This is a genomic window from Sinorhizobium sp. NG07B, assembly GCF_002532005.1.
GTDB classification, from domain to species: domain Bacteria; phylum Pseudomonadota; class Alphaproteobacteria; order Rhizobiales; family Rhizobiaceae; genus Sinorhizobium; species Sinorhizobium fredii_C.
Genome location: NZ_NWTD01000003.1, coordinates 795,851 through 909,534, shown reverse-complemented (window position 1 = coordinate 909,534; position 113,684 = coordinate 795,851). Strand labels below are relative to the sequence as shown.

Annotated in this window: 104 protein-coding genes (1 of these 104 cut by a window edge); 50 read left to right on the top strand and 54 right to left on the bottom strand. The window is 64.0% G+C overall.

The annotated features are described in order from the left end of the window. From CO664_RS14130 to CO664_RS14105, 6 genes are all read left to right on the top strand, one after another. Nucleotides 1-249 carry the 3' portion of a 4-hydroxythreonine-4-phosphate dehydrogenase PdxA gene (locus CO664_RS14130; RefSeq protein WP_097539213.1) on the top strand. Its footprint begins 798 nt before the window's first position, so the window shows 249 of its 1,047 coding nt (coding positions 799-1,047); its start codon lies beyond the left edge, outside the window; the stop codon is at nt 247-249. A 74-nt stretch (nt 250-323) separates the two neighbouring features. Next, nucleotides 324-1,310, top strand: a complete 987-nt coding sequence (locus CO664_RS14125) for a tripartite tricarboxylate transporter substrate binding protein (protein WP_037418894.1) — start codon at nt 324-326, stop codon at nt 1,308-1,310. 75 nt (nt 1,311-1,385) lie between these two features. Continuing rightward, the gene (locus CO664_RS14120; protein WP_037418912.1) at nt 1,386-1,886 is read left to right on the top strand and encodes a tripartite tricarboxylate transporter TctB family protein; all 501 of its coding nucleotides are present in this window, start codon (nt 1,386-1,388) and stop codon (nt 1,884-1,886) included. A gap of 34 nt (nt 1,887-1,920) precedes the next feature. Continuing rightward, entirely contained in the window at nt 1,921-3,456 is a 1,536-nt protein-coding gene (locus CO664_RS14115) for a tripartite tricarboxylate transporter permease (RefSeq protein WP_097539109.1), read from the top strand. Between the two features lie 54 nt (nt 3,457-3,510). Then, on the top strand, nt 3,511-4,452 hold the full coding sequence (locus tag CO664_RS14110) for a sugar phosphate isomerase/epimerase family protein (protein WP_097539108.1): 942 nt from the start codon (nt 3,511-3,513) through the stop codon (nt 4,450-4,452). Between the two features lie 4 nt (nt 4,453-4,456). Beyond that, entirely contained in the window at nt 4,457-6,175 is a 1,719-nt protein-coding gene (locus CO664_RS14105) for a dihydroxyacetone kinase family protein (RefSeq protein WP_097539107.1), read from the top strand. Between the two features lie 156 nt (nt 6,176-6,331). Here the strand turns inward: CO664_RS14105 and CO664_RS14100 are convergent, their stop codons facing one another. Genes CO664_RS14100 through phnG form a run of 7 tightly spaced genes read right to left on the bottom strand, consistent with a single transcriptional unit; the run spans nt 6,332 to nt 11,502 of the window. Then, nucleotides 6,332-6,946 carry a DapH/DapD/GlmU-related protein gene (locus CO664_RS14100; protein ID WP_097525770.1) on the bottom strand — a complete coding sequence of 205 codons (615 nt, stop codon included), beginning with the start codon at nt 6,944-6,946 and terminating at the stop codon, nt 6,332-6,334. After that, nucleotides 6,943-7,650: a phosphonate C-P lyase system protein PhnL gene (gene phnL / locus CO664_RS14095; protein WP_097525771.1), complete on the bottom strand. Its 708-nt coding sequence runs from the start codon at nt 7,648-7,650 to the stop codon at nt 6,943-6,945. Before phnL ends, CO664_RS14100 begins: the two co-directional genes overlap by 4 nt. 3 nt (nt 7,651-7,653) lie before the next feature. Next, nucleotides 7,654-8,430 (bottom strand): phosphonate C-P lyase system protein PhnK, encoded by a 777-nt coding sequence (gene phnK / locus CO664_RS14090; RefSeq protein WP_095678063.1) that lies wholly within the window; start codon nt 8,428-8,430, stop codon nt 7,654-7,656. Further along, complete coding sequence (locus CO664_RS14085; protein WP_097525772.1) at nt 8,427-9,320, bottom strand: alpha-D-ribose 1-methylphosphonate 5-phosphate C-P-lyase PhnJ; 894 nt, start codon at nt 9,318-9,320, stop codon at nt 8,427-8,429. The genes phnK and CO664_RS14085 overlap by 4 nt, the downstream gene beginning before the upstream one ends. Beyond that, a complete protein-coding gene (locus CO664_RS14080; protein ID WP_097539106.1) occupies nt 9,317-10,423 on the bottom strand; it encodes a carbon-phosphorus lyase complex subunit PhnI in 1,107 nt (368 codons plus the stop codon). Before CO664_RS14080 ends, CO664_RS14085 begins: the two co-directional genes overlap by 4 nt. Before the next feature lie 3 nt (nt 10,424-10,426). After that, nucleotides 10,427-11,035: a phosphonate C-P lyase system protein PhnH gene (phnH, locus tag CO664_RS14075; RefSeq protein WP_097539105.1), complete on the bottom strand. Its 609-nt coding sequence runs from the start codon at nt 11,033-11,035 to the stop codon at nt 10,427-10,429. Next, nucleotides 11,035-11,502 (bottom strand): phosphonate C-P lyase system protein PhnG, encoded by a 468-nt coding sequence (phnG, locus tag CO664_RS14070; protein WP_097539104.1) that lies wholly within the window; start codon nt 11,500-11,502, stop codon nt 11,035-11,037. Before phnG ends, phnH begins: the two co-directional genes overlap by 1 nt. A gap of 84 nt (nt 11,503-11,586) precedes the next feature. On the opposite strand from phnG, the gene phnF reads away from it, so the two are divergent. Beyond that, on the top strand, nt 11,587-12,333 hold the full coding sequence (gene phnF / locus CO664_RS14065) for a phosphonate metabolism transcriptional regulator PhnF (RefSeq protein WP_097539212.1): 747 nt from the start codon (nt 11,587-11,589) through the stop codon (nt 12,331-12,333). On the opposite strand, the gene CO664_RS14060 is transcribed toward phnF, so the two are convergent. Further along, nucleotides 12,317-12,628, bottom strand: a complete 312-nt coding sequence (locus tag CO664_RS14060; protein ID WP_097539103.1) for a DUF1905 domain-containing protein — start codon at nt 12,626-12,628, stop codon at nt 12,317-12,319. The two genes, phnF and CO664_RS14060, sit on opposite strands and share 17 nt — an antisense overlap. A gap of 132 nt (nt 12,629-12,760) precedes the next feature. On the opposite strand from CO664_RS14060, the gene CO664_RS14055 reads away from it, so the two are divergent. Then, nucleotides 12,761-14,155: a selenium-binding family protein gene (locus tag CO664_RS14055; RefSeq protein ID WP_097525777.1), complete on the top strand. Its 1,395-nt coding sequence runs from the start codon at nt 12,761-12,763 to the stop codon at nt 14,153-14,155. A 29-nt stretch (nt 14,156-14,184) separates the two neighbouring features. Then, complete coding sequence (locus CO664_RS14050) at nt 14,185-14,811, top strand: hypothetical protein (protein WP_083854019.1); 627 nt, start codon at nt 14,185-14,187, stop codon at nt 14,809-14,811. A gap of 12 nt (nt 14,812-14,823) precedes the next feature. On the opposite strand, the gene CO664_RS14045 is transcribed toward CO664_RS14050, so the two are convergent. From CO664_RS14045 to CO664_RS14010, 8 genes are all read right to left on the bottom strand, one after another. Beyond that, nucleotides 14,824-15,510: a glutathione S-transferase family protein gene (locus tag CO664_RS14045; protein WP_037418940.1), complete on the bottom strand. Its 687-nt coding sequence runs from the start codon at nt 15,508-15,510 to the stop codon at nt 14,824-14,826. Between the two features lie 22 nt (nt 15,511-15,532). Beyond that, nucleotides 15,533-16,123, bottom strand: coding sequence for a VOC family protein (locus tag CO664_RS14040; RefSeq protein ID WP_097539102.1), 591 nt, complete (start codon nt 16,121-16,123; stop codon nt 15,533-15,535). Nucleotides 16,124-16,174: 51 nt separating this feature from the next. Continuing rightward, nucleotides 16,175-17,485: an AMP-binding protein gene (locus tag CO664_RS14035; protein ID WP_176536579.1), complete on the bottom strand. Its 1,311-nt coding sequence runs from the start codon at nt 17,483-17,485 to the stop codon at nt 16,175-16,177. A gap of 2 nt (nt 17,486-17,487) precedes the next feature. Then, nucleotides 17,488-18,279, bottom strand: a complete 792-nt coding sequence (locus CO664_RS14030) for a citryl-CoA lyase (protein WP_097539100.1) — start codon at nt 18,277-18,279, stop codon at nt 17,488-17,490. 171 nt (nt 18,280-18,450) lie between these two features. Beyond that, on the bottom strand, nt 18,451-20,589 hold the full coding sequence (gene scpA / locus CO664_RS14025; protein WP_097539211.1) for a methylmalonyl-CoA mutase: 2,139 nt from the start codon (nt 20,587-20,589) through the stop codon (nt 18,451-18,453). A 249-nt stretch (nt 20,590-20,838) separates the two neighbouring features. After that, nucleotides 20,839-22,842 (bottom strand): acetyl/propionyl/methylcrotonyl-CoA carboxylase subunit alpha, encoded by a 2,004-nt coding sequence (locus CO664_RS14020; protein WP_176536578.1) that lies wholly within the window; start codon nt 22,840-22,842, stop codon nt 20,839-20,841. A 29-nt stretch (nt 22,843-22,871) separates the two neighbouring features. Then, entirely contained in the window at nt 22,872-23,165 is a 294-nt protein-coding gene (locus tag CO664_RS14015) for a hypothetical protein (RefSeq protein WP_245426452.1), read from the bottom strand. Beyond that, the gene (locus CO664_RS14010; RefSeq protein WP_097539098.1) at nt 23,165-24,697 is read right to left on the bottom strand and encodes an acyl-CoA carboxylase subunit beta; all 1,533 of its coding nucleotides are present in this window, start codon (nt 24,695-24,697) and stop codon (nt 23,165-23,167) included. Before CO664_RS14010 ends, CO664_RS14015 begins: the two co-directional genes overlap by 1 nt. Before the next feature lie 240 nt (nt 24,698-24,937). Here CO664_RS14010 and CO664_RS14005 point away from each other — a divergent pair, with 240 nt between their 5' ends. The 4 genes from CO664_RS14005 to mmsB all read left to right on the top strand — a co-directional run bounded on the left by CO664_RS14005 (nt 24,938) and on the right by mmsB (nt 29,660). Beyond that, the gene (locus CO664_RS14005) at nt 24,938-26,356 is read left to right on the top strand and encodes an XRE family transcriptional regulator (protein ID WP_097539097.1); all 1,419 of its coding nucleotides are present in this window, start codon (nt 24,938-24,940) and stop codon (nt 26,354-26,356) included. Nucleotides 26,357-26,483: 127 nt separating this feature from the next. Next, a complete protein-coding gene (locus CO664_RS14000) occupies nt 26,484-27,626 on the top strand; it encodes an isobutyryl-CoA dehydrogenase (protein WP_176536577.1) in 1,143 nt (380 codons plus the stop codon). Nucleotides 27,627-27,638: 12 nt separating this feature from the next. Next, entirely contained in the window at nt 27,639-28,706 is a 1,068-nt protein-coding gene (locus CO664_RS13995) for an enoyl-CoA hydratase/isomerase family protein (protein WP_097539096.1), read from the top strand. Between the two features lie 57 nt (nt 28,707-28,763). Beyond that, entirely contained in the window at nt 28,764-29,660 is an 897-nt protein-coding gene (gene mmsB / locus CO664_RS13990) for a 3-hydroxyisobutyrate dehydrogenase (protein ID WP_037418965.1), read from the top strand. A gap of 261 nt (nt 29,661-29,921) precedes the next feature. Here mmsB and CO664_RS13985 read toward each other — a convergent pair whose 3' ends face one another. Beyond that, nucleotides 29,922-30,671 (bottom strand): SDR family oxidoreductase, encoded by a 750-nt coding sequence (locus CO664_RS13985; protein WP_097539095.1) that lies wholly within the window; start codon nt 30,669-30,671, stop codon nt 29,922-29,924. Nucleotides 30,672-30,857: 186 nt separating this feature from the next. Further along, the gene (locus tag CO664_RS13980; protein WP_097539094.1) at nt 30,858-31,607 is read right to left on the bottom strand and encodes a carbonic anhydrase; all 750 of its coding nucleotides are present in this window, start codon (nt 31,605-31,607) and stop codon (nt 30,858-30,860) included. 431 nt (nt 31,608-32,038) lie between these two features. Between CO664_RS13980 and CO664_RS13975 the strand changes: the two genes are divergently transcribed. The 3 genes from CO664_RS13975 to CO664_RS13965 all read left to right on the top strand — a co-directional run bounded on the left by CO664_RS13975 (nt 32,039) and on the right by CO664_RS13965 (nt 36,401). Beyond that, the gene (locus CO664_RS13975) at nt 32,039-33,121 is read left to right on the top strand and encodes a substrate-binding domain-containing protein (RefSeq protein WP_097539093.1); all 1,083 of its coding nucleotides are present in this window, start codon (nt 32,039-32,041) and stop codon (nt 33,119-33,121) included. A 243-nt stretch (nt 33,122-33,364) separates the two neighbouring features. Continuing rightward, nucleotides 33,365-35,620: a sugar ABC transporter permease gene (locus CO664_RS13970; RefSeq protein WP_097539092.1), complete on the top strand. Its 2,256-nt coding sequence runs from the start codon at nt 33,365-33,367 to the stop codon at nt 35,618-35,620. Next, nucleotides 35,613-36,401: an ATP-binding cassette domain-containing protein gene (locus tag CO664_RS13965; RefSeq protein WP_037419001.1), complete on the top strand. Its 789-nt coding sequence runs from the start codon at nt 35,613-35,615 to the stop codon at nt 36,399-36,401. Before CO664_RS13970 ends, CO664_RS13965 begins: the two co-directional genes overlap by 8 nt. Before the next feature lie 30 nt (nt 36,402-36,431). Here CO664_RS13965 and CO664_RS13960 read toward each other — a convergent pair whose 3' ends face one another. From CO664_RS13960 to CO664_RS13945, 4 genes are all read right to left on the bottom strand, one after another. Further along, nucleotides 36,432-37,826, bottom strand: a complete 1,395-nt coding sequence (locus CO664_RS13960) for a sulfite oxidase (protein ID WP_176536576.1) — start codon at nt 37,824-37,826, stop codon at nt 36,432-36,434. A 334-nt stretch (nt 37,827-38,160) separates the two neighbouring features. Next, nucleotides 38,161-38,697, bottom strand: coding sequence for an OmpA family protein (locus CO664_RS13955; RefSeq protein WP_097539091.1), 537 nt, complete (start codon nt 38,695-38,697; stop codon nt 38,161-38,163). Nucleotides 38,698-38,710: 13 nt separating this feature from the next. After that, complete coding sequence (locus tag CO664_RS13950) at nt 38,711-39,388, bottom strand: L,D-transpeptidase (RefSeq protein ID WP_097539090.1); 678 nt, start codon at nt 39,386-39,388, stop codon at nt 38,711-38,713. A gap of 392 nt (nt 39,389-39,780) precedes the next feature. Continuing rightward, nucleotides 39,781-41,241 carry a mannitol dehydrogenase family protein gene (locus CO664_RS13945; protein WP_097539089.1) on the bottom strand — a complete coding sequence of 487 codons (1,461 nt, stop codon included), beginning with the start codon at nt 41,239-41,241 and terminating at the stop codon, nt 39,781-39,783. A gap of 68 nt (nt 41,242-41,309) precedes the next feature. Here CO664_RS13945 and CO664_RS13940 point away from each other — a divergent pair, with 68 nt between their 5' ends. The 9 genes from CO664_RS13940 (at nt 41,310) to CO664_RS13900 (ending at nt 50,425) form a co-directional block, all read left to right on the top strand. Then, on the top strand, nt 41,310-42,023 hold the full coding sequence (locus CO664_RS13940) for a GntR family transcriptional regulator (RefSeq protein WP_176536575.1): 714 nt from the start codon (nt 41,310-41,312) through the stop codon (nt 42,021-42,023). A 340-nt stretch (nt 42,024-42,363) separates the two neighbouring features. Next, nucleotides 42,364-43,428, top strand: coding sequence for a glycosyltransferase family 2 protein (locus tag CO664_RS13935; protein WP_097539088.1), 1,065 nt, complete (start codon nt 42,364-42,366; stop codon nt 43,426-43,428). Nucleotides 43,429-43,676: 248 nt separating this feature from the next. Next, entirely contained in the window at nt 43,677-44,936 is a 1,260-nt protein-coding gene (locus tag CO664_RS13930; RefSeq protein WP_097539087.1) for an ABC transporter substrate-binding protein, read from the top strand. 115 nt (nt 44,937-45,051) lie between these two features. Beyond that, a complete protein-coding gene (locus tag CO664_RS13925) occupies nt 45,052-45,966 on the top strand; it encodes a sugar ABC transporter permease (protein WP_097539086.1) in 915 nt (304 codons plus the stop codon). 4 nt (nt 45,967-45,970) lie between these two features. Beyond that, entirely contained in the window at nt 45,971-46,831 is an 861-nt protein-coding gene (locus CO664_RS13920; protein ID WP_097539085.1) for a carbohydrate ABC transporter permease, read from the top strand. A 5-nt stretch (nt 46,832-46,836) separates the two neighbouring features. Next, on the top strand, nt 46,837-47,898 hold the full coding sequence (gene ugpC, locus CO664_RS13915) for a sn-glycerol-3-phosphate ABC transporter ATP-binding protein UgpC (RefSeq protein ID WP_097539084.1): 1,062 nt from the start codon (nt 46,837-46,839) through the stop codon (nt 47,896-47,898). Nucleotides 47,899-47,962: 64 nt separating this feature from the next. Next, complete coding sequence (locus CO664_RS13910; RefSeq protein ID WP_037419108.1) at nt 47,963-48,700, top strand: SUMF1/EgtB/PvdO family nonheme iron enzyme; 738 nt, start codon at nt 47,963-47,965, stop codon at nt 48,698-48,700. Next, entirely contained in the window at nt 48,679-49,674 is a 996-nt protein-coding gene (locus CO664_RS13905) for a ScyD/ScyE family protein (protein ID WP_097539082.1), read from the top strand. The genes CO664_RS13910 and CO664_RS13905 overlap by 22 nt, the downstream gene beginning before the upstream one ends. 76 nt (nt 49,675-49,750) lie before the next feature. Further along, the gene (locus CO664_RS13900; RefSeq protein ID WP_097539081.1) at nt 49,751-50,425 is read left to right on the top strand and encodes an HAD family hydrolase; all 675 of its coding nucleotides are present in this window, start codon (nt 49,751-49,753) and stop codon (nt 50,423-50,425) included. A gap of 14 nt (nt 50,426-50,439) precedes the next feature. Here CO664_RS13900 and CO664_RS13895 read toward each other — a convergent pair whose 3' ends face one another. After that, nucleotides 50,440-50,634 (bottom strand): DUF2735 domain-containing protein, encoded by a 195-nt coding sequence (locus tag CO664_RS13895; RefSeq protein WP_037383898.1) that lies wholly within the window; start codon nt 50,632-50,634, stop codon nt 50,440-50,442. 509 nt (nt 50,635-51,143) lie between these two features. On the opposite strand from CO664_RS13895, the gene CO664_RS13890 reads away from it, so the two are divergent. Beyond that, nucleotides 51,144-52,178: a glutamine synthetase beta-grasp domain-containing protein gene (locus CO664_RS13890; RefSeq protein WP_037383900.1), complete on the top strand. Its 1,035-nt coding sequence runs from the start codon at nt 51,144-51,146 to the stop codon at nt 52,176-52,178. Nucleotides 52,179-52,246: 68 nt separating this feature from the next. On the opposite strand, the gene CO664_RS13885 is transcribed toward CO664_RS13890, so the two are convergent. Continuing rightward, entirely contained in the window at nt 52,247-53,026 is a 780-nt protein-coding gene (locus CO664_RS13885) for a TIGR01458 family HAD-type hydrolase (protein WP_097539080.1), read from the bottom strand. A 213-nt stretch (nt 53,027-53,239) separates the two neighbouring features. Between CO664_RS13885 and CO664_RS13880 the strand changes: the two genes are divergently transcribed. Next, nucleotides 53,240-56,830, top strand: coding sequence for a FecR domain-containing protein (locus tag CO664_RS13880; protein ID WP_097539079.1), 3,591 nt, complete (start codon nt 53,240-53,242; stop codon nt 56,828-56,830). Nucleotides 56,831-56,886: 56 nt separating this feature from the next. Here the strand turns inward: CO664_RS13880 and CO664_RS13875 are convergent, their stop codons facing one another. The 5 genes from CO664_RS13875 to CO664_RS13855 form a co-directional block, all read right to left on the bottom strand. Further along, nucleotides 56,887-57,051, bottom strand: a complete 165-nt coding sequence (locus CO664_RS13875) for a hypothetical protein (RefSeq protein WP_097525801.1) — start codon at nt 57,049-57,051, stop codon at nt 56,887-56,889. A 162-nt stretch (nt 57,052-57,213) separates the two neighbouring features. Further along, nucleotides 57,214-58,731 (bottom strand): tripartite tricarboxylate transporter permease, encoded by a 1,518-nt coding sequence (locus CO664_RS13870; protein ID WP_097539078.1) that lies wholly within the window; start codon nt 58,729-58,731, stop codon nt 57,214-57,216. Between the two features lie 14 nt (nt 58,732-58,745). Next, nucleotides 58,746-59,237: a tripartite tricarboxylate transporter TctB family protein gene (locus CO664_RS13865; RefSeq protein WP_018238158.1), complete on the bottom strand. Its 492-nt coding sequence runs from the start codon at nt 59,235-59,237 to the stop codon at nt 58,746-58,748. After that, complete coding sequence (locus CO664_RS13860) at nt 59,234-60,178, bottom strand: tripartite tricarboxylate transporter substrate binding protein (RefSeq protein WP_037419110.1); 945 nt, start codon at nt 60,176-60,178, stop codon at nt 59,234-59,236. Before CO664_RS13860 ends, CO664_RS13865 begins: the two co-directional genes overlap by 4 nt. A 253-nt stretch (nt 60,179-60,431) precedes the next feature. After that, entirely contained in the window at nt 60,432-61,499 is a 1,068-nt protein-coding gene (locus CO664_RS13855; protein WP_097539077.1) for an ABC transporter substrate-binding protein, read from the bottom strand. Nucleotides 61,500-61,577: 78 nt separating this feature from the next. Here CO664_RS13855 and CO664_RS13850 point away from each other — a divergent pair, with 78 nt between their 5' ends. Beyond that, the gene (locus CO664_RS13850) at nt 61,578-62,255 is read left to right on the top strand and encodes a response regulator transcription factor (RefSeq protein WP_037383914.1); all 678 of its coding nucleotides are present in this window, start codon (nt 61,578-61,580) and stop codon (nt 62,253-62,255) included. Beyond that, complete coding sequence (locus CO664_RS13845) at nt 62,252-63,631, top strand: sensor histidine kinase (RefSeq protein ID WP_097539076.1); 1,380 nt, start codon at nt 62,252-62,254, stop codon at nt 63,629-63,631. Before CO664_RS13850 ends, CO664_RS13845 begins: the two co-directional genes overlap by 4 nt. Before the next feature lie 21 nt (nt 63,632-63,652). On the opposite strand, the gene CO664_RS30695 is transcribed toward CO664_RS13845, so the two are convergent. The 13 genes from CO664_RS30695 to CO664_RS13785 form a co-directional block, all read right to left on the bottom strand. Then, a complete protein-coding gene (locus CO664_RS30695; protein WP_162843166.1) occupies nt 63,653-63,796 on the bottom strand; it encodes a hypothetical protein in 144 nt (47 codons plus the stop codon). Nucleotides 63,797-63,996: 200 nt separating this feature from the next. Then, nucleotides 63,997-65,022 carry an ABC transporter permease gene (locus CO664_RS13840; protein WP_097539075.1) on the bottom strand — a complete coding sequence of 342 codons (1,026 nt, stop codon included), beginning with the start codon at nt 65,020-65,022 and terminating at the stop codon, nt 63,997-63,999. A gap of 30 nt (nt 65,023-65,052) precedes the next feature. Further along, nucleotides 65,053-66,594 (bottom strand): sugar ABC transporter ATP-binding protein, encoded by a 1,542-nt coding sequence (locus CO664_RS13835; protein ID WP_097525972.1) that lies wholly within the window; start codon nt 66,592-66,594, stop codon nt 65,053-65,055. A 143-nt stretch (nt 66,595-66,737) separates the two neighbouring features. Further along, nucleotides 66,738-67,667 carry a sugar ABC transporter substrate-binding protein gene (locus CO664_RS13830; RefSeq protein WP_097525806.1) on the bottom strand — a complete coding sequence of 310 codons (930 nt, stop codon included), beginning with the start codon at nt 67,665-67,667 and terminating at the stop codon, nt 66,738-66,740. Between the two features lie 236 nt (nt 67,668-67,903). Then, nucleotides 67,904-68,713, bottom strand: coding sequence for a TIM barrel protein (locus tag CO664_RS13825; RefSeq protein WP_097525807.1), 810 nt, complete (start codon nt 68,711-68,713; stop codon nt 67,904-67,906). A gap of 252 nt (nt 68,714-68,965) precedes the next feature. Beyond that, a complete protein-coding gene (locus tag CO664_RS13820) occupies nt 68,966-69,853 on the bottom strand; it encodes an NAD(P)-dependent oxidoreductase (protein ID WP_097525808.1) in 888 nt (295 codons plus the stop codon). Nucleotides 69,854-69,931: 78 nt separating this feature from the next. Further along, on the bottom strand, nt 69,932-70,705 hold the full coding sequence (xth, locus tag CO664_RS13815) for an exodeoxyribonuclease III (protein ID WP_097539074.1): 774 nt from the start codon (nt 70,703-70,705) through the stop codon (nt 69,932-69,934). A 6-nt stretch (nt 70,706-70,711) separates the two neighbouring features. After that, nucleotides 70,712-71,350, bottom strand: coding sequence for an alpha/beta fold hydrolase (locus CO664_RS13810; RefSeq protein WP_037419076.1), 639 nt, complete (start codon nt 71,348-71,350; stop codon nt 70,712-70,714). 90 nt (nt 71,351-71,440) lie between these two features. Then, on the bottom strand, nt 71,441-72,529 hold the full coding sequence (locus CO664_RS13805) for a tetratricopeptide repeat protein (protein WP_097539073.1): 1,089 nt from the start codon (nt 72,527-72,529) through the stop codon (nt 71,441-71,443). Then, complete coding sequence (locus CO664_RS13800) at nt 72,529-73,413, bottom strand: Ku protein (RefSeq protein WP_097539072.1); 885 nt, start codon at nt 73,411-73,413, stop codon at nt 72,529-72,531. Before CO664_RS13800 ends, CO664_RS13805 begins: the two co-directional genes overlap by 1 nt. 25 nt (nt 73,414-73,438) lie before the next feature. Then, complete coding sequence (gene ligD / locus CO664_RS13795; protein WP_097539071.1) at nt 73,439-75,901, bottom strand: DNA ligase D; 2,463 nt, start codon at nt 75,899-75,901, stop codon at nt 73,439-73,441. 85 nt (nt 75,902-75,986) lie between these two features. Then, nucleotides 75,987-76,823, bottom strand: coding sequence for a bifunctional allantoicase/(S)-ureidoglycine aminohydrolase (locus CO664_RS13790; RefSeq protein WP_097525813.1), 837 nt, complete (start codon nt 76,821-76,823; stop codon nt 75,987-75,989). Nucleotides 76,824-76,921: 98 nt separating this feature from the next. Beyond that, nucleotides 76,922-77,743 carry an IclR family transcriptional regulator gene (locus tag CO664_RS13785; protein WP_097539070.1) on the bottom strand — a complete coding sequence of 274 codons (822 nt, stop codon included), beginning with the start codon at nt 77,741-77,743 and terminating at the stop codon, nt 76,922-76,924. A 166-nt stretch (nt 77,744-77,909) separates the two neighbouring features. On the opposite strand from CO664_RS13785, the gene gcl reads away from it, so the two are divergent. From gcl to CO664_RS13755, 6 genes are all read left to right on the top strand, one after another. Beyond that, nucleotides 77,910-79,694, top strand: coding sequence for a glyoxylate carboligase (gcl, locus tag CO664_RS13780; RefSeq protein ID WP_037419090.1), 1,785 nt, complete (start codon nt 77,910-77,912; stop codon nt 79,692-79,694). A gap of 69 nt (nt 79,695-79,763) precedes the next feature. Further along, nucleotides 79,764-80,579, top strand: coding sequence for a hydroxypyruvate isomerase (gene hyi, locus CO664_RS13775; protein WP_097539069.1), 816 nt, complete (start codon nt 79,764-79,766; stop codon nt 80,577-80,579). Between the two features lie 6 nt (nt 80,580-80,585). Continuing rightward, nucleotides 80,586-81,470: a 2-hydroxy-3-oxopropionate reductase gene (locus CO664_RS13770; protein ID WP_037419094.1), complete on the top strand. Its 885-nt coding sequence runs from the start codon at nt 80,586-80,588 to the stop codon at nt 81,468-81,470. Nucleotides 81,471-81,714: 244 nt separating this feature from the next. After that, nucleotides 81,715-82,983, top strand: a complete 1,269-nt coding sequence (locus CO664_RS13765) for a glycerate kinase (RefSeq protein WP_097539068.1) — start codon at nt 81,715-81,717, stop codon at nt 82,981-82,983. 41 nt (nt 82,984-83,024) lie between these two features. Continuing rightward, nucleotides 83,025-83,516 carry an ureidoglycolate lyase gene (locus tag CO664_RS13760; protein WP_097525817.1) on the top strand — a complete coding sequence of 164 codons (492 nt, stop codon included), beginning with the start codon at nt 83,025-83,027 and terminating at the stop codon, nt 83,514-83,516. Between the two features lie 101 nt (nt 83,517-83,617). Next, nucleotides 83,618-84,535: a DUF930 domain-containing protein gene (locus CO664_RS13755; protein ID WP_234820253.1), complete on the top strand. Its 918-nt coding sequence runs from the start codon at nt 83,618-83,620 to the stop codon at nt 84,533-84,535. A gap of 147 nt (nt 84,536-84,682) precedes the next feature. On the opposite strand, the gene otnK is transcribed toward CO664_RS13755, so the two are convergent. The 4 genes from otnK to CO664_RS13735 form a co-directional block, all read right to left on the bottom strand. Further along, nucleotides 84,683-85,963, bottom strand: coding sequence for a 3-oxo-tetronate kinase (gene otnK, locus CO664_RS13750; protein ID WP_097539067.1), 1,281 nt, complete (start codon nt 85,961-85,963; stop codon nt 84,683-84,685). A 3-nt stretch (nt 85,964-85,966) separates the two neighbouring features. Next, nucleotides 85,967-86,743, bottom strand: coding sequence for a 2-oxo-tetronate isomerase (gene otnI / locus CO664_RS13745; protein ID WP_097539066.1), 777 nt, complete (start codon nt 86,741-86,743; stop codon nt 85,967-85,969). Nucleotides 86,744-86,755: 12 nt separating this feature from the next. Next, a complete protein-coding gene (ltnD, locus tag CO664_RS13740; RefSeq protein ID WP_097525821.1) occupies nt 86,756-87,685 on the bottom strand; it encodes an L-threonate dehydrogenase in 930 nt (309 codons plus the stop codon). Nucleotides 87,686-87,754: 69 nt separating this feature from the next. After that, entirely contained in the window at nt 87,755-89,071 is a 1,317-nt protein-coding gene (locus tag CO664_RS13735; protein ID WP_097539065.1) for an MFS transporter, read from the bottom strand. Between the two features lie 223 nt (nt 89,072-89,294). Between CO664_RS13735 and CO664_RS13730 the strand changes: the two genes are divergently transcribed. Then, nucleotides 89,295-90,296 (top strand): LacI family DNA-binding transcriptional regulator, encoded by a 1,002-nt coding sequence (locus tag CO664_RS13730; RefSeq protein WP_097525823.1) that lies wholly within the window; start codon nt 89,295-89,297, stop codon nt 90,294-90,296. Nucleotides 90,297-90,314: 18 nt separating this feature from the next. Continuing rightward, on the top strand, nt 90,315-90,992 hold the full coding sequence (locus CO664_RS13725; protein WP_097525824.1) for an aldolase: 678 nt from the start codon (nt 90,315-90,317) through the stop codon (nt 90,990-90,992). Between the two features lie 102 nt (nt 90,993-91,094). Here CO664_RS13725 and CO664_RS13720 read toward each other — a convergent pair whose 3' ends face one another. Next, the gene (locus tag CO664_RS13720; protein WP_234819751.1) at nt 91,095-92,030 is read right to left on the bottom strand and encodes a DUF817 domain-containing protein; all 936 of its coding nucleotides are present in this window, start codon (nt 92,028-92,030) and stop codon (nt 91,095-91,097) included. Nucleotides 92,031-92,293: 263 nt separating this feature from the next. Here CO664_RS13720 and CO664_RS13715 point away from each other — a divergent pair, with 263 nt between their 5' ends. The 7 genes from CO664_RS13715 (at nt 92,294) to CO664_RS13685 (ending at nt 99,409) form a co-directional block, all read left to right on the top strand. Then, nucleotides 92,294-93,070 (top strand): FadR/GntR family transcriptional regulator, encoded by a 777-nt coding sequence (locus tag CO664_RS13715; protein WP_097539064.1) that lies wholly within the window; start codon nt 92,294-92,296, stop codon nt 93,068-93,070. Nucleotides 93,071-93,103: 33 nt separating this feature from the next. Beyond that, nucleotides 93,104-94,087, top strand: coding sequence for a D-erythronate dehydrogenase (gene denD, locus CO664_RS13710; RefSeq protein WP_037419141.1), 984 nt, complete (start codon nt 93,104-93,106; stop codon nt 94,085-94,087). Between the two features lies 1 nt (nt 94,088). Beyond that, nucleotides 94,089-94,865 (top strand): SDR family oxidoreductase, encoded by a 777-nt coding sequence (locus CO664_RS13705; RefSeq protein WP_097539063.1) that lies wholly within the window; start codon nt 94,089-94,091, stop codon nt 94,863-94,865. Nucleotides 94,866-94,935: 70 nt separating this feature from the next. Further along, complete coding sequence (ugpC, locus tag CO664_RS13700) at nt 94,936-96,003, top strand: sn-glycerol-3-phosphate ABC transporter ATP-binding protein UgpC (protein WP_097539062.1); 1,068 nt, start codon at nt 94,936-94,938, stop codon at nt 96,001-96,003. A 148-nt stretch (nt 96,004-96,151) separates the two neighbouring features. Beyond that, a complete protein-coding gene (locus CO664_RS13695; protein ID WP_097539207.1) occupies nt 96,152-97,468 on the top strand; it encodes an ABC transporter substrate-binding protein in 1,317 nt (438 codons plus the stop codon). A 98-nt stretch (nt 97,469-97,566) separates the two neighbouring features. Next, the gene (locus tag CO664_RS13690) at nt 97,567-98,499 is read left to right on the top strand and encodes a sugar ABC transporter permease (protein ID WP_097539061.1); all 933 of its coding nucleotides are present in this window, start codon (nt 97,567-97,569) and stop codon (nt 98,497-98,499) included. 10 nt (nt 98,500-98,509) lie between these two features. Continuing rightward, on the top strand, nt 98,510-99,409 hold the full coding sequence (locus tag CO664_RS13685) for a carbohydrate ABC transporter permease (RefSeq protein ID WP_037419151.1): 900 nt from the start codon (nt 98,510-98,512) through the stop codon (nt 99,407-99,409). Nucleotides 99,410-99,421: 12 nt separating this feature from the next. Here the strand turns inward: CO664_RS13685 and CO664_RS13680 are convergent, their stop codons facing one another. The 4 genes from CO664_RS13680 to CO664_RS13665 form a co-directional block, all read right to left on the bottom strand. After that, nucleotides 99,422-100,078 (bottom strand): DUF6064 family protein, encoded by a 657-nt coding sequence (locus CO664_RS13680; RefSeq protein ID WP_097539060.1) that lies wholly within the window; start codon nt 100,076-100,078, stop codon nt 99,422-99,424. A 34-nt stretch (nt 100,079-100,112) separates the two neighbouring features. Beyond that, a complete protein-coding gene (locus tag CO664_RS13675; protein WP_097539059.1) occupies nt 100,113-101,030 on the bottom strand; it encodes an aldo/keto reductase in 918 nt (305 codons plus the stop codon). Between the two features lie 184 nt (nt 101,031-101,214). Next, a complete protein-coding gene (locus tag CO664_RS13670; RefSeq protein WP_037419160.1) occupies nt 101,215-101,697 on the bottom strand; it encodes a VOC family protein in 483 nt (160 codons plus the stop codon). A 147-nt stretch (nt 101,698-101,844) separates the two neighbouring features. Then, nucleotides 101,845-102,255 carry a hypothetical protein gene (locus CO664_RS13665; protein WP_037419165.1) on the bottom strand — a complete coding sequence of 137 codons (411 nt, stop codon included), beginning with the start codon at nt 102,253-102,255 and terminating at the stop codon, nt 101,845-101,847. A gap of 277 nt (nt 102,256-102,532) precedes the next feature. On the opposite strand from CO664_RS13665, the gene CO664_RS13660 reads away from it, so the two are divergent. The 6 genes from CO664_RS13660 (at nt 102,533) to uxuA (ending at nt 108,639) form a co-directional block, all read left to right on the top strand. Beyond that, nucleotides 102,533-103,279 (top strand): FadR/GntR family transcriptional regulator, encoded by a 747-nt coding sequence (locus CO664_RS13660; RefSeq protein WP_234820269.1) that lies wholly within the window; start codon nt 102,533-102,535, stop codon nt 103,277-103,279. A gap of 36 nt (nt 103,280-103,315) precedes the next feature. Next, nucleotides 103,316-104,290, top strand: a complete 975-nt coding sequence (locus tag CO664_RS13655; RefSeq protein ID WP_097539057.1) for a sialic acid TRAP transporter substrate-binding protein SiaP — start codon at nt 103,316-103,318, stop codon at nt 104,288-104,290. 65 nt (nt 104,291-104,355) lie between these two features. After that, nucleotides 104,356-104,928 carry a TRAP transporter small permease gene (locus CO664_RS13650; RefSeq protein WP_037419220.1) on the top strand — a complete coding sequence of 191 codons (573 nt, stop codon included), beginning with the start codon at nt 104,356-104,358 and terminating at the stop codon, nt 104,926-104,928. Between the two features lie 3 nt (nt 104,929-104,931). Then, a complete protein-coding gene (locus tag CO664_RS13645) occupies nt 104,932-106,338 on the top strand; it encodes a TRAP transporter large permease (protein ID WP_097539056.1) in 1,407 nt (468 codons plus the stop codon). After that, a complete protein-coding gene (locus CO664_RS13640; protein ID WP_176536574.1) occupies nt 106,335-107,396 on the top strand; it encodes an L-idonate 5-dehydrogenase in 1,062 nt (353 codons plus the stop codon). Before CO664_RS13645 ends, CO664_RS13640 begins: the two co-directional genes overlap by 4 nt. Before the next feature lie 46 nt (nt 107,397-107,442). Beyond that, complete coding sequence (uxuA, locus tag CO664_RS13635) at nt 107,443-108,639, top strand: mannonate dehydratase (protein WP_097539054.1); 1,197 nt, start codon at nt 107,443-107,445, stop codon at nt 108,637-108,639. Here the strand turns inward: uxuA and CO664_RS13630 are convergent, their stop codons facing one another. From CO664_RS13630 to CO664_RS13620, 3 genes are all read right to left on the bottom strand, one after another. Further along, entirely contained in the window at nt 108,640-111,753 is a 3,114-nt protein-coding gene (locus tag CO664_RS13630) for an efflux RND transporter permease subunit (RefSeq protein ID WP_097539053.1), read from the bottom strand. A 116-nt stretch (nt 111,754-111,869) separates the two neighbouring features. Continuing rightward, nucleotides 111,870-113,051 (bottom strand): efflux RND transporter periplasmic adaptor subunit, encoded by a 1,182-nt coding sequence (locus CO664_RS13625; RefSeq protein WP_097539052.1) that lies wholly within the window; start codon nt 113,049-113,051, stop codon nt 111,870-111,872. Nucleotides 113,052-113,153: 102 nt separating this feature from the next. Continuing rightward, a complete protein-coding gene (locus tag CO664_RS13620; protein WP_037419186.1) occupies nt 113,154-113,333 on the bottom strand; it encodes a hypothetical protein in 180 nt (59 codons plus the stop codon). Nucleotides 113,334-113,684 lie beyond the last annotated feature (351 nt).

Genomic DNA, 113,684 nt, shown 5'->3' with positions numbered 1-113,684 from the left:
CTGAAGGAAGGCTTCCACGCGGTGCTGACCATGTATCACGACCAGGGCCAGATCGCCATGAAGCTGATGGGCTTCGACAAGGGCGTGACGATGATGGGCGGCCTGCCTTTCCCGCTCTGCACGCCGGCGCATGGCACGGCCTACGACATTGCCGGCAAGGGCATCGCCGATGTCGGCGCCAGCCGCGAAGCGATCCTGCTTGCGGCGCGCATGGCGAAGAAAAACCGGGGGCTCTCCGCCGCCGCCTGAATTCGCACGCTTTCAAGACATACCGGCGCCAGGGGAGGTTTTGCGCCGGATCCAACTCAACGGGAGGACAAGACATGAAGAAATCCGTTTCTATCGCATGCATGATCGCCGCCGCGCTCGGCGTGGCCGCGCCGGCCGCGGCCTTCGAGCCGAACCGCCCGGTGGAATTCGTCGTCACCGCCGGTCCCGGCGGCGGCACAGACATTTTCGCGCGCACGATTCAGGCGATCATCGCCAAATACGAACTGATGAAGTCGCCGGTGGTCGTCACCAACAAGGGCAGCGCCGGCGGAGCGGAGGGCTTCGTCTACACGGCCGGCTACAAGGGCGACGCCCACAAGCTCGCCTTCGGCACCAACAACGCCTATCTGCTGCCCGTTCGCGCCAAGGTGCCCTACAAGGCCGAGGACCTGACGCCGGTCGCAGCTCTTGCATCCGATGAATTCGTCCTCTGGGTCAACGGCAAGGCGGATTATGCCACTGCCGCAGATTTCGTCGCGAAGGCGAAGGAGGGCGGCTTAAAGATCGGTGGCAGCCAGTCGAAGGACGTCGACCAGATCCTGACCTCGATGATCAACGACGCGACCGGCGCCAAGATCAACTACATCCCGTTTAAGAGCGGCGGCGAGGCGGCGGTGCAGCTTGCCGGCGAGCATATCGACGCCAATGTCAACAATCCGAGCGAGAATCTCGGCCAGTGGCAGGCCGGCATGGTGAAGCCGCTCTGCGTCTTCAAGAGCGTGAAGCTTTCGAGCGACACGAAGGTCGCCGGCGACAAGGGCTGGGGCGATATCCCGACCTGCAAGGAGGCCGGCATTCCGATCGACAACTATTCCATGCCGCGCACCGTCTGGCTGCCGGGCGGCGTCGAGCCGGATGTCGTGCAGTTCTATGCGGATGTGATGCGCAAGGTTTCCGAGACGCCGGAATGGGCGAAGTATCTCGCCGATACGTCGCAGTCGCCCGTCTATCTGAGCGGTGACGAACTCAAGTCCGCGGTCGAGGTGGACGGCGCCGCCGTCAGCGAAGTGCTGAAGCGCGAAGGCTGGCTTGCCAACTAAGACTCAGGCGGGCGCCGGGAGCGGACATGCTCTCCGGCGCTCGGCGCCTGCCACCGCTTTCGAAAGGTTACGGTCATGAGTGAGAACAGTGCGAATGGGGTCTCCCGCTTCGCGGTCGAGCTTGGCGTCGCGGCGCTGACCGCCGCCTTTGGCGCCGCCGTCTGCTACGGTTCGCTCGATATCGGCGCCGGCTGGACCGAGATGGGGCCGGATGCGGGCTATTTCCCCTTCTATATCGGCCTTCTCATCGTCTTCGGCAGCCTCGTCAATATCGCCCACGCGTTCCTCAAGCACCGCGGCACCGGAGAGATCTTCCTCGATGCCGGGCGCGCCAAGGTTGTTGCTTCCTTCCTGCTGCCGCTCGTTGCCTTCGGCGCCGTTTCCGCCTGGCTCGGGCTCTATGTCGGGACGGCTCTCTATATCGCCGCGACGATGCTCTTCCAAGGGCGCTACAGATGGTGGATCGCCCTGCCGGCAGGGCTCGGCGTCTCGCTCGTCTTCTTCGTCGTCTTCGAAATCGGCTTCCAGGTTCCGCTGCTGAAGGGACCGGTCGAGGCCTGGTTCGGGATCTATTGACCCGGGCGAATGCATTGCCTGCGGGAGGAATGACATGGAAAATATCGGTCTTCTGATCGACGGCTTCGGCCACATCCTGAGCTGGAACCACATTCTGTTGATGATGGTGGGCGTGACGCTCGGCATTCTTGTCGGCGTGCTGCCGGGGCTCGGGGCACCGAACGGCGTGTCGCTGCTCTTGCCGCTCACCTTCTCGATGGAACCGATCTCGGCGATCATCCTGCTCTCCTGCATGTATTGGGGCGCGCTCTTCGGCGGCTCGACGACGTCGATCCTCTTCAACATCCCGGGCGAACCCTCCTCCGTCGCCACCACCTTCGACGGCTATCCGATGGCCAAGGCCGGACAGGCAAGCCGGGCGCTGACGCTCGCCTTCGTCTCGGCCGGCCTCGGGGCGCTGGCCGGCGTCGTGATGATCACGCTGCTTTCCGGCTGGGTCGCGAATTTCGCCCTCCGGTTTTCGTCGCCCGAATATTTCGCAGTTTATTTCCTCGCCTTTGCGAGCTTCATCTCGATGGGCGCGCAGTCGCCCTTCAAGACCCTCGTTTCGATGATGCTCGGCTTCGCGCTCGCCTCGATCGGCATGGACACGATCTCCGGCAATCTGCGGCTGACCTTCGACATTCCCGAACTCATAAAAGGCGTGAGCTTCTTGATCGCCGTCATGGGCCTCTTCGGCATCGGCGAACTGCTGCTGACGACCGAGGAAGGCCTGCGCTTCGAAGGCATCAAGGCGCGCGTCAAGCTCGCCGAGATCGGCCGCACGCTGATCGAGATCCCGCGCTACTGGCTGACCATCGCCCGCTCGACGATCATTGGCATCTGGATGGGCATCACGCCGGCCGGCCCGACCGCCGCGTCCTTCATGAGCTATGGCATCGCCCGCCGCTCGGCACGCGACAAGTCCCTGTTCGGCAAGGGCGATCCGCGCGGCGTCGTGGCGCCGGAAACCGCCGACCATTCGGCCGGCACCTCGGCGCTGCTGCCGATGCTGGCGCTTGGCGTGCCCGGTTCGGCGACCGCCGCGGTGATGATGGGCGGCCTGATGATATGGGGCCTGACGCCCGGTCCGATGCTCTTCACCGACCGGCCGGATTTCGTCTGGGGCCTGATCGCCTCGATGTATCTCGGCAATGTCGTCGCCGTGTTCCTGGTGATCGCGACCGTGCCGCTCTACGCTTCGATCCTGCGCGTGCCCTTCTCGATCATCGGTCCGATCATCGTCGCGGTGATCTTCTCGGGGGCCTATCAGGTCGCAAATTCCGTCTCCGACATTTTCCTGGTTATTGGTTTCGGCCTGCTCGGCTACGTTTTCAAGAAGCTCGATTATCCGCTGGCGCCGCTGGTTCTCGCCATGGTGCTTGGCGACAAGGCCGAGGATGCATTCCGCCAATCGATGCTGATGTCCGGCGGCAGCCTCAGCATTTTCTGGTCGAACGGGCTCGTTTCCGCGCTGATGGCGCTCGGCCTGGTGCTGCTTCTTTCCCCGCTTGCCTTCTGGCTGATAGGCAGCCTGCGCAAGCGCCGGCACGACGTCGCTCCGCATGGCGACGGCAACGCGGCAGCCTGAATGGGCCGCCGCAGAAACACCTGATCAAATCTCTCCAATCTCGAGGAGTTCGCCATGGCGCCACGCAAATGGAACCGTGACAACTGGCCGATCGCGGCCGCGATGATCCAGTACCCGAACATTTTGCCGGACGGCCGATCCGTGCAGGAGCAGTCGGTGGAGGAATGGGCCGCAACGCTTCACGATGTGGTCGACGCCGGCTTTACCGAGCTCGACCCGACCGACAGCTGGATCCGGCTCGCGGATCTGTCGCGTGATTGGCTGGAAGAATTCGTCGGTTTGACTCAATCCCTCGGCCTCGCGATCCCGGCGATCTCGACCTCGCGGCGCAGCCTGATCGATCCCGAGCATGGCGAGGAATATCTCGCCTATGGACACCGGGTCATCGAGACTGCGGCGGCAGTCGGCGCGGGCTCTGTTTCCTTCGGCTTCTTCGGTCCGCTGACGGAGGCGCAGAGACAAGTGCTGTGGTTCTGGACCGTCGATGGACTGAAGAACCCGGACGACGCGGCGACGTGGAAGACGGCGGTTTCGCGGGTCCGCGAGCTCGGCCGGCATGCGGAAGAGCTCGGCGTCGAGGTGTCCTTGGAAATGTACGAGGACACCTATCTCGGCACGGCCGACAGTTCGGTGCGCTTCGTCGAGGAGGTCGGGCTCCAAAATGTCGGCATCAACGCCGATCTCGGCAACCTCATCCGCCTGCATCGGCCGGTCGAGCATTGGCAGGAGATGATGGCAAAGGTTGCGCCCTTTGCTAAATATTGGCACGTCAAGAACTACAACCGCACGGAGGATGCGGCTTCGGGGCTCATCGTCACCCATCCGGCCCCGCTCGAATTCGGCGTCATCAATTACCGCTCGGCGATCCGCATGGCCCTGGCGCACGGCTTCGAAAGCCCCTTCCTCTGCGAGCATTATGGCGGCGACGGGCTTTCCGTCAGCGCCGCCAACCGCGATTATCTGAGGCGCATCCTGCCTCGCGAACAGGGACATTAAAGCGATGACGACGATCTTTGACGCTCCGGAAGATTTTGCCACGACTGCGCTTGCCGGTTTCGCAGCGATCTATGCCCGTAATGTCCGCCTGGTGAAGGGCGGCGTGGTGCGCTCCACCAAAGTGCCTAAGGGCAAGGTGGCCGTGGTGATCGGCGGCGGCTCCGGCCACTATCCGGCCTTTGCCGGCTATGTCGGTCCGGGCCTCGCGGATGCGGCGGTTGCCGGCGACGTTTTCGCCTCCCCGTCGACGGCCGCCGTCGCCCGGGTCTGCCGCCATGCGAACCAGGGCGGCGGGGTGCTGCTCGGCTTCGGCAACTATGCCGGCGACGTGTTGAACTTCGGGGTTGCGGCCGAGCGCCTGCGCGCTGAAGGCATCGACGTGCGCTTCGTGCCGGTGACCGACGACGTGGCGAGCGCTTCGGTGGAAACGCCGGCCAAGCGCCGCGGCATTGCTGGCGACCTCGTCGTCTTCAAGATCACCGGCGCCGCCGCCGAGGCGGGAAAATCGCTCGACGAGGTGGAACGGCTGGCGCGCCTTGCCAATGAACGGACCGTGTCGTTCGGCGTCGCCTTCGGCGGCTGCACCCTGCCGGGCGCCGCCGGACCGCTCTTCACCGTCCCTAAGGGACAGATGGCGCTTGGCCTCGGCATTCACGGCGAGCCCGGCATCAGCGAGGAGACGATCTCCTCCGCCAGCGACCTCGCGAAATTGCTGATCGGGAAGCTGCTGGCCGAGCGGCCGGCCGGCACCCGCAAGGTCGCCGCGGTGCTGAACGGCCTCGGTTCGACCAAGTACGAGGAGCTCTTCGTGTTGTGGACGGCGATTGCCAAGGAACTGGCGGGGGCGGGGCTGGAAATCGTCGACCCGGAATGCGGCGAATTCGTCACCAGCCTCGACATGCAGGGCTGCTCGCTGACGCTTCTCTGGCTCGACGAGGAGCTGGAAGTGCTGTGGCGCGCGCCCGCAGATGCGCCAGTGCTGCGCAAGGGCACGATCATCGCTGCCGAACCTGCGACGGACGACATCGTCGATGCGGAAGGGCCGCAGTCGTTCGGCGCCGCCTCGGAAGCTTCGAAGGAGAGCGGCAGGTGTATCGCCCGGCTGATCGGCAGTGTCGCTGAAGCGCTGAAGGCGGCGGAAGACGAACTCGGCCGGATCGACGCTATTGCCGGCGACGGCGACCATGGCCAGGGCATGCGGCGCGGCTCGGCCGCCGCGCTAGATGCTGCCAATGCAGCGGTTGCGGCGGGCGCCGGCGCGGCGAGCGTGCTGGCTGCCGCGGGCGACGCCTGGGCGGACCGCGCCGGCGGCACGTCCGGCGCGATCTGGGGGCTGGCGCTCAGGTCCTGGAGCAATGCCTTCTGCGATGACGAGAAGATCGGCGAAGCGGCGGTCGTCAAGGGTGCGCGTCTCGCTCTCGACGGCGTCACCCGGCTCGGTCGCGCCCGCGTCGGCGACAAGACGCTTGTCGATGCGCTTGTGCCTTTCGTCGACAGGCTAGAAAGGGAAGCTGCAGCCGGCAAGCCTCTCGTCGAGGCCTGGAAGGCGGCGGCAAAGGCCGCGCAGGACGCGGCCGAGGGAACATCCAGCCTGACGCCAAAGCTCGGGCGGGCGCGGCCGCTGGCGGAGAAGAGCATAGGTCATCCGGATGCCGGCGCGACCTCGCTGGCGCTGGTGGCGAGGGTTACGGGTGAGTTCTTGGGAGGCGTTGGCGACGTATGATTTCGATCGCCTCGCGCACCGGACGGCGGATTTGCCCCTCACCCTAACCCTCTCCTCGCAGGCGGGGCGAGGGGACTTAGCAGAGCGGTACCGCGAGTCCCCTTTGCCCCGATTGCGGGGAGAAGGTGGCGGCAGGCCGGATGAGGGGGGTCTGCATCATCCGTACCGCACCAGAAACTCATCCGCCGTCAGTTCGCGAAAATCATCCAACGCCCGGCGCAGCTTGGCGTGGTCCCAATCCCACCAGGCGAGGCGGTCCATGGCCTCGCCGATCTCGGCGGTGAAGCGCTGGCGGATCAGCTTGGCGGGGACGCCGCCGACGATCGTGTAGGGCGCAACGTCTTTCGAGACGACGGCGCCGGCGCCGATGACGGCGCCGTTGCCGACCTTGACGCCTGGCAGGATCGTGGCGCCATGGCCGATCCAGACGTCGTGGCCGATCGTCACCCGGTTCTGCCGGCGCCAGGCGAAGAGGTCGTGATCCGGCTCGGCGTCGTCCCAGTACATCGGCGCGCGATAGGTGAAATGATGCAGCGTCGCCCGCCAGGTCGGGTGGTTGGTGGCATTGATGCGCACGGCGGCGGCGATGTTGACGAACTTGCCGACCGTCGCGCACCAGATAGAGCCGTCCTGCATGACGTAGGAATAGTCGCCGAACTCGACCTCGTCGAGACGCGAACGCTCCTGGATCTCCGTGTAGCACCCAAGCTTCGAATTTGTGACGCTGGCGGTCGGATGGATGAAGGGTTCGAGACCAAGCTTATGGCTCATGCGGCGTGCTTCCTCGGCGAGAATTCGGAGACGTCGATGATGCGGTCGGCGACCGCGTCGCGGACTTCGGCGTCGTGGAAGATGCCGACCAGCGCCGTGCCTTGCGCCTTCTTCTCGGCGATCATCTCGACCACAACGGCGCGGTTCTTCGCATCGAGCGAGGCCGTTGGCTCGTCGAGCAGCAGGATTTTGTGATCGGTGATGAAGCCGCGGGCGATGTTGACGCGCTGCTGCTCGCCGCCGGAGAAAGTGGCGGGTGGTAGAGCCCACAGCTCCTGAGGCAGGTTGAGCTTCGAAAGCAGTTCTGCAGCGCGCTCCCTCGCCTCGGCGGCCGCACCCCCGCGCGCCTGCAAAGGTTCGGCGACGATGTCGAGGGCGGAGACGCGCGGCACGACGCGCAGGAACTGGCTGACATAGCCGAGCGTGGTGCGGCGCACTTCGAGCACGGTGCGCGGTTCGGCATCCGCGAGGTTCACGAGCCGGCCGTCATGCTCCATCAGGATCTGGCCACCGTCGACGCCGTAATTGCCGTAGAGCATCTTGAGGATCGAGCTCTTGCCGACGCCGGAAGGGCCGCCGAGCACGACGCATTCGCCGGTCTTCACCGAGAAGGAGACGTTGGCGACGACCGGCAGGCGTACGCCGTCGCGCAGGTGCATGGTGAAGCTCTTGGCGACTTCTGAAACGACTAGGGGAGTAGCCATGGATCACACCTGCAGGATCGAAGAGACGAGAAGCTGCGTATAGGGCTCGCGCGGGTCGTCGAGCACGCGGTCGGTCAGCCCCTGTTCGATGACCGTGCCGTCCTTCATCACCATCATCCGGTGCGAGAGGAGGCGGGCCACCGCGAGGTCGTGGGTGACGATGATCGCGGCCAGCCCGAGGTCGTGGACGAGGCCGCGCACCAGATCGAGGAGGCGCGCCTGAACCGAGACGTCGAGGCCGCCGGTTGGCTCGTCCATGAAGACGAGGCGGGGCGAGGTGACTAGATTGCGGGCGATCTGCAGGCGCTGGCGCATGCCGCCGGAAAAGGCGCGCGGCTGGTCGTCGATCCGGTCCTCGCCGATCTCGACGCGCCGTAGCCAGTCGCTGGCGCTGGCGCGGATATTGCCGTAGTGCCGGTCGCCGACCGCCATCAGCCGCTCGCCGACATTGGCGCCGGCCGAAACCGTCATCCTCAGCCCATCGGCAGGGTTCTGGTGCACGAAACCCCAATCGGTGCGCATCAGGAAGCGCCGCTCGGCCTCGCCCATATGGGCCAGATCGCGGTACTGGCCGTCGCGCATGTGGTATTCGATGATGCCGGAGCTCGGCATTAGCCGAGTCGAGAGGCAGGAAAGCAGCGTCGTCTTGCCAGAACCGGACTCGCCGACGACGGCGAGCACCTCGCCGGGATAGAGCTCGAAGGAGACATTGCGGCAGCCGATACGGCTTCCGTAGAACTTCGAGACGTCCTTGACCTTGAGAAGCGGCAGGGCGCTCATTCTGCGGGCTCCTTGCGTTCGTTCTGGGGGCGACCGAGCATGGCGCCGGCATGCCCATTCGCTTGCCGCTCCTCGCAATGGTCGGTGTCGGAGCAGACGAACATGCGCCCACCCTTGTCGTCGAGCACCACCTCGTCAAGATAGACGTTCTCCGCACCGCAGAGCGCGCAGGGCTTGTCGAATTTCTGGATCTCGAAAGGGTGGTCCTCGAAATCGAGGCTGACGACCTCGGTGAAGGGCGGCACCGCATAGATGCGTTTCTCGCGGCCGGCGCCGAAGAGCTGCAGCGCCTCCGACATGTGCATCTTCGGATTGTCGAATTTCGGCGTCGGCGAGGGGTCCATGACGTAGCGGCCCTCGACCTTGACCGGATAGGCATAGGTCGTGGCGATGTGGCCGTTGCGGGCGATGTCCTCGTAGAGCTTCACATGCATGAGGCCGTATTCTTCGAGCGCATGCATCTTGCGCGTCTCGGTCTCGCGTGGCTCCAGGAAGCGCAACGGTTCCGGGATCGGCACCTGGTAGACGAGCGTCTGGCCTTCTCGAAGCGGCTCCTCGGGAATGCGGTGGCGCGTTTGGATGATCGTCGCATCCGTCGTCTTGGTGGTGACGGCGATGTTAGCGACCTTCTGGAAGAAGGCGCGGATCGAGACGGCATTGGTGGTGTCGTCGGCGCCCTGGTCGATGACCTTCAAAACGTCATCGGGGCCAAGGATTGAGGCGGTGACCTGCACGCCGCCGGTGCCCCAGCCATAGGGCATCGGCATTTCGCGGGAGGCGAAGGGCACCTGGTAGCCGGGAATAGCGATCGCCTTGAGAATCGCCCGCCGGATCATCCGCTTCGTCTGTTCGTCGAGATAGGCGAAATTGTAGGTGGCAAGGTCGTTCATTCGGCGGCCTCCTTCATGCCGTCCGCTTGGCCGGCGTGGGCGGCCTTGTAGTCGCGGCGCATGCGCCGCACCAGGTCGAGCTCGGCCTGGAAATCGACGTAGTGCGGCAGCTTCAGATGCTCGACGAAGCCGGTCGCCTGGACGTTGTCGGCATGCGAGATGACGAATTCCTGGTCCTGGGCCGGGGCGACGATGTCCTCACTGAACTCGTCGGTCCGGAGCGCCCGGTCGACGAGCGACATCGACATGGCCTTCCGCTCGCTCTGGCCGAAAACGAGACCGTAGCCACGGGTGAATTGCGGCGGCTGTTTGGCCGAGCCCTTGAACTGGTTGACCATCTGGCATTCGGTTACGCGGATGGTGCCGAGCGAGACGGCGAAGCCGAGCTCCGGCAGATCAAGCTCGACCTCCACCTCGCCGATCCGGATCTCGCCGACGAAGGGATGGGTGCGGCCGTAGCCGCGCTGGGTGGAATAGGCGAGCGCCAAGAGAAAGCCTTCGTCGCCGCGGGCAAGGGCCTGCAGGCGCAGGTCGCGGGCCATCGGGAATTCCATCGGCTCTCGCGTCAGGTCGCCCGCCACATGACCATCGGGCATCTGGCCGTCGACTTCGATCAGGCCCTCGCCGTCGAGAATGTCCGAGACGCGCATGACCTGTTCGCCCGATGACTTCATCGCCGGCGCCGCGACCGGTTCGTCGCCGATGAGCGACGGGTCGAGCAGGCGGTGGGTGTAGTCGAAAGTGGGGCCGAGAAGCTGACCGCCGGGCAGGTCCTTGTAGGTGGCGGACACGCGCCGTTCGACCAGCATTCCGGCAGTGTCGATCGGCTCGGAATAGCCGAAGCGGGGGAGCGTGGTGCGATAGGCGCGCAGGATGAAGATCGCCTCTATCATGTCGCCGCGCGCTTGGCGCACGGCAAGTGCGGCGAGCGAGCGGTCGTAAAGCGAGGCCTCGGCCATGACGCGATCGACGGCCAGACCGAGCTGCTCGACCACCTGCTCGATGGTGATCGAGGGCAGCGAGCGGTCGCCGCGCCGGCGGTCGGCAAGCAGGCGATGCGCATTGGCGATGGCGGCTTCCCCGCCCTTCACGGCAACATACATGGATCAGAACTCCTTCGCCGAGAGCTTCGTCGTGCGCGGCAGGCAGAGCACCGCGTCGCCCGACGTCAGCACCAGATCGATGCCGCGTGGGAAGGCCGCCCGGTTGGCCGCCCAGAAGTCGAGAAAGACGTCCGGCAGGCCCTTCGGTGCGACGCCGATCTCAGTTTTGATGCCCGGCCCGCGAGCGACGAGCGCCTCACCGCCGGTCAGTGCCTCGATCTCGACCACCAGCGTCGTCGAGCGGTCGGGATATTCCTGGGTGCCGAGGGCGAACTGATCGAAGCCCGGCACCGCGGCCCCCTTCTCGACGAAGGCGAAACGCGCCTCGTCCTTGGCTTCGGTCAGGGCGGCGCCGGTATGGAAGGCGATCCATTGCGGCACCGAAGATTTGGCGAGCGCCGGTGAGAGCCAGACGGGGGTGTCGTGATCGCAGAGCGTCAGTGCCACGGCGCCGCTGGCGTTACCAAGAGGCGAGGGTGGTGACGATTGAGCCGAGAGGCGGCCGATAGTGCCCGGGCGGGCAAAACTGTCCATCAGGGTGCGGAACACGGATTGCGCCGCGAAGACGGGATCGGCGAAGGCGCCGGCATAGATCTGCGACTGCGTGCCCATCAATCCTCTCCCCGGACCATGGTGAAGAAATCGACGCGGGTCGCCGCCGTCTCCTCGGCTTTCCGCTGGTCTTGCCTATCGAGGCGGGCGGCGATCAGCCGGTGCAGCGCTTCGACCGCCGGACGGTGCGCATCGTGCTGGAAAAGGGCGTCGAAGATCGCCGCGTAGCGGGCGCGCTCCTTGTCGGTGCCGAGCATCTGCCCGTGGCCGACCTCGCCGGTCGAGAGCCGGACGGTGGCACGTGACACTGTCGCCTCGCCCAGGTTGAAAGGATCGCCGCCGCCGCCGATGCGGCCGCGCACCATGACGAGTCCGGTCTCCGGACCGCGGACCGGCGCCACGTCCGGCTTGTCGGCTATGGCTTCCCAGGCGGCCGTCAGTTCCGCAAGGGTAGCGCGGGCCAGAAGCCGCATGCCTTCCTTGCGATCCCACGCCTCTGAGGCTTCAAATCTCTGCTTGGCGTCCATTTGCTTCATCCAAATGTCTATTGATCTAGACAACTATACATCTTATACCATTCTCTAACGGTCGGAAATGACAGGCTTGTGACGGTGGCAAAAACGGCAGTGAGAAAAACGGTCGAGCGGCAAACGGGTGTGGCGCTCTGGCGGCAGATTGCCGACCGCATACGGCTGGCGATCAGTAATGGCGACTACGACACGACCGGAATGGTGCCGCCCGAAACGGCGCTGGCGCGCGACTTCGGCGTCAACCGCCATACGGTCCGCAGCGCGCTGGCGGCCCTTGCCGACGAAGGGCTGGTGCGCGCCGTGCAGGGGCGCGGCACGCTGATCGAGCGCAAGGAGCGGGTCACTTATCCGATCTCGCGGCGTACCCGCTTCTCGCAGGGGCTCGGCCGACAGGTGAGGGAGATCGGCACCCGGCTGCTGGCGCACGGCCAAGTGCCGGCGAGCGGCGAGATTGCCACGGCACTAGGTCTTGCTCCGAGTGCGATGCTCGTCGAGCTCCACACCGTCAGCAGCGGCGACGGCCGGCCGCTCTCCATGTCGGTCAGCTATTTTCCCGCCGACCGCTTTCCGCGGATGGCGGAGGAATATGCCCGTCTCGGCTCCGTGACCAAGGCCTTCGCCGCCCAGGGCGTCTACGATTATGTCCGCGCTTCCACCGAGATCGTCGCGCGACATGCGGAGGCGGAGGAGCTGACGCTGCTCCAGCTTTCACCCGGGGCGATCGTGCTGGAGGCCCAATCAGTCAATGCCGACCTCGAAGGCCGGCCGGTCGAATATTCGCGGACGCGTTTTGCAGCCGACCGGATGAAGCTCAGGGTCGAGACTTAGCGCCGCCCAACGACAGCTTGATGCGCATCGTTTGACCGGCGGCCAGTTTTTCTCGCTGCCGAACCTCCGCCTTCACCGGCAGCAGGAACGAACCCGAGGCCTTGTCGGGGAAGATCGACGTGGTCCATTCCGTCTTGCCCGTGCGTGCGATCACAGCCTCGCTACCCCAGCCGCGTTTTCCCGGTTCGGCCAGGAACTTGATCTGCCGTGCAATCTCCCCTGGCAGGGTGACGAAGTGCCAGCCGCCCTTGCCGGGATAGAGCCAGAGCTCGCCGTCGAAATCGAATTCGCCCATCTGTCTCAGTTACTCTCGCTTGCCGCCATTCCGTTAAATAAGGCCAAAACGCCGCATTTCCGACGCGTTTTTGCCGCATCACCTAAGCTTGCATCAGGATCCACGCATTGTCTTCTCTGGGGGAGAAACGAAATGGCGACGTGGCGACCCGATCCTTCCTTCTATCCATCCCCACGCATGGCCGCCAAGGCGCCGAAAGAGACGCTTGCCTATGTGGCGGCCTTCGACCCGGACCGGCAGCGGCCGGACGCAATCGCCGTCGTCGACCTCGACCCGGCATCCGCAAGCTATTCTCAGATCGTCGGGCAGGTCGACATGCCGAATGTCGGCGACGAGCTTCACCATTTCGGCTGGAACGCCTGCTCATCCTGCCTGTGCCCCAATGCGCCGCATCCGCATGTCGAGCGCCGCTACCTCGTCGTGCCCGGCTTGAGATCATCGCGGCTGCATATCATCGACACGAAGCCCGATCCACGCAAGCCTGAGATCGTCCGCGTCATCGAGCCCGAGGAAGTCGCCGAACGGGCCAACTATTCGCGGCTGCACACGATCCATTGCGGACCGGAGGGCATCTACGTCAACGCGCTCGCCGACCGTGACGGCAAGGCGCCAGGCGGCATCTTCCTGCTCGACCACGACAGTTTCGACGTGCTCGGCCAATGGGAAATGGACCGCGGCCCGCAGAAGCTCGCCTATGACTTCTGGTGGCATCTCGGCCACGACACGATGATCACCAGCGAATGGGGAACGCCCGATACGTTCGAAAACGGCCTCGTTCCGGAAGTGCTGCTCGGCTCCCAGTATGGCCGCCGGCTGCATTTCTGGGATCTGCATACGCGCAAGCACCTGCAGGAGATCGACTTCGGCGAGGAACATCAGCTCGTCTTCGAATTGCGCCCGGCCCATGATCCGACCAAGGCCCATGGTTTCGTCGGCTGCGTCATCAGCCTTAAGGACCTCTCCGCATCGATCTGGACCTGGTATCGCGAAGGCAACCAGTGGGCGGTGAAGAAGGTGATCGAGATACCCGCAGAGCCGGCCGATCCGGACCTCTTGCCGCCCTTGCTCAAGGGCTTCCAGGCCGTGCCGCCGCTCGTCACCGATATCGACCTCTCGATGGATGATCGCTTCCTCTACGTCTCCTGCTGGGGCACCGGAGACATGATCCAATACGACGTTTCTGATCCGCTTGCGCCGAAGGAGGCCGGACGGGTGCGGATCGGCGGAATCGTCGCGCGCGCGACGCATCCGAAGGCATCGAATGGCCGCTTGAACGGCGGGCCGCAGATGGTGGAGATCAGCCGCGACGGCAAGCGGGTCTACTTCACCAATTCGCTTTATGGCGCCATCGACCCGCAATTCTATCCGGAGGGTCTCGACGGCTGGATGGTGAAGCTCGATGTCGGCGACAATGGCGGGATTTCCTTCGACGGAAAATTCTTCGTCGACTGGCCGAAGGGCCACCGGCCGCATCAGGTTCGGCTCGAGGGTGGCGACTGTTCGTCGGATTCCTATTGCTATTCTTGAAGTGAGCAGAACGATGCTCGCCGGAGCGGATAATGGATTTCTGGCCCTGGCTCTCGCTTGCCGGTCTCGGCGCCTTTCACGGCGCCAATCCGGCGATGGGCTGGCTTTTCGCCGTGGCGCTCGGGCTGCATCGGCAAAGCGCCCGCACCGTCTGGCTCTCGCTTGTCCCGATCGCCCTCGGGCATGCCGTTTCCATTGGGACCGTGCTCGCCGCGATGGTCGCCTTCGGGGCGGTCATGGACCTGCGCGGCCTGCAGCTCGTTACCGCCGTCTTCATCCTGGGCTTTACCGGCTATCTTGCCATCTACGGACACCGTCATCGCGTCAGGGTCGGCATGCAAGCCGGCATGGCGGGGCTTGCGGCCTGGTCCTTCCTGATGGCCACGAGCCATGGCGCCGGACTGATGCTCGTGCCCGCGGTGCTTAGCCTCTGCCTTTCCGATCAGGCGGGGGTGGCCGGCACCACCGACTCGCTCTCGGTTTCCCTTGCTGCAATTGCCGTCCATACCGGCGCGATGCTCGCGGTGATCGCCGCGATTGCCCTGATGGTCTTTACCTGGCTTGGCCTTGCCGGATTGCGATCCGCATGGATCAATTTCGATCGGCTCTGGATCGCCGCACTCGGCGCAACCGGCATCATCCTCCTCGTCTGGTAAAGCGCATTCTGCCTACAACGACTTCACATAATCGATGTAGCCGCGGACATCGGCGGCCGGCTCGTTATAGGCGTCGCCAAGCGACGTCTCCATGGCCGCGACATAGGTCTTGGCCCAGTCCGGCAGGGAATAGTCGATCGCCGCTAGGAATTCGAGTGTCGCGGCAAGCCTGATATCCGCTATCGACGGGCTGTCGCCGCCGATGAACGGCTTGTCGCCTATGTAGAAAAGGCGGAAGACCTCGAGCGGTTCGGCAAGCGCCTCAGCGGCGGCCTGGCGGGCCCGCTCCTTGGTTTCCGCATCCGCCTCGCTGAAGCCGACTTCGCCCGGATATTGCGGGAAATTGAGAGCCGGGTAGGTGGCGCGGGCCAGATAAGGATAGAAGGTGCCGATCAGGTAGAACATGGCGCTATCGATCATTGCGCGCGCTTCCGGGTCCTTCGGATAGAACCGATCGAGTCCATGCTTGTTGCAGAGATACTGCATGATCGCGCAGCTTTCCCAGAGCGCGCCCCTGGGCAGGTCCGCCGTTTCGATCATCGGCGTCAGATGCGACGGGGCGCGAGCCAGATATTCGGCGGAGCGGGTTTGTCCGTAGACGTCATGCTCGGCAAAATCGAGATTTGCCGCCCTTAGAAACACGCGCACCGTCATGTTGTTGACGCTGGGCTTGATCACGTTGAGCTTTATCGTTGCCATCTGCCTTCCTCCCTCTGCTTCCCTAAATTGATCCATATGGGTCCTTCGGCGCGCGGTCAGCCGAGAGCGTCGGCCGTACACTTTCGATCAGTGCCTCGATCGCATCGGCGAGATGCACCTCGGCGATGGCGTAGTCGCCGCGCGCCAGCCGGATGTTGTGCGCCTCCATCAGCACGTCGGCATGGGTGTGGCCGGCCGGCGGCTCGAAGCGGTAGGAGGCGAGCTCGACCAGGAGGCCGAGCGGGTCTTCGAAATAGATCGAGTCCATGAAGCCGCGATCCTTGACGCCGCTGTGGCGGATGTTGCGCTCATCGAGGCGCTCGACCGCCTGCTGGAACGTCGCCCGCGAGACGGCGAAGGCGATGTGATGCACGCAGCCGATATCGGTCGACGTCCGCTTCGGATCGGGCCTGCGGTTCTCGTCGGTGAAGACGGTGATCAGCCGCCCGTCGCCGGGATCGAAATAGAGATGGCTTTCCGAGGCCCGGTCGAGATTCGGCTGCTCGAAGATGAAGGGCATGCCGAGAATGCCCTCCCAGAAATCGATCGACGTCTGCCGGTCGGCGCCGACGAGCGTGATGTGATGGACCCCCTGCGATTGAAGCTTCCGCATTGCCGTCCTCCCTAATCTTCTTCCGCGGGTGAGCGCGGAAAGCCGCTTTCCTCATGCCGTTTGATGCTGCACCAGTTTCGACTTGTATTCGCTGCGCTGGAGAGTGCCCCAGGGCACCATTTTTATTCTTGTTGAAACGACGAGCACCTCACGGATACGCTTCTGGATTCTCTCGGCGAGCTCCGGGCTGCATTCGCCGACCCTGGCGAGTTCCACCGAAACTGGCAAGGGCGGCTTCTGTCGAGCACCCGCGGCCACCGGTGTTATCAGGATGGCGCCGCTGACGGCCGGGGCAAATTCGTTCACGACGTCGCGGATAGCCGAGGGAAACACGTTGACGCCGCGGACGATCAAAAGGTCGTCTGTCCGGCCGATGCAGCGCAGCCGCGGCGCCGTCCGTCCGCAGCGGCAGGGAGACGTCCACATCTCCACATGGTCACGCGTGCGGAACCTCAGCATCGGTGCCGCCTGATGGCGAAGATGGGTGAGCACCAGCTCGCCTTTCGCGCCGTCGGCAAGGGCTATCGGCGCTGCCGAATCGGGATCGATCAGCTCGGCGTGGACGAAGCCGCGGGCACCGAGATGCATACCGCATTGTTCCTCGCATTCGCCCCACAGCGACACGCCGATGTCACCGATGCCCATGGCCTCGGTGACCTTTGCGCCCCAGGCCTCCTCAAGGCGCGCCCTAAATTTAGGTTCGCCGCCCCCCGGTTCGCCGGCGACGAGCACCCGGCGGACGCTGGAGCCTTTGAGATCGAAGCCGCGGTCGGCGGCCCATTCGCTAAGATGGGCCGCATAGGACGGCGTCATCACCGCTGCCGAGGGCCTTAGGAGTCGGATGGCGGTCATCAGGCGTTCGGTGTTGCCGGTGCCGACCGGGATGTGGCACATGCCCAGCCGGTCGAAGGCGCCGAGTGCGGCGCCAGCAGCGAAGGGTCCGGCGTTGTAGGTCGAAACGATCGCCTCGCCTTGCCTGATCCCCGAGGCGGAATAGCTGCGCGCCGACGCCGTCACCCAATTGTCAAGATCCTGCGCCGTCAGCGGAATATAGCTCGGCGTCCCGGTCGTCCCGCTGGTGGAATAGATGCGGACAATCTGGTCCATAGGTGCGGCGACATGCGCACCCATCGGCTCTGCGTCACTGCAACTCGCCCGGATATCGCTCTTCTCGGTCAGCGGCAGATCGGCGATCGCATCGAGCCCGCCGATCATTTCGGCTGTGTCGAAACCCGCCTCGCCGAGCTTGCGCTGATAAAAACGCGAACGCGCCAGCAGGTATGCGATCTGCTTTCGGTAGAGCGCGTCATCCAACCGGATCTGGTCGCGCCAGGGCAGCGTCTCGACATCGGGCTCGAACATGATCAGCCGTCGCCCTTGTCGTTCTGGTAGGTGACAGCCGCTTCCGCATGCGCTGCCAAGGTGAAACCGATCGGGCGTTGCTGCTCCTCGGCGAGATGGGCAAGCAGGCCGCCGGCGCGGGCCAGCAGCGGCACCGCCTTGATCATCGCAACCGGAAAATCGAGATCGAGAAGCACGGCGGCGATCGGCATGGAAACGTTCATCACCAGGGGCTTGCCCCAGGCCTCGGCCGCAGCGGCGCGGAAGTTTCGCGCCATGCGGACATGCGGTCCGCTGACGCCGCGCGCGTCCGCGAGTTCGAGGATCCGTTCGGCGCGGGGATCGGTCGGGCGATGCACCGGGTGGCCGAATCCCGGCAGCTTTCCGCCGGCCCTACGGACGTCCTGCAGCATTGCGACGGCGACCAGCTTCGCCTCCTCGCCGGCTGCGACCCGGGCCTGCGCCTCGGCCAGAAGCTTGCCGCATCGCTCCGCTGTTCCGACCAGCACAGGGCCGCAGCCGAGAAGACCCGCCGCCAAGGCGCCCTGTAGGGAATCCGGGTCGGCGGCGAGCGTCATGCGCGCCGCCTGTACCGTCGGCATCATGCCGTGCTCGGCGATGCCAATGAGCAGCAGGTCGAGAAAGTAGCGCTGGTTATCCGTCGGCTCCCGCCCGGTCAGCAGCAGGTAGAAATACTCGGTAAAGCTCAGCCGTCCCATGAGGTCGCGGCAGAGATCGCGGCCGCGCACCTCAACGCTGTCCGCACTTGCCTGGCAAATGCGGGTGATCGCCTCGTAAGGTTTGCCGATCTGCATGCGGTTCCCTCTGGCGGTGTCTGCGGACGCTGTTGTCCGCGGGGCGCGCTACAGCGATGATAGTAGTTCAAAAAAAGCCGAGGTAAAGCGGCGCACGTTGCGCGCTCGGCGCGTGCAAAGGACGGCTCGCCTCGCGAGCCATCCTCGGAATGGCATCCTTGCCGATGGTCTTCAGACGTTGCGCCGCTTGCCTTCGATCAGGTCGAGCACCGCGCGCGCCGCATCGAGCACATGCGTGCCTGGCCCGAAGACGGCGGAGACGCCGTTCTCAATCAGATACTGATAGTCCTGTCGCGGGATGACGCCGCCGCAGACGACGATGATGTCCTTTCCGCCGCGCTTCTTCAGCGCTTCGGCGAGTTGCGGCATCAGCGTCCTGTGGCCGGCGGCGAGCGAGGAAACGCCGACGACGGTGACCTCCTCGGCAAGCGCCAGTTCGGCCGCCTCGTCCGGCGTCTGGAACAAGGGGCCGGCGACGACATCGAAGCCGATGTCGCCGAAGGCCGAGGCGATCACCTTGGCGCCGCGGTCGTGGCCGTCCTGGCCGAGCTTGGCGACCATGATCTTCGGCTTATGGCCAAGCCGTTTTGTGACCTCCCCGAGCCGTCCGGACAGCACGCCGAGCTCCGGGTCGCCCTCATAGGCCTTGCCGTAGATGTCGGTGACGACCTCGGGAATGGCTGCATGGTCGCCGAAGGCCTGCCGCATCGCGTCGGAGATTTCGCCGACGGTGGCGCGCGCCCGTGCCGCCTCGACCGCAGCGCCAAGCAGATTGCCCTTGCCGCTTCTTGCCACTTCGGCCAGCGTTTCCAGCATCTGCTTCACCTTCTGCGAGTCGCGGCGCCGCCTGGTTTCCTCGATCCGTTTGATCTGGGCCGTCCGGACGGCGGCGTTGTCGATCTGGAGAATGTCGATTGGTTCTTCGTTCTCGAGTCGATATTTGTTGACGCCGACGATGACCTCGTCGCCCCGGTCGACCGCCGCCTGGCGGCGGGTTGCCGCCTCTTCGATCAGCCGCTTCGGCAGGCCCGCATTGACCGCCTTGGTCATGCCGCCGAGCGCTTCCACTTCCTCGATCAGCGCCCAGGCCCTTTCGGCAAGCTCGTTCGTGAGACTCTCGACGTAGTAGGAGCCGGCGAGCGGGTCGACGACTTTCGTCACGCCCGTCTCGTGCTGCAGGATCAGTTGCGTGTTGCGGGCGATACGGGCGGAAAACTCGGTCGGCAGCGCAATCGCCTCGTCGAAGGAATTGGTATGCAGCGACTGCGTGCCGCCAAGCACGGCCGACATCGCCTCGAAGGCCGTGCGGATGATGTTGTTATAGGGATCCTGCTCGGCGAGCGAGACGCCGGAGGTCTGGCAATGGGTCCGGAGCATCAGCGAAGATGCCTTCGTCGGCTCGAACTCCTTCATGATCCGCGTCCAGAGAAGGCGCGCGGCGCGCAGCTTCGCGGCCTCCATGAAGAAGTTCATACCGATCGCGAAGAAGAAGGAGAGCCGGCCGGCGAAGTCGTCGACGTTCAGCCCCTTCGCGAGAGCCGCGCGCACATATTCGCGCCCGTCGGCCAGCGTGAAGGCAAGCTCCTGCACCAGCGTCGCGCCGGCCTCCTGCATATGATAGCCGGAGATCGAGATCGAGTTGAATTTCGGCATCTCCTTCGCCGTATATTCGATGATGTCGGCGCCGATCCGCATCGAGGGTTCCGGCGGGTAGATGTAAGTGTTGCGAACCATGAACTCCTTGAGAATGTCGTTCTGGATGGTCCCGGAGAGGTTCTCACGCGACACGCCCTGTTCCTCGCCGGCAACGATGAAGGAGGCGAGGATCGGGATCACCGCGCCGTTCATGGTCATCGAGACTGAGATTTTCTCGAGCGGGATGCCGTCGAACAGGATCTTCATGTCCTCGACCGAGTCGATTGCCACCCCCGCCTTGCCGACGTCGCCGACGACGCGGGGGTGGTCGCTGTCATAGCCACGATGGGTGGCGAGGTCGAAGGCGACCGAGACGCCCTGCTGGCCGGCGGCAAGCGCCTTGCGATAGAAGGCGTTCGAGGCTTCCGCCGTGGAGAAGCCGGCATATTGCCGGATCGTCCAGGGGCGGCCGGCATACATGGTGGCACGCGGGCCGCGCAGGAAGGGCTCGAAGCCTGGGAGCGAGTCGAGCACGCCGATGTCCGCGAGGTCGTCGCGCGTGTAGAGCGGTTTGACCTCGATGCCCTCCGGCGTATGCCAAGTGAGGCTTTCGGGGGAGGCCTTCAGCTCCTTCTCGGCGAGGGCTTCCCAGTCTTTGAGGTTTTTGTCAGGCATCGACGCCACTCCGTGCATATGCGTATTTCGCCGCATTTGAGGACACCCCCCCTCTGCCCTGCCGGGCATCTCCCCCTCAAGGGGGAAGATAGAGGAGGGACCGTTGCGCGCCACTCCAACTGGTGATGCGCAGTTAAGGCCATCGAAGAGGTGAGTGGCGAGCTCGCGTCTTGCCGATCTCCCCCCCTTGAGGGGGAGATGCCCGGCAGGGCAGAGGGGGTACCTGTACCCACGTCGCGACGATCCCCATCACTCGAACTCCATGATCAGCTCATCCACCGCCAGGCTAGCGCCGGCGGCGATCGCAACGCGCTTCACCGTCGCGCGCTTTTCGGCCCGCAGGATGTTTTCCATCTTCATCGCCTCGACGACGGCGAGCGATTGGCCGGCCTCGACCGCATCGCCGGCCTTCACTGCAATCGAGGTGACGACGCCGGGCATCGGGCAGAGCAGCATCTTCGAGGTGTCCGGCGGCGGCTTCTTCGGCATCAGCCGGGCGAGTTCGGCGACGCGCGGGCTTCTGACCCGGGCGACGACATCGATGCCGCGCCAGCGCAGTCTTAAGCCGGTGCCGGCGAGGTCGACCTTCACATTGATCGGCCGATTGTCGAGCTCGAAGGTGGCGAGCGTGCGGCCGGGAAGCCAGTCGCTGGCGACCGAAATGGCCGGTCCATCGGCGAAACGGATGTAGCCGCCGTCGGCCGAAAGATCCGCAGTCGCCTGGAATTCGCGCTCGGCAAGGTTCACCATCCACTCATGGCCGACGACCCGGCGGGGGTTGCCGATCGTCCCGGAAACCCGGCTGGCGCGCTCCTGCAGCGCCTGATTGATGGTGACGGCGATGGCGGCGAGTTTCATCGCCGATGCCTCGTCCGGCACGACGCCGTGGAAGCCATCGGCGAATTCCTCGGCGATATAGGCGGTCGTCAGCCGTCCCTCGCGGAAGCGGTCCTGCTGCATCACGGCGGAAAGGAACGGCAGGTTGTGGCCGATGCCTTCGACCTCGAAGGCGTCGAGCGCCTCCGCCATCGCCGCGACTGACGCTGCACGATCCGGCCCCCAGGTGCAGAGCTTGGCGATCATAGGGTCGTAGTACATCGAGATCTCGCCGCCCTCGAAGACGCCGGTGTCGTTGCGGATGACCGTGCCATCGTCCTGCCGGCCCTCTGCCGGCGGCCGGTAGCGCGTCAGCCGGCCGATCGAGGGCAGGAAGTTGCGATAGGGGTCCTCGGCATAGAGCCGGCTCTCGATCGCCCAGCCTTCGAGCTTCACGTCGCCTTGGCCGAAGGCGAGCTTCTCGCCGGCGGCGACGCGGATCATCTGCTCGACGAGATCGAGGCCGGTGACGAGCTCCGTCACCGGATGCTCGACCTGCAGGCGGGTGTTCATCTCGAGGAAATAGAAGTTGCGCTCGCCGTCGACGATGAATTCGACCGTGCCGGCCGAGTGATAGCCGACGGCCCTGGCGAGCGCCACCGCCTGCTCGCCCATGGCACGGCGGGTCGTTTCGTCAAGGAATGGCGAGGGGGCCTCCTCGATGACCTTCTGGTTCCGCCGCTGGATCGAGCATTCCCGCTCGCCGAGATAGAGCGTGTTGCCGTGCTTGTCGCCGAGCACCTGGATCTCGATGTGGCGCGGTTCGGTCACGAATTTCTCGATGAAGATGCGGTCGTCGCCAAACGAGCTTTTCGCCTCGTTCTTCGACGACTGGAAGCCTTCGCGCGCCTCGCGCTCGTTCCAGGCAATGCGCATCCCCTTGCCGCCGCCGCCGGCCGAGGCCTTGATCATCACCGGAAAGCCGATCGACGAAGCAATCCGCGCCGCCTCGTCGGCGTCCTCGATCAGGCCCATATGGCCGGGAACGGTGGAAACGCCGGCCTTGGCCGCGATCTTCTTCGAGGTGATCTTGTCGCCCATCGCCTCGATCGCCTTGACCGGCGGGCCGATGAAGGCGACGCCCTCCTTTTCCAACGCCTCGGCGAAGGCGGCGTTTTCGGACAGGAAGCCGTAGCCTGGATGGACGGCGTCGGCACCGGTCTTGCGGATCGCCTCAAGGATCTTGTCGATGACGATGTAGGACTGGCCCGACGGGGACGGGCCGATATGGACGGCCTCGTCCGCCAGGCGCACATGCATGGCGTCGCGGTCGGCGTCGGAATAGACGGCGACGGTCGCAATCCCGAGCTTCCTGGCGGTCTTGATGACGCGGCAGGCGATTTCGCCGCGATTGGCGATGAGGATTTTCTTGAACATCCGTTTCCCTTTGAACTCTTTCGGTCGCGTCATCGCCTGAATTTTCTGAAATAGGGCAGCAAGCCGATCGCGGCACCCGCGGCGGCGCCGACAAGGGCGAAGGGCGCAAGCACCGTCGCTGCGGCAAGCAACGGGTCGGTGGAGCGCGCCACCAGCGTGCCGATCGAGCCGATGTCGAGCATCATCAGCGTGCCGACAGCGACCGCCCCGGCGACGAGCCCGGAGAGGGTGCTCATCGCCAGATGCCGCAGCAAGCGGCGGTGACCGCGGCCGGCGGCGTTGGGCGTCATCCGAACCTGCAGTTTCTGCCCCATGGTGTCCATCAAAGCGGAATCGTATCGTGCTTGCGCCAGCGGGTCTCCACCTGCTTGTTGCGAAGCGAGGCGAAGGCGCGGGCGATGCGGCGGCGCGAGGAGTGCGGCATGATCACCTCGTCGATAAAGCCGCGCTCTGCGGCGACAAAGGGATTGGCGAAGCGCTCCTCGTACTCCTTCGTGCGCGCCGCGATCTTCTCCGAATCGCCGAGTTCGGAGCGATAGAGGATCTCGGTCGCGCCCTTGGCGCCCATCACGGCGATCTCGGCCGTCGGCCAGGCATAGTTGACGTCGGCGCCGATATGCTTCGAGGCCATGACGTCATAGGCGCCGCCATAGGCCTTGCGAGTGATCAGCGTCACCATCGGCACCGTCGCCTGGCTGTAGGCGAACAGGAGCTTGGCGCCGTGCTTGATGACGCCGCCATATTCCTGGGCGGTGCCGGGCAGGAAGCCGGGCACGTCGACGAGCGTCAGGATCGGGATCGAGAAGGCGTCGCAGAAGCGCACGAAGCGCGCGGCTTTCCGCGAGGAATCGATGTCGAGGCAGCCGGCGAGCACCATCGGCTGGTTGGCGACGACACCGACTGTCTGGCCTTCCAGGCGGATGAAGCCGGTGATGATGTTGCGGGCGAAATCCGCCTGCAGCTCGAAGAAGTCACCCTCGTCGGCAACGGCGAGGATCAGCTCCTTCATGTCGTAGGGCTTGGCGGCGCTTTCCGGAATGAGGCTGTCGAGCCGCATCTCGAGGCGTGCAGGGTCGTCATGGAAGGGCCGCACCGGCGGCTTCTCGCGGTTGTTCAATGGCAGGAAATCGAACAGCAGCCGTACCTGTTCGAGCGCCTCGATGTCGTTCTCATAGGCGCCGTCGGCGACCGAGGATTTGGTCGTGTGGGTACGGGCACCGCCGAGTTCCTCCGCCGTGACGAACTCGTTCGTCACCGTCTTCACCACATCCGGCCCGGTCACGAACATGTAGGATGAGTCGCGCACCATGAAGATGAAGTCGGTCATCGCCGGCGAATAGACGGCGCCGCCGGCGCAGGGCCCCATGATCACCGAGATCTGCGGGACGACGCCGGAGACCTCGGCATTTCGGCGGAACACCTCGGCATAGCCGGCGAGCGAGGAGACGCCTTCCTGGATGCGGGCGCCGCCGCTGTCGTTGAGACCGATCACCGGGGCGCCGTTGCGAGCCGCCATGTCCATGACCTTGCAGATCTTCTGGGCGTGGGTCTCGGAGAGCGAGCCGCCGAGCACGGTGAAGTCCTGGGAAAACACATAGACCTGGCGGCCGTTGATCGTGCCCCAGCCGGTGACGACGCCGTCGCCGGCGACCTTCTGGTTGGCCATGCCGAAATCGACGCAACGATGCGTCACATACATGTCGTACTCTTCGAAGGAGTCTTCGTCGAGCAGCACGTCGATGCGCTCGCGCGCCGTCAGCTTGCCCTTGCCGTGCTGAGCGGCAATGCGCTTCTCGCCGCCGCCGGCGCGTGCCTCGGCCCGCCGGGCCTCGACCTGTTCAAGTATGGCGCGCATCGCTCTCCTCCTGTTTTTTGCTGATTGTGCAGAGGCTTCGCTCCTGCATATCAACTCAAATCCTAGCGGATTTAAAGAAACATGCAGCAATTCAAAAGTGCTATGGCGACGCTTACGCGTCTGATCGGACGCGCGGCGCTGCAGGATGGCAATAGCGCCGAAGGTCGGATGGTAAAACGGCCGATGATGTGCAAAGGTGGAATATAGAAAATTGTAAAACGCAAATTGCGAAGTTGCGAAATGGCGATCGGCAAGCTCTATATCGGCCGCAAGGTCAGGGAAGTCAGGGAAGCAAACCGCGCCACCCAGGGCCAGTTCGCCGAGCGGATCGGCATCTCGACGAGCTACCTCAACCAGATCGAGAACAATCAGCGCCCGGTCTCGGCGGCGGTGCTCCTGGCGCTGGCGGAGAAATTCCAGATCGATATCGCCGAACTCTCCACCGGCGAGGGTGACCGGCTGCTATCGGCGCTTACGGAAGCGCTCAGCGACCCGCTGTTCGAGACCTATGCGCCGAGCCTCCAGGAACTCAAGCTGATCAGCCAGAACGCGCCGGGACTAGCGCATGCGCTGATCAAGTGCCACCAGGCCTATCGCCGCAATAGCGAACAGCTCGCCAGCATCGACGACACGATCGGCCGCAACGCTTCCTTCGTCGAGACCACCCCCTACGAGGAAGTGCGCGACTTCTTCCATTTCGTCGACAACTACATCCACGAGATCGACACTCTGGCCGAGCGCCTGGCGGGCGAACTCCGCCTGGGAGAGGGCGACAATCACGCCGCGCTCACAAGCTATCTCGAACAGCGGCACGGCGTGCGCGTCGTGCGGGGCGCCGCCGGCGACGAGGCGATCCGCCGCTTCGATCCGCGCGCCCGTATTCTGACCTTGAATCCCTACGCCCCGCCGCCGACGCGCGACTTCCAGCTGGCGCTGCAGATCGCCCAGCTTCACGCCCGCGAGGAGATCGATCGGGTGGCGGGAAGCGCCGGCTTCCGCACCGAGGAGGCCCATGAAATCTGTCGCATCGGCCTGCAGAATTATTTCGCAGGCGCGCTGATCCTGCCCTACCAGACATTCCTCAAGGCGGCGCGCGAGCTGCGCCATGATATCGAACTCATCGCCGCCCGGTTCGGCGCCTCGCTGGAACAGGTCTGCCACCGGCTGTCGACCTTGCAGCGGCCGGGCCAGAAGGGCATTCCGATCTTCTTCGCCCGCATCGACCGGGCCGGCAACATCACCAAGCGCCACAGCGCCGCCAAGCTGCAATTCGCCCGTTTCGGTGCGGCCTGCCCGCTCTGGAACGTCCATCAGGCCTTCGAGGCGCCCGGCCGGATCATCCGCCAGCTCGCCGAGACGCCCGACGGCGTGCGCTACCTGTGTCTCGCCACCCAGATCACCAAGGGCGGCGGCGGCTACCGCGCCGCCCATCCGCGCTATGCGCTGGCGCTCGGCTGCGAGATCTCCTATGCCGACGCCTTCGTCTATGCGGACGACCTCGATCTCGGCAACCGTGCCGCCTTCGATCCGATCGGCATCTCCTGCCGCATCTGCGACCGCACCAAATGCGCGAGCCGCGCCGTCCCTCCGCTGAAGCGCAAGTTGATCGTTGACCATGACATGCGCGGCTCTCTGCCGTATCGTTTGAGTGAGAGCTGATCTGCCTCGTCTCGCAGGTCTGTTCGATTTTGAACAGATGCTGTGAGAATTTGCGTCTGTGCCTGTGCGAGATTTGATGTAACTACAGCGCCATATCGTCAATATGCCGGTCAGGGAGGACATGCATATGGATTTTCGCCTGTCGGAGGAGCAGGAAGCCATCCGCGCGATGGCGCTCGATTTCGCCTGCGACGAGCTCGCGCCCCACGCGATCGACTGGGACCAGCAGAAGCATTTTCCGGTGGAGACGCTGCGCGCCGCCGCCGCCCTCGGCATGGCGGGCATCTATGTCCGCGACGACGTCGGCGGCACGGGGCTCACGCGCCTCGACGCCGCGATGATCATTGAGGCGCTGGCGACCGGCTGCCCGGCGATCGCCTCCTTCGTATCGATCCACAATATGTGCGCCGGCATGATTGATCGCTACGGGACCGAGGAGCAGCGCCAGCGGCTGCTGCCGCGGCTGCTCACCATGGAAATCCTGGCGAGCTATTGCCTGACCGAGCCCGGTTCCGGCTCGGACGCGGCGGCGCTGAAGACCAAGGCCGTGCGTGACGGCGACTCCTACCTGCTCACCGGGCAGAAGCAGTTCATTTCCGGGGCCGGCGAATCCGGCCTCTACATCGTCATGGCGCGCACCGGCGAAGAGGGGCCGAAGGGCATTTCCGCCTTCGTCGTCGACAAGGAGACGCCCGGTCTGACCTTTGGCGCCAACGAGAAGAAGATGGGCTGGCACGCCCAGCCGACGCGAGCGGTGATGCTCGACAACGTCCGCGTTCCGGCCGAGAACCGCCTGGGCGCCGAGGGCCAGGGCTTCAGGATCGCCATGGCAGGGCTCGATGGCGGTCGCCTCAACATCGCCGCCGCCTCGCTCGGAGGTGCACAGGCCGCCTTCGACAAGGCGCTCGCCTATGTCCAGGAGCGCCGCGCCTTCGGAAGAGCGATCGGCGAATTCCAGGCGCTGCAGTTTCGCCTCGCCGACATGGCGACCGATCTGGAAATCGCCCGCACCTTCCTCTGGCGTGCGGCCTCGGCCCTCGATTCGGGTGACCCGGAGGCGACCAAGCTCTGCGCCATGGCCAAACGTTTCGTCACGGATCGCTGCTTTGCTGTCGCCAACGAAGCGCTGCAGCTGCACGGCGGCTACGGCTATCTCGCCGATTACGGCGTCGAGAAGATTGTCAGGGACCTAAGGGTGCACCAGATACTCGAAGGAACGAACGAGATCATGCGGCTGATCGTGTCGCGCGCCGTCATGGGACGGAAATAGGAAGGACACTTCATGGAGATGCAGACCGCTCAACCGGAGGTCATCGTCGAACGTCAAGGCGCGATCGGCAGGCTCCGGCTCAACCGGCCGCGCGCGCTGAACAGCCTCAACCTGGCGATGATCCGGGCGATCGACGCGGCGCTCACCGAATTCGAGGATGATCCGGCCATCGCCGCCGTTCTCGTCACCGGCGAGGGCGAGCGCGGGCTTTGTGCTGGCGGCGATATCCGCATGATCTACGAGAGCGGCCGCGAACGCCCGCAGGAGGGAGCGCAATTCTGGCGCGAGGAGTTCATCGTCAACAGCCGCATTGCCGCCTATGGCAAGCCCTATGTCGCCATCATGGACGGCATCGTCATGGGCGGCGGGGTCGGCATCTCCTCCCATGGCGCCCACCGCATCGTCACCGAGAAAACGCGCTTCGCCATGCCCGAGACCGGCATCGGCTATTTCACCGATGTCGGGGCGACATGGCTCCTGCCGCGGGCGCCGGGCGAATTCGGCACCTATCTCGGTCTCACCGGCCGCGACGTTGGGGCTGCGGCGGCGATCTACGCGCGGCTTGCCGACAGTTTCGTTTCGTCGGAGAAGCTCGATCAGCTGATTGGCTCTCTCGTCGGGCTTTCGCCGTCCGCCACTGCCGAGGATGTTTCGGCCGCGATCCGCGCCGTGTCAAGCGAGGCGCCAGCCTCGGCGCTGCTCGCGCACCTTGCCCTCATCGACCGCTGCTTCGCCTTTGACACGGTCGAGGAAATCTTGGCGGCACTGGAAAAGGACGGTTCGGACTTCGCCCGCGAGACGCTTGCCCTCCTGAAGACGCGCTCGGCGATCAGCCTGAAACTCACCCTTTCGCTGCTGCGGGCCGGCCGCGAGAGCGTGACGCTGAACGACTGCCTCGAGCGGGAATATGCGGGCTGTGTCGCCATGCTGTCGAACCCGGATTTCTACGAAGGCGTGCGCGCCGCGGTGATCGACAAGGACCGCAATCCGAAGTGGTCGGTCGGGCTCAAGGAGGCCACGCCGCAGATGCTTGCGCGCTTCGGGAACTATAACGGCGCGCCGCTTTTTGCCGGTGGCTGACGCGGCCGCGCCAATCGCTGGGCCATGGGACGTGAGTTGAGGAGGAGGAGAGACAAGATGACCAAGATCGCCTTTATCGGGCTTGGCAATATGGGCGGCCCGATGGCCGCCAACCTGGTGAAGGCGGGACACGCCGTCACCGGCTTCGACCTGTCGGAGGCCTCGCGCAACGCGGCCGCCAAGTCGGGCGTTTCCGTGGGCGGATCGATCTCCCAGGCAGTCCGCGAAACCGAATGCGTCATCACCATGCTGCCGGCCGGATCGCATGTCATCTATGTCTGGGACGAACTGCTCGGCTTCGTCGATCCGGGCACGCTGATCATCGACAGTTCGACGATCGACGTCGAAAGCGCCCGCAAGGTCCACGGTTTTGCCGACAAGGCCGGTTGCCCATCGCTCGATGCGCCGGTTTCCGGCGGCACCGCCGGTGCGGCCGCCGGAACGCTGACGTTCATGGTCGGCGGCAGCGACGGGGCCTTTTCCCGCGGCAAGCACCTTCTCGAAGCGATGGGCAAGAAGATCGTCCATTGCGGCGATGCCGGTGCCGGCCAGGCCGCCAAGATCTGCAACAACATGATCCTCGGCGTCTCGATGGCGGCGGTCTGCGAAGCCTTCGTGCTCGCCGAGCGGCTCGGCCTGTCGCACCAGGCGCTCTTCGACGTCGCCTCCACCTCCTCCGGCCAGTGCTGGTCCCTGACCAGCTATTGCCCGGTGCCCGGACCCGTGCCGGCCTCGCCGGCCAACAACGACTATAAGCCCGGCTTCATGGCGAGCCTGATGCTGAAAGACCTGATGCTGGCCCAGCAGGCGGCGAGCGCGAGCGGCGCGACGACGCCGTTGGGCGCCCAGGCGGCGCAGCTCTACAGCCTGTTCGAGAAGCTCGGCCATGGGGCCGAGGATTTCTCCGGGCTGATCCGCATGTTGCGTGGGACGGAGGAGGCGAAGAGCGGGTAGTAATGCTCACGCATTTAGGAGCACACAGGTGGCTGTTGCCCCCTCTGCACTGCCGGGCATTAGCGTGGAGAGAGGCGGCACTTTAAGCCCTTGCCCAATCTGCGGAGTGGCCGACGGGCGAAAGCGCAGATCCTTGCCGATCTCCACCCTTTTGGGGGAGATGCCCGGCAGGGCAGAGGGGTATCGCCCTCGACTCAGAGCTTTACTTCGCGGGGAGATTCCCCAGTGGATCCAGTCAAGGTCGCTGTCGCTTCGCCGGCTTTACATCTGCACCGTCATGCCGCCGTCGACCGTCAGCGTGATGCCGTTGACGAAGCTTGCTGCGGGCGAGGCGAGGAAGACGGCGGCGGGCGCAATTTCTTCCGGCCGGCCCCAGCGTTTCAACGGAATGCGCACTTCGACAAAGGCCTGAAGCGCCGGATCGGCGGCGAGATGGGCATTGGTCTCGGTCGAGAACCAGCCCGGCGCGATCGCATTGACGGTGAGATTGTCGGGACCGTGCTCGACCGCAAGTGATCGGGTGAGCGCCGAAAGCCCGCCCTTTGCCGCCGTATAGGCCGGGTCCCCGGCGCGGGCGGCAAAGGCGGCGATCGAGGTGACGAAGATCAGCCGGCCGGCCGTGGAACGCTTGAGGAGCGGAAGGGCTGCTCTTGCGACGGCATAGGCCGCAGTGAGGTCGGTGTTCAGGAGCTGCGCAAAGTCCTCCGGCTCCATTGCCTCGGTGCCGCGCCTGTCGCGCTCGCCGACCGCATGAATGAGGATATCAAGCTGGCCGGTCTTGGCGATCGCCTGGGCGAGGATGGGTCCGACATCGCGCGTGATATCGCCTGGCGCGATACCGATCGCAATGCCTTCGCCGGCAAGCCGCTCGCACGCCTCTTCGAGGTTTTGCCGGCTGCGGCCGTTGATCACCGTCCAGGCGCCCGCCCTTGCCAGCGCTTTCGCCATTTCCAGCCCGAGCCCGCGGCCGCCGCCTGTGACAAGCGCTGTCTTGCCGGTGAGATCGAACATCGCTTGCCCTCGTCGCTCGTGGAGCCATCGATCCATGGGGTGGCTCCTTCGTCCCGAGGGACATTTGCAGCGAAGGGTTCTTTACGCAAGTGTTGCCGTGAACGCGTCGCGACACACATCCGGCAAGGCGATGCCTTGCCGGATGTGTCAGCCCTCAGGAGAAGCAAACGCTGCCGAAAGCACCAATCAGCTGGAGCCCAGAACATAGCGGCGGTTGCCGGCAACCGCCGGCCGCGCATTCATCGAGTAGAGCGCCGTGAACTTCTTGATGTCGGCCGAATCGACCTCGATCGGTTCCATCGCCACCATCCAGTCGACGATCTCGCTGCAGGGCGGGGTGGTGAGCGATCCCTCATAGGCCCAGTATTTGAGCGAGGTGGGCAGTAAGCCCTTCGGGTCGACGGCGTCGAGCGCTACCTCTTCGCCGGCCTTCTGCGGGAATTTGGCGGCGACGCTGGCGAAGGTCTCGTTGGGGGCGCCGGGAACCATGAACACGCCTAGGACACCGAGTTCGCCGGTCTCGGCGTGCTTGTGGACGAAATGCACTTCCATCGGGAAGCCCTTGCCGTCGACGAGATGCTCGCTCGGCGCGTGGAAGTGGTACTGCACCAGATCGTAGGTCTTGTCGCCGCGCTTGAGCGTGCCGCCGGCCGCCTTCACCTGGATCGTATGGCCGTTGTTGAGGATCGTGCCGCCGCTCTTCCAGTCGGTCGCGAGGTCCGGGATATCGGCCTTGATCGCGCCCGTGATGTCGATCGGCGATTGCTGCGAGCCGGCCGAGCAGGCACTGTTCTCCTTGCCCAGGGAGCCCCAATGCTCCGGGCCCTCTTCGCCTTCATAGCCCCAATGTACGCCTTCGGCGGCGTAGGCCGTCTTGACGCAGAGCGGGCAAGCGGCAAGCAAGGCCAGGCCCCGGAGGAATTCACGCCTTTCCATTCTTATTCCCTTTCGAATATTCGCGAGCGGATGCGCCCGCGGGGACGGGATGTTGTGCTTGCAAACCTGTCCAACAACTGTCCGAAACGCCGCAGCTCAAAATGGCTGCGCGAAACGGATATCGCCTGCGGGATTCGCCTGTTCGGGGAGGAGGATCTGGCATTCCGCCGGCGGCCGCCCAGGCCGACACTCTTCGAAAAGTTCGCCATTTACTTGTGCTCCAACTGCGCAGAAAATAGGCGGATGGGAGGGAGCCTTCGACGCGCCTCTCGCAAACCGCGCCCGAACCGCTTTCGCCCGCTGACACATGGAGGGGGAGGGGGCAAAATGTACGCGGTTTTCCACCTGATCCCGCTCTAGCCACTGGGAAATGATCACGCAGGCTTCGGTTGCGAAGACCGGCCCGAGGCGTGATCCAAGGGAGGAAAGCCATGAGGCGAGTTTTGCTCTCCGCGGTCTCGGCCGCGGCGTTATCAGTTGGCGTCACGTCTGCATTCGCGCAATCGGGCAGCGTGGAAAAGGCCGTCGGCGGCTACAATTTCGATGACGCCGCCAAGGAAGCGCCGGAAACCAAGGACTTCCATTCCGCCGACGGTCGTCTGACCTTCGCGATCGTCACCCACACGGCCGGCAATGGCTTTTTCGATCCGGTCTATGTCGGTGCAAAGGTGGCCGGCAACATGATCGGCGCCGATATCCTGCTGCTCGGCTCCGAATCGCCGGTGGACGACCCGGCCCGCGAAATCGAGATTCTTAATCAGATCGTCCGTGATCCGAAAATCGACGGCATTATTATGACGACGCCGCAGGTCGGCGCCTATAACGACATCGTCAAGGCGGCCGAGGCGGCCGGCATTCCGGTCGCCACCACCAATTCGTTCGATGGAACGCTCCTCAACCGCAGCGGCATCAGCCACACCGGCCAGGATGCCTCGGCGGCGGCGATCGGCGGCGAGGCGCTTGCCAAATGCGTGCTCGACAGCGGCAAGACCAGCGGCTCGATCCTGCTGCCGTCATCGACCGCCATGGGCAATATCGAGGTGAACAACCGCGTCACCGCCGCCTTCAACGCGATCGTCAAGACGCTGAAGGACGCCGACAAGCTCGAGGCCTTCAAGGTCGATGCCGGGCCGGAGAATGTCGGCATCGACACGAACCCGAACGATCCGGTCAATGCACTGGTGACGCTCTTCGAATCCCGCGGCGACGTCGTCGGCGCCTTCACAGCCAACAACGTCTTCACGCCGCCGCTCGTCAAGGCGGTGGAGCAGATGGGCTGGACGAGCAAGTTTTGCGCCTTCGGCTTCGACCTCGGCCCGGCACAGCAGGAAGGCATCGCCGCCGGCAACCTGACCGGCTCGCTCGGCCAGCAGCCCTTCCTCCAGGGCTTCTGGCCGGTCATGCAGCTCTATCTGCAGATCGACCGCGGCATCTCGGCCGCCAATCTCGACACGCGCGCCCAGCTCGTGACGAAGGAGAATGTCGCCAAGGTCGGCAAGCGATTCGAGAACTGAGCGCGAAGTCCGGCGCGATGAAGAGCGGATGATGGCGGCGCTGAACCCCCCTCTCACCTGCCGGCCATCTCCCCCACAAGGGGTGAGAACGCCTGAGGCACGCCCGGTGCCGCCATCAAAGGTCCGTCCATGCCGCACCGTGCCGTTTGTGCGGCTGGCTCGCCGCGAGTCGATCTCCCCCCTTGGGGACCCTCGGTTGCGGCGGCCTGACCCGCATGCGAGGAGCACGCGGAAGAAGCCGCCATGATACCGACCGCAACGACATCGCTCGGCCGCGCACCCTCCCAACTCGCGGGTAGCTGGGAGGGTGGGCTGCTGATCTTCATCGCACTGCTCTATCTTGCCGGAGCGGCCGTCAACCCCGCATTTTTCGGTTCGACCGAGGGCCTCCATGCGCTTCTTCGCGACACCTCCCGCGTCGGGATCATCGCCGTCGGGATGACCTTCGTCATCGTCAACAAGGATCTCGACCTCTCCGTCGGCTCGATCTACGGGCTGATCGCCGTCGTCTTCGCGAGGCTCTTCGCGTCGAGCTTTCTCGATCTCGGCATCGTCGCGGCCATCGTCCTCTGCCTGCTCCTTGGCGCCGCGATCGGCCTTCTCAACGGCGTGCTCGTCACACTCCTCAAAGTCCCGGCCTTCATCGCCACGCTGACGATGCTGTTCATCGGCCGCGGCTTCGTGCTGGCGCTGACGCATGGCCAGGCGATTTACTATTCGGGCAAGGCGAGGGAATATCCGACTTTCTTTCATCTGGGCGAGACGAATGGTTTTGGCTTCAACAACCAGATCGCCATCTTCGCCATCGCCGCAACGGTGGGGGCGATCGTGCTTGGCAAAACGCGGTGGGGATACGAGACCTTCGCCACCGGCGGCAACGAACAGGCTGCCGTCTATGCCGGTATCCCGGCGAACTGGGTGCGGATTCGCGCCTATCTGATCTCGTCGCTCTCGGCGACCGTCGCCGCTCTGTTGGCGGCCGCGCAGGACAAGGGCGTCACGCCGCTCTATGGCGTCAGCTGGGAACTGACCGTGATCGCCTCGGTGATCATCGGCGGCGCCTCGATCCTCGGCGGCCGCGGCCGGGTCGTCGGCTCCTGCCTCGGCGCTGCCCTCGTCGTGCTCATCGACAAGGTGCTACGCGAAGGCTGGCCGATCACCCGTACCGTTGTCATCGACGGCGAAAGCATTGCGGTCAGCGCCCGCTATACGCTGCCAGCGGGCGCGGTGCTGGTCTTTCTCGGCCTGCTACTCGTCGCCGCCGTGCTCATCGAACCCTATCTCATTCGCCGCCAGGTGCTTGCCCGCTTCTGGGCCTGGCTGCGCCGACGGCCGCCGCCCGCGGCCATGGAGATTGGCGGCGTCGCGCTCGAAGGCGTACAGACCAAGGGAGCGATGGCGGCGGACATGGCGCTGTCGGCGATCGGGTTCGGCAAGTTCCTGGCGCGTCGCGATGCGCTCGCCATCATACTTGCAGCTGTCTTGTGGCTGACGGGGCTGGCGCTCCGGCCCGACTATTGGTGGAATCTCTCCAACACATTCGCCATCCTGCTCAATTATACGGAGCTGGCGCTGATCACCATCGGGCTCACCTATGTGATCGCCGCCGGGGACATCGACCTCTCGGTCGGCGCGGTCCTCGCCCTTGCCGGCAGTACGGCCGCCTATTTCCTGAAGGTGCTCGGCGCCGATCCAATGACGGCGATCGCCATGGGGCTCGTCGCCGGCATGGCCGCCGGGCTCGTCAACGCCACCTTGACCGTCGGTCTCAAATTGCCCTCCTTCATCGCCACGCTTGGCATGTTCTACATCGCCCGTGGTCTCGCCGCCTGGTTCGTCGCTGGGCAGCAATTGACCGGCTGGACGGAGGCCTACAATCTGATCGGCCGCAAGGTTAGCGACGTGCTCCTCTACTTCGGCGTCTCGCTGCAACCGGGCATCATCCGGACCGTCGCGGAGGTCGTCAGCGTCCAGACCGTCTGGATGTTCCTCGTCTCCATCGTCGCCGGCATCGTGCTCGCCTATACACCGTTTGGCCTGAAGGTCTGCGCGACCGGCGGCAATCAGCGGGCCGCCGCCTACGCCGGCATCAACACCAACCGCATACGCTTCCTCTCGTTGATGCTGGCGGCGCTCTGCGCGACCATGGCCGGGCTGATCAACGTCGCCTATTTCCGCAGCTTCAATCCGGTCGCCGGGCAGTTCCGCGAGCTCGACGCCATCGCTTCGGTGATCATCGGCGGCGGGTCGATCTTCGGCGGCCACGGGACGATGATCGGCGCGCTCGCCGGGGCGGCCGTCATCACGCTGATTCGGGCGCTGCTGCAGCTGAACGTCCAGGGCTTTACGATGCCGCAGCACTGGATCAACGTCTTCATCGGCGTCATCCTGATCGTCGCGGTGCTGATCGACATATGGGTGCGTCAGGCCAACATTCTCGGAACGCTGCGGGCGCGCTTCGCGAGGCGAGCGCCAACAGGAGCGGGCAGTCATGGTTGATACGCAATCGCCCCGGCCGATCGTCGAGATGCGCGGCATCGAAAAGGCCTTCGGCGCCGTACAGGCGCTTCGCAAGGTCGATCTCGTCCTCTATCCCGGAGAAATTCTCGGCCTCGTCGGCGACAACTCGGCCGGCAAGTCGACGTTGATGAAAATCCTCACCGGGGCCTATCAGCGCGATGCCGGCGAAATCCTCGTTGCCGGTCAGCCGGTGCAGTTCAGGAGCCCGCACGAGAGCCGCGACGCCGGCATCGAGATGATCTACCAGGACTTCGCGCTCTGCGGAAACATGGATGTCGGCCAGAACATCTTTCTCGGCCGGTGGCCGCTGAAAGGTCCCTTCGTCGACCGGCGGGCGATGTATGCGGAAGCCGATCGCGTTCTGAAGCGGCTCAAGGTCGACGTCAACTCGGTCTACCAGAAGGTCGAAAGCCTCTCGGGCGGTCGTCAGCAATCGGTGGCGATCGCCCGCGCCATCTCCTTCGAGCCGCGGGTAGTGATCCTCGACGAACCGACCGCCAATCTGTCGGTGATGGCGACTGAGCGGCTGCTCGAGACCATGCTCGAACTGAAGAGGCAAGGCGTTGCCCAGATCATCATCTCGCACCGGCTCATCGACATCTTCGCCGTCGGCGATCGCGTCATGGTGCTGAAGCGCGGCGAATATGTCGGCGACCGCTTTATCAGGAACACTGACGAGCACGAGGTGCTGGAGATCATCGTGTCCGGCACCCAGGACACGGCGCTGACGGCAGACCAGGCAAGAGACCGCCGGTCATAGCATGGACCACAACGGAAACCGCTCCAGGCTTCAGATCAATTGTGCGGTCACGCAGTGGATCGAGTTGTTGCCGTAGCCCAGGCGGTTCCACTCGGCGTGCTCAGGCTGGGTCCGGCCCGCCATGTCGGTGGCGCGCGCCCGCACGATAAGCGGCCCCGTCTCGTCGAGGCGGGTGATCAGTTCCCACCATTGCCACGCGGAGCGCCGCCGTTCGCCGACGAGCCGCGCCTCGCGCCACGGCCCACCGTCCAGGCTGACGTCGACCCTCGCTATGCTGCCGGCGCCCGACCATGCGACACCGCGGATCGCCGTCTCGCCGCGCGGCAGGCTCTCGCCTTGAGCGGGCGTTGCGATCAGCGCCCTCACATTCATCAGCGTCACCGGCGCGCTCTCGTCGTGGCCGTTGCGTATCCACTCGTACCAGTACTTTTCCACCTGATAGTGTGCCTCGCAGGGCTTGTCGGTGACGATGATCTCGGTCAGCCATTTCGCGGACGCCACAGCGTACCAGCCGGGCACGACCAGCCGCAACGGGTAGCCGTGCGGCGGCGGCAGCGGCTCGCCGTTCATCTCGTAGGCGAGCAGCGCGCCCGCTTCGCGGATCTGGTCGACGGTAAGGCCCCGCTCGAAACTGATCGGCGCATCGTGACCCTCGACGAGCCCGCCGTCGGCGCCGCGGAAGGTGAGTTGCGTTGCGCCGGGTTGCAGCCCGGCCCGTTCGACCACCTCGACCAGGGGCACGCCGGTCCATTCGGCGGTGCTGACGGCGCCCATGCCCCAGGCCTCGCCGGCCACCGCCGGATCGAACAGGCTGCGGCCGTTACCGGCACATTCGAGGGTGACCACAAGGCTCTCGGCATGAAGATTGCGAAGGTCCCGCATACTCAGGCTCAGGGGTTTTTCGACCAACCCGCCGACCGAGAGGCGGTAGCGCTCGCCATCGAGGTGCGGGATATCGAAATGGTTGCGCAGGTAGAACCGACCGTTGGGCATGACGGCCCCGCCGGCGAGGTCCGGCACCGACGTCTCGCCGTTCAACGGGTAGGCCCGGTGGACGAGAAGTCCCGCCTCGATGGCTTCCTGGCAAGCGTCGGCCGGAGCGAGCAGCGCCGCCGAAATGTCTGCCGGGGGCGCATCGCAGCCGCCACTCGCGACTACCTCCGCGCAGGTCGACGCGGCCATCACTTCCACCTCGCCGACTTGCCGGAACGGCGTCAAGAACGCCTGGAGGGCGGCCTCATCCGCCGCTTCGGCGATGAAGAACAGCGTGTGTGCACCGCGAACGACTGCCTCGCCCTTGATAACGACCCCGTGGCGCGCGGCGCTTGGCCTGCTCAGATGATTCAGCAACATCCCGCCCATGGCCGGATCGCGCGCGGGGCAGGCTTCGGGCGAGTGCTGATGTCGCACAATGAACAGAGGCATCGGGACCCCCACGCCTTTCGGCAAGACCGGACGAGCATTCGCGGCAATATATCATGCGGCATCTTCGCTTTCGCCGGGTATCGCTGAAAAGCTCCTTTTGGAGGAAGCCTGTCCGCAGCCTGGGCACGCAGTTCCACGCCGGTCACGGGCTATATCGACAATTCCATTCAGCCGCGCACCGGATGTCGAGCTGTTGAACGCCTACTCTCGGACGGTGCGGCCGATCGCATCGGCCGGCGGGCAGGGATCCGTCTTCGCGATCTCTCCCGACGGGCTGAGTCGTCTGCTGTGTTGACTGGAGGCAGGACGGATCTATCCGCAAGTCATCCTGAGATCAGAGGGAGTCGCGCTCGGTGCGCAGGTTGGAGACAACGCGCCGGTTCTGCACCTTGCAGGAGCGGTCCGTGCAGTCACGGACCTCGCGCTCGTTGCCGTAACCCTTGGCCCACATGCGGTTGGCATCTACGCCCTTTGAGACGAGATAGGCCATCGCCGCGTCGGCGCGTTTCTGCGACAGCGTTGCCATATTTCCCCCGGACCCGGAATCGTCTGCAAATCCCTGCAGCTTGACCAGCCAACGCGGATTGCTGTTGAGCCAGATCGCCTGCTTGTCCAACGTTGCCATGGCGACGGAGTCGAGCGTGGCCGAGTCCTCAGTGAAATAAGTCCGTCGGCCGACATTCAGGATGAAGTCCTCTTCGCTGCCGGTCACGACATTCTCGAAACCCGGCGCTGGATCATTGGTCTGCCCGGTCATCGGCGCCGCAGTCGGCTCTTCCAACGCGGCGATTTCAGTGGTGTTGCAGGCCGCGAGCGTCAGCAGCATGGCCACGCCAACAAGCAGCCTCGTATATCCGGTCAAAGCAGACATGGGGTGATATTCCTCATTCGACCGGGCTTGCTTGGCTGACCTGAGCGGCGGCACTTTCAGCCTGGTCGGCAATATGCGGCAGGACTTGCACCGCGGTGCCGATGGGGCAACGCTGATAAAGATCGATTGCGTCTTCGTTGAACATGCGGATGCAGCCGCTGGAGGCATCCTTGCCGATGCTGCCCGGCTCCAGCGTACCGTGCAAACGATAGCCGGTATCGACCCCATCGCGAAGCAGGTACATGGCGCGCGGGCCGAGCGGATTCTTGGGCGAACCTCCCTCGACCGATTCAGGCAGTTCGGGGTGGCGCTCACGCATTTCCGGCGGCGGCGTCCAGCGTGGCCAATGCGATTTCCGGTCGATCGTGGCGCGGCCATACCATTTAAAGCCCTCTCGGCCGACACCGACGCCATAGCGAATGGCAGTCTTGTTCTCCATGATCAGGTAGAGAAAATGGTGCCTGGTATCGACAACGACGGTGCCAACCGGCTCGCTGCTGAAATATCTGACAACCTGGCGGCGCCACTTCTTGTCGATCTTGGCAAAGTTGGTGCTTCGGAATGTCACACCATTGTCGACGGCGGTGCCGGAAAAATAGGAAGACGCCGCTGCTAACGTGGGTTTCTGTACCGCCACGGTGCCAAATGACGCTAAACCGCCAAGCACAATATCCCTGCGCGTCCACCCCATCGGCAATATCCCCCGTAAAGCCAAGTAGCGAAGTGGCAGTAAATCAGATTTTTCACCTGCCACAACATAAAATTTCGCCAAGTTCCCAAGTAGAACGCGTTTTAGTTCTCGTGGGATCCGATACGCTCTCAGCCAACCCTCGAGCCTGCATGTTCGCGGACCTATGGCGCGGATTGCCTCATTTTGCGCCGCGCCGAGCGCCTCTTGCCGTGCCGGGCGAGTGCGATCTTCACGACGACTCGGCGAGAGGTGAGGGTCAACGACTACACCTCGCAACCCATGTATCAGGTTCACTCTGTTACCCATCTATCGGCTGGACGGAGAGTGCGGTATCGTCCTTTCTCTCTGTCTGTCAGGGAGAACGTGCAGCAGCCGATGAGGGGCGTATCAACTCACGCATAGGCGCGCAGCGTTGCCGCCGAGCCCTGTCCGAAGAGCCTCGTCAAAGCCTTGACAAGGACAAGGCGGAACGGATCACTCGCGGCCAGATCCGCATCGAACACGTCCTGCATCGTCAGATAGGCGTCGACGATCTGCTCAGGCTCGACGATGTCGCGGACGAGTGCGGCAATCCGGGCGGCATGCGGGTCGCGGACGTCGATCGCTTGGCCGCGCTCGTCGAGCCCCCGCGCGTAGCGCATCCAGGCGGCGACGCCGAGCGCCAGCCGCTCGTAGCCGGCCCCGGCTCTCAGGCGGTCGCGAATGGTGCCCAGCAGGCGTTGCGGCAGCTTCTGCGAGCCGTCCATGGCGATCTGCCAAGTCCGGTGCCGGAGCCGCGGATTGCGGAACCGCCGAAGGAGGTCGGCGCGATAGACGGCGAGGTCGAAACCGGAGAGCGGCGGCAAGGTCGGCGTCGCTTCTTCGCGCATCAAGCCCTCGATGAGCACCTCCATCCCGGGAAGGGCCATCGCCTCGGCCACCGTTTCGGCGCCCGCCAGATAGCCGAGATAGGCAAGGGTCGAATGGCTGCCGTTGAGCAGCCGAAGCTTCATCATTTCGAAGACGGCGACATCGTCGACGAAGACGGCGCCCGCATCCTCCCAGGCCGGGCGGCCGAGCGGGAAATCATCCTCGATCACCCATTGCTGGAAGGGTTCGGTCATGATCGGCCAGGCGTCCTCGAGCCCAAGCGCCGTCGCAATGGCCTCGCGGTCGCTGTCCGTCGTTGCCGGCACGATCCGGTCGACCATGGTGGAAGGGCATGAGACGCGATGCACAAGATCCGCAAGACCCGGATCGCGGAGTTCCGCGAAGCGCGTCACCACGCGCCTCAGTACGTGGCCGTTGGAGGGAAGGTTGTCGCAGCAAAGCAGGGTGAACGGAGCGATGCCGGCGGCCTCCCGCCTGGCAAGCGCCTCGACGATGAAGCCGATCGAGGAGCGCGGTCGCTGCGGATTCTCAAGATCGTGGACGATGTCGGGGTGGGCTTCGTCCAGCGTGCCGGTCGCGGGGTTGTGGCAATAGCCCTTCTCAGTAATCGTCAGCGACACGATGCGCGTGGTGGGATCGGCCATTCGGCGCAGAACGGCTTCCGGATCCTCCGGTGCGCAGAGCAGCTCGACGACGCTGCCGATCACCTGCAGTCGCTCGCCTTCGCCGTCCTGGATTTTGAGTGTGTAGAGCCCGTCCTGAGGCTCAAGGGCATCCCGCGTATCGGGGCTGCGGAGCGAGACGCCAGAGATGCCCCAGGAAGGATCCTCCGCCAGGATTGCGTCGGTAAAGGCCGCCTGGTGGGCGCGGTGAAAGGCGCCGATGCCGAGATGGACGATGCCTACGGAAATATTTGCCGGATCGTAGCCCGGCTTCTTCACGGCTTCCGGCAGACGGTCGAGCGTCATTCTTGAAAGCCGCATGGCCTTCCTCCCGCGTTGATTGGCAGTGCACGGAAATTGATATACTAGTATTACAAACACTGTCAAACATGGCGGCACGGGTCTTGCGGCATCAACCTTCAGATCGGACGAGCGGCATAAGGCTGCGCCGGGTGACGACGGCGGCTGCTATTTACCAGCAGCTCCATGCTGCAATCCTGTCGCTTGACTTGCCGCCGGGAATGCCGCTGCAGGAAAAGGTCCTTGCCGAGGAATTCGGCGTCAGCCGGACGCCGGTGCGCGAGGCGCTCCTGCGGCTTGCCGAAGCAGGCCTCGTCGAGATTTTCCCGCAATCAGGCACCTTCGTCTCGCGCATTCCGCTGTCGGCCATCCCCGAGGCGGTGATCATACGCAAATCCTTGGAGCGCACGACCGTCGAGCGTGCGGCGCAGGTCGCCGCTGCGGAGGATGTTGCACGCCTCGATGCGATTATTGCCCGCCAGCGGGCTCATGCAACGCTCAACGACGCTTCACTCTTCTACGCAGAGGACGAGGCTTTTCACGAGGCGATTTGCGCAATCGCCGGCTATCCCGGCATCTGGACTCTCATCAAAACGGTCAAGCTGCAGATCGATCGCGCCCGCCGGCTGACATTGCCTGTCCCTGGTCGCATGGCGACGGTCATGGAGGAACATACGGCAATCCGCGACGCGATCGCGGCGCAGGACGTCAAAAGGGCCTGCGAGGCGATGATGCTTCACCTCGGCGCCGTTATTCCCGACGTCACGGCCCTTCGGCAGCACCATCCGGACTATTTTGCATAGGATCTTGAGGGCCCGGAGGACCGGCAGAGACGCACGGCGCCGTAATGCATGTCACCCAAAAGTGTGCAGCGTTTTTGGAGATGACGACATGCACAAAAACAAGGACCTGAAGCGCGCCGCGTGAATGTGTTTGAACGCGACGCGCTTTACGGGTCATGCAAATGCCACAAAACTGGAGACCCTCGGAACCGGATCGAGAACGATCTTCGCCGCCCGTTGGCCCAATACGCCGAGGGCTCCGTCGCGCCGATAAGGGTGCGCTCTCCCGGAGCGGGCATTTCCCCAAGGACCCGAATGAGAAGGTTCGCCGCAACCAGAGCAGATCTGCGAGGTTCATGCGATGCATTCCAGTCAAGACCGTCTTCCAGTCTCCATCATCATTGCCAACTACAATTATGCGCGCTTCCTGCATCACTCGATCGACAGCGCGCTCGGCCAAGACTACGGCGAGGTGGAGGTGATTGTCGTCGATGACGCGTCGGCCGACAATTCCGCCGAGGTCATCGCTTCCTACGGCACCCGCATCAAGGTATGCCTGAGAGAGGCGAACGGCGGTCACGGCGCAGCGTTCAACACGGGCTTTGCGGCAAGCCGCGGGGCGATCGTTCTGTTTCTTGATGCTGACGACTACCTCTACCCGAACGCAGTCTCGGAAATCGTCGCGCGATTTGATGCCGACATGGCGCAGATGCAGTTCCGGCTGCACATCGTCGACGAGCGGCAACGCGTCCAGGATGTTTTTCCGCCACCCGAAGTGCCCTTCGATTCCGGCGACGTCACCCCGCAACTCTTGCGCCGGGCCCGCTACCAGACCACGGTGACCAGCGGACTGGCCTTCGCCAGGCCGGCGCTCGACAACATCATGCCGGTACCAGAACAGGAATTCCGCCAGGGTGCGGACGGTTACTTGGTCACGCTGGCACCGCTTCACGGGAAGGTCGGGTCGATCGATATCTGCCTCGGTGCCTACCGCATGCATGGAAGCAACCATTCGGTCTTCGCCGAGAAGCTGGGCCAGAGGGCCCGATGGCGCGTGGAGCACGATTTTCACCGTTTGCACGCCCTTTCGCAGGAGGCCGAGGAGGTCGGGCTGGAGGTGCCGCCTGACGCCAATCTGCGCGATCCGACGCATATCGAGGAACGCCTCGCGTCGCTCTGCGTAGACCAGCAGCGCCATCCGGTGGCGGAGGATTCGCGATTTTCGCTTGCCGCAGCCGGTGCTGCCGCCAGCATGGAAATGAATGTCTCGCTCCGCCGCCGGGCCATGCTGGCCGCCTGGTTTCTATCCGTCGGGCTCCTTCCGCAGAGGATGGCGCAGGCGGTGCTCTCATGGAAGCTTGTTGCCTCTTCGAGGCCCGCTTTTCTCACGCGGCTGTCGAAAACCATTCGCTATGTGATGGGATAGTCCGCTCGCCCCGCCGAATGGGCATCTGCGAGCTGCAACAAAAGCGGTAGCTAATACAACTCTCTTTAAATCCAGCGCAATGTGGTAGATTCGCGCTGGGAGCAACGTCGGCTTGTGGAGAAGCCCGATGAGGCCCGACCTGTTGTGGGGTCGGCCTCCATGGACGTTGCATCAGCCTCTCCGCCAGCCGGATCGGGCGGGACCTCCATGAGGTGGTCTCGTAAAGAGCTCGGATTGGGAGGTGTTCAATGGTGCGCAAATTCTGTCTGGCCCTTGCCGTCGCGGCATCCGCACTCGCGATCAGTGCGTCAGCCTGGGCCGACATCACGATCCTCGTGCCTTCCGGCAGCGAGGGTGACGGCCTCAGAGCCGCAGCCGCCGACTACGCGAAAATGAAGAATACGAAGGTTGAGACGGTGCAGGCGCCCTATGCCAATGTGTTCGAACAGGGTGCCAATGCCGGGGCAACCAAGTCCGGCGTTTTCGACATCGTCCTGATGGACGATCCGTGGATCCCGTTCTTCGCCGAGAACGGCCATCTCGAAGATTTGACGTCCTATTTCAAAGGCGCCGGGGTGGAGGGGCCGGACAGTGACTTCCTCTCGAAGTCGCTGGCGATCTGCCGCAATCCCTATAATTCAGGGCCCTATGTGTGCCTGCCTTATGTGGGCAACGCCCAGATGTTCTTCTATGACGCCGCCAAATTCAAGGAAGCGGGCGTCGAAGCCCCGAAGACCTGGGACGATGTGCTGAAGGCTGCGAAGGCGCTGACCGAGCAGGGCGGCGGCCGCAATTTCGGCTATGTCTTGCGCGGCGGCCAGGGTAATCCCGTCGTTGCCGACTTCATGCCGATCTTCTGGTCCTACGGTGCCGACATGTTCAATGCGGATCGCACCAAGGTGACGATCGACACGCCCGAGGGCGCCGCCGCCATGAAGATGTTCATGGCGCTGCGCGACGTCTCGCCGAAGGGCGTCGAGAGTTATAACGCCAACGAGGTCGGCACGGCCCTTGCGGCCGGCACTGCCGCCTCGTCGATCAACTGGCCCAACTGGGTAGCGACCTTCGAGGACCCGAGCCAATCGAAGATGGTCGGCAAGATCTCCTTTAGCCCGATCCCAGCCGGCACCAAACCGGGCAGCTCGGAGATCGGCCACTGGACGATGGGCATCATGGCGGCGTCCAAGAACAAGCAGGAGGCCTTCGACTTCATGATGTGGGCGACCACGGCCGAGCAGATCAAGATCTCCGCCGAACGCGGCAATCCGCCGGTTCGCACCTCGGTCTTCACCGATCCGGAACTCACCAAGCAGGAGAAGTTCCGCCATTACCCGGTGCTGATGGAGGCGATCCAGGCCTCGACGCCGCGGCCGCGCCACCCGAAATGGCCGGAGATCGAGAATGCCTTCGGCATCGAGCTTTCGAAGGCCGTCGCCGGCACGATCACGCCGGAGGAGGCGCTGAAGAACTCGCAGGCGGCGGTCGAGCAGATCACCGGCCTCAAATAGGTGGTTTGCCTGCATCGAGCGGGGCCTCGCGCCGGTCCCGCTCTCGCGGCCGCAAAAAGAACCGCTGCGGCGGCCGGTGTCGAGGTATGCAGGGAGAAGGTCTGCGGAGGGACCGATGTTGCAAACCGGCAAAAGCGCGTCGGTTCGACGGAGAGGGCCGCTGGAGCAATGGACGGAGCGCCATCTGCGCTACCTGATGCTCGCGCCGACGGTGCTCATCCTGCTGGCCCTGACGATCTTTCCGAGCGTCTACATGTTCTATGCGGCGGTCCACCGGATCAGCCCCAATCCCGACCTCCCCTGGGAATTCGTCGGCATCGGCAATTTCGCGCGGCTCATTTCCGATCCGCAGTTTCACGTGGCGCTCCGCAACACCGCAGTGTTCACCATTGTTGCTGTGACGCTCGAATTCCTTCTCGGCCTCGGGCTCGCTCTCCTTCTCGATCGATTCATCCGCCGGCTCAGCTTCTTGAAAACGGTGCTGATGATCCCGATGATGCTGCCGCCGATCGCGGTCGCGATCACCTGGAAGCTCATCTACGAGCCGCAATTCGGCGTTCTGAACGAGATCATGTTTCGTCTCGGTCTTCCATTGCAGGCCTGGGCCGGCGACGTAAACCTCGCCATGTTCTCGATCATCGTCGCCGATGTCTGGCAATGGACGCCGTTCATCTTTCTTCTGATGCTGGCGGGGCTCGCAAGCCTGCCGGTTGAACCCTATGAGGCGGCCGCGCTCGACGGCGCCTCGTCCTGGCGGCAGTTCTGGGATCTGACGTTGCCGTTCCTCAAGCCGGTCATCGCCATTGCGCTGCTCCTGCGCGTCATGGATGCGCTGCGCCTTTTCGACCTCGTCTTCATCCTGACGGGGGGCGGCCCGGCAGACCGCACCAAGGTCCTGAGTCTCTACATCTACCAGGTCGCCTACCGCTTCGCCGACCCCGGCTACGCGGCGGCGATGTCGCTCTTCGTGCTGTTCGTCACTATCGTGCTCAGCACCTGGTTCATGAAGCGCATGCGGCTGGCGGAGTGAGAGGATGGCGACGATCAGAACACGCAGCCGCACCCGGGAGATGCTTCTTCGCCTGTCGGCCTATCTGGCGATTCTCGTCGCGCTAATCCTGACGCTGTTTCCGGTCTACTGGATCGCAGCGAACTCCTTCAAGTTCGACATCGACATCTTCGCCGTGCCGCCGGAATGGGTGCCGCGCAACCCGACCCTGAAGCACTATGACGAAGCTTTCGTCCAACGCCCCTTCCTGCGCTATGCCCTGAACAGCTTCCTCGTCGCGATAGGCACGACCGTGATTTCGGTGACCTTTGGCACCATGGCCGGCTATGCGCTGGCGCGGTTCAGCTATCCCTGGCAGTGGCGCAAGCAGATCTCCTTCTGGATACTTTCGACGCGCATGATGCCGCCGATCGTCAGCATCATTCCGCTCTACCTGTTCTTCAACTATTTCGACATGCTCAACACCAAGTCGGCACTCGTCATCGCCTATACCGCCTTCAACCTGCCGTTTGCGACCTGGATGATGAGGAGCTATTTCCAGGATCTTCCGGTCGAGCTGGAGGAAGCGGCGATCGTCGACGGCGATACGCGCTGGGGCGCCTTCCTGCATGTCGCCCTGCCGCTCGCCCGGCCCGGACTTGCGGCGACTGCTATCTTCTGCCTGATCATCTCGTGGAACGAGTTCCTGCTGTCACTCGTCATCACGCTGACAGAGCAATCACAGACGCTGCCGATCGGCATTGCCGGCCGGGTGACGCAGTACAGCACCTATTGGGGCGAGATCAGCGCCGCGGGCTTCATGGCCTGCGTACCGATCGTCATCTTCGCCTTCCTCGTCCAAAAGCACCTCGTCCGGGGACTTTCGCTCGGCGCCGTCAAGGGTTGAGACCTGTGGCCTCCGTCCGGTTCGACAATGTCACAAAGAAGTTCGGCGAGTTCGTCGCCGTCCACGATTTCAACCTCGAGATCCGCGACAAGGAATTTCTCGTGCTGCTCGGACCCTCGGGCTGCGGCAAGACGACGACGATGCGGATGGTCGCGGGCCTCGAGGAGGCGACAACCGGGGATATCTACATCAACTCGGACCGGATCAACGACGTGCTGCCGAAGTATCGCGACGTCGCGATGGTCTTCCAGTCCTATGCGCTCTATCCTCATCTCTCCGTCGAGGACAATATCGGCTATCCGTTGAAGATCCGCAAAGTGCCGCCGGAGGAATATAAGCGCCGCATCGGCGAGGTGGCGCGGCGGGTCGAGCTCGATACGATGCTCAAGCGACTGCCCAAGGAGCTATCGGGCGGCCAGCGCCAGCGCGTGGCGCTCGCCCGCGCCATCGTGCGCACGCCGCGCGTCTTCCTCATGGACGAGCCGCTGTCGAACCTCGATGCGAAGCTCCGCACCCAGATGCGCGCCGAGCTGAAACACCTGCAGCACGAGCTGCAGGTGACGACGATCTACGTGACCCACGACCAGATCGAGGCGATGACGCTCGCCCATCGCGTCGCCGTGATGAACCGGGGCGTTATCGAGCAGCTTGGCACGCCCAGGGAAATTTATAACGATCCGCGCACCCTCTTCGTCGCCGGCTTCATCGGCTCGCCGGCAATGAACCTCATCCCAGGCGAGGTGAAGGATGGTGTGTTCGCCAGCGCCGGCCTGAGGGTCGGCGGGGCGGGCCGCATCAGCATCGCGCGCGCCGTGCTCGGCGTGCGCCCGGAGGACGTTCATGCGGGGAGCGCCGAAGATCCGGACGTCAATCTTGTCGCGCCGATTTATTCGGTGGAGCTGACCGGCGAGAACACGCTTGTCAGCCTGCAGCTCGGCGGCCGGCTTATGACGCTGCGCGCCGACAAGAACTTCGCCGGCCAGATCGATCAGCGCCTCGGCATCAGGATCGAGACAGACCGCATGTTCCTGTTCGATGCGGAGACAGAGCGACGTGTCGATTTCTAGACTCATAGGACATTGTGAGGGAGGTGCCGCGATACGTCGCCTTCGCCTTGCGGGAACCGCGGCAATCGCTCTCCTCACGGCATCCGCAGCGCTCGCGACCGGGGCCGGGCCTATCGCCGGCAATCCGCTCATCGCGGTTTCGGCTGGTCCCTTCGTCTTCGGCCGCGACGACGGCCCTGACAACGAACGCCCGCGGCGCGTGGTGCAGGGACGGCCATTCGCGATCAACCGCACCGAGATCACCAACCGGCAATATGAAGCCTTCGTGGCGGCGAGCGGCCACCGTCGCGCCTTTTATGCCGATCACCCGCTCCTGGGACTTCCCGATCGGCCGGTCGTCGGCGTCAGCTGGGGCGATGCGATTGCCTTCTGCCGCCACTACGGCCTCGCTCTGCCGTCGGAGCAACAATATGAGAGAGCGGCGCGGGGCGTGGAAGGTGATGCCTTTCCCTGGCAGGAGGGGCCTCGCGACGAGGCGCGGGCGAATGTCGGTGCCGATGTCTGCTGCTCCGGTGATGAAAGGGATGGCTATCCGATGACGGCGCCGGCAGAGTCCTTCGCCGCGGGCGCCAGCCGGGAAGGCGTGCTCAACCTCGTCGGCAATGTCTGGGAATGGACGAGCGACGTTTATGCGCCTTACGTAGGCGTATCGACTACCGCCGCGGGACGCCACCGCGTGCTCCGTGGCGGATCCTGGAACAGCGACGCACGCCACCTGACAACCACTTACCGGCTCGCCTATGATCCCGACTTCCGTTTCGCAGCCAATGGCGGCTTCCGATGCGTCCGCTCCTCGCCCTGATCATCGCTGCCGGGGGCCTGCTTCTGGCACATAGCGCGGTTGCCGAGCCTGTGGCGGCAGCGGGCTACCGCTTCGAGACGGTTCATGTCCCCGGCGCCGCCTTTGCCGGTCTTGCGCGCGACGGCGATACGTTGCTCGTCACCGATCTTGCGAAGGGCCGCCTTTATCGCCGTGACGCGAACGGGTACCTTGTCGCCTTCGGTCCCGTCTTTCCCCATGGCCCCGACGTGGTGGGCGACCCGACGGGGCCCTATCGTGCCGTTCGTGTCGGTGGCGAGTTCATCGTGGCCCAGGGATGGACGCCGACCAACGCCGATCAGAACCCGCTCGATCACAGCCTGGTCGCGATCGATGACGCAGGCAAGACGCGGGTCATCAGCAATGATTTCTGGAACCCGTTCGATTTCGTCGCCGTCGACCAAGGCTTCTACGTCGTCGACGCGGCGCGCAACAGCGTCGAGCATGTAAGACGCGATGGTCGAAGGAGGACGCTTATCAGTTTCCGCCGATTGCCTCAGGCGGCAGGAACCTTGCAGAGCCTTTCGCCGACGGAATTCGCGGCGGGCAGCGGCTACGAGGTCGATGCCGTACCGACCGGCATAGCTCTTCACAGAGGGCGCCTCTATGTCGCGCTCTTCGGCGGCTTTCCCTTCCTTGCCGGGGCAGGGAAGGTCGTTTCGATCCCCACCGTGGGCGCCTCCGAACCGCGCCTCGAGGCCGACGGACTGAACGCGCCGGTGGCGATTGCCTTTGCGGGTGACGGAGGCATGCTCGTGCTCGAACACGGGACCTACGATCAGAAGCAAGGCTTCGCAAAAGGCAGCGGCCGACTGCTGAGGATCGATGCTGAAACGAAGAGCAGAAGCACCATCTTCGACGGCTTGACACGGCCGGTCTCGGTGCTCGTCTTGGACGAGCGGCAAGTTATCGTTTCCGATCTTGCCGGCAACCTGCACGTTCTGGCGCGTCAGTAGCGCGCCGACAGCCCTGTTCTTCCCCCGATGCTGCTCCATATCTCCAGCGGCACCACAGGAAAGCAGGAGAGAAGACATGCGCATTGAACCGGCCTTCCTGTTCGATCTCGACGGCACGCTCGTCGACAGCGTCTACCAACATGTGCTTGCCTGGAAGGAAGCGCTCGAGGGCGAGGACATCGACCTCTCGGTCTGGCGCATCCACCGCAAGATCGGCATGAGCGGCGGCCTCTTCACCAACCAACTGCTGCGCGAGACGGGCGTGGAGATCAGCCCGGAACGGGTGGCGCGTCTGCGACAACGCCATGCCGAGGCTTACAAGCGGCAGGCGGATCGCATCCGGCCGCTGCCGGGCGCGCGCTCTCTTTTGCAATGGCTCACTGACACAAAGATTCCCTGGGCGATCGCCACCAGCGGCCGGATGGAGACGGCTGCCGTCAATCTCGCTGCTCTCGGCGTCGACCCGGCCGTCGTGCCGGTTGTGACCCGGGACCTGGTCAAATACGCCAAGCCCGATCCGGATCTCTTCGTTGCGGCCGCCGAGCGGCTCAGCGCCCCGATCGAGACGGCGGTCGTCGTCGGCGACAGCATCTGGGACATGCTGGCGGCGGTTCGCTGCCGCGCCTTGGGCGTCGGGCTATTGAGCGGCGGCTATGGACTTGAAGAGTTGCGGCACGCCGGCGCGTTCCGCATCTATGAGGATCCCGCCGACATGCTCATTCATATCGACGAGGTCGGCGGGCGTCGGTGATAGACGCCTGGAGCTCAGTGTTTGGTGGTCGTTTCCTCGCGAACCGCTTCCTCGTGGTACCAGCAGCCGTCAATGGCAGCCGCGCACACGTCCGACGAAGCGAGATCCGCTTGGCGCTGTGCTTCGGAACGACGATCTTCGGCCTTGCGCGAGATGCGTGTCGGGAACTGATAGATCGTCGCACTCTTGCCGTGGAAACTCGTGGCCATGCTCTGGTCTCCGGTGAGTCCTGTCGAGAAAAGATAGTACGCCGCGGCAGAAATTGCACATCATTTACGCGAATTGCCGAAAAATCGTTCAATTGAATGCCGGAATCGCAAGCACAGCACCCTCATTGCGCTTGAGGGAGCGTATTCAGTGCGATTTTTTAGGCAGCTGCGCGCAACTGACGCATTTTGGAGCAGGTGCTCCTTCGCCGCTCATGGCGGACCCTTGAACGTCAAGCGCAGGAGAGGCGCGGGATATCCAGCAAAATCAAGGCGGTGGAACGAAGTCAGCGCCTCGGGGGTCGTTTTGCCGTGCGCCGCGACCCTGACCGGCAGCCACTTGGAATCCAGTTTGAGTCCCCTGCGGGTCAAAAAAAGATTCGCACCCACCACCGAGTTGGCACGCTTGATGCTTGAAGGGAGTCGATCCCTGGTGGTCTGGCACGTTTTCCGTGCAAGGCCGCGCCAGGAATTGCTCAAACCTCGCAGCACCACGTTAGAGAGATTCGCTAATGACCAAGTATAAGCTCGAGTACATCTGGCTCGATGGCTACACGCCCGTACCAAATCTCCGCGGCAAGACGCAGATCAAGGAATTCGACGCGTTCCCGACGCTCGAGCAACTGCCGCTCTGGGGCTTCGACGGCAGCTCGACGAACCAGGCCGAAGGCCGCAGCTCCGATTGCGTGCTGAAGCCGGTCGCCGTCTACCCGGATCCGGTCCGCACCAATGGCGTGCTGGTCATGTGCGAGGTCATGATGCCGGACGGCAAGACGCCGCATCCGTCGAACAACCGCGCCACCATCCTCGACGACGAAGGCGCCTGGTTCGGTTTCGAGCAGGAATACTTCTTCTACAAGGACGGCCGTCCGCTCGGCTTCCCGGAGCAGGGCTACCCGGCACCGCAGGGCCCGTACTACACCGGCGTCGGCTACAAGAACGTCGGCAACATCGCGCGCCAGATCGTCGAAGAACACCTCGACATCTGCCTGGCCGCCGGCATCAACCATGAAGGCATCAACGCCGAAGTGGCCAAGGGCCAGTGGGAATTCCAGGTCTTCGGCAAGGGCTCCAAGAAGGCTGCCGACGAAGTCTGGATGGCTCGTTACCTGCTGCAGCGCCTGACGGAAAAGTACGGCATCGACGTCGAGTACCACTGCAAGCCGCTTGGCGACACCGATTGGAACGGCTCGGGCATGCACTGCAACTTCTCGACCGCCTACATGCGCGAAGTTGGCGGCAAGGACTATTTCGAGGCGCTGATGGCCGCCTTCGAGAAGAACCTGATGGAACACATCGAGGTCTACGGCCCGGACAACCACTTGCGCCTCACCGGCAAGCATGAGACGGCGCCGTGGAACAAGTTCAGCTACGGCGTTGCCGACCGCGGCGCGTCGATCCGGGTTCCGCACAGCTTCGTTAACAACGGCTACAAGGGCTATCTCGAAGATCGCCGCCCGAACTCCCAAGGCGACCCCTACCAGATCGCTTCGCGCGTGCTGAAGACGATAGCGTCCGTTCCGGCGCAAGTCTCGAAAGTAGCTTAAGCGTAAGACTCCCAAGACCTTGGGCGCCGACCTCGGTCGGCGCCTTTTTTCGTTCGGCTATGATAGATTCATTCGGTTCCGCCGCGCCTCGCAAGGATCCAGTCCACCGCCGCCGCAACGTCGGGCACCGTGGCGCTCGGCGCCGGCGCGAAGCGCGTCTCGTCGCGCTCGCGATATTTTCCCGTACGCACGAGCAGCGCGTGAGCGAGACCGGCGCTCAATGCACCGGCGACGTCTGTTTCCGCATCGTCCCCGACCATCACCGCTCGCGTCGACGCGCAGGGTATGGTGGCAAGGGCTGCGTGGAAAAAGCCGGGTGCTGGCTTGCCGAGGACGATGGCATGCTTCTGGCTGGCGAATTCCAGCGCGGTAACGAATGGGCCAGCATCGAGGCTCAACCTGCCGTCGGCGTCCCGGAAAGAGCGGTTCGGCGCCAGCGCCACCAATTCGGCGCCATCGACCAATTGCCGGAAGGCTGCATTCAGCGCCGCATAGTCAAAGGCGTCGCCGGCATCGCCGACAACGACCGCCATGCGGCCGCCGGCCGGCAGATGCTGGAACTCGCAAACGAGATCGGGATGGACGAGAAGATGAGCGTCGCGCTCGTGCCTGCGAAGCCAGTCGCAAGCAGCCGCGGCCGGGGTGAAGAGCTCGTCGTCTGTTACTGGAAGGCCCAGTTTCGCGAGCCGGGCAAGGATCGCCGGCTTGCTTGAGCGGGTCGTGTTGCTGACGAAGCGTATCGGGAGCCCGGCCTCGCGCAGACGGGCCACGGCCCCTGCCGCGCCAGGCACGGCCTTCTCGCCATCGTAGATGGCGCCGGCAAGATCCAAGAGCACAGCGCTGATCATCCGATGAGGATGACATGGGTGCGCTGCGGGTCAAGCTCTGGTGGCTTTGCCGCCAGCGACGGTCCCGGTGCTCCAAAAAGTTGCCGTGACAGCCGGACGACTGCTTCCGCCTGAAATTGGTTGTGTTTCTCCGAGCCTCAACTCACCGAGACATTGACATTCGTCCCAATCTCCCAGCATTTTAACGGCGGGGATTCATCAGACACTTCATCAATGCACAAACTGAGACTAGCGGTTGCAGCACTTGTGTTGCTGGCAAGCGGGCTGCCATCTGCGGCCGAGCTATTGCCGCGCGCGGCGTCTGCGGAGGGTTCCGTCATTTCCCGCAAGTCCGGTGAGGAAATTAGCTTCATCGACATCGAAGGCTGGCGCAGCGTGGAGGTCAGTCAGGACCTTCTTGCGGGCGACATACTGCGCACGAACGCCGTCGGTAGCCTTGCTCTGTTGTTCTCCGATGACACGCAGATGCGTATGGGGCGCAATACGACGCTTCTCGTCAAGAAAATCGGTCAGGGCTCCGATAGCGAACTTGAACTCAAGTCCGGGACCGTGTGGGCGCGAGCCAAGCGTGGGGGCAGCGGCCTCACAGTCGACACACCCTCAGCTGCCGCCGCGATCCGCGGGACGGATTGGACGCTTAGCATAGGTGAGAACGGCGCTACCACTCTCTCGGTGCTTGAGGGAAGCGTCGAACTCAAGAACGCGCAAGGATCGGTCGTCGTAAATCAGGGGGAGGGCGCGTTTGCGGCAATCGGACAAGCGCCCCGCAAATATGTCCTCGCCAATCTCAAGGAGCGCGAACAGGTACTTCTCTATTCGGAGCTGCGTGGCGTCTTCGCAGGTTTGCCGACAAGCGGGATGAGCGGCCGCCAGACTCGTGCCGAGCGGGCGCGCGTTCTGGCCATTCCTCCTGCTCGACGGAGCAGCGAGGATTGGGTCTCACTTGCCGAGGCCTCGCTATCGCATGACGGCCGGGCAGCTGCCAGAGAGGCTCTAGTTGGACTGAGGCGGCCCTTGCCGGCCCAGTTGGAGGCGCGTGCCAAGCTGGTCGAGGCGATGATCGCCGGACTGGAGCAACGCTATGGTGATGCGAACCGGCTGTTCGCCGCCGCCTTGCCAGCGCTGCCGCGCAATCGCAGAGCATCTGCGATTTACGGTCGCTGGTTCGCGGAATCCTTGGCTGAACCGGACCGCGATCGACCACCGCCGGCGGACAACGTCTATAGCGACGATCCGACGACGGCGCTGATGCGGGCTGCAACTGTGTCCCATGCGCTCGGCGCGGCCGAAGCGATCGAGATATTGAAGGCGGCCGAGCGCCGTTTTCCGAACGACGCGCGCCTGCCGGCAATGCGCGCGGATCTCGCCTTCCAACTCGACCGCCGCAACGAAGTGAAAGACGCGCTCGCCCGCGCGAGCGCCATCGATCCCAACGAGCCGGCGTATCTGCTCGCCAATGCGCGCTTCCGCGCAAGCATTTCCAGCGATCTCGATGGCGCACTCCGGGACCTGAAACACGCCGCGAAGATCGCTCCTGGCAACGATGCCATCTGGAACGAACTCGGCATCGTCCAGAGCGATCGAAATGCCATAGTTGAGGCCGATGCCGCCCATCGGCGCGCGGTAGAACTGAACCCGGAAAATGCCGCGTTGCACGCAAACTATGCGCGCTTCCTGATGGACAACGATCAGATCGCAGCGGCAAAGGCGGAGATCGACAGGGCGGAGGCGCTGGACGCGCAATCCTATGCGGTTTTGGCGGCCAAAGGCCGATATCTCTTGCGAATAGGAAAAACCGAGGAAGGCGAGAAAACGCTACTCGAAGCCTCCGCCGTCAACCCGACCTATGGGGACAGCCTCATCGGCCTGGCGATCGGCAGCTATCAACTGGGGGCGGAAGAGGAGGCCGCCCAGGCGCTCGACAATGCCGACCGGTTTGATCCGGACAACCCGTCAATTCCCTTGATCCGCTCCGGCATCGCCCTCGACCAGTATCGCGCCGAGGATGCGATCGTCGAGGCGCGCGAGGCACTGCGGCGTCGCCAGGCTCGCGGCGGGTACTACGGCGGTTACGATGCTAATCGCCAGGTCTCATCCTTCCTCGGCATTGCCCTCGACAATGTCAGTCTGAACGAATGGAGCCAGTATTACGCGGACCGCTCCTACGATCCTTTCAGATCGACCACTTATCTCGACGAGGCAGCGTCCGGTCGGATCAGTCCTTTTGAGGGATTTTCCCCTCTGCTTTCTCCAAGCCAGCGGACCGAGGCAGGCAGTTCAAGCGCTTCGTCGAACTTGCAGGCGCTACTGCTCGATCCTCTTGCGGTGGCGTCCGCCACCACCCGCAACTCACTCGAACGAACCAGCTTTTTTGAAACGGCCATTGGGGGCGGCCTGATCTTGCAGGATGGCGAGCTTGGCTGGAAGAGCGACATGCTCGTCCAGGGTACGACCTTTGCACCGCTGCCGATAAGCTATTATCTGCAGGCGGAGGCACTGCGGCCGGATAGCCCGCGCGCGAACGATCGCGATGATATCACCGGCGCAAATTTCTCTGTCGGCATACATCCGACCTTGGAGGACAATGTTTACCTGTTCGGCGATTTAGTCGATCTCGAAACGGGTTTTCCCGGGCAGACTTGGTTTCCGAAGCCCTTCGACACCAGAGAAACTCGATTTTCCGACCTTGGGATCGGCTGGAGTCATACGTTCGGCGATCGCAATCTGCTCCAGGCGTTCGCCGTCGTCGGCGACACGCATGTGGACCAGAGTATCGATCTGGTCGACACTATAGGGCCATACCGCGTCGAGCAAGAAACGGAAAAGGAGACCGCAACGATCGGCGTCAGCCATCTGTACGGGATCGGACCCGTCACGCTGCGATACGGCGTCGAAACCGGCCGGTTCCATACGCGCGACTCCGCAATCTACACGGATCTGCTCACGGGAGGCGTGTTCTTCGTCGATCGACTTTCCGAGAAGGGCAATGCAACGCGCGGCTATGGCGACGCCATGTGGGAAATTTCCGAGGATCTCACATTCCAGGGCGGTGTTTACCTCAATTGGTTGGACGACGTAACCGATGATTGTCCCTGCGTCGATCCGCGTGTCGGCGTCGCCTGGTCGCCGGTAGAAAATCACTGGCTGCGCGCATTTTATCGCGAAGATACGCAGTCTTCATCGAATTACACCCTCGCCCCGGTGTCGACCGTCGGGTTGACGCCACTGGAACTGCCGTTGTTCATCGGCGGCAGCGCAAGGACAGCGGCGCTGCGTTGGGAGGCGGAGTGGTCGGAGCGGCTCTTCACGTCGGTCGAGTACCAGCACCAGCGTTTCGACGGGCTTTCGTTGGATGTCCCCGAGTTGCTCGGCAGCTTCGACACGACGACCGGCGAGATCGACCGCATCAATATCAGCGGCAACTACTGGATCGGCGAAGGTCTCGGTGCCTTCGGATCGTTCACCTGGAACCACAGCGTCGACTTGACGCCCGGTAGCGGCGGGGAGTTCGGCGTGCCACTTGTGCCGGATTATCGGGCGCAGGTCGGGCTGACGATCGTTCACCCCTTGCGCGTCAAGGCCACTATAGCTCAGACCTTCGTCGGGGAACGGGTTGGGGCGCCCTTTGGCATCGAGCTGTCATCATACACGACAAGCGATGCTGCGATTAGTTGGGAGTCGCCGGGCGGACACCTGGAACTCGGTCTGCAATTGCTAAATGTGTTCGATGACGACTTCGATCTGGCTTTTGGCATTCCCGGCCCAGGCCGCACTGTCCTGGGCACCGTCAGGGCGAAGTTTTAGCGACTCGATCACCCGGAGTCACGCACGGCGTGTCGATCAAGCGTAGTTCGGCGTCATCAGCCGCGGCGGGTGTCCGGGAAGCTGGCCGGGTTGATGCCGAGGGTGTGGAGGTCGCGGGCGTTCGGGCGGCGGTGACCTTCGACTGCCGCGGCTGCGGCGGTCGCTGCGCCGAGGACGGCGAAGGCGCGACCGATGAAGCCCATGCGGTTCTTGCTAGTCATTGTCTTTGCTCACTTTCTTTCTCAATTCGATGAGCAAAAGATGGGGCCCGTCGGGCTTTTTTGCAATGCACAAATCCTCACCCCAGCCATGCAACGAAAGCAGGCCCGGCTGGCGGTCTGCCAACCGGGCCCGCGCCAAAGCGCCTTGGGAGGCGAAAGCGGTCAGTCTTCGCTGGCGGCAAGCTGGGCGAGCACTTCGCCGCGGCCGCGGGCTCTGAGGATCAGTGGCACGATGAAGGCCAGCGCCGCGATCACCAGGAGCACAGCGGCGATCGGCGAGGTGAAGAGCACGGTCACGTCGCCCTGGCTGATCGACAGCGCCCGGCGCAGCTGCTGTTCGGCGAGCGGTCCGAGGATCAGGCCGACGACAACCGGCGCAATTGGATAGCCGAAGACGCGCATGATGTAGCCGAGCAGGCCGAAGGCGAGCAGCATGCCGAGTTCGAAGACCGACGGATTGGCGCCGATGGTGCCGAGCGTCGCGAACAGCAGGATGCCGGCATAGAGCCAGGGTTTTGGGATCGTCAGCAGCTTCACCCACAGTCCGACCAGCGGCAGGTTGAGGACGAGCAGCATGAAATTGGCGATCAGCAGGCTGGCGATCAGGCCCCAGACGAGCTGCGGGTTGGTTGCGAACAGCAGAGGCCCCGGCTGCAGGCCATATTGCTGGAAGCCGGCCAGCATGATCGCCGCCGTCGCCGAAGTCGGCAGGCCGAGCGTCAGCAGCGGCACGAGCGTGCCGGCCGCAGAGGCGTTGTTGGCGGCCTCCGGCCCGGCAACGCCTTCGATCGCGCCATTGCCGAATTCCTCGGGATGCTCGCTCAGGCGCTTCTCGGTCGCATAGGAGAGGAAGGTGCCGATTTCGGCGCCGCCGGCCGGCATCGCGCCGATCGGGAAGCCGATGAAGGTGCCGCGCAGCCACGCCTTCCAGGAGCGCGCCCAATCCGAGGCGCTCATCCAGACCGAACCGCGCACCGCCTCGACCTTGTCGGGACCCTTGTCGCCCTGGGCGGCGATGTAGAGCGTCTCGCCGATCGCGAACATGGCGACCGCGAGCGTCGTCACCTCGATGCCGTCGAGCAGGTCCGGAACGCCGAAGGAGAGACGCGCCTGGCCGGTCAGCTGGTCGATGCCGATGCAGGCAAGCGTCAGGCCGACGAAGAGCGAGGTAAGGCCGCGCAGCGTCGAGTCGCCGAAGGCGGAGGAAACTGTGACGAAGGCGAGCACCATCAGCGCGAAATATTCGCGCGGGCCGAAGACGAGGGCCAGCTTGACGATGTAGGGGGCGACAAAGGCGAGGCCGAGTGTCGCGATGAGGCCGGCGACGAAGGAGCCGATCGCTGCCGTCGCCAGTGCAGGCCCGCCACGACCGGCGCGCGCCATCTTGTTGCCTTCGAGCGCGGTGACGATCGAGGAGCTTTCGCCGGGCGTGTTCAGCAGGATCGACGTCGTCGAGCCGCCATACATGCCGCCGTAATAGATGCCGGCGAACATGATCAGCGAGCCGCCGGGGTCGAGTTGATAGGTCACCGGCAGAAGGAGCGCCACGGTGAGCGCCGGGCCGATGCCCGGCAGGACGCCGACGGCCGTGCCAAGGGTGACGCCGATCAGCGCGTAGAGCAGGTTCATCGGTTGCGCAGCAACCAGCAGTCCCTGCAAAAGGAAGTCAAGAGTACCCATAACTGTCGGCCTTTCTAGAAGAGCAGGCGTTCAAGCGGTCCTGCCGGCAGCGACAATTGCAGGACTTTGGCGAAAATCGTCCAGACGACGAAGCTCGCGACGATGCCGAAGGGAATTGTCAGCCAAAGTTGCCGTTTCCCGAAGCCGCGCGCCGTCATGGCGAAGAGGATGCCGGTTGCGATCGAAAAGCCGAGCGTGTTGAGCAACAGCATCTGCGCCGCAAGCCCGCCGACGACCCATGCGACCGGCCCGAACTGCTGCGGTTCACGCTCGGCAAAGTCGCCTCTGAAACCCTCGACGGCCGTCCAGATGGCGAGCCCGATCAGACAGCAGGCGATCGCGTAAGGCACCGTGGTCGGACCGACCTGCGAGTAGCCGGCAAGGCCGGTGAGCCGGGAAACGTCCCAGAAGATCACGCCGGCAATGGCAGCCAGCACAACGGCGATGATGAGCGCCGCCCGATCGGGGCGGCGCGTTTCGACGGAAGGGCTATCTCCCCTGCTCATTTGACCAGTCCGATGTCCTTGAGGACGGCTTCCGTGGCCGCGACGTCCTTGGCGAGCTGCTCGTTGAAGGCGTCGCCAGCGAGATAGGTGTCCTGCCAGCCCTTGGTCTTCAGCACTTCCTGCCAGCCAGCGGACTTGGCGAGCTTCTCGATATCGGCGGAGACGGCAGCCTTCTGCTCGTCAGTGAGGCCCGGAGCGGCGGCGACCATGCGCCAGTTCTCGACGACGACGTCGAGGCCGGATTCCTTCAGCGTCGGGGCATCGATGCCGGGGATGCGCTCGGCGCTCGTCACAGCGAGGAGGCGGAGCGTGCCGGCCTTGACCTGCGACTCGAATTCACCATAGCCGGAGATGCCGGCCGTCACCTGGCTGCCGAGGATCGCGGCAAGCGCCTCGCCACCGCCGGAATAGGCGATGTAGTTGATCTTGGTCGGATCGACGCCGGCCGCCTTGGCGATGAGACCTACGGCGATGTGGTCGGTACCGCCGGCCGAGCCGCCGCCCCAGGATACGGCGCCCGGATCCTTCTTCAGGGCTTCGACGAGATCGGCCATCGTCTTGATCTCGGAAGCGGCCGGAACGACGATCGCCTCGTATTCGCCCGTCAGGCGAGCGATCGGCGTGACGTCCTTGAGGGTGACCGGCGAGTTGTTGGTGAGGATGGCGCCGACCATGACATAACCGCCGACGAGCAGCGCGTTCGGGTTGCCCTTCTGCTGGCTGGCGAACTGGGCGAGGCCGATCGTGCCGCCGGCGCCGGGTACGTTCTGCACCTGGACATTGCCGGAGATGCCTTCCTGCTGCATGACGGTCTGCAGCGAACGGGCGGTCTGATCCCAGCCGCCGCCGGGATTGGCCGGCGCGATGATCGTGTAGTCGGCGGCATAGGCCGGAAGCGCCAGCGCGCCGGCGAGAATGGATGCGAGGAAGAAGTGTTTCAAGGTCGGTCCTCCGTAGGCGCGGTTCGTCCGCGCGTTGATCGTTGTCGCGAACGGGAGAAACGGGCGGCTGACCTTGAAAGCGGCAGCCTCCGACCGGATTGGCAATTTCCTCCCGATGCGCTGCTGGCATTCCGCCTCCACGGGTCGCCAGCGGCCCTAAACCAACATAGAAAGCTGACATTAACCTGACATCAACCGGCTGGCTCGTAAACGGTTTGTTTCGGCTCCACAAATATCACTGGAGGAAGAATATTCACTGGAGTCTGAGCACCTCGTTCCAGCGGGCGATCAGCCGGGCGCGTTTGACTTGGTCGAGATAGACCATGAGTCCCGGACTGACCGGCACCGGCTTCAACTGGCCGCCGAGCATTTCCTGCATGGTGTTGGCGGTGTTCTCGCCGGCGACCTCGGGACTCACGGCCGGGATCTCAAGCTCGCGCGCCATGATCGTCTGACCTTCCTTCGACATGAAGAATTCGAGATAGCGGCGGCCGAGATCTGGAGAGGCGGCGGCCTGCGGAACCAGGCCGATTCGCGACATCACCACGGTATAGTCCTTCGGCAGCACGATGCCGACATCCGGATGCCTGGAGGCCCAGTCGGCGGCATAGGAGCCGAGGATATTGTAGCCGAGCACGAAGCGCCCGTCCGCCACCCGCTCGAGGATCGCCTGGCTGGTCGAATAGAGCTTGACGCCCGCAGCACCCATTGCCTGGATGACGCTCCAGATGTCGCCGAACTGTTCCTGGTCGCGCGCCATGAACAGGAAGCCGACGCCGGATCGCTCGATATCATAGGTGCCGATCCGGCCGAAGATCTCGCTTCCCTGACGCTTCAGATAGTCGACGAATTCGGCGCGCGTCGCCGGCGGCTTTTCTTTTGAAAAACTCGGTTTGTGATAGACGAACACGGCCGGCTCGAAGGTTAGCGCATAGGCCGTGTTGCGCCAGTTCGCCCAGGCCGGCCAGCGGCCGCTCATCGGCAGGTCGCTGCGCTGGGCATAACCGTCATTGCTGAGCTTCACCTGCAGGTCCATCGCGGAGGAGAAGGCGAAATCGGCTGTCCTCTGGCCGGCATCGGTCTCCTTGACGATCCGGTCGTAGATCTCGCCGGTCAGCATGTCCTCGTAGCGGACAGCTACATCCGGATTGGCCTTCTGGAAGCCGACGATCATCGGGCGCGCCAGCGGCTCGTCGAGCGAGGAATAGACGACGAGAACGGGCGCCGCCGCATCGCCGGAAACGGCCGGGAAGAGCACCGGCGCGGCGCAGGCGAACCCGACGAAAAACAACCAAAAAGCGAAGGAAATCAAGAACTGCATAATTTCACAATGCCTCACCCGCACGCCGTTCACAAGCAAGGTCGCGGCCGATAAGGTGAAGCGGGGGAGAGTGACGATTTGCGTATCTTGCTTGTTGAAGACAATCAGGCCCTGGCAGAGGGTCTCTCGGCGCTTTTGCGCGGCAGCGGCTATGCCGTCGACGTGGTGAACGACGGCGCCTCGGCGCATGCCGTCGCCGCCGCCGAGAGCTTCGATCTGGTGATCCTGGACCTGAACCTGCCGGAGATGGACGGGCTCGACGTGCTGCGCGCCATGCGGGCCCGGCAGAACCGGGCGGCCGTCCTGATCCTGACGGCCCGCGGCTCGCCCGAAGAAAGGATCAAGGGCCTCGATCTTGGCGCTGACGACTACCTGATCAAGCCTTTCGACATCGGCGAGTTCGAGGCGCGCGTGCGGGTCCTGCTCCGCCGTCAGGCCGGCCTGCGCAGCTCGATCGTCAGCTACGGCAATGTCTCGCTGGATCTGAACGCCCGCAGTTTTTCCGCCGGCGGCGTGCCGATCGAGATTCCGGCGCGCGAGCTCGGGCTGCTCGAGCTTCTCTTCATGCGCGCCGGCAAGGTGGTCGCCAAGGACGCGATCGTTCAGTCGCTGACCGGCCTCGATGACGATCTCAGCCCCAATGCGATCGAGCAATATGTCAGCCGCCTGCGCAAGCGCCTGGCGCCCTACGGGCTGACGGTGCGCACGGCCCGCGGCATCGGTTACTACCTCGACAAGGCGGCAAACCCCGAATGAGGACGGCCGTCTATTCGCTGAGACGCAGGCTGCTCGGCTGGCTGTTGATCTCGACCGCCGTGATCGGCGTGATCGCGCTGATGGACACCTATCGGGAAGCGGTCAAGACGGCGAATGTCGTCTCGGACCGGGTGCTCGCAGGCTCGGCACTGGCGATCGCCGAGCGCGTTGTCGTCGCCGAGGACGGCACGCTTCAGGTCGACATACCCTATGTGGCGCTTGAAATGCTGACCTCGGCCGCGCAGGACCGCGTTTTCTATCGGGTGGATGGCCCGCCGGGTGCGTTCATCACCGGCTACCAGACCCTGCCGTCGCTTCCCGAAGCCGCCGGCCAGTCGACCAGCTTTGCCGATGCGGTCTTCCGCGGCGAGCCGATCCGGTTGGCGGTGCTTCGCCGCTCCGCCTCCACCGGTGTCGATTCCGTCCCTTTCGTCGTCACCGTCGCCGAGACGACGATTGCGAGACGCCAGCTGACCCAGACGATCCTGCTGCACTCGGCGCTCCGCCTAGGCCTGATGATCGCCGGGGCGGCCCTGATCGTCTGGGTGGCGGTGACCTTTTCCTTACGGCCGCTCTACCGACTCGGCGACGCGATCGCCGAGCGCAGTCCCGACGATCTCCATCCGATCGGCGAGCGTGTGCCGAGCGAGGTGCAGGGGCTGGTCGACACGGTCAATTCCTTCATGGTGCGGCTGCAGTCGGCGCTCGATGCGCTTCGCCATTTCACCGGCAATGCCAGCCATCAGTTGCGCACACCGCTCGCGATTATCCGCACGCAGCTGGCGCTCGCCCGCCGGGCGGCGACCGTCGACGAGGCTCTCTCGGCCGCCGCGAAGGCGGACGAGGCGGTTGCGAACGCCGAGCGCATCCTGGCGCAATTGCTGCTGATGGCGAAGATCGATGCGGCGGCGAAGGAGGAGGCGCGCGGATCGGAGCGGATCGAACTTGCCCTCCTGGCCCGCAGCGTCACTGCGGAGCACGTGCCGGCGGCAGGCGAGGTCGGCATCGATCTCGGTTTTGCCGGCGAGGGGGAGCGCTGGATCCGCGCCGAGCCGCTGCTTGTCGGAGAGCTGCTGAAGAACCTCATCGGCAATGCACTGCTCTATGCCGGGCGCGGCGCGGAGGTGACGGTGCGCGTCACAGGGCTGGGCAATCAGGTCGCCCTCGAAGTCGAGGACAACGGTCCGGGCATCAGGCCGGAACTGCGCGAAGCGGTGCTGAAGCGCTTCCGGCGGGGCGGCGACGAGGCGCCCGGTACGGGTCTCGGCCTGCCGATCGTCGAGGAAATCGCCGCGCTCTACGGCGGAACAATGCGACTCGAGGGCGGCGATGGCGGCCGCGGCCTGAAGGTGGTCGTCACGTTCCCGCCGGGGTGAAGAGCCGCAGCCGCGAAGCCGTTACGAGCGCTCTTCGCTTTCCTCGCGGTCGCGGGCTTCGAGAAGAGATGCGGCGTCGCGGGTTTGAACCCGCAGCAGCTCGTTCCAGAGCTGGCGAGCGAAACGCGATTGAACCTGGTTCGCAGGCTTGCGCTGCGATGACATGACAAATCTCCGATAGGTTTGGAATGCCGTTCATATAGTCTATCGACGAGCCGATGGCCACGGCAGAGTCTACCGAGCTGCTTTGCAAGGGAAGCATATGTCGAGTAGCAAGAATATCGATAGATCCGCGTAGCAGACAACAAAAATGCCGGGATGAATTTCTTCATCCCGGCGAGCGGCTGCACTGGGAGGCAGTTTCTTTACGTCTTTTTCCGGCCTTTCTGGCGGTAGACGTCGACGACCACGGCGGCAACGATGATCACGCCCTTGACGATCTCCTGGTAGTAGGCGTCGACCCGGAGGAAGGTGAAGCCGGAGGTCATGACGCCGAGGATGATCGTGCCGATCACGGTGCCGGTGATGCGGCCGACGCCGCCAGTCAGCGACGTGCCGCCGATGACGGTCGCGGCGATCGCGTCGAGTTCGTACATGACACCCATGCCGGCTTGGGCGGTCTGGGCCCGGGCTGCGGTGACAACGCCGGCGAGGCCTGCGAGCATGCCGGCGATCGCATAGACCTTGATCAGATGCGCTTCGACATTAATGCCGGAGACGCGTGCGGCCTGGACGTTGGCGCCGATCGCATAGGTGAACTTGCCGTAGCGGGTGTAGCGGAGCGCAATATGGAAGATCAGCGCGACCACGAGGAAGACGATGACCGGCCAGATGCCCGTGCCGATAAAATTGAACTGCTCGGTAAGTCCGGAGACCGGCTGGCCCTTCGTGTACCACTTGGAGATGCCTCGCGCTGACACCATCATGCCGAGGGTGGCGATAAAGGGCGGGATCTTGGTCTTGGCGATCAATTGCCCGTTGATATAGCCGGCGACGAGGCCGATGCCGACACCAAGCCCGATCGGCACGATGGCCGGCAGGTCGGTCAGCGAGGGATAGAGCGCTCGCGGCCAGGTGGAGGCTTGCGCGACGCTCGCCGAAATCATTGCCGTCATGCCGACCACGGAACCTGAAGAAAGGTCGATGCCGCCGGTGATGATGACCTGCGTCACGCCGACGGCGATGATGCCGATTACCGATACCTGGAGGATCATGATCGTCAGGCGCTGCGGGTTCATCAGGAAGCTCTGGCCGACGAGAAGCCAGCCGAGAACTTCATAGACGAGCGCGATGCCGATCAGCACCAGGAAGATGTTGAACTCGGGCGGCAGGCGCCGTCTCGATCCGGCAAGCGGCGAACCCGCGCCCTGTGCAGCGATATTGGTTTCCATTGTCTTTCCTCCCTGCGGTCAGCATCTGCGCTAGCGCGCGGCAAGTTCCATGACCTTGATTTGGGTGGCTTCTGCCCTGTCGAGGAAGCCGGTGACGCGGCCCTCATGCATGACCATGATCCGGTCGCTCATGCCGAGCACCTCGGGCATTTCCGACGAGATCATGATGACGGCGACACCGTTGCGGGCGAGTTCGGTCACCAGGCGGTGAATCTCGGCCTTGGCGCCGACGTCGATGCCGCGGGTCGGCTCGTCCAGGATCAGAATATGCGGATTGGTGAGCAGCCAGCGGCCGATCAGCACCTTCTGCTGGTTGCCGCCCGAGAGGTTCTCGATGCGCTCCTGCAGGTTCGGCGTCTTGACGCGCAGCTTGCGACTCATCTCCTCGCAGGCGGCGGTGACTTCCTTCTCGGAGACGAAGCCGCGCTTGACGAACTTGTCCTGCAGCACGGCGATCTGCATGTTCTCGAGAATGTCGAGGATCAGCAGGCACCCGGTGTCCTTGCGGTCCTCGGTCAGGAACGCCATGCGGTTCTTGATCGCCGTATTCGGGCTGTCGATCACCACGTCCTTGCCGTCGATCGATATCGTGCCCGAGCTTGCCGGGGTGACGCCGAACAACGTCTCGGCGACATTCGATCGGCCCGAGCCGACAAGGCCGGCAACGCCGAGGATTTCGCCGGCGCGCACGTCGAAGGAGACGTCGTGGAAGACGCCGTTGAGCGTCAGGTTCTTGACCGACAGCACGACGTCGCCGATCGGCACCTCTTCCTTCGGGAACATCTGGGTGATCTCGCGGCCGACCATCATGCGGATGATGTCGTCACGGGTGACCTGGCTGGAGGCGTGCGTGCCGATATATTTGCCGTCGCGGAAAACCGAGAATTCATCCGCGATCTCGAACAGCTCGTTCATCTTGTGGGTGATGTAGACGATGCCGATGCCTTGCGAGCGGAGATCCCGGATGATTTCGAAAAGATGCGCCACCTCGCGTTCTGTGAGTGCGGAGGTCGGCTCGTCCATGATCAAGACGTCGGATTCGTAGGAGACCGCCTTGGCGATCTCGACCATCTGCCGGTTGGCGACCGACAAGTGGCGGACTTCGATTTCCGGATCGATGTCGATCTTCAGCCGCTCGAAGAGCTTGGCAGTCATGCGGCGCATTTCGCCGTGGTCGACGAAGCCGAAGCGGTTCTTCGGCTCGCGGCGGATCCAGATGTTCTCGGCGACCGTCATGAACGGCATCAGGTTCAGTTCCTGATGGATCATGGCGATGCCGTTTTCGAGCGCGTCGAGCGGCGATTTCAGCTGGACGTCGGCGCCGCGGAGCTTCACCTCGCCGCGGTCTGGGTGATAGATGCCGGCGAGGATCTTCATCAGCGTCGACTTGCCGGCACCGTTCTCGCCCATCAGCGCGTGCACGGTGCCGCGCTTCAGCTTGAACTGAACGTCGTCGAGCGCGACGACGCCCGGGAATTCCTTGCGCACGCCTTCGGCGGCCAGGAGATATTCGGCATTGGGTACGGCACCGCTGGCGCGCACGGCTGCCATCGTTGTGGGACTGAGCGTCATGGTCATTGCCTCCCGATCCTCCGGCCCCGGCCGGAACGTCCACGCGGCGGGCGGAACAGCCCTCTCTTAGGCCCAAGCGGGCTTCAGGCTGGACTCGCTTAGAGTGGGAGCGCGGCTGAAGCCGCGCTCCCCACGAGGAACGATCAGTTCTTGGCCTGGTACTTGGCTAGGTTTTCCTTGGTGACGAGCTCGAAGGGGATGTAGACCTTCTTCTCGACCGGTTCGCCCTTGGCGAGCTTCAGCGCGGCATCGACCGAGCCCTGGCCCTGGCCGGCGGCGTTCTGGAATACGGTCACGTCGAGGTCGCCGGCAGCCATGGCGGCGAGCGCGTCCTGGGTGGCGTCGACGCCGCCGATCACGACCGAGTCCATCGACCGGCCGGCAGCTTTCAACGCCTGGATGGCACCGATCGCCATTTCGTCGTTATTGGCAATCACGGCATCGAACTCAACGCCGGCGGAAAGCCAGTTGGTCATCAGGTCGGCGCCCTGGGTGCGCGACCAGTTGGCGGTCTGCTCTTCGACGATCTCGATCCCCTTGCAGGCGTCGGTGGCGAGAACGTCGTGAACGTCCTTGGTGCGCATGCGGGCGGCCTGGTTGGAGAGTTCGCCCATCATGACGACGGCCTTGCCCTTGCCGCCGAGCATCTTGCAGACTTCCTGCGTCTCCAGCGTGCCGGATTCGACTTCGTTCGATGCGACGAAGGCCTGCTTTTCCGGGAGCGAGTCGATGTTCACCGGCTCGCGGTTGACGTAGACGAGCGGAATGCCGGCGTCTGCGGCGATCTTCGACATGGCGGCGGTTGCATCCGTGTCGACCGGGTTGACGATGATCGCGTCGACGCCGGCAGCGATGAAGTTCTGGATCTGGCTCTGCTGCTTGGCGACGTCGTTCTGCGCGTCTTCGATCTGCAGCTCGACGCCGTTCAGCGTCTTGGCATAGTCCTGCATGCCGTTGCGCAGAACCGTCAGGAAGTTGTCGTCGAACAGCGCCATCGAGACGCCGATCGTCTCCGCATGCGCAGCCGTCGACAGCATAACAGCCATCGCAGTGCCCAGAATGAATTTCTTCATGTCTACTTCTCCTCCACTTTGGTGCCGGCCACACCTTTTCTTGCCGGAAACTCGATTCTCGTTGATCGAGCTCATCTCCTGTCAGAAGCAACACTCCCGTTGCGCTTCTGATGAAAACGGAACAAACAAACCAGTGGTTCGCAAAGACGGAATATGTATTCCATTTTATCGGGACGCCGTCAAGTGCATCTTGCGGCGCCGGGGCCAATTTCCGCGCCCTCACTCCCGTCAAGCGATCAGGCGCGGGATTGCAGGTAATCCATGCTCTTACGAACGGCCGTGGCCGGCTCGCTCAAGGCATGGACGGAAGGCGCGAAGGGCTCGAACGAGAAGGGACCTTCGTAGCCTTCGGCGCGAAGCCGACGGATCTGTCCCGCATTGTCCAGCCGGTCTGCAGCGTCGACCAGAATCCTGTGCGGGTCGCGCATTTCGGAGACCGCAACAGCCTCGTCGCTGACACCGGAAATGTGGACGAGGCCGGTCAGTTCCGGGAAGAAAGCGTCCTCGCCGGCGAGGTGATGGTGGAAGGTATCGTGGACGAGCCGGAAGGTCTCGCCGCCGATTTCCCGAATCGCCTCGGCGGCCTCGGTCTTGGAGCGCAGCGAGCAGATTTCGAAGCCGAGCGGCTCGACAAGGCCGATGACGCCGGCCGCATCGAGCAGCGGCTTCAGGGCTCGCAAAGCCCTACGAAGATTGGCCTGGCGCTCGCCGTCCTCCTGGCCGCTGCCGTCATTGACAGGCACCAGCACCAGAGCCTCGGCGCCGCAATCGCGCGCATAGGAAATGAGCTCGCGCGCCTCCGCCTCCCGTGCCTCGTTCCATTCGTTGAAGCGCTGCAGGGCGTTGATCGAAATGATCGTCAGTCCGTCTCTTTCCGCAAGCGCCTTCACCTTAGAGGGCGTCGTGCCGTCGAGAATGGCATTGCCCGAAAGGTCGTTGCGAATTTCCACCGCCGAGACTCCGAGCGATCTCGCCAGCGCGAAAAAGGCATCGAGCGGCAGCGCCGGAGCGGCCATATGGTTGAGGGCGAAGGGAAGGGCGGTCAATGGATGTCCTCCAGGAATGTTTGGAATGGCTGTCGCCGTTGTTCGGAACGTTTGTTCCATTTCGGCGACCACATTCACCGTGAAGACGCGTCCAGTCAAAGTCCTAGTCGTGCAGCGGCATTGCATTCCTGCAAGATTGCGCCGCGGCGATGAGAGGAATCTGTCAAAGCGCCGGAGCGATGCGCCGGCGATCGGTTTCAGGATTCGACAGTCAAGCCTAGATCGAACCAGGCAAATTCCGCCCGCGTGGGTTCACTTGACCCCGTTGGCCTCGGCAACGAAATCCGAGAGCATCGGCACATAGTCCTCGCCCCGCCCGGCCCCGACTGCCTGGGCGAAGGCGTTCCTGACGGCCGCGCCGATCGGATTGGCGACGCCGGCGGCATTGGCGAAGGCGGCGAGATAGCTCATGTCCTTGAAGCCGTTGCGGATGGCGAACTTGTGGGCATTCGGGTCGCGCTCCAGCACCCAGCGGAAGAAGGTCTGGTAGAAGGGGCAATCCATGCGGCCGCCGCGGATCACGCTGTCGAAGATCTCCGGTTCGAGGCCGGCCTTTCGCCCGAGCATCAGCGCTTCGGAATAGAGCGCCGCATAGCCCATCGACAGGAAGTTGTTGAGCAGCTTCATCGTGTGGCCGGTCCCCGTCGGGCCGGTGTGAATGATGCGGCCCGCAAAGCACTCAAGCACCGGCCAGACGCGACGCACGTCTTCGTCCGCCCCGCCGACCATGATATCGAGCGTGCCGGCGGCGGCGTCCGCCGGGGTGCGGCTCAGCGGCGCATCGACGAGCGTAATGCGCCTCGGGGCCAGGTCCGCAGCGAGCTTCGTCGTCACCGAAGGATCGGAGGTCGAGCAATCGACGATCGTCAGCGGCCTCCCGGCGGCGGCAATGCCGTCCGCGCCTTCGACGACGGCCAGCACTTCAGGCGAGCCGGTCACACAGAGCACGATGACTTCGCAGTGCTCCGCCATCTCGCGCGGCGTCCTCACCTCCTTCGCGCCTTCTGCAACGAGCGTCTCGACCGGCGCGCGGTTGCGGTGCGCCATGACCGAGAGCGGCCAGCCCTTTTTCAGGATGTTGGCGGCCATGCCCTGGCCCATCAGCCCGAGCCCGATGAAACCCACATTCGCCTTTGTCATGTTCGCCTCCATGGTGCTGACGCCATGGTGCACGATTGGCGCGGGATCGCCAGACCGAAATTCTGGCCGCTCCGCCTGCTAATCTCTCAAGGTGACCAACACCGGCGCGTGGTCGCTGGCATTTTCCCACGCGCGCACGTCCCGGTCGATGCCGGCGCCGGTCAGCCGGCGCCTGAGTTTTCGACTGAGCAGGATGTGATCGAGCCGCAGGCCGGCGTTTCGCTGCCAACGATTGCGGCGATAGTCCCAGAAGGTGAAAAGCTGCTCGTCCGGGTAGATCTTGCGCAGCGCATCGAGCCACCCCTGCTCGAGCAATTGCCGGAAGGTGGAGCGGCTTTGCGGCTGGATGAGGGCGTTGTCGTCGTAGGAGCGGGTCGGATAGATGTCGCGCGGTTCCGGGACGACATTGTAGTCGCCGGCAAGCACGACCGGCAGGCCGGTGTCGAACAGGTCGGCGGCGTGGCTGGCGAGGCGCTGGTGCCAGGCGAGCTTGTAGTCGAATTTCGGGCCCGGCTGCGGATTGCCGTTCGGGGCGTAGAGCGAGGCGATCAGGATGCCGTTCACGGCCGCCTCGATATACCGGCTCTGCGTGTCGGATGGGTCGCCGGGCAGGTCCGTGCGTGTCAGGACCGGTTCGCCGTCGCGGGCAAGGATTGCCACGCCGTTCCAAGCCGATTGGCCTCGCCAGACGGCGCCATAGCCTGCGGCCTCGATCGCCTGCTTCGGAAACTGCCCGTCCGTTGCCTTGAGCTCCTGCAGGCAGATGACATCCGGCTCGGCCGCTGCGAGCCAAGCCAGCAGGTTGTCCAGCCGCTTGTTGACGCCGTTGATGTTGAAGGTGGCAATCTTCATGCGGGCTCAGCGGACCAAGTCGCCGGCCCAGCGCGTGACAGCGTCAGCGAGCGTTTTCAGATGATCGGCCGCGGAGAAGCCGGAGATGCTCTTGCGCGGTTTCAGGTCATGGTCGCCGTCCTCCAGCCAGAGAACTTCGATCTGGTCGGACAGCGTATAGCCCCGAACCTCTTCGCGCGTGCCGAACTCGTCGCGGGTTCCCTGGCAGATCAGCGTCGGCGTCTGGAGCCCGGCGAGATGCCTGGTGCGGAGCTGCTCGGGTTTGGCCGGCGGGTGGAAAGGATAGCCGAGGCAGATGAGCCCGGCGACTTTACCCCCGGCATGAAGCTCGTCGGCGACCATGCTGGCGACGCGTCCGCCCATCGACTTGCCGCCGATGATTAGCGGGCCCTTCGCGCCGAGTTCGGCGACCGCGGCGCGATATTCCGGATTGAGCGTTTCGGCGCGGGGCGGGGGCTTGCGCTCGCCGGTGCGCCGCGCCGCCATATAGCCGAATTCGAACCGGACGACGCGGAAGCCTGCCTCCGCGAGCGCCCTGGCCGTGGCGCTCATCGAGGCCGAATCCATCGGCGCGCCGGCGCCATGGGCAAGAAGAATGGTGACCGGCGCGTCCTCCGGTCCGTCGAACAGGAACTTTCCGACCATTCAGGCAGCCGTCCTCTGGATGATTCCGTTTATCAGGCGATCTCAGGATAAGATCATGCGGCGATCCAAAGCGCCACAGGCCGCACCTGTTCAGGCGCTGGGCGCCGTCGGGAGAAGGTGAAGGTTCACGAACTGCACGCCGCGCTCGGCGGTTCGCGCCCATTCGGAATCCCTGTCGAGTTCGAGATAACGCTTCCACCAACGGCGTGCCTCGCCGAGATCGCCGGCATCGAATTCGAGCTTTGCCAGGTTGAAGATCGCATCAGCGTAATCGCCGCCGACGTCGATCGCCTTTTGAAGGTATCTGCGGGCGGTGTCGATGCGGCCGCGCTCGCCCATGAGCCCGGCGAGGTTGAACCAGGCCTCGGCAAATGAGGGGTCGAGCTTAAGCGCCCGGGCGTAGTCATGCGCGGCATCCAGTTCGCGGCCGGCAGCGCGAAGGCAGTTGGCGCGGTTGAAGGCGGCGACGGAGTCGGTGCGGTCGATGGCGAGGTAACGCTGATAGATGGAGGCTGCTTGGTCATATTCGCCTTCTTGCTCGGCCTCCTCGGCTTGCGCGAAGAGCTCCTCGAGTTCCGCCTCCTCGACGGCGCCGAGGTCGAGCAGTAACTGCCCATCGAGTTCGCTCAGGCCCTCGGCCCGCCGGGCATAAATCGTCCTCGAGCCTTCGTGATGGAGCGACAGCGTCGTCAGCGAAGCGACATGGCTGGATCGCTGGACGGAGCGCGCGATCGTCCCCCAGCCAGCGCCGCTTGAGATCAGTCCGGCATACTTGCGGGCGAGGATCACGTCGCGGAATGAGTAGGGTTCGCTGTCGTGTTCGAAGGCGTCGAACAGCGACAGCAGGTCGAAGAGGCGAGGCGCGATCTTCGCCTGGTCGATCAGCGGTTGCCGCGGCAGCGCCGACGTTTCCGGTGCGGTCGCGAGGCCCAGGAGCCGAAGGAAGCCGTTTTCGCTGAGCAGGCGCCGTCCGAAGACGGCCTCCCGTTCGAAACGCGCCTCGATGTCCGCATCGGTTGCCTTCAGGAGTAAGCCGCGGCCGAAGACCACATGGGTAGTTTGCCGGGTGACGCCGCGTCGCAGATGTCCGCCCTGGCGTTCGACCTCCCGTGCGATTAGCCGCCGCGGATAAGCGGCGAGCGGCCCGACGATGCCGAATGTCTTGCCGGCGACCGCCATCAGGCCTTCTTCTGTGTGGTCGTCTTCTTTGCCGCGGCGGGTTTGGCGGCAGCGCTCTTCGCTGCGGGCTTGGCAGTCGGCTCGGTTTTGCTCTTGCTTTTGGCCGGCGGCTTCGTCTGCGACAGGCTCGCCTTCAACGCATCCATCAGGTTGATGACGTTGCCGCGGTCAGGCGGCGCCGCGATGATCGGCTTATGGCCCTTCAATTTTTCGCGGATCATCTGCATCAGCGCGATCTCGTAGCGATCCTCGTAGTTCTTCGGATCGAAGGTCGTGGTCTTTTGCTGGATGAGCGCCTCGGCGAGCTGCAGCATTTCCGGGTCGGGACTGCCGACCGGAATGTTGCCGAAATATTCGGCCGTGCCGCGCACCTCGTTCGGGTTCCTGAGCGTGCAGACGAACATGCCGGTCTCGCGTGGGCCGATAGTGATCACTCGTTCACGGCTCGAGAGTACCAGGCGGGCGATGGCGAGCTTGCCGCTCCGCCGCAGGGCCTCCCGCAGGACGATGAAGGTCTCCTCGGCCATCGCCCCGTCCGGCGCCAGATAATAGGGCGCATCCTGGTAGATCACGTCGACGGAGCCTTCCTCGACGAAGGCCTCGATGTTCATCGTGTGGTTCGATTCGATCCTGACGCTGTCGAGGTCGGCCTCGTCGATGACGATGTATTTCTTGTCCTCGTATTCGTAGCCCTTCACCAGGTCGGATCGTTCGACAAGGCCAAGCTCCGGATCGACCGGCTTCATGTTGATCCGGTTGTGGGTATCCTTGTGCAACTGATTGAATGTAATGCGTTCGCTGCTGCTGGTGGCCGGATAAAGCCTAACCGGGCAGCTCACGAGACTGAGTCTGAGATATCCCTTCCAACTTGCCCTGGGTGCCATGGTGGTCTCCTACGCGGCACTACGATTACTTTTCCGTCCCGGACTGAGGCGGCAGTTCCCTGGCGAAGTCGCCGATGTCGGCCCAGGGATCGCCGGATGTGGCCAGAAGGCCTGGCAGCGAAGAATAGTTCAAATCCCCCGGAGCGTCGATAGCTTCGAGATCGGACCAACTGAGCGGCGTCGAGGCCGGCAGGTTGGTACGGGCGCGCAGCGAATAGGGTGCGGCCCAGGTATGGCTGCGCGCATTGCGGTGGAAGTCGATGAAGATGCGCCTTACGCGATTGCCCTTGCCCATGGTGGTGGTGAAGGTCTCCGGCGCGGTCGCCGCCAGGCGGGCGGCGATCGCGCTTGCCGCCTGGTGGAACTTCTTCCAGTTAAACTTCGGTCTGACCGGCAGGACGACATGGAGGCCGTTGCCGCCCGAGGTCTTGACGAAGGGGACGAGGCCGACCGCCTCGAGTTCGGCCTTGATGTGAATGGCCGCTTCGACCACTACCCGCCAGGCGACACCTTCGCCGGGGTCGAGGTCGAAGACCATGCGATCGGGCTTGTCGAGCAGCATGCGCGTCGTACCCCAATTGTGGAATTCGACGACGCCGAACTGCGCCAGCGCCAGATAGGATTTCGCATCCTCGACGGAAAGATAAGTTCTGGTTTCGCCGTCCGAGTTGGCGGTTTGGAAGGTCGCGACCGAAGGCGGCATGCCGGTGAAGGGGTGGCGCTGAAAGAAGCAGTCCGCCGTTTTTCCCGTCGGGCAGCGCACCAGAGAGACGGGTCGGCCGAGGATGTGCGGCAGCATGAAATCGCCGATCATGGCGTAGTAGACGGCGAGGTCGAGCTTGGTCGGGCCGGACTTGCCGAACAGGCGCCGGGTCGGATTGGTGATCGAGATGCTGGCCAGGTCCGCGTCGGAGATCAGCCGTTTTTGCCGCGGTGAAACTGGCGTCGAGAGGTCGACGTCACGGAGGCCCCGGAACACCGCATGGCGCAGAATATTGTCGGCTGTTCGATTCCCGTAGTGAATGCGCGCCCTCAATACCGGTCGGACCCAGATGATCTCCTTCGGAGCACCCTCGAGCTTCGCCGCACCTGCCCTCAGCGGCTCCAGCCGCGCCAGCAATTGTTTCAGCGTTTCGGCGTCAAAGCCGGTTCCGACCTTGCCGCGATATTGCAGTTCGCCGTCGACCCATTCGCCGAGCGCGAGCGCGGCAAGGCCTTCGGCGGCTTCCGACATGGTATAGCCGGCGATGACGAAATCTTCCGCCTTCAGCGCCTTGGTCTTGGTCCAGGTCTTGGAGCGGCCGCTCTGGTAGGGCGCCGAGGCGCGTTTGGAAATGACACCCTCGAGCCCCAGTTCCGAGGCCTGCTGGTAAAAGGCGCGCCCGTCGCCGATGACGTGATCGCTCAACTGGATGGCGGAGCGGCTCGACAGTTGCGCCGCGAGCACCTGCTTGAGCAGAGCCTTGCGCTTCTCGAGCGGGACAGCGGCGAGGTTCCAGCCGTCGAGATGCAGAAGATCGAAGGCATAGAACACCAGCCGGTTGCCTGCGCCGGCGGAAAGCGCCTCCTGAAGGAGCGCAAAACGGCTGATGCCCTCCTCGTCGAGCACGACGATTTCGCCATCGATGACGGCTTCGGGGCACGACAGCCGGCGAAACGCCTCCGGCAGATCACCGTAGCGTCGCGTCCAGTCGAGGCCGCCGCGGGTGATGAGGCGCACCTCGCCGCTGGATAAGTGCGCCATCGTGCGGTAGCCATCGAACTTGATCTCATGCAGCCACACCTCGCGCCCGGGGGCACTGTCCGGCGGTGCGGCGGTTGGCATTGCGAGTTGCGGTTCGATGCGTGTCGGCATCGGTGCCTTCGTCGCGCCGGGAAGAGCGCCCGGCTTGAGCTTCACCGTCTTGGCGGCTGGCGTCGGCTTTTCAACGAGCTCCTCGATCCGCCGCCCCGATTTGACGCTTTCCGGCCGGGCGGCAAGAATATCGATGGAGGGATCGGCGGCCGGATCGCGTTCCTTGAAGAGAAGCCAGTTGCGATCGTCCTCTTCGCCGGGCCTCGCCTTCAGCCGCGTCAGCATCCAGCCGCCGTTGAGCTTTTCGCCGGCCAGGCGAAACTTGAAAGCGCCCTTGCGCAGGCTCTCCTCGACATCGTCCATCGGCGCCCACACACCGGTGTCCCAGACGATCATCGGCCCGGCGCCATATTGGCCCTCCGGAATGACGCCTTCGAAGTCGATATAGTCAATCGGATGGTCCTCGGTCTCGACCGCCAGGCGCTTGTCGGCCGGGTTGAGCGAGGGGCCCTTGGGGACCGCCCAGCTCTTCAGCACGCCGCCGACTTCGAGCCTCAGATCGTAATGGTCTGCAGTCGCATGATGCTTGTGCACGACGAAACGGTTGCCGCCGCCGGCCGGGCGCCCGGCCGGCTCCGGCGTCTTCGAAAAATCGCGCTTCTTGCGGTAGGCCTCAAGCTTCGACGTCGCCATGCGACCAAGCTATGGCTTATCCATCGAACCCGCAATATCGGCTGACGCGAGCCGCAACGAAGTGCCCCGGCTCGCGTGGCTCAGCTCAAGCGCACCGACCCGGCGTGCCGAGCGCCATATGGCGGTTGACGTCCTTGTAGAGCAGATAACGGAACTTGCCCGGACCGCCGGCATAGCAGGCCTGCGGGCAGAAGGCCCTGAGCCACATATAGTCGCCGGCTTCGACCTCGACCCAATCGGCGTTGAGGCGGTAGACCGCCTTGCCCTCGAGAACGTAGAGGCCGTGTTCCATCACATGGGTCTCCATGAAGGGAATGACGCCGCCCGGCTCGAAAGTGACGATCGTCACATGCATGTCGTGGCGCATGTCGGACGGATCGACGAAGCGGGTCGTCGCCCAGCGGCCGTCCGTATCGGGCATCGGCGTCGGGGTGATTTCACGTTCGTTGGTGACGATCGGTTCGGGGAGAGGGATTCCATCGACCTTTTCGTAGGCTTTGCGGAACCAGTGGAATCGGGCCGGCGTGGAACCGTCATTGTGGAGGCTCCAGTCGGCGCCGGGCGGGATGAAGGCGTAGCCGCCGGGCTGCATCCGGTGGGTCTCACCGCCGATCGTCAGCCGGAACTCGCCGTCGACCACGAACAACACGGCTTCTGCGCGCGGATCGCTTTCAGGTTGGTCGCTTCCCCCAGAAGGCCCGACCTCCATGATGTATTGCGAGAATGTTTCGGCGAAGCCTGACAGAGGACGCGAGAGGACCCACAGACGGGTATTCGTCCAATGCGGCAGGTAGCTGGTGACGATGTCGCGCATCACCCCCTTCGGAATGATCGCATAGGCTTCGGTGAACACCGCCCGATCCGTCAGCAGGTTCGTTTGCGGCGGATGCCCGCCTTCGGGGAAATAGTAGTTGCTCTTCATCTTTCTCGCCTATCGGGGTGGCTGGTGAGCCGGGCTCTGCCGATCCCGGCGGTGGTAAATCGCTGTGGCGCCGTTTGTCGGCAGGCCAGGGGGTTTTACTAGCGCTCCTCCGGTCTGTGCCCGCCGATGGCGTGCGTCAACGCGTCGGCTGTCCGGCGGACGACAGGCCCGATGATCGTGAGCTTGGCGTCGTCGATGCGGACCGTGGGGCCGGAGATCGAGATGCCGCCGATCGCCTCGCCATATTCGTTGAAGACGGGCGCCGCGATGCAGCGCATGCCAAGCGTATGCTCCTCGTCGTCGATCGACCAGCCGCGAAAGCGGGTCTCCGTGATATCGGCGAGGAGCGCCGGGAGCGTATCGAGTGTGCGCTCGGTGAAGTGCGCAAGCGTTCTGCCGTTAAGTGCCTTGGCGATCTCGGTGTCCGACCATGTGGCGAGGATCGCCTTGCCGATACCGGATGCATGGATCGGCCCGCGGCGGCCGGGGCGGAAGAAGGCGCGCATCGGCGCGTGGCTCTCGACCTGGGATATGAAAACCACGTCGCCGTCGTCCTCGATGCCGATATTGGCCGTCTCGCCGCTCTTCTCCATCAGTTGCTTCAGGAAGGGCCGGCTGATCGTGCCGAGCTTGCGGAAGCGCAGGAAAGCATTGCCGATCTCGAAGGCCTTGACGCCGACGGTCCAGGTGCCGGTGTCGCCGTCGTTCGTCACCATGCCGTGACTGGCAAGCGAACTGAGCAGCCGGTGCACCGTCGAGGGCGCCATGCCGGTCCGCTCCGAGAGAGAAGTCAGGGTCGAGCCGTCACCCTCGGCGACGATGGCAAGCAGCGACAGGCTCCGGTCCAGAACCTGGACGGAGGAGGGGGCGGCATTCTCTGCCGCCTTGCGCCCGCGCTTGCCTTTGACTGTCGACTCCATCAGTCCGACTCCAAATCGCTTCTCATCATCATGCTCTATCGCGATTGCGTCTGATTTTCTCATATTTGTTGAAGATGTTTATTTCCACATGATGGGAATGATTTCCATAAATTTGTTGATCGCCGCGGCATATGGGTTAGCATCCCACTCAACAGGAGGAGTTCCCATGGCCAAGATGCGTGCTGTCGATGCAGCGGTTCATGTTCTGGAAAAGGAGGGGATCGATTGTGCCTTCGGGGTCCCGGGGGCGGCGATCAATCCGCTCTATTCGGCGCTCAAAGCGCGCGGATCGATCCGCCATATTCTCGCCCGTCACGTCGAAGGCGCCTCCCACATGGCCGAGGGCTACACGCGGGCAAAGCACGGCAATATCGGCGTCTGCATTGGCACGTCCGGCCCGGCCGGCACCGACATGATTACCGGCCTCTACTCGGCCTCGGCCGATTCGATCCCGATCCTCTGCATCACGGGACAGGCGCCGCGGGCGCGTCTCGACAAGGAGGATTTCCAGGCAGTCGACATCGCCAAGATCGCGGCGCCCGTCGCCAAGTGGGCGGTCACGGTCATGGAGCCGGCGCTCGTTCCCTTCGTCTTCCAGAAGGCGTTCCATCTGATGCGCTCCGGCCGTCCCGGTCCGGTTCTGATCGACCTGCCGGTCGACGTCCAGCTTGCCGAGATCGAGTTCGATCCGGAGACCTATGAGCCGCTCGCGCCCTACAAGCCGGCCGCGACGCGCGTCCAGGCCGAAAAAGCGCTTGCCATGCTGAACGCGGCGGAACGGCCGCTGATCGTCGCCGGCGGCGGCATCATCAATGCGGATGCGTCGGACCTCCTCACCGAATTTGCCGAGATCACCGGCGTTCCGGTCATCCCGACGCTGATGGGTTGGGGCGCGATCCCCGACGACCACCCGTTGATGGCCGGCATGTGCGGTCTGCAGACCTCGCATCGCTACGGCAACGCGACGCTGCTTGCCTCGGATTTCGTCTTCGGCATTGGCAACCGCTGGGCCAACCGCCACACCGGTAACGTCCCGATCTATACGGAAGGACGCAAGTTTATCCATGTCGATATCGAGCCGACGCAGATCGGCCGCGTCTTCGCGCCGGATTTCGGCATCGTCTCGGATGCAGGCGCCGCCCTCAAACTCTTCCTCGACGTTGCGACCGAATGGAAGACTGCCGGCAAGTTGCGAGACTGGTCTGCCTGGGCGGCCGAATGCCGCGAACGCAAGCGCACCATGCTGCGCAAGACCCATTACGACCAGACGCCACTGAAGCCCCAGCGCGTCTACGAGGAGATGAACAAGGCCTTCGGCCGTAACACCTGCTACGTCTCGACCATCGGCTTGAGCCAGATCGCCGGGGCGCAGTTCCTGCATGTCTACAGACCGCGCAATTGGATCAACTGCGGTCAGGCGGGTCCGCTCGGCTGGACGCTGCCGGCAGCGCTCGGCGTCCGCGCCGCGGACCCAAACCGCCCGATCGTCGCGCTTTCGGGCGACTACGATTTCCAGTTTCTGATCGAGGAACTCGCGGTCGGGGCGCAGCACAAGCTCCCCTACCTGCATGTCGTCGTCAACAACTCCTATCTCGGCCTGATCCGTCAGGCCCAGCGCGGCTTCGACATGGATTTCGAGGTAAGCCTCGCCTTCGACAACATCAATGCCAACGGCGACGCCGAGAAGGGTTACGGCGTCGATCACGTGGCCGTCGCCGAAGGCCTCGGCTGCAAGGCGATCCGCGTCAGGAACCCCAATGAGTTCGCCGATGCCTTCGAACGGGCGCAGGCGCTGATGGAGGAACACCAGGTGCCGGTCGTCATCGAATTCATCCTCGAGCGCGTCACCAACATCGCCATGGGCGCCGACATCAATGCGGTCGTCGAGTTCGAGGAGCTTGCCGAACGCGGCGAGGACGCGCCGACCGCAATCGCCGCCCTGCTCGATTGAAACCATCAACAGCAGGATGAGGGAGGTCTTCCGGCCGCATCCTGCTTCCCCTTCCAGAGGAGTAACCGCATGCCGAGATTTGCGGCAAACCTGACCATGCTGTTCAATGAGGCGCCGTTCCTCGACCGCTTCGCACTTGCCGCCAAGGCTGGCTTCGAAGGCGTGGAATATCTGTTTCCCTATGAATTCGAGAAAATAGCCTTGCGCAGCGCTCTCGATCGCTACGGACTGACGCAGGTTCTTCACAACCTTCCCGCCGGCGACTGGGCGCGCGGCGAACGCGGCATCGCCATCCTGCCGGATCGGATCGACGAATTCCGCAGGGGTGTCGCAACCGCCATCGATTATGCGATGGCGCTCGATTGCAAGCAGGTCAATTGCCTCGTCGGCATCGCGCCGGACGGAGTGCCGGACCGCGTGCTGCGCACGACCCTTGTTGCCAATCTGAGGCTCGCGGCGAGCGAACTCGGCAAGCATGGCATCCGCCTGCTGATCGAACCGATCAACCGCTTCGACATTCCCGGCTTTTATCTCAATACGGTTGGGCAGGCGGCCGCGATCATCGAGGAGGTCGGCAGCGATAACCTGTTCATACAGTGCGACCTTTACCACCAGCAGCGGACCGAGGGCGAACTGATCGGCACCTATAAGCGCTATTCGGACCGGATTGCGCATGTCCAGCTCGCCGACAATCCGGGCCGCAACGAGCCGGGCACCGGCGAGATTAACTACCCCTTCGTTTTCGATGCGCTGGAAGCCGCCGGCTACGAGGGCTGGATCGGTTGCGAATACAAGCCGCGCACGACCACGACGGAGGGGCTCGGCTGGCTCGGGGCCGAGCGCAAGCGCAACCGATCCGCAGACATCATCAAGATCAGGAGCTAAGCAAAAATGGCATCTATCGGCTTTATCGGACTGGGCATCATGGGCACGCCGATGGCGCGCCACCTGCAGGATGCAGGCCACACCATCATCACGTCGAAATTCGCGATCCCGCCGCGTCAGGAACTGCTTGATCATGGCCTACAGTTCGCCGAAACGCCGAAGGCGCTCGCCGAAACCGTCGACACGATCATCCTGATGCTGCCGGACACGCCGGAAGTGAAGGATGTTCTCTTCGGCGAGAACGGCGTTTCCTATGGCCTCGGCAAGGGCAAGCTGGTCATCGACATGAGCTCGATTTCGCCGATCGAGACGAAGGAGTTCGCCAGGCGGATCCGCGAAACCGGGGCGGAATATATAGACGCGCCGGTTTCGGGCGGTGAGGTCGGTGCCAAGAATGCTACGCTCAGCATCATGGCCGGCGGCACGCCGGACTCCTTCGAGCGCGCCTTGCCGCTGTTCAAGCTGATGGGCAAGAACATCACCCTCGTCGGCGATTGCGGGGACGGCCAGGTCACCAAGGTTGCCAACCAGATCATCGTCGCGCTGACAATCGAGGCGGTTTCCGAGGCGCTGGTCTTCGCCTCCAAGGCGGGCGCCGACCCGGCCCGCGTCCGCGAGGCGTTGATGGGCGGCTTTGCCTCTTCGCGGATTCTCGAGGTTCACGGCGATCGGATGATTAAGCGGACCTTCGAGCCGGGCTTCCGCATCTCGCTGCACCAGAAGGATCTGAACCTGGCGCTGCAGGGGGCGAAGAGCCTTGGCATCTCGCTGCCGAACACGGCGGCGACGCAGGAGCTCTTCAACAACTGCGCCGCCAATGGCGACAGCGGCCTCGACCATTCGGGTCTGGTTCGGGCGCTTGAGCGCATGGCGAACCACGAGGTCGCCTGAACTACAGCGCGGCGCTGTAACACGTTGAATCTAGGCATCGTGCTTTCCGAAAATCGATGCCGATTTCGGGCGCTGCGCTGGAGCGGGATGAGGAAAGTGTGTGCGGTTTTCCGCCCGCACCCCGCTCCATGCTTTAGAATCGCGCATGATCGGCCCGGCGGGCGTCCCCATCCACTGCGGCAATCATGCATCCGGGCGGCGGAAGGAGGAGCCGCCGCCCGGGCATTTGCGAACAGGAGGAAAAATGGCCGTCATCGCCGATCCGCGTCAATTCCTGGAATCGTTGTTCGCTTCGGCGGTCGCCGCCGCCGATCCGGCGCGCGTTCTTGCGGCCAATCTGCCGCAACGGCCTAGGGGCCGCACCGTGGTCATTGGCGCCGGAAAGGGTGCTGCACAGATGGCGCAGGCCTTCGAGGCACTGTGGCAAGGGCCGTTCAGCGGCGCCGTCGTAACGCGCTACGGTTTCGGTGTTCCTTGCAGACACATCGACGTGCTCGAAGCCTCGCACCCCTTGCCGGATGAAAGCGGGCTCCAGGCCTCGAAACGACTGCTTTCCGAGGTCGGCGGCCTGACGAAGGACGACCTCGTCGTGGCGCTGATCTGCGGCGGCGGTTCGGCGCTGCTGCCGCTGCCGCCGCCAGGGCTCTCGCTCGAGGACGAAATTGCCGTCAACCGCGCCTTGCTGGCTTCGGGCGCGCCGATCCGGGCGATGAATGCCGTGCGCAAGCACGTCTCGGTGATCAAGGGCGGGCGGCTGGCCGCTGCCGCTTACCCCGCGCGGGTCGTATCGCTCGTCGTCTCCGACATAACCGGCGACGATCCGGCATTGGTGGCCTCCGGTCCGACGATCGCCGACAACAGTACGCGTGCCGATGCGTTGAAAATCATCGAGCGCTACCGCTTGGCGCTGCCGGAACGCGTTCACACATGGCTGGCGGGTGAAGCGGCGGATGCACCAAGGCCTGACGATCCGCGTTTTGCCCGAAACGAGGTTCGGCTGATCGCCTCGGCCGGCGTCTCGTTGGAGGCGGCCGTGACCCAAGCGCGTGCCTCAGGCGTCGAGGCAATTATTCTTTCGGATTCGATCGAGGGCGAGGCCCGTGATGTCGGGCTGGTGCATGCGGCGATTGCGCGCGAGGTGGCGACCCGCAGCCGTCCCTTCGAAAAGCCGGTTGTCCTGCTCTCCGGCGGCGAAACCACCGTGACGGTGAGAGGCGCCGGCCGAGGCGGTCGCAACAGCGAGTTCCTGCTGTCGCTCTCTCTCGGCATTGACGGCGTCGGCGGCATTTCGGCGCTGGCGGCCGACACCGACGGGATCGATGGCTCGGAGGACAATGCCGGCGCTTTCGCCGACGCCACGACGATCGCCCGGCTGTTTCAGCAGCGGATCGATGCGGCGGCGTTGCTTCAGCGCAACGACAGCTGGTCGGCCTTCGATGCGCTCGGCGACCTCTTCAAGCCCGGGCCGACCGGCACCAACATCAACGACTTTCGGGCGATGCTGATCCAATGAGCGCGGCCGGGAGCAAACGACAACAAACGGGAGGAAATGCGATGAAATCCCTGCCGATCCGGCCCCTGTCGCGGGCCGAATTCGCCCCCTTCGGCGACGTGATCGAAGTCGACGAGGCAAAGAGCTTCCCCATCAATGCGGGCAAATGCATCCGCTACCACGATCTCGCAACGGTCGAGACGACCGGCCCGGAGGCGCGCGCCCTGATCAGCCTGCTGCGCGGCGAGCCTTACGAGATTCCGCTGCCGCTCAGGATGGTGGAGCGCCACCCCCTTGGCAGCCAGGCCTTCGTGCCGCTGACGGAGAACGCCTTTCTTGTCGTGGTCGCTCCGGATGAGGGAGGCAGGCCGGGCGAACCAATCGCTTTCGAGACGGCGTCCGGCCAGGGCGTCAACATCGCCCGCAACGTCTGGCACGGCATTCTGACGCCGCTCTACGGCGTCTCCGATTTCGTCGTCGTCGACCGCGGCGGCGAAGGTTGCAATCTGGAGGAGCATTTCTTCGATACGCCCTATCGGGTCGAGTACGCGTGACGGACATTGTCGCCTGCGCCCTTGTTGCGGGGCCATCAAGCTCTTAGGTTCGGGCGATCGAGTCCGTGATCCATTGAGCAATGCTGCAGACGGCCAGAACAATGTGGGGAGAAACCGGGTGGGGCATTCCGACCTCGGTCGCCCTGCATCTGGCGCTGGCCTTCCTGCTTCTCGTTCGGCTGCCGGAGCATGCGCCGCCTGCAAAAGAGCAAAGCATCAATGTCGAGCTTGTTCCGCCGCCGAAGCCTGAGGAAAAGCCACAGGAAAAATCGAACCAGCCAAGGCCTCAGTCATCCCGGGCGCAGCCACAGGTATTCGAATCCGCTTCGTCTGAGGTTGACAAGGAAAAGCCGCCGCAGCCGCAATTGCCGCCCACCGCGCCAAGCAGGATCGAGAGGCCCAAGACACCGGCTGAGCAGGCAAGTGCTCCCTCTGCCAGGAAGGACAACGCCGACAAGCCATCCGAAACTAGAACGGCATTGGCTGAGTTGCGCGTCGAAGCCAAGGACGCGGTAAACAAGTCGGACGAGGCTGCTCCAGCGCGTCAAGGAGCGCCTGTTCTCAGCGAGAAGCCGCTGCCGGAAGAAGCGAAGGCGGATGCGGCGCAAAAGCCGGCAGAGACCGCCTCCGAGCGCCAGTCGAGCAATCTGGTCGAGGCGAAGGAAATCTATTCCAAGGATGCCCTGTCGGACCCCCGCGTCAAACAGGCGATGGGACGGCTGCCGCCGAAGAGGCGGATCGTGCAGCTTTGCACCATCGAGGCGCTCGAACAGGTGCGCCGAGAGAGACCTGATGCCTTTCCGGACATGCTTGTCCCGTTTGGACCGATCGGCGGTATGGTTTCGGCTTCGGGTCTCAATGCCAGCGGCGGCGCCTTCCGCAGCCGGGGAAAATGGTACACGATCGACTTCAAATGCGAGGTCAACTCGGAGACGACGTCGGTCGCCTCCTTCAGCTTTGCGATCGGTAAGGCGATTCCCAGGGGCGAGTGGAGCACGCGCCAGCTGCCGAAGGAGTGAGAGCGCGGTGCGTCTTTCAGATAATGGCGAAATGAGCTTGACGGATTCCTTCCACCCGCACCCATCTACCACAGATCATACACACAGGATTCCTGTGACGAGCACAGGAATGAGGATCGAGGAAGGCCTGCCGGGTGGTTGCGGGCCTCAGCGCATCATCGCCAGCGCCGTGGCGAAGAAGTCGTCGCCGCCGAAATTGCCGGACTTCAGCGCCAGCAGCATGTCGCCCTGGGCATTGCCGACGGTGCGAAGAACCGGCACGCCGGGAGCGATCTCGGGGCCGATCAGGAAGGCGGGGATGGCGAGCCTGTCGACCGTTGCGCCGGAGGTCTCGCCGCCGGCGACGACGAGGCGCTTGACGCCGCGCGCCACCAGTTCGCTGGCGACGGTTGCCGTTGCGGTTTCGATCGCGTGGCCGGACGCTTCGCGCCCATAATGCGCTTGCAGGCGTGAGACCACATCGGGCGAGGCGCTTGCGGCAATGACAATCGGGCCTGCGGAAATCCGCTCGCCGGCCCAGGCGATCGCCGCGGAAATTTCGTCGGACCCTCTGAGCAGCTTCTCCGTGTCGAGCCGCAGCACCGGCATGGAGCGTTCGGCAATCTCGAGCTGCCGCAGCGTTGCTGCCGAGCAGCTGCCGGCGACAATGGCGGCAAGTCCCCCGACGGGGCGCACGGCATCCGTCGTGGCTGTGCCTGCCGAAGAAGCGCGACCGGAGCGCACGATGGCGCGGGCGAGGCCGAGCCCGAGGCCGGAAGCGCCGGTCGATACGGGCGTCCGCAGCGCCACCTCGCCGAGCGTTTCGAGGTCGCGCTCAGAGATCGCGTCGGCGATCGATGCGGCAATCCCCTCGGCGTGCAGGGCATCGAGCCGGGCCGTTACGGCGGCGGGGCCGGCCATGATCGTCGCCAGGTCGACGAGGCCGATCTTGCCCTGAGACTGCCGGCCCATGACGCGAACCAGATTGGCGTCATGCATCGGATTGAGCGGATGGTCCTTGAGGGGGCTTTCGTCGAGCGGCTGTCCGTTGACGAAAAGATGGCCGAGATAGACGGTCCGGCCGGTTTCCGGAAAGGCCGGGGTGACGAGCGCGATGCCGCCGCCCGCGGCTTTCGCCAGCGCCTCGGTCACCGGGCCGATATTGCCCTCATCGGTGGAATCGAAGGTCGAGCAGATCTTGTAGAGAACATGGGCGGCGCCGCGGTCGCGCAGCCACCGTTCCGCCCTGCTTGCCGCAGCGACAGCCTCGTCGGCGGCAACAGAGCGGATCTTCAGCGAGACGACCACTGCGTCGACGTCGGGCAGGGCGAGCGCCGGATCGGGAATGCCGACCGTCTGCACCGTGCGCAGGCCGTTCTTCGTCAACGTATTGGCGAGGTCGGAGGCGCCCGTGTAGTCGTCGGCGATCGATCCCAAAAGGATTGTCATTGGTCAGCTCCGTGCAAAGGGTTTGAACCAGGCAAGGCCGTCGAGCGTTCCGCCGCGCGGGGTGTATTCGCAGCCGACGAAGCCGGTGTAGCCGAGCCGGTCGATCTCGGCGAAGAGATAGGGGTAGTTCAGCTCTTCGCCGTCCGGCTCCTGCCGCGACGGCACGCTGGCGATCTGGATGTGGCCGGTGATCGGTATGAGACGTCGGAGCGCCATCGCGACATCGCCATGGATGATCTGGCGATGGTAGATGTCGAACTGGAGCTTCAGGTTGGCGAGGTTCAGCTCGGTGATCAACCGTTCGGCGGCGCCGAAGTCGTTGAGGAAATAGCCGGGCATGTTGCGGCCGTTAATCGGTTCGAGCAGCAGGTCGAGATCTTTCTCAGCGAGGCGCTCGGCGGCGTAGATCACGGAACGCTGATAGCAGGCTACGGCCTCCTCGTCTGAGGGATCTGCGAGACCCGCCATCAGATGCAGCCGCTTGACGCCCGTCGCTGCCGCATAGTCGAGTGCGCGCTCGACATCGACTTTCAGCGCCTCGAAGCGGCCGAGAAGGGCGGCGATGCCGCGCTCGCCCGCCGCCCAGTCGCCGGGCGGCAGGTTGAAGAGTGCCTGCTCAAGCTTGTTGCGAGTCAACCGTTCGGCGATCGCCTCCGGGGGTGCCTCGTAGGGGAAGAGATATTCGACGGCCGTAAAACCCGCTTCCGCGGCGGCGTCGAAGCGGTCTAGGAACGACCACTCGTTGAACATCATCGTCAGATTGGCGGCGAAAACGGGCATGTCGAACGTCCTTTATCCCTTGTCCATGCCGGGCAGCTTGGCGCCGGAAAGCTGGGCGTAGAGCCGCGCAAGCGAGGAATCGTCGTCGCGCCCCATGCCGGCGCCGGAAGCGGCGAGATACATTTGCAGGGCGGCCGCCACCAGCGGCACCGGGTAGCGCTCGGCGCGCGCCATGTCCTGGACGATGCCGAGGTCCTTGACGAAGATCTCGATGGCGCTGAGCGGCGTGTAGTCGCCGGCGAGCACATGCGAGACGCGGTTCTCGAACATCCAGGAATTGCCGGCCGAGGCGGTGATCACCTCGTAGACCTTGTCGAGGTCGAGGCCCTGCTTGGCGGCAAAGGTGATGGCTTCGCAGGCGGCTGCGATATGCACGCCGGCCAGAAGCTGGTTGATCATCTTGAAGGCCGCGCCGGTACCCGCAGCGTCTCCCAACTCGTAGACCTTGGCGGCCATTGCGTCGAGCGCGGGGCGGGCTGCAGCGAAGGCTTGCGGCGAGCCCGACGCCATGATCGTCAGCTCGCCCTTCGCGGCGCGGGCGGCGCCGCCGGAGATCGGCGCATCGAGATAGTGCAAGCCGAGCGCTTCGAGCTGCTCCGCCAGGCGGCGTGCAATTGCCGGATCCATGGTCGCCGACGAGACGAAGACCGCGCCGGGCTTCATGGCCGCGGCGATGCCGTCTGCGCCGAACAGGACGGCCTCGGTCTGGGCGGCATTCACGACCACCGAAACGACAATATCGGCATCGGCCACGGTTTCGCGCAGCGTATTCGCACCGCGGCCGCCTTTGGCGGCGAAGCGCTCGACCGCTGCCGCAGCAATGTCGTAGCCGACGACATCGAGGCCGGCGCGCTTCATGGACTGGGCCATTCCGAAGCCCATCGATCCGAGACCGATCACCGCCGCGGTGACGCGTTCGGGACTTTCAGCATGCGATGACATGAATAGACTCTCCATCCCTGATGTGGCAGGCGGGCACCGCCGGACCGAATCCGGCGGCGCGGTTGGAGCTTACCGGTTCACGGTCTTTGCGGGAACCGCCAGCACAGCCAGCGAACCGATGACCAGCGCCGCGGCAAGGAGATACATGCCGGCGCTGTTGCTGCCGGTGAAGTCCTTGAGATAGCCGACCAGGAATGGCCCGAGGAAACCGGCGAGATTGCCGACCGAGTTGATCCAGGCGATGCCGGCCGCTGCTCCGGTGCCGGCGAGAAATGCCGTCGGCAGGGACCAGAAAAGCGGTGCGCAGCTGATGGCACCGGCTGCAGCCAGCGACAGGCAGACGATCGCGAGCGTGGTGCTCGTCGCCGTCGTCGCCGCGACGAACCCGCCGGCGGCGATGAGGGCCGGAACGACGAGGTGCCAGCGCCGTTCGCGCAACCGGTCGGACGAGCGCCCGAGCGCCAGCATGGCGATGAAGGTGCAGATATAGGGGATGGCGGATATCAGGCCGATGTTCAGGTTTCCGGTGACGCCGGTAGCCTTGACGAGCGTCGGCATCCAGAAATTTAGGCCGTATTGTCCGAGCACGAAGCAAAAATAGATGAGGCACATCAGCCAGACGCGGCGGTCGGTCAGCGTGCCGGCGATGCTGTGTGGGCTCGACAATTTGGTCCGGTTCTCGGCGTCGATATTGGCGCTCAGCACCTTCTTCTCTTCCTTCGTCAGCCACTTGGCGTGGCCGATGGCGTCATCGAGATAGAAGAACGTGGCGACACCGAAAACGACCGCAGGAATGGCCTCGATCAGGAACATCCACTGCCAGCCGGAAAGGCCGTGCGTTCCGTGGAAACTGTCCATCAGCAGGCCGGAAAGGGGATTACCGAAGATGGAGGATATCGGGATCGCCGACATGAAGGTGGTGATGATTTTGGCGCGACGATGCGCCGGATACCAGGTCGTCAGGTAGAGAATGATCCCAGGGAAAAACCCTGCTTCGGCGACACCCAGCAGGAAGCGCAGGATGTAGAACACGGTTTCCGAGGTGGTGAACATGAAGGCAGCGGAGATGACGCCCCAGGTGATCATGATGCGGGCGATCCAGACCCGGGCGCCGACCCTGTTGAGGATGACGTTGCTCGGCACCTCGAACAGGAAATAGCCGATGAAGAAGATACCGGCACCGATGCCGTAGGCCGCTTCCGAAAGGCCGAGCTCGCTCGACATCTGCAGTTTCGCGAAGCCGACATTGACGCGATCGAGATAGGCGACCACGTAGCAGAGCATGAGGAAAGGGATGATGCGCCAAAAGACCTTGCTATAGGCGCGGTCCTCCACCGATCGAGCTGCATAGGCGCCGTCGATCGGCGCCTGGGTTTCCAGGGTCATGATTTTCCTCCTCCAGTAGTTTCGCCGGCGCCTCCCCTAGGCAATCCGACGATACGGCGCCAAGGATTGGCAGCGCTGCCACTTTTCCCTAGCGCAATTTGGCAGCGCTGCCAAGTTAAAAATGGTAGCGCTGCCAAAACAAATGGCGTATCTGAAAAAGACAAGGCGGTCCGTCAGCGATGAGGAGCGATGGGGCGGCCGCAGCGGGAGAGTGGAGTCGGACGTGGATTTCGATTTCAAGCACAGCACGGTCACGCTTGCCGAGGTCGCCGCGGCCGCCGGCGTAGGCGAAAGCACGGTTTCGCGCGTCCTCAGAAACGAGGGTTCGTTTTCGCGCAAGGCGAGGGAGCGCGTGATGGAGGCCGTCGAGCGGCTCGGCTATGTGCCGAACCGGATTGCCGGAACGCTTGCTTCCGCCGGATCGCGGCTCGTCGCCTTCGTCATTCCGTCGCTCTCCAACATCGTCTTCCCCGACGTGCTGCGCGGGGCAAGCGGCGTCTTGGAGGCGAACCGGCATCAGGCCGTTTTTTCGGTGACCGACTACGATCCGCAGCGCGAGGAGGGGCTTGTCGCCGCCATGCTCGCCTGGCGACCGACGGCAGTGATGCTCGCTGGCTTCGAACATTCGGAAGGGACGCTGAAGATGCTGCGCGCCAGCGGCTGCCGGGTGGCCGAAGTGCTCGATGTCGACGGCACGGCCGTCGATCTGGCAGTCGGCTTTTCCAATCGTGCAGCGGGGTGCGCCAGTGCCGAATTCCTGCTGAAGCGGGGCTATCGCCGCATCGGCTATGTCGGCCATGACCTCGAACGCGATACCCGCGCCGGCAAGCGCTTCGCCGCCTTCTGCGAAAAGCTCGCCTCTTCCGGCACGCCGCTGGTCGGGCGGGAAATCTGTTCGGGTGCGTCGTCGGTGGAGAGCGGACGGCTGGGCCTGGAGCGGCTGCTCGCCCGGCACGCCGATCTCGATGCCGTCTATTTTTCGAACGACGACATGGCGCTCGGCGGCTACTTCCATTGCCTGGCGCGCGGCATCGCGATTCCTTCGCAACTGGCGATCTTCGGCTATAACGGCCTCGATATCGGAAGGGTGACGCCGCAGCCGCTCTCGACCATTCGCACGCCCCGTGTCCGGACGGGGCAGTTGGCGGCCGAGCTTGTCGTTGCCAACGCGCCACCCCAGGTGGTCGATCTCGGCTTCGAGCTGGTCGAAGGCGCAACCGCCTAAATTGAAAGGATCTGCCCCATGTCCGAGAGCCGCCTGCGCGAGGAAATCTGCCGTTACGGGCGATCGCTGTTCGAGCGCGGGCTGACGCCTGGCTCCTCCGGCAATATCTCGCTGAGGCTCGACGATGGCGGCTGGCTGGTGACGCCCACCAACGCCTCGCTCGGCTTTCTCGACCCGGCCCGCATCTCGCGGCTCGATCCCGAGGGTAGGCTCGTCTCCGGCGACAAGCCGACGAAGGAGATACCGCTCCATACGGCCCTCTACGAGTCGCGCAGCAGCGCCCGCGCGATCGTCCATCTCCATTCGACCCACGCGGTTGCGCTCACCATGCTGCCGGAGATCGATCCGCGCGCCGCGCTGCCGCCGATGACCCCTTACTACCTCATGCGCGCCGGCGAAACGGCGCTGGTGCCCTACTACCGTCCCGGCGATCCGGCGGTCGCCGACGCGATCCGCGGCCTTGCCGGCAAGTATTCCTCCGTGCTGCTCGCCAATCACGGCCCGGTCGTCGCCGGCGACAGCCTCGAAGCGGCGGTCTTCGCCACCGAGGAACTTGAGGAGACGGCGAAGCTCTATCTGCTGCTGCGCAACCTCAACCCGCGTTATCTTAGCCCGGACCAGGTGACCGACCTCGCCAAGACCTTCGGTCTCGATCTTCCGTCCCTCCATGATCACGAAGGGCATGACCACGGCTGAGCTTGCGCCTGCCAACGTCGGTGAATGTCGGTAGGAAACACGAAAACTGCCATTGCCGCCTACGAGCAAGTGCGCCGATGCTCGTCTGAGCAGCCCCCGGGTTTATCGATGCGTCTCGTCCAGTTTGCGTGGCCGATGTACCAGCGTGACGAGCACGAAGGAAATGATCATCAACAGGTACCAGGCGCCGAGCTTGTTGATGGATACGGGCGTCCAGCCGTGCGATTGCGACGGATAGATCCACGCACGTGACCATGTGGCAATGTTCTCTGCGAACCAGATGAACAGCGCCACCAGCAGGAAGCCGAGCATCAAGGGCATGCGGTGGCGAAAGCGGAAGACGCGATAGTGCACCACAGTGCGCAGATAAATTATCGCAGTCGCCGCGAACAGCCCGTAGCGAACGTCTATGGTGAAGTGGTGGCTGAAGAAGTTGACATAGATCGCGACTGCCAGAAGCGCGGTCGACCAGACCGGCGGATAATGGGTGTAGCGCATGTCGAAGATGCGGCTGATGCGGGCGAGATAGGAGCCGACAGCCGCATACATGAAACCGGAGAAAAGCGGCACCGCGCCGATCCGGAAGATGCTTTCCTCAGGATACATCCATGAGCCTGCCGCGGTCTTGAAGACCTCCATGACCGTGCCGACGACGTGGAAGATCAGAATGACCTTCGCCTCGGACGAGGTTTCAAGCCTCGCTGCCAGCATTGCAAATTGGATGCCGAGCGCCGCCAGAAAGAGAAAGTCATAGCGGGCCAGGAGAGCATCTTCGGGCCAGAACTGATGAGAGGCGATGATCAGGGCGAGCAGCAGTCCGCCGAACAGGCACGCCCATGCCTGCTTCAACCCGAAGACGGTGAATTCAACCAAGGCACCTGCGAAGCCGTGCGCGGGCAGGGCGTCGAGTATTCGGTGAGCGGCCGCATCTATCTGCGCCTCAAGCGAAGTGAAGCGGCGTGCGGGCGCTACGTCCAAGGACGGTGTCGGACCATGGCCGAGATCGTCGAAACGTTCGAATTTGGGCTGATCTGTCATGCGTGCTAGTTGCTGGAACTACGCTACAACCGATGAGGAGAGTTTTGCGCTTTTTTGTGTCCAAGAGGCTAGCGGACGCCTATTTCTAAAGACCCCATCTCGGGGGCCCTCTGGCGCCTGTTCAATTTCGCATTGCACAACAGCAACCTATTCTTTTGATGCGTCGCCGCAACGAACTGGCCTTGACCGCCGCTCTCTTCCCGCCTCTATTCATATGACTGATCCGGTGGACCAACCAGTGGATCAGTCGAGGAGTGGCGCCGATGACTGGCAGTCCGATACTCACGCAGATGCCGAAAGTGGGGCGCAGCCTCGACCGCCGCACGGCGCGCGAGATGATTGCCGACAAGCTGATGGTGCTGGTGGCGACGAATATGCTCCGCCCGGGTGACGAACTGCCGGGCGAGCGGGAACTTGCCAACGTCCTACATGTCAGCCGTGAGACGGTGCGCGGTGCCATTCAAACGCTCGCGGCCCGCGGCATCATCGAGGTCTCCCAGGGAAGCCGCAGCCGCGTCGCCGATGTCGATCTCAGCGACGTCACCGTGACGATCGCTTCCCCCAACGCCATCGACAGCTATGATCTCGAGGACGTCCATGCCGCCCGCCAGCATATCGAGCTGAAGGTGGTGGGCGACGCCGCGGAAAACATCGACGAAGAGGCGCTGAAGAAGCTCGAAACCCTGCTCGAGGCGCAAAAACTCTGCGGCGACGATGCGATGCGCTTCCTAATCTGCGACCGCGAGTTCCACGTGGCGATCTACAGGGCCTGCGGCAATCCGCTGCTCTCGGATTTTGTGACGGACCTTTATACTTACATGATGGACTACCGGCGCAGCGCCATGTCGCGCCCGGGCGCGATCGAGGCCAGCTACAAGGATCACAGCGAAATCTTCGAGGCGCTGCGGCGGCACGACCGCGAAGCGGTCGTCGCGGCCTTTCACCAGCACCTCATGCGCATTTATCGGACGACGAAGGAACTGCTCGTCGACGGAAACGGCAGGAAACAGAAACAGAAGGGTACGCGCAATCCGGAGTGACCGGATGTGGCCGAACGAGGAGGTTCGCCGCGAATGCATGTCATGATCATCGGTGCGGCCGGCATGATCGGCCGGAAACTTGTCGAGAAACTCGCGGCGGAGCCGGACGCCCTCGGCTATGAGATTGGCCGGCTGACCCTGGTCGACGTGATCGAGCCGCCGGTCCCCGCGGCCTATTCCGCGATCTCGACGGCGCTGGCGCTCGATCTCTCGACGGAAGGCTGCGCCGGGCAGCTCGTCGCGACCCGGCCGGACGTTATCTTTCATCTCGCGGCGATCGTTTCGGGCGAGGCGGAGGCGGATTTTGACAAGGGCTACCGCGTCAATCTCGACGGGACGCGGGGGCTCTTCGAGGCGATCCGCAGCGAAGGTCAGCGCGAGCGCTATGTCCCGCGCGTTATCTTTGCTTCCTCGATCGCCGTCTTCGGCCGGCCCTTCCCGGAGAGGATCGGCGACGAGTTCTTCACGACACCGCTGACGAGCTACGGCACGCAGAAGGCGATCTGCGAATTGCTGCTTGCCGATTATTCGCGCCGCGGCCTCTTCGACGGCATCGGCATCCGCCTGCCGACCATCTGCGTCCGGCCGGGCAAGCCGAACAAGGCGGCCTCCGGCTTCTTCTCCAACATCCTGCGCGAGCCGCTCGCCGGGCAGGAGGCCGTTCTGCCGGTCGACGAAAGCGTCCGGCACTGGTTCGCAAGCCCGCGCTCGGCGGTCGGTTTCTTCGTCCATGCCGGTCGAATCGATACGAGCCGGATCGGGCCGCGGCGCAACCTGACCATGCCGGGATTGTCGGCGCTGGTCGGCGAGGAGATCGAGGCGCTGAAGCGCATTGCCGGCCCGAAGGCCGCGGGGCTCATCCGCCGCGAACCGGATCCGGTCACCGCCGCGATCGTCGCCGGCTGGCCGACGAATTTCGACGCGCGACGCGCGCGCGAGCTGGGCTTCACGGCCGAAAGCAGCTTCGACGAGATCATCAGGATCCATGTCGAGGATGAACTCGGAGGGAAGATCTGACATGGCACAAGGCAACAGATCGGGCGAGGGAAAGATTGCGCTGGTGACGGGCGGAGGGTCCGGCATCGGCCTCGGTATTGCCCGGCGGCTGAGTGGCGAAGGCTATCGCCTCGTTATCACCGGACGCCGTCCGGACGTATTGGAGAAAGCGGCTGCCGAAATCGCCGCGGAAAGCGGCGGCGTTGTCCGGGCAATCGCCTGCGATGTCGGCGACCCCGGTCAGGTTGCGGCACTGTTCGACGCGATCCGGGCCGAGTTCGGCCGGCTCGACCTGCTCGTCAACAATGCAGGTTCGAGCGTGCCGCCGCTGCCGCTCGAAGAGGTCACGTTCGCGCAATGGAGCGGAATTCTTGCCGCGAACCTCACCGGCGCCTTCCTCTGCACCCAGCAGGCTTTCCGGCTGATGAAGGCGCAGGAGCCGCGCGGCGGCCGGATCATCAACAACGGCTCGATTTCGGCGACGACCCCCCGGCCCAATTCTGCGCCCTATACAGCGACGAAGCACGCCATCACCGGGCTTACCAAGTCGACGGCGCTCGATGGGCGGCCCTTCGACATCGCCTGCGGCCAGATCGACATCGGCAATGCCGCAACCGACATGACGCAGAAGATGAGCAGCGGCGTGTTGCAGGCCAATGGCGAGATCGCGGCGGAGCCGACGATTCCCGTTGAACATGTCGCCGATGCGGTCGTCTACATGGCGAGCCTGCCGCTTTTGGCAAACGTGCTGACGATGACGGTGATGGCGACGAAGATGCCGCTGGTCGGCCGCGGATAGATCAAAGCCTTCGCCCGTCCACGAGGAGGGATGGTGGCGAAGCCAGGAATGAGTTCTGGGAGGAACGCGAATGGCAGGCGTGGATTTTGTCGATGTCCGGAAATCCTTCGGGCAGTTTCCGGTCATCAAGGGCGTCAACATCGAGATCGAGGACGGCGAATTCGTCATTCTCGTCGGCCCGTCCGGCTGCGGAAAATCGACCTTGCTCCGGATGTTGGCGGGCCTCGAGAACATCACTGCCGGCGAAATCCGCATCGGCGACCGCGTCGTCAACCGGCTGCCGCCGAAAGATCGCGACATCGCCATGGTGTTCCAGAACTACGCGCTCTATCCGCACATGACGGTCGCCGACAACATGGCCTTCTCGCTGATGCTGGCGAACAAGCCCAAGGCGGACATCGACAAGCGTGTTGGCGTTGCGGCGGAAATCCTCGGCCTCTCGAAACTGCTCGACCGTTACCCGCGCCAGCTTTCCGGCGGCCAGCGCCAGCGCGTCGCCATGGGCCGTGCGATCGTCCGCGACCCGCAGGTGTTCCTGTTCGACGAACCGCTCTCGAACCTCGATGCGAAGCTGCGGGTTGCCATGCGCGCCGAGATCAAGGAATTGCACCAGCGGCTGAAGACGACGACGGTCTATGTCACCCATGACCAGATCGAGGCGATGACCATGGCCGACAAGATCGTGGTCATGCATGACGGCATCGTCGAGCAGATCGGCGCACCGCTCGAGCTCTACGACCATCCGGCCAATCTCTTCGTCGCCGGCTTCATCGGTTCGCCGGCAATGAACATGATTCGCGGCCGGCTTCACTCCGAAGACCCGACGGCCTTCATGACCGCCGACGGCACGGCGCTTCCCGTCGCCCGGCCTGCTGCGGCCGCCCGCGGCCGCGATCTCGTTTATGGCCTTAGGCCCGAATACATGTCGCTCGACCCGAACGGTCTTCCGGCCGAGGTCGTGGTGATCGAGCCGACCGGTTACGAAACTCAGATGATCGCCAGGCTCGGCGGCCACGAGGTGACCTGTGTGTTTCGTGAGCGGGTGACTGCCAAGCCCGGCGAAACGATCCGCCTGGCGATCGATGGCGCCCATGTTCACCTGTTCGACGCCGAAACCGGACGGCGACTATTCGGCTGATGCCCGAGCGGACGGGGAAGGGGAGGAGCCTTCCTCGATGCCGCGCGGGTGATGCCAGGCAATGCCAGGCATCGGGGTCGCCGCATTCGCCAAGCGGGACGGCGAATGGCGGAAGAAATGCTCCCGCTGTTTTAAGGAGGAGTACCAAATGCCGATAAAGAGACGTGACTTTCTCGCAGGTTCCGCGGCGATTGCCGGTATAACGGGGCTTTCGCCGCTCGGGAACCGCCCATCCTTCGCGCAAGCCGCCGAGCCGAGCTACAAGCCGGAAGAAGGCGCAAGCCTCAGGCTTCTGAGGTGGACGCCCTTCGTCAAGGGCGACGAGGACGCCTGGCTTGCCAACACCAAGAAGTTCACCGAGGCAACCGGCGTCGAGGTCCGCATTGACAAGGAAAGCTGGGAAGACATTCGCCCGAAGGCGGCCGTCGCGGCGAATGTCGGCTCCGGCCCGGACATGGTGATGTGCTGGTTCGACGATGCGCATCAATATCCGGACAAGCTCGTCGACGTCACCGAACTCGCCAATTACCTCGGCAACAAATATGGCGGCTGGTACGACGGCGTGAAGGGCTATGCGACTCGTGACGACAAGTTCATCGCCATGCCGCTGACGGCGATCGGCAACGCCGTCTGCTACCGCGACAGTCATATGAAAGCGGCGGGCTTCAGTGAATTCCCCAAGGACACGGCAGGCTTCCTCGAGCTCTGCAAGGCGATGAAGGCCAAGGGCACGCCGGCCGGCTTCCCGCACGGTAAGGCGGTCGGTGACGGCAACAACTACGCCCACTGGCTGCTCTGGAGCCACGGCGGCAAGATGGTCGACGAAGGCGGCAAGGTCACCATCAACAGCCCCGAGACGCTGGCGGCGATCAGCTACGCCAAGCAGCTCTACGAGACCTTCATTCCGGGCACGGAAAGCTGGCTCGACATCAACAACAACCGCGCCTTCCTCGCCGGCCAGGTATCGCTGACGGCGAACGGCGTCTCGCTCTACTATGCTGCCAAGAAGGACGCGGCGCTCGCCGACCTGGCGGCGGATATCCGCACCACCAACTTCCCGATCGGCCCGGTCGGCCAGAGCGTCGAGCTTCACCAGACGAGCTCGATCCTGCTCTTCAGCCACAGCCAATATCCGGAAGCGGCCAAGGCCTATATCAAGTTCATGATGGAGGCCGACCAGATGAATGCCTGGATACAGGGCTCGAGTGCCTATTGCTGCCAGCCGCTGAAGGCCTTCGCCAACAACCCGGTCTGGACCTCCGACCCGATCCATGCGCCCTATGCCAAGGCCTCCGAGACCCTTCGGCCGAACGGCTATGCCGGTCCGCTCGGCTATGCCTCGGCAGGCGTTATGGCGGATTACGTCCTGGTCGACATGTTCGCAGCCGCAGTGACCGGCCAAATGACGCCCGAGGACGCCGTTGTCGAGGCCGAACGACGGGCGAACCGCTACTATCGCGTCTGATCCCTCGTGGCGGCTGTCGGCCGCCGCGACCACCGATGACGCCGGCGGCGAGGCCGCCGGCTCTGCTTCTGAACCCATTTCCTGGTCGGAGAAATTCGATGTCCATCACGTCGTCCGGAAAGGCGCCATCTGCCATGGCTTCGCTGATGCAGAACAACAATGTGCTCGGCCTGCTGTTCATGTTGCCGGCCGCCGTCTTTCTCATCTGCTTCCTCACCTATCCGCTGGGGCTCGGCGTCTGGCTCGGCTTCACCGACACCCGCATCGGCCGCGATGGCATCTTCATCGGCCTAGAGAACTATGAGTTCCTGGCGCGCGATTCGGTCTTCTGGCTCTCGGTCTTCAATACGCTGCTCTATACTTTCGTGGCGTCGATCCTCAAGTTCGCGCTCGGCCTGTGGCTGGCGCTGCTCTTGAACGAAAACCTGCCGTTCAAGTCATTCTTCCGCGCCATCGTGCTTCTGCCCTGGGTGGTGCCGACGGTGCTCTCGGCTCTCGCCTTCTGGTGGATCTACGATTCGCAGTTCTCGATCATTTCCTGGTCGCTGATGCAGCTCGGGCTGATCGACGGGCCGATCAACTTCCTCGGCGATCCGACCAATGCGCGCGCCTCGGTCATCGCCGCCAATGTCTGGCGCGGCATTCCCTTCGTGGCGATCTCGCTGCTTGCCGGGCTGCAGACAATCCCCGCCTCGTTGCAGGAGGCCGCCTCGCTCGATGGCGCCACCAGCTGGCAGCGCTTCCGCTACGTCACGCTGCCGATGCTGACCCCGATCATCGCCGTGGTGATGACCTTCTCGGTGCTCTTCACCTTTACGGATTTCCAGCTCATCTACGTGCTGACCAAGGGTGGGCCGGTGAACGCCACCCATCTTATGGCGACGCTCTCCTTCCAGCGTGGCATTCCGGGCGGCCAGCTCGGCGAGGGCGCGGCGATCGCCGTCGCCATGGTGCCATTCCTGCTCGCCGCCATCATGTTCAGCTTCTTCGGCCTGCAGCGTCGCAAGTGGCAGCAGGGCGGACAGGACTGAGGAGGAAAAGATGAACACGACCACGAGAATACCGGACGAGGTCCTCACCGATACCGCCGAGGGGATGAGCTATCTCAACCGTCTGCCGCGCCGGATCGTTACTCTCTACCTGCCGATGGCGGTCTTCGTCTTCGTGCTGCTGTTCCCGTTCTACTGGATGGCGATCACGGCGGTGAAACCGAATTCACAGCTCACCGACTACAACAATTACAGTCCCTTCTGGGTCGTCGGCCCGACGCTCGACCACATCAAATACCTGCTGTTCGAGACCTCCTATCCCGGCTGGCTATGGAACACGATGCTGGTCGCCGTCGGCTCGACGATCCTTTCGCTGGCGGCGTCGATCTTCGCGGCCTATGCGATCGAGCGGGTGCGCTTCACCGGCTCGCGGCCGGTCGGGCTGATGATCTTCCTCGCCTATCTGGTGCCGCCGTCGATCCTGTTTATTCCGCTCGCCTTCATCGTCTTCAAGTTCGGCATCTATGATTCCAAGCTGGCGCTGATCTTCACCTATCCGACCTTCCTCATCCCGTTCTGCACCTGGCTGCTGATGGGCTATTTCCGCTCGATCCCCTTCGAGCTCGAGGAAAGCGCGCTGGTGGACGGGGCGACACGCTGGCAGATCCTCGTCAGGATCATCCTGCCGCTTGCCGTGCCGGGCCTGATATCGGCCGGCATCTTCGCCTTCACGCTGTCCTGGAACGAGTTCATCTATGCGCTGACATTCATCCAGTCGTCGGAAAACAAGACCGTGCCGGTCGGCGTGCTGACGGAACTGGTGCGCGGCGACGTGTTCGAATGGGGCGCGCTGATGGCCGGCGCGCTGTTCGGCTCGCTGCCGGTGGTCATCCTCTATTCGTTCTTCGTCGACTATTACGTCTCGTCGATGACCGGCGCGGTCAAGGAGTGACGGTCTCACCTATCATCGCTTGCCCGCAACGAGGAAGACAAGGATGGCGAGAACCGCGGCAAACGGCGCCAGGGCGCCCAGGTCCTCCATGGCCCAAAGGGTGAGCCCGCTATAGAGACACCACAGGATCGGGATGGGCAGAAGCAGCCACAGCCTCTTTTGCCCGACCATCAGCATGGCGCCGAAGGTCGTCGCAACCGTCGGATCCGGCATCATCCCGAAGGTTTCCGCCGTGGCGGGCGGACGGCCTGCGACAAGGGCGATGAAGGGATAGGCGAGCAGCCCGCAAACGGCGAGGGCGATGCCGCCGTGATGACGCAGGCCGCCTGAGTTGGTGGGCGAGCGCGGCAGGAGGGCGGCCAGAACCAGCAATCCTGACTGGAGAAAAAAGGCAGCGGCAGCATAGGACATCGCCCAGTTGATGCTGGCATAGCGCGTCCACAGGAACTGCCAGGCGCAGAAGGCCCATGCCAGGGCGAAGAGCGGGAGAACCGCAATCCGGGCGCGGGACGCCTGCAGGGCTGCCGGAACGAGCAGGGCGAGCGCGCCTGCGATGAAGACAAGCTGAAGCGGCCAGAATTCCTGATTGTAGCGTTCGATGAGGCGGAAATAGACGCGCGGCGAGAACATCAGGAAGTCGGCGAGCGTGTAGGTCCCCCAGTCGGACATCAGCCACGCTTCCCGTCAGGAGCCGAGCGGCCGCTCACAGCGCTTCCACATAGTCGATCATGCGCCGGCGCAGCTTCTCGTCCGGCAGGACGCCGCCTGCGGCCTCGAGGTTTTCGCGCACGTGATCGACCCGGGTGGTCGCCGGGATGACGCAGGTGACCGCCGGATGGGAGATGATGAATTTCAAGAGGAACTGCGCCCAGTTGCGTGCGCCCGTCTCTGCGAGCCATTCCGGCAGCGGGTCGTCCTCGATCTGGCGGATCAAATTACCCTCCCGGAACGGCCGGTTGGCAATGACGGCGAGGCCTTTTTCCCGGGCCAGAGGCAGGATGCGCTGCTCGAGCTCGCGATCGAGGATATTGTAGGTCGCCTGGACGAAGTCGATTGGTTGGCTCGCCATGACCTTCTCGATCTCGCGGTGTCTGCGCCCTTCCGATGTCGTGATGCCGACATAGCGCAACTGCCCTGCCGCCTTCATTTCAAGGAGAGCCGGCAGGTGGTCTTCCCAGGAGACGAGATTGTGCACCTGCATGAGGTCAAACTTGTCGACGCCCCAATAGGCGCGCGACGCCGCGATCTGCGCGCTTCCCTGTCCCGCATCCGATATCCAGACCTTCTCGGCGGAAAACAGGCGCTCCGGATGGCCGAGCTTACGGAGACCGTAACCGATCGTCGGCTGCGAGGAACTGTACATCGGCGAGGAATCGATCATGCGGCCGCCGCCCTCGAAGAAGGCGGCCATCACCGCGGCGCATTCCTCCATGAGCACCGGGTCGTCGCCGACATTGAAGGTGATCCAGGTGCCGAGACCGACCACCGGGATCGGTTCTCCGCTTGACGGAATCGGCCTCGTGAGAATGCCGGCCGGCTGGCCAACCGCCAGTCGCGGCGCGAACGGCAGCAATGCGCCGATGCCAAGCCCCTGAATGGTCGCGCGCCGAGTAATCTTCATCGGTCGCCCCTTCGCAAAGCCTACTCCTGCATGCTTCCCTAGATCGTAGCCGATTTGAGGACAAAAGCATGCAGCCATTCAAGGTGCGCTGATAAGACGCGGCGCTGTAGCATCGGGCGCATAATGAACCCGCTTGCCACGGCGCTGAAGCCACGAAGTCGTGATCGGTGCAGAGAGCCGACGCTCAGGCGCTTCCGCTGAAGGCGCGTTCGAGCGCGGCGATGTCGAGCTTCACCATGCCGAGCATGGCCTCGGTTGCGCGTTTGGCCCGGTCGCGGTCGGGACTGGACATCATCTCTCCCAGGACGCGCGGTGCGATCTGCCAGGAAAGGCCCCATCGGTCCTTCAGCCAGCCGCATTGTTCGGCTTCGCCGCCATTGGCGAGAAAAGCGTCCCAGATGCGGTCGATTTCATCCTGGCTGTCGCACTCGAGCAGGATCGAGAAGGCGTGGTTGAAGGGATCGAGCGGCCCGGCTTCGAGTGCGATGAAATTCTGGTCCTCCAGCGTGAACTCGATCACCTTGACGCTGCCGGGAGGGCCGCTCGGGGTCTCCGCCGGCACGGCCGTCTCGCCCGAAATGGTGGAGTTCGGGATTGTCGAAACGTAAAAGTCGACGGCGTCGCGGGCTTCCTTGGCAAACCAGAGATGTGAGACGATCTTGGCCATCGAATAAGCTCCTCGAGATGTTCGATTGCCGAAGGACGTTCCGGTTTGCCGGAAGCCGACAGACTGAGCGCAAGAATCTTCGTCTGATCGCCCGTTGCCTCCGCCGGCAAGCTCCGGTTCCGCGGTCAATGGGCGTGGAGAGCCCTGCTACCAGGGCCGCCAGCCGCTCGACCAATAGCGCTCCTTCAATTCGCTCAGGCGATCCTCGATGTCGGAAATGACGTCCTCTACGCGTGAAGTGCGCCGCATGGACCAGGATGGGCGGCTGGTACTTGCCAGGATCAGGCCGACGAGGCCGACGAGCGCAATGGCGGTCCAGGCCGGATGCTCCCTCGCCATCTCTCCGGCCCTGCGGCCGGTGTCCCTGACGGTGTTGGCCACGGCCCGACCCGAGGGAATGCCGAGATCGGTGAGGGTGTCTTTCAATGCGTTGACCTGCTCACGAAGCCAGCGGACTTCCTCCTCCATGCTCTTTTGGTTCGGAACGCCAACCGTGCCGGACTTAGTATCGACGACGCCGCGCGGGACAGCCGAACCGATTGGTTTTTCTTGTGCCATTTTGCTGATCCTCCATATCCGGACCGTCAAGTGGTCCCCAGAGGAAACGGCGGCGGGCCGTTGGAGTTCCTTGGATCGGCAGGCGACAGGCATGCAGCGGGGGCCGGCTATTGCCGGCTTGACGTGCAAACGGTCAATCGCGGCTGCCCGGCCTGGGCGCAGCGCCGGGTAATTCGAACAGCAGTTGACATCGGAAAGGCGTTGCGTATTCTACGCGAATTGGTATGACCACTTGGCCACCAGCCGCGAGCGCTCGCGTGGCCTGCAGCGCGAGGATATGATGTTCTCTGCCGTGGAATCGCGCCGCCTGTACAGGCAGGTGGCGGACCAGATGCGAGGACTGATCGAGCGGGGCGAATTGCCCCCGGGCTCGCGGCTTCCGGCCGAGCGGGAGCTCGCGCAGAAGCTGGGCGTCTCGCGCCCGACGGTACGCGAAGCCCTGATCGTGCTCGAGGTCGAAGGATTCATCGATATCCGCATGGGGTCCGGCATCTACGTCACGGCGCGCAAGGCGCCGGCGGCCGATGTGCCGCCTGAAGATTTCGAAGGACCATTCGAATTGCTGAGGGCCCGGGCGGTCGTCGAATGCGCGATCGCCGAGGAGGCGGCGCGGCTGGCCCGGCCCGAACATATAGAAATCCTCGACGACAATCTGGCGCGCATGGCCGCCGCGCTCGAGGACCGGCGTGAGGCGCTGGCGATCGATCGCGAGTTCCATGTGATCGTCTCGAGCATCATCGCCAACCAGACGCTCAACCGCTTTGTCGGCAGTATCCACGACATGCGCATGACGCCCTATTTCGAGAAGCTCGCCAGCTATTTCGAAAACACCGACACCTGGCGGGCGGCGATGGAGGAGCATCGGGTCATTCGCGATGCGATCGCCGCTGGCGATCCGGCCGCCGCACGGGCCGCGATGCGCGCCCATCTCGATCAATCTCAGCTTCGCCTGTCGGCAAGCTTCGTCGAGGAGCAGTCCGACAGCACGTTACCGGCCGCCTGGAGGCGTGCCGAAGGACAGTAAAGCAGGCAGTGACTTCACTTTGGGAGGAGTAAGAAGATGAAAGTCAGACTGTTAACGCTACTCGGCGCAACCGCGGCCATCCTGGGTTCGGCCTTGGGAGCGCAGGCCCAGACGGCGCTCAAATGGGCGCATGTCTACGAGACCTCGGAGCCGTTCCACACGGAATCAGTTTGGGCCGCCGAGGAGATCGGCAAGCGCAGCGAGGGACGCTACAAGATCGACGTCTTCCCGGCCTCGCAACTCGGCAAGGAAGCGGATATCAACCAGGGTCTGAAACTCGGCACGGTCGATATCATAATTTCCGGCTCGAGCTTCGCGGCGCGCGAATATGCGCCGATCGGCGTCACCTATTTCCCCTACACGTTCCGCGACCCCGCCCATCTGATCGCCTATACCAAAAGCGACGTCTTCAAGCGCCTGGCGGCGGGCTATGAGGAAGCCTCCGGCAACCACATCACCGCCGTCACCTATTACGGTACGCGCCACACCACGTCGAACAAGCCGATCGCCAAATGCGCCGACATGCAGGGGTTGAAGATGCGCGTCCCAGACGTCCCGGCTTATCTCGCCATGCCGCGCGCCTGCGGCGCCAACACGACACCGATCGCCTTCGCCGAGGTCTATCTCGCTCTGCAGAATGGCACGGTCGAGGCCCAGGAGAACCCGCTGACGACCATCGAAGCGAAGAAGTTCTTCGAAGTGCAGAAGCATATCGTGCTGACCGGCCATATCGTCGATCATCTGAACACAGTTGTTTCGAAGAACCTGTGGTCGCAGCTCTCCGATGCCGACAAGCAGATTTTCACCGAGGTGATGCAGGAGGCTGCGGAGCGCGCCACCAAGATCATCGAGGAGCGTGAGAAGGCGCTCGTCTCGACCTTCAAGGAGCGTGGTCTCGACGTGGCCGAAGTCGACAAGGCCGATTTCGAGTCGACCGTCATGGAAAAGGTCGCGCTTGAGGACTTCGGCTACAAGAAGGAGGACTGGGAGGCCATCCGCGCCGTCAAGTGAACCGCCTTTGTCGGCTCGCTGCATGGCGGGCCGACATTCCGTTTCTTAAACGTCGGATGATCGCCATGTCACAGGAAGTCCATCTGCAAGTGACCCCGGAGGAAATCGCCCATTCCTTCGACGAGGCTCCGCCCGCCGCGGATATTTCCAGCTATGCCTTCGAGGACTGGGTGACGCTCGCCGTCTTCTGGGTAATGACGGGATGCGTGTTCCTGCAGTTTTTCACGCGCTACGTCCTCAACGATTCCTATGCCTGGACGGAGGAGATCGCCACAAACTGCCTGATCGCCGTGGTGTTTCTCGGCTCCGTCATGTGCGTGCGCGTCTCCCGCCACATCCAGGTCGACGTGCTCTACCACTATTTCCCGCGGCCGCTGGCGCGGGCGATGGCGATCTTCGTCGATCTGGTGCGCATCGGTTTCTTTGCCTATGCCTGCTGGCTGATGTGGCGCTATGTGGCGATCGTCGCCCATGAGCGCATGGTGACCGTCGATCTGCCGCGCAACATCGTCTTCTACAGCGTCATGGCCGGCTTCGTGATGATGTTCGTCCGCTCGGTTCAGGTGTTCATCGCCAATCAACGCCGCGGCTATTCGGTTCTCGAGAAGCCCGAGGAATTCCAGAAGGTCGAGGACTGATCCATGCTCCTGCTCGTCGGTTCGTTTCTGGTCTTGATGGTGGTCGGCGTCCCGGTTGCCATCTCGATGGCCGTGGCGTCGGTCCTCTATCTTGTCTTCTACAACGTCGCGCCCGACATCATCGCAGCGCAGCGCATGATCGCCGGCGTCGAGAGCTTTCCCCTCTTGGCGGTGCCGTTCTTCATCCTTGCCGGCAACCTGATGAATTCCGCCGGCGTCACCGGCCGCATCTATTCCTTCGCCGTCGCGCTCGTGGGCTGGATGAAGGGCGGGCTGGCGCAGGTCAACATCATCGGCTCGGTGATCTTTTCGGGCATGTCCGGCACGGCGCTCGCCGATGCCGCCGGCATCGGCACGATCGAGATCAAGGCGATGAAGGATCACGGCTATCCGGTGGAAACCGCCGTCGGTGTTACCGCCGCATCGGCGACGCTCGGGCCCATTTTCCCGCCGTCGCTCCCCTTCGTCATCTACGGCATGATGGCCAATGTCTCGATCGGCGCTCTGTTCATGGCCGGCATCGTGCCGGGCGTGGTGATGACGGTGCTGATGATGCTGACGGTCGCGGTTTTCGCCTATCGGCGCGGCTGGGGATCGGACACGCCCTTCGAGATCAGACGGCTGCTTTCTGCTTCGGTCGAAGTGCTCGTCGTGCTTTCGGTGCCGATCGTCATCTATCTCCTGATGTCGGCGGGCTTGTCGATGAACGTCGCCGTCGGCCTGGCGCTTCTCGTGCTTCTGGCGCTCGACTGGTATTTCGATTTCTCGGCAGTCATGGCGCTGATGACGCCGGTGATCCTGATCGGCGGCATGACGATGGGCTGGTTCACCCCCACGGAAGCGGCGGTCGCCGCTGTCCTCTGGTCGCTGTTCCTGGGCCTGGTCCGCTACCGGACGATGACGATGTCGACGCTGGCGCGGGCGACATTCGATACTATCGAGACGACCGCTTCGGTGCTGTTCATCGTCACGGCGGCTTCGATCTTCGCCTGGCTCCTGACGGTCAGCCAGGCGGCCCAACTGCTCTCGGGCGCGATCCTGACGATCACCGACAACAAGTGGGTGTTCCTGATCCTCGTGAACCTCCTGATGCTGTTCGTCGGCTGCTTCCTGGATACGATCGCGGCGATCACCATCCTGGTGCCGATCCTCTTGCCGCTGACGGCCCAGTTCGGCATCGATCCGGTGCATTTCGGTCTGATCATGACCCTCAACCTGATGATCGGCCTGCTTCATCCACCGCTCGGCATGGTGCTTTTCGTGCTCTCCAGGGTGGCCAAGCTTTCGGTCGAGCGGACGACGATGGCGATCCTGCCGTGGCTCCTGCCGCTCTTCATCGCGCTCATCCTGATCACCTTCGTCCCGGCGGTTACGCTGTGGCTGCCGGGCGCGGTCGGACTGATCCGATGATGGCGGGAGGAGTGCGCCATGCGCGAGCCGCCCGGCTTTATGGCCCGCGCGATATTCGGGTGGAGACGGCGGAGGTTGCCGAGCCCGGCGAAGGCGAGGTCCTCCTGAAGATGGCGGCCGGCGGTATTTGCGGTTCTGACCTTCACTACTATCAGGACGGCGGCTTCGGCCCCGTCCGGGTGCAGGAGCCGATCATTCCCGGGCACGAGGCGTCGGGCCATGTCGCGGCGCGCGGTGCAGGGATCTCAGGACTTGCAGTCGGCGAACTGGTGGCGGTGAACCCGAGTAAGCCATGCGGCACCTGCCGCTTCTGCCGCGAAGGACTCGCGATCCATTGCCTGAATATGCATTTCATGGGCAGCGCCATGCGCTTGCCTCACGCGCAGGGCATGTTTCGCGACTGGCTCATTGTCCCTGCCGGCCAGTGTTTTCCGGCCGGCAGGCTGGTCAGCCCCGGCGAAGCCGCCTGTGCCGAGCCGCTGGCGGTCTCCCTGCACGCGGTGGGGCAGGCCGGAGATCTCACCGGCAAGCAGGTGCTCGTCACCGGGGCCGGGCCGATCGGTGCGCTTGTCGCCGCGGCCGCCCGTCATTCGGGGGCGGAAACGATCGTGGTCACCGACCTCGCCGATGCGGCACTCGCGCGGGCCGAAGCTATGGGCGCGACGCGGGTTGTCAACATTCGTCGCGATCCGGCGGGTCTGGCCGAGTACGAGACCGACAAGGGCAAATTCGACGTCGTCTTCGAGTGCTCGGCCGCCGAGCCGGCGCTGCGCGGCGCGATCGCTGCGGTCAGGCCGCGTGGGTTGATCGTCCAGGTCGGGGTGACCGGCGACATCACCCTGCCGCTCAACGCGCTGGTCGGCAAGGAGCTGCGGTGGATCGGGTCGCAGCGGTTCGACGACGAATTCGCCCGGGCCGTCGCGCTCATCGCCGAGCGCAGGATCGATGTGCGGCCAATCATCTCGCATGCCTTTCCGGTCGATCAGGCGGTGCAGGCCTTCGAACAGGCCGGCGACCGATCGTCCGCCTGCAAGGTGCAGCTGACATTCATGGTCTGAATTGAATACGGGAAGCGGGCGGAAGACCGCTCGGAAGGAGTTGGAAATGCGACATACATGGCGTTGGTTCGGGCCGGTGGACCGGGTGAGCGTCCAGGACGCGGCGCAGGCCGGCGCGCAAGGGATTGTCACCGCGCTGCATCACATCCCGACCGGGGATGTCTGGCCGGTGGGCGAGATCGAGAAGCGCCAGCAGGAGGTTCGCAACGGCGGCCTCGAATGGGAGGTGGTGGAGAGCGTTCCGGTATCCGAAAGCATCAAGACGCAGACGGGGCCCTGGCGCGATCATCTCGCCAACTGGCAGGAGACACTGCGCCGCCTTTCGGCGGCAGGCATCCGGACCGTCTGCTGCAATTTCATGCCGGTGCTCGATTGGACGCGGACCGATCTGCGCTGGACCGCCCGTCACGGCGCCAAGGCCATGCGCTTTGACCGGATCGACTTCGTTGCCTTCGACCTCTATCTGCTACAGCGGCCGGGGGCTGCCGAAGACTACGACGCGGAGACGCGCGAGGCGGCGGAACGGCGCTTTCGCGCGATGACCGAGGAGCGCCGGCTTGGCCTCTCCCGCAACATCGGCGCGGGGCTTCCGGGCTCAGCCGACGGCTACAGCCTGCCTCAGCTTCGCGAGCGCTTGCAGACCTATGCCGGTATCAGCCGCGACAAGCTGCAGCGCCACCTCGTCGAATTCCTTGCCGAAGTGACGCCGGTCGCCGAGCGGGTCGGCATCAATATCTGCGCCCATCCGGACGATCCGCCGTGGCCGCTGCTCGGCCTGCCGCGCATCCTATCGTCGGCGGAGGACTATGGCTTCATGCTCAAGGAGGTCGACAGCCCGGCGAACGGTGTCACTTTTTGCACCGGTTCGCTTGGGGCCCGCGCCGCCAACGACTTGCCGGCGATGGTGCGGCAGTTCGCGCCGCGCATCCATTTCATCCATCTTCGCAATGTTCGCCGGGAGGAGGAGCGGACGCCGTGCTCCTTCTACGAGGCCGAGCATCTGGAAGGCCACACCGACATGGTAGCGGTGATCGCCGAATTGCTCACCGAGGAGAAACGCCGTCGGGCCGCCGGACGGGCGGATCACCAGATCCCGATGCGGCCGGATCACGGCCAGGAGATCCTCGACGACATCACCCGCGGCGCCCAGCCGGGCTACCCGGCGATCGGCCGGCTAAAGGGATTGGCGGAACTGCGCGGCATCGAAAGGGCCCTGTCGCACGCCACCTATGGGCTGTCATGATCAGGGAATGGCGGTCTGGGACGTCGGCTGCCTGGCGAACAGCCGCCTGATACGTACGGCGAGGGCCTCCATGTAGAGGTAGATAACCGGCGTCACGAACAGCGTCAGCGGCTGCGAGACGAGCAGGCCGCCGACGACGGCAACGCCGAGCGGCTGGCGCAATTCGGCGCTGGCGCCGCTGCCGAGCGCGATCGGCAGCGTGCCGATGAGTGCGGCCAACGACGTCATCAGGATGGGCCGGAACCGCATCAGGCACGCCCGGTGGATCGCCTCTTCGGCCGGCAGTCCGTCGCGCTGCAGCGAGAGCGCCACGTCGATCATCATGATCGCGTTCTTCTTGACGATGCCGATCAGCATCAGCAGCCCGATTACGGCGATGATCGACAGGTCGAAGCCGCCGAGGCTGATCGCGACAAGCGCGCCGGAAGCTGCCGATGGCAGACCGGACAGGATGGTCAGCGGGTGGACGAAGCTCTCATAGAGAATGCCGAGCACGATATAGATTGTCAGGATCGCGCCGAGAATCAGCCAGGCTTGGTTGGAGACAGCATCCTGGAAAAGCTGGGCGGTGCCGTAGAAACGGGTCGTGACGTCCGCCGGCATGCCGATCTCGGCCTTGAGACGGCCGATCTCTTCGACGCTGTTGCCGAGGGCGACGTCGGTCGGCAGGTTGTAGGAGATCGTGACGGCCGGCAACTGCCCGAGCTGGTTGACCGTCAGCGGCCCTGGAATCGTGTCGACCCGGGCAAATGCACCGAGCGGCACCAGCCTGTTGTCGCCGGTCGGCACCTGCAGTTCGGCAAGCGACGCTTGAGACCAGCTTCTTGCCGGATCGACTTCCATGATCACCTCGTAGCTATCGCCGGAGGTGTAGATGGTCGAAATCTGTTCCGAGCCGAATCCGCCATAGAGCGTGGAGCGCAGCACGTCCGTCGAGATGCCGAGTGCCGCGGCCTTGTCGCGCTCGATGACGAGGCGTGCCTGCGGGGCATTGTTCTCGAGATCGGTGCTGACATCGGTGAAGAAGGCCCGATCGTCCCGCATCGCCTCCGTCAGCTTGTCCGCCCACTGGTTCATAGCCACCTGGTCGAGACCTTGGACGACGAGCTGATACTGGCTGGCGGAGCTGCGCGCACCGACGGAGAGGTTCTGCACCGGCGTGATGTAAGCCCTGATGCCGGCTATGCTGGCGAGTTCCGGGCGCAATTTTGCAAGCACCTCGGGCAGCGCCGGTCGTTCGGTCTTCGGCTTCAATTCGACGAAGAGCCTGCCGGAGTTCAGCGCCGTGGAGCCTGCCCCGCCCGAGCCGATCGAGCTTGCCACATGCGCGACATAGGGCGAGCGGGAGAAAACGTCTTCGACCTTGGCCTGTAGGGCCGACATGGCGGCGAAGGAAATATCCGCCCGTGCCTGCGTCGTCACCTGAAGCTGGCCGATGTCCTCCTGCGGGAAGAAGCCCTTCGGTGTGGCACTGACCTGATAGACCGTCACGCCGATGCTCGCCAGGAACAGGAGGAGGACTGCAAATTTCGCACGGATGCACAGGGTCAGCAGCCGCTCGTAGCCGCGAAGCAGCGCATCGAATCCGCGCTCGAGCAGCGCGCCGACCCCGTGCCTGTCGTCCGGCTCGACGGACTTTTCGGGGAGGCGCGCCGCCAGCATCGGCGTCAGCGTCAAGGAGACGAAGGCGGAGGCGAGGATCGAAATGGTGACGACGATGGCGAACTCGTTGAAGATCTTGCCGATCACGCCGCCCATCAAGAGGACCGGAATGAAGACCGCGACCAGAGAGAGCGAGATGGCGATAATGGTGAAACCGATCTCCGTTGAGGCGGCGATCGCCGCCTCGAAGGCGTTCTGTCCCGTCTCCTCCATATGCCGGACGACGTTCTCCAGCATGACGATTGCATCGTCGACGACGAGGCCGACCGAGAGCGTCAGCGCCATCAGAGAAATGTTGTCGATCGAGAATCCCAGCGCATACATCACCGCGAATGTGGCGATGATCGAGATCGGCACGGCCAGCGCCGGAATGAGCGTCGCCCACAGGCGGCGCACGAAGATGAAGATCACCAGGATCACCAGCCCGATCGTCAGGCCCAGTGTGAATTCGACGTCGTCGACGGCAGCCCTGACGGAGACGGAGCGGTCGTTGAGCGTCTCCAGAGACGCTTCCGCCGGCAGGGAATGGCGGAACGTCGGCAGCATCGCCTTGACCTTGTCGACGACGGCCACCGTATTGGCATCGGGCTGGCGCTGAATGGCGAGAATGATCGCTCGCGAGCCGTCATGCCAGCTTGCGGTCTGGGTATTGGCGACGGAGTCGATGACCTTGGTAACGTCCCCGAGCCGAACCGCCTTGCCGTCGGCCGTCTTGACGATCAGCTTGGAAAATCCGGCTGCATTCTGCAATTGCGTGTCGGCAACGATCGTCATCTGCCGCCCGGTCGATTGCACCGTCCCGAGCGGCGAATTGTCGTTCGCCGCGGCGATGGCGGCCTGCAGCTCGGCGAGCGAAATGCCGCGCGCGGCAAGCGCGTTTGGGTCGATTTCGATGCGTACCGCGAACTGCTGGCTGCCGAAGATCGAGACTTCCGCCACGCCCCCGAGAGTCGAAAGCGACGGCGAGATCACCTGCTGGGCAAAGGCATCGAGCTTTGTGAGCGGCACCGTATCGCTCTTCAGGGCAAGGAGCAGCACCGGCGCGTCGGCCGGATTGACCTTGCGGAAGCTCGGCGGCGAGGGCATGTCCTGCGGCAGCGTCCGCAGCGTACGGGTAATCGCCGCCTGGACGTCGGCTGCCGCTGCATCGATATCGCGGTCGAGCGCGAACTGGATGGAGATCGAGGTCGCACCGAGGGAATTGTTCGTCGATACGCTGTCGATCCCCGCGATGGCGTTGAATTGCTTGATGAGCGGGGTTGCGACCGAGGTCGCCATCGTCTCGGGCGAGGCGCCCGGCAGCGACGCGGAGACGTTGATGACCGGAAAGTCGGTCCGCGGCAGGGCCGCAACGGGCAGCGCCGCATAGGCGAAGAGACCGGCAAAGACGAGCGCCAGCGACATCAGCAGCGTTGCGACGGGACGGCGGATGCAGAATTCGCAAATCGACATGACCCTTTTCCATGACTTGCCGGCTGGAGCATTTGCAGACAGCTGGGATCACCTGAAGCCGCACAGATGCGGCAAAAACAAACGAATAGAGCGGCGCGAACGTTGGGCGTCCCGCTCTACTGGACGACGCGTGCCTTGTCGCCTGCCTTGAGATGCAACTGACCTTCGGTCACGACCCGGTCGCCGGCGGAGAGCCCCGAGCGGATCGCGGCGTCCTGTCCGTTGTTGGCGGCGACGACGACCGGACGGAGTTCGACAGTGTCGTCGGCGTTCAGCCGGTAGACGAAATCCCCTTTCTGGCCGGCCTGGACGGCGACGGCGGGAATGACGGGCGTCTTCGAAAGCGTCGTCTCCTCGATATCGACGTCGACATACTGGCCCGGCCAGAGCTTCTCTTCGGCATTGTCGAACTTGGCGCGCATCAGCACCGTCCCCGTCGCCGTATCGACGGCGGAATCGATGAAATCCAGGACGCCCGTGCCGATGACCTCGCGGGTGCCGCTGAGCCGCGCCGTGACCCGAGGCGGGGCGCCTGACAGAAGCCGGTTCTTGAAGGCCTGCAGATGGTTCTCGGGCAAATGAAAGGCGACTTCGATCGGATCGATGGCGGTAATCGTGACGAGGCTCGTTCCCGAGGTGCTGTTGCCGACGAGATCGCCGATCGTGACCTCAACCGCACCGAGGCGGCCGCCGATCGGGGCGCGAATGCGCGTCAGGTCGATCGACACCTTGTCCGCTTCCACCGCCGCCTGGTCGGCCGCGACCGTGGCCTTGGCCGATTGCTGTGCCGAGAGCGCGCTGTCATAGGCCTGCTGCGTGCCGGTGTTGTCGTCGCGCAAGGTCCTCGCCCGGTCGAGCTCGATCGCGGCGTCGGCAAGCAGCGCCGTGTCCTTCGCCAAGATCGCTTCATCACGGCTGAGGTCGGCCTGCAGGGCGCGGTCGTCGAGCGAAAACAGGAGGTCGCCCGCCCTGACCGTCTGCCCGTCCTTGACGTGAATGCCGACGATCTGGCTCGATATGCGCGCCTTGACTTCGACGGTCTCCGGCGCCTGCACATTGGCGAAGGTGCTGATGACGACGGGAAAGTCTTGCTGCTCGACTTGCGTAACCTGGACTGCGGTGGCCTGAGAAGAGGCGCCGTGGGCAGCCTTGTCGGTTCTTCCGGCCACACCGTCCGCGTGGGCATCGGCCGCGTCGAACAACGCCAAACCGGGGACCTTCGTAACCAGGGGCGCAATGGCAATGCCGGCAAGCATTGAGCCCAAAGCAATCGCAGCAATGACGATCCGGCTGGACATAGGACGCGCTCCTCGCAAGAGCATCGGGGCCGCCCGGGGCCGCCGATCTTGCCACCAGCATCTAGAAGAAGCGGGGGGCGCGTCCAGTGTTATTTCAATAGGTTACGAAGATTTAATCCGGCCTGCGCAGGGGTCGGCGAGTTCGGAGCCAGCCATGGCTTGGATATTTTGCTCATCGGGCCGATTGGCCTCGATCTCCAGCTTTTGAGCGGCGCGACGCAGGTGCTGCCATTCCTTTTCAAAACGCAGGAACACTTCGGTCGACATAAACCTCGGCTGCATATGATCTCCTCACGCTGCGACTTGAAACACGCAGGCCGCGATTTTGGTTCCCCAGCCATCTTCGGATGCGGCCGATCATTGCTGACGACGCCGGAGGCGCACCTTAGCCGCAGGTCCCGATCAAATAGGTGAACCGCGCAGCTGCTGATCGGTTATACTGCGGGGTCCACCTATCGCCCCTCGAACTGGAGAGGCCGCCGCGCAGCTGGCTGCGAAACGGCGGCCTCAGGCAGTACGCCACAGAACCAATTCCACTCCTGCAGCAGGCACCCGTCAAGGTTTAGCGATTAGTTAATTCGCGCTACAGGTTACATCGGCCAGGGAGGTAAAGATGTCCGTAGGGACCCTGAA

Bases quoted from the DNA above. Each gene is read 5' to 3' on its own strand.
- ltnD (WP_097525821.1), bottom strand. From the start codon at position 87,685: ATGTCATCGCATGCTGAAAGTCCCGAACGCGTCACCGCGGCGGTGATC.
- CO664_RS14100 (WP_097525770.1), bottom strand. From the start codon at position 6,946: ATGAGCCATAAGCTTGGTCTCGAACCCTTCATCCATCCGACCGCCAGC.
- CO664_RS13865 (WP_018238158.1), bottom strand. From the start codon at position 59,237: ATGAGCAGGGGAGATAGCCCTTCCGTCGAAACGCGCCGCCCCGATCGG.
- CO664_RS13640 (WP_176536574.1), top strand. From the start codon at position 106,335: ATGATGGCGGGAGGAGTGCGCCATGCGCGAGCCGCCCGGCTTTATGGC.
- CO664_RS13620 (WP_037419186.1), bottom strand. From the start codon at position 113,333: ATGCAGCCGAGGTTTATGTCGACCGAAGTGTTCCTGCGTTTTGAAAAG.
- CO664_RS13940 (WP_176536575.1), top strand. From the start codon at position 41,310: ATGGCGGCACGGGTCTTGCGGCATCAACCTTCAGATCGGACGAGCGGC.
- CO664_RS13885 (WP_097539080.1), bottom strand. From the start codon at position 53,026: ATGATCAGCGCTGTGCTCTTGGATCTTGCCGGCGCCATCTACGATGGC.
- CO664_RS13625 (WP_097539052.1), bottom strand. From the start codon at position 113,051: ATGTCCAGCCGGATCGTCATTGCTGCGATTGCTTTGGGCTCAATGCTT.
- CO664_RS13790 (WP_097525813.1), bottom strand. From the start codon at position 76,823: ATGAAGAGCAACTACTATTTCCCCGAAGGCGGGCATCCGCCGCAAACG.
- CO664_RS13680 (WP_097539060.1), bottom strand. From the start codon at position 100,078: ATGTCCGACTGGGGGACCTACACGCTCGCCGACTTCCTGATGTTCTCG.
- ligD (WP_097539071.1), bottom strand. From the start codon at position 75,901: ATGGCGACGTCGAAGCTTGAGGCCTACCGCAAGAAGCGCGATTTTTCG.
- CO664_RS13985 (WP_097539095.1), bottom strand. From the start codon at position 30,671: ATGTTCGATCTCACCGGCAAGACAGCGCTTGTCACAGGCGGCGGCCGC.
- CO664_RS13970 (WP_097539092.1), top strand. From the start codon at position 33,365: ATGATACCGACCGCAACGACATCGCTCGGCCGCGCACCCTCCCAACTC.
- CO664_RS13835 (WP_097525972.1), bottom strand. From the start codon at position 66,594: ATGACGCTCAGTCCCACAACGATGGCAGCCGTGCGCGCCAGCGGTGCC.
- CO664_RS13690 (WP_097539061.1), top strand. From the start codon at position 97,567: ATGTCCATCACGTCGTCCGGAAAGGCGCCATCTGCCATGGCTTCGCTG.
- CO664_RS14085 (WP_097525772.1), bottom strand. From the start codon at position 9,320: ATGAACGACCTTGCCACCTACAATTTCGCCTATCTCGACGAACAGACG.
- CO664_RS13645 (WP_097539056.1), top strand. From the start codon at position 104,932: ATGCTCCTGCTCGTCGGTTCGTTTCTGGTCTTGATGGTGGTCGGCGTC.
- CO664_RS13655 (WP_097539057.1), top strand. From the start codon at position 103,316: ATGAAAGTCAGACTGTTAACGCTACTCGGCGCAACCGCGGCCATCCTG.
- CO664_RS14005 (WP_097539097.1), top strand. From the start codon at position 24,938: ATGGCGATCGGCAAGCTCTATATCGGCCGCAAGGTCAGGGAAGTCAGG.
- CO664_RS14030 (WP_097539100.1), bottom strand. From the start codon at position 18,279: ATGCAGATCGGCAAACCTTACGAGGCGATCACCCGCATTTGCCAGGCA.
- CO664_RS13945 (WP_097539089.1), bottom strand. From the start codon at position 41,241: ATGCGGCTTTCAAGAATGACGCTCGACCGTCTGCCGGAAGCCGTGAAG.
- CO664_RS13920 (WP_097539085.1), top strand. From the start codon at position 45,971: ATGGCGACGATCAGAACACGCAGCCGCACCCGGGAGATGCTTCTTCGC.
- CO664_RS13870 (WP_097539078.1), bottom strand. From the start codon at position 58,731: ATGGGTACTCTTGACTTCCTTTTGCAGGGACTGCTGGTTGCTGCGCAA.
- CO664_RS13840 (WP_097539075.1), bottom strand. From the start codon at position 65,022: ATGGAAACCAATATCGCTGCACAGGGCGCGGGTTCGCCGCTTGCCGGA.
- CO664_RS13755 (WP_234820253.1), top strand. From the start codon at position 83,618: ATGTGGGGAGAAACCGGGTGGGGCATTCCGACCTCGGTCGCCCTGCAT.
- CO664_RS13855 (WP_097539077.1), bottom strand. From the start codon at position 61,499: ATGCAGTTCTTGATTTCCTTCGCTTTTTGGTTGTTTTTCGTCGGGTTC.
- CO664_RS13925 (WP_097539086.1), top strand. From the start codon at position 45,052: ATGTTGCAAACCGGCAAAAGCGCGTCGGTTCGACGGAGAGGGCCGCTG.
- CO664_RS13685 (WP_037419151.1), top strand. From the start codon at position 98,510: ATGAACACGACCACGAGAATACCGGACGAGGTCCTCACCGATACCGCC.
- CO664_RS13900 (WP_097539081.1), top strand. From the start codon at position 49,751: ATGCGCATTGAACCGGCCTTCCTGTTCGATCTCGACGGCACGCTCGTC.
- CO664_RS13705 (WP_097539063.1), top strand. From the start codon at position 94,089: ATGGCACAAGGCAACAGATCGGGCGAGGGAAAGATTGCGCTGGTGACG.
- denD (WP_037419141.1), top strand. From the start codon at position 93,104: ATGCATGTCATGATCATCGGTGCGGCCGGCATGATCGGCCGGAAACTT.
- phnK (WP_095678063.1), bottom strand. From the start codon at position 8,430: ATGAGCGCCCTGCCGCTTCTCAAGGTCAAGGACGTCTCGAAGTTCTAC.
- CO664_RS13720 (WP_234819751.1), bottom strand. From the start codon at position 92,030: ATGACAGATCAGCCCAAATTCGAACGTTTCGACGATCTCGGCCATGGT.
- phnG (WP_097539104.1), bottom strand. From the start codon at position 11,502: ATGGACGCCAAGCAGAGATTTGAAGCCTCAGAGGCGTGGGATCGCAAG.
- ugpC (WP_097539062.1), top strand. From the start codon at position 94,936: ATGGCAGGCGTGGATTTTGTCGATGTCCGGAAATCCTTCGGGCAGTTT.
- phnL (WP_097525771.1), bottom strand. From the start codon at position 7,650: ATGGCTACTCCCCTAGTCGTTTCAGAAGTCGCCAAGAGCTTCACCATG.
- CO664_RS13670 (WP_037419160.1), bottom strand. From the start codon at position 101,697: ATGGCCAAGATCGTCTCACATCTCTGGTTTGCCAAGGAAGCCCGCGAC.
- CO664_RS14120 (WP_037418912.1), top strand. From the start codon at position 1,386: ATGAGTGAGAACAGTGCGAATGGGGTCTCCCGCTTCGCGGTCGAGCTT.
- CO664_RS13660 (WP_234820269.1), top strand. From the start codon at position 102,533: ATGATGTTCTCTGCCGTGGAATCGCGCCGCCTGTACAGGCAGGTGGCG.
- CO664_RS13845 (WP_097539076.1), top strand. From the start codon at position 62,252: ATGAGGACGGCCGTCTATTCGCTGAGACGCAGGCTGCTCGGCTGGCTG.
- CO664_RS13930 (WP_097539087.1), top strand. From the start codon at position 43,677: ATGGTGCGCAAATTCTGTCTGGCCCTTGCCGTCGCGGCATCCGCACTC.
- scpA (WP_097539211.1), bottom strand. From the start codon at position 20,589: ATGCCTGACAAAAACCTCAAAGACTGGGAAGCCCTCGCCGAGAAGGAG.
- CO664_RS13675 (WP_097539059.1), bottom strand. From the start codon at position 101,030: ATGAAGATTACTCGGCGCGCGACCATTCAGGGGCTTGGCATCGGCGCA.
- CO664_RS13980 (WP_097539094.1), bottom strand. From the start codon at position 31,607: ATGGAAAGGCGTGAATTCCTCCGGGGCCTGGCCTTGCTTGCCGCTTGC.
- CO664_RS13905 (WP_097539082.1), top strand. From the start codon at position 48,679: ATGCGTCCGCTCCTCGCCCTGATCATCGCTGCCGGGGGCCTGCTTCTG.
- CO664_RS14020 (WP_176536578.1), bottom strand. From the start codon at position 22,842: ATGTTCAAGAAAATCCTCATCGCCAATCGCGGCGAAATCGCCTGCCGC.
- CO664_RS13935 (WP_097539088.1), top strand. From the start codon at position 42,364: ATGCATTCCAGTCAAGACCGTCTTCCAGTCTCCATCATCATTGCCAAC.
- otnK (WP_097539067.1), bottom strand. From the start codon at position 85,963: ATGACAATCCTTTTGGGATCGATCGCCGACGACTACACGGGCGCCTCC.
- CO664_RS13715 (WP_097539064.1), top strand. From the start codon at position 92,294: ATGACTGGCAGTCCGATACTCACGCAGATGCCGAAAGTGGGGCGCAGC.
- hyi (WP_097539069.1), top strand. From the start codon at position 79,764: ATGCCGAGATTTGCGGCAAACCTGACCATGCTGTTCAATGAGGCGCCG.
- CO664_RS13785 (WP_097539070.1), bottom strand. From the start codon at position 77,743: ATGGAGTCGACAGTCAAAGGCAAGCGCGGGCGCAAGGCGGCAGAGAAT.
- CO664_RS14110 (WP_097539108.1), top strand. From the start codon at position 3,511: ATGGCGCCACGCAAATGGAACCGTGACAACTGGCCGATCGCGGCCGCG.
- CO664_RS13975 (WP_097539093.1), top strand. From the start codon at position 32,039: ATGAGGCGAGTTTTGCTCTCCGCGGTCTCGGCCGCGGCGTTATCAGTT.
- CO664_RS13880 (WP_097539079.1), top strand. From the start codon at position 53,240: ATGCACAAACTGAGACTAGCGGTTGCAGCACTTGTGTTGCTGGCAAGC.
- CO664_RS14010 (WP_097539098.1), bottom strand. From the start codon at position 24,697: ATGCGCGCCATACTTGAACAGGTCGAGGCCCGGCGGGCCGAGGCACGC.
- otnI (WP_097539066.1), bottom strand. From the start codon at position 86,743: ATGCCCGTTTTCGCCGCCAATCTGACGATGATGTTCAACGAGTGGTCG.
- CO664_RS14080 (WP_097539106.1), bottom strand. From the start codon at position 10,423: ATGTATGTTGCCGTGAAGGGCGGGGAAGCCGCCATCGCCAATGCGCAT.
- CO664_RS13890 (WP_037383900.1), top strand. From the start codon at position 51,144: ATGACCAAGTATAAGCTCGAGTACATCTGGCTCGATGGCTACACGCCC.
- CO664_RS13805 (WP_097539073.1), bottom strand. From the start codon at position 72,529: ATGGCGGTCGCCGGCAAGACATTCGGCATCGTCGGGCCGCTCGCCGCT.
- CO664_RS14125 (WP_037418894.1), top strand. From the start codon at position 324: ATGAAGAAATCCGTTTCTATCGCATGCATGATCGCCGCCGCGCTCGGC.
- CO664_RS14105 (WP_097539107.1), top strand. From the start codon at position 4,457: ATGACGACGATCTTTGACGCTCCGGAAGATTTTGCCACGACTGCGCTT.
- CO664_RS13800 (WP_097539072.1), bottom strand. From the start codon at position 73,413: ATGGCACCCAGGGCAAGTTGGAAGGGATATCTCAGACTCAGTCTCGTG.
- CO664_RS13735 (WP_097539065.1), bottom strand. From the start codon at position 89,071: ATGACCCTGGAAACCCAGGCGCCGATCGACGGCGCCTATGCAGCTCGA.
- CO664_RS14055 (WP_097525777.1), top strand. From the start codon at position 12,761: ATGGCGACGTGGCGACCCGATCCTTCCTTCTATCCATCCCCACGCATG.
- CO664_RS13770 (WP_037419094.1), top strand. From the start codon at position 80,586: ATGGCATCTATCGGCTTTATCGGACTGGGCATCATGGGCACGCCGATG.
- CO664_RS14045 (WP_037418940.1), bottom strand. From the start codon at position 15,510: ATGGCAACGATAAAGCTCAACGTGATCAAGCCCAGCGTCAACAACATG.
- CO664_RS13765 (WP_097539068.1), top strand. From the start codon at position 81,715: ATGGCCGTCATCGCCGATCCGCGTCAATTCCTGGAATCGTTGTTCGCT.
- CO664_RS13695 (WP_097539207.1), top strand. From the start codon at position 96,152: ATGCCGATAAAGAGACGTGACTTTCTCGCAGGTTCCGCGGCGATTGCC.
- CO664_RS14015 (WP_245426452.1), bottom strand. From the start codon at position 23,165: ATGGACACCATGGGGCAGAAACTGCAGGTTCGGATGACGCCCAACGCC.
- CO664_RS14000 (WP_176536577.1), top strand. From the start codon at position 26,484: ATGGATTTTCGCCTGTCGGAGGAGCAGGAAGCCATCCGCGCGATGGCG.
- CO664_RS13960 (WP_176536576.1), bottom strand. From the start codon at position 37,826: ATGCCTCTGTTCATTGTGCGACATCAGCACTCGCCCGAAGCCTGCCCC.
- CO664_RS14040 (WP_097539102.1), bottom strand. From the start codon at position 16,123: ATGCGGAAGCTTCAATCGCAGGGGGTCCATCACATCACGCTCGTCGGC.
- CO664_RS13810 (WP_037419076.1), bottom strand. From the start codon at position 71,350: ATGGTCGGAAAGTTCCTGTTCGACGGACCGGAGGACGCGCCGGTCACC.
- CO664_RS13965 (WP_037419001.1), top strand. From the start codon at position 35,613: ATGGTTGATACGCAATCGCCCCGGCCGATCGTCGAGATGCGCGGCATC.
- CO664_RS13630 (WP_097539053.1), bottom strand. From the start codon at position 111,753: ATGTCGATTTGCGAATTCTGCATCCGCCGTCCCGTCGCAACGCTGCTG.
- CO664_RS13955 (WP_097539091.1), bottom strand. From the start codon at position 38,697: ATGTCTGCTTTGACCGGATATACGAGGCTGCTTGTTGGCGTGGCCATG.
- mmsB (WP_037418965.1), top strand. From the start codon at position 28,764: ATGACCAAGATCGCCTTTATCGGGCTTGGCAATATGGGCGGCCCGATG.
- uxuA (WP_097539054.1), top strand. From the start codon at position 107,443: ATGCGACATACATGGCGTTGGTTCGGGCCGGTGGACCGGGTGAGCGTC.
- CO664_RS13650 (WP_037419220.1), top strand. From the start codon at position 104,356: ATGTCACAGGAAGTCCATCTGCAAGTGACCCCGGAGGAAATCGCCCAT.
- CO664_RS30695 (WP_162843166.1), bottom strand. From the start codon at position 63,796: ATGTCATCGCAGCGCAAGCCTGCGAACCAGGTTCAATCGCGTTTCGCT.
- xth (WP_097539074.1), bottom strand. From the start codon at position 70,705: ATGAAGATTGCCACCTTCAACATCAACGGCGTCAACAAGCGGCTGGAC.
- gcl (WP_037419090.1), top strand. From the start codon at position 77,910: ATGGCCAAGATGCGTGCTGTCGATGCAGCGGTTCATGTTCTGGAAAAG.
- CO664_RS13760 (WP_097525817.1), top strand. From the start codon at position 83,025: ATGAAATCCCTGCCGATCCGGCCCCTGTCGCGGGCCGAATTCGCCCCC.
- CO664_RS14060 (WP_097539103.1), bottom strand. From the start codon at position 12,628: ATGGGCGAATTCGATTTCGACGGCGAGCTCTGGCTCTATCCCGGCAAG.
- CO664_RS13725 (WP_097525824.1), top strand. From the start codon at position 90,315: ATGTCCGAGAGCCGCCTGCGCGAGGAAATCTGCCGTTACGGGCGATCG.
- CO664_RS13875 (WP_097525801.1), bottom strand. From the start codon at position 57,051: ATGACTAGCAAGAACCGCATGGGCTTCATCGGTCGCGCCTTCGCCGTC.
- CO664_RS14115 (WP_097539109.1), top strand. From the start codon at position 1,921: ATGGAAAATATCGGTCTTCTGATCGACGGCTTCGGCCACATCCTGAGC.
- CO664_RS13950 (WP_097539090.1), bottom strand. From the start codon at position 39,388: ATGGGGTGGACGCGCAGGGATATTGTGCTTGGCGGTTTAGCGTCATTT.
- CO664_RS13895 (WP_037383898.1), bottom strand. From the start codon at position 50,634: ATGGCCACGAGTTTCCACGGCAAGAGTGCGACGATCTATCAGTTCCCG.
- CO664_RS13665 (WP_037419165.1), bottom strand. From the start codon at position 102,255: ATGGCACAAGAAAAACCAATCGGTTCGGCTGTCCCGCGCGGCGTCGTC.
- CO664_RS13820 (WP_097525808.1), bottom strand. From the start codon at position 69,853: ATGACAAAGGCGAATGTGGGTTTCATCGGGCTCGGGCTGATGGGCCAG.
- CO664_RS13830 (WP_097525806.1), bottom strand. From the start codon at position 67,667: ATGAAGAAATTCATTCTGGGCACTGCGATGGCTGTTATGCTGTCGACG.
- phnH (WP_097539105.1), bottom strand. From the start codon at position 11,035: ATGGGCACGCAGTCGCAGATCTATGCCGGCGCCTTCGCCGATCCCGTC.
- CO664_RS14035 (WP_176536579.1), bottom strand. From the start codon at position 17,485: ATGTTCGAGCCCGATGTCGAGACGCTGCCCTGGCGCGACCAGATCCGG.
- CO664_RS13995 (WP_097539096.1), top strand. From the start codon at position 27,639: ATGGAGATGCAGACCGCTCAACCGGAGGTCATCGTCGAACGTCAAGGC.